This window comes from Pseudomonas sp. FP215 (genome assembly GCF_030687795.1).
GTDB classification, from domain to species: domain Bacteria; phylum Pseudomonadota; class Gammaproteobacteria; order Pseudomonadales; family Pseudomonadaceae; genus Aquipseudomonas; species Aquipseudomonas salmasensis.
The window spans coordinates 4126704-4241262 of the sequence record NZ_CP117447.1 but is presented as its reverse complement, the minus strand read 5'-3'; the positions used below and the strand labels follow the sequence as shown (position 1 = coordinate 4241262).

The window sequence follows — 114559 nt, the reverse complement described above, 5'->3', positions numbered from 1 at the left end:
AGCCCGGCGTTTTTATATGCGCGAAACGGGTACAGGCTCAGGTGCGTTTGCGCTGGGGCAACACGTCCTTGAGCTTGGCGTGCATGCTGCGCAGGGTGGTTTCGGTGGCGGACCAGTCGATACAGGCATCGGTGATCGACACGCCGTACTGCAAGTCGGCCAGGTCTTTTGGAATCGCCTGGCAACCCCAGTTCAGATGGCTCTCTACCATCAAGCCGATGATCGACTGGTTGCCTTCCAGGATCTGGTTGGCAACGTTCTCCATCACCAGCGGCTGCAACGCCGGGTCTTTGTTGGAGTTGGCGTGGCTGCAGTCGACCATGATGTTTGGCTTGATCTTGGCCTTGTTCAGCGCCTGTTCGCACAGGGCGACGCTGACCGAATCATAGTTGGGCTTGCCATTGCCGCCACGCAGTACCACGTGACCGTAGGCGTTGCCCTTGGTGGTCACGATGGACACGCCGCCTTCCTGGTTGATGCCCAGGAAACGGTGAGGGCTGGAGACCGATTGCAGCGCATTGATCGCCACGGTCAGGCCGCCGTCAGTGCCGTTCTTGAAGCCTACTGCCGAGGACAGGCCGGACGCCATTTCGCGGTGGGTCTGGGATTCGGTGGTGCGTGCGCCGATGGCCGACCAGCTGATCAGGTCCTGCAGGTATTGCGGGGAGATCGGGTCGAGGGCTTCGGTGGCAGTGGGCAGGCCCATTTCAGCCAGGTCCAGCAGCAGCTTGCGACCGATGTGCAAGCCGTCCTGGATCTTGAAGGAGTCGTCCAGGTACGGGTCGTTGATCAAGCCTTTCCAGCCGACGGTGGTACGCGGCTTCTCGAAATACACGCGCATGACCAGGTACAAGGTGTCGGACACTTCAGCCGCCAGCACCTTGAGGCGCTCGGCATATTCGTGGGCGGCCTTGAGGTCGTGGATCGAGCAGGGCCCGATCACCACGAAGAGGCGGTGGTCGGTGCCGTCGAGAATGTCACGGATGACTTCGCGGCCCTTGGTGACGGTCTGCAAGGCAGCGTCGCTCAGGGGGATTTCGCGCTTGAGCTGATCGGGGGTGATCAGGGTCTCGTTGGATTCAACGTTAAGGTCATTGATCGGTAAATCAGCCATCGTGTTACTCGCCAGGGTCACGGGTGCCGGCCGCCAGCTATCCCCGTGCGGCGGGCACAGCATGATTTGAATGCAGGGGGGAGGAACCTTAGCGCGTAACACGGGCCCGCGACAATGGGCAAAGCCCGGTTTAATCCAGCGCTGGCTGCACAACCGCCTCATGGGAGAACTCGCCGGCATGGCGCGACACCCAATCACGGGCCATGGCTTCCAGTTGCGCAGGCGTTGGCTCGGCATCTTCTTGCAGGCGGCAGTAACGCTCGATCTGGCACACTTGCTCGCCCATCCGCGCACCGAACAAGGCGTGTTCATCGGTAAAGCAGATACCGATGCGATAGCCCTGTTCGACCTTGCGGCACCAGGCAACATAGCCCGGATAACGGGCGCTGGGCCCCAGGGAAGGTATATGCAGGTCAACCGCCGTGCCGGCGCGCCAGGCACGCGGCCAATTGCAGGCGATGCCGCCACGGCCGATAGTGTGCAGGCGTTGGCGGGGAAGGGCGGGAGCGGGACGTTGAATCAACTCGACAGCGACATCATCAGGGTGAGGTAAAAAACGACCCATGTACACGGACTCCGAGCGCCGTCCAGTTGACGGCAATGGCAGCAGTATAGTGAAGGAACTGGAATTGACCGACCTGGATATTGACCAGCAATTGCTGGGATTGCCAGGTATTTCGCTGGTAGTGTTCACCAGTGTCGGTTGTGCCAGTTGCCGCTGGGCACGCCAGCAATTGCCCGGCTGGCAATTGCCGGTGGACCGCGTGTGCTGGGTGGATGCCGGGCACAACGGCGGTGCGGTGCAACGCTACCAGATCTTTCATTTGCCGGCGTTGTTCCTGGTGTGCGAGGGTCAATTCCTTGGGCAATTACAGACACGTCTTACAGCGTCCGACCTCGCCGAATGCATAAACCAGGCGCTAACCCGAACACCAGAGGATTTGCCATGACAGCAGTTGCAGCCCCGTCGCCACGCATTGGCATTATCGGCACCGGTGCCATTGGTGGTTACTACGGACTGATGCTGGCGCGTGCCGGCTTCGACGTGCATTTCCTGTTGCGCAGCGAGTACGCCGCGGTGAGCAAGCATGGCCTGCACGTCAACAGTACGGTGCATGGGCAACTGCACCTGCATCCGGTGCAGGCCTATGCCAGCGCCGCCGACATGCCGCCGTGCGACTGGCTATTGGTGGGCACCAAGTCCACCGGCAATGTGGACCTGGCGCCGACCATCGCCCAGGTGGCGGCGCCGGACGCCAAAGTGGTGCTCCTGCAAAACGGCCTCGATGTGGAAGACAGCCTGCGGGAACACCTGCCGCCGTCGCTGCATCTGTTGGGCGGCCTGTGCTACATCGGTGTGCACCGCTCGGCCCCCGGTGTGGTCGAGCATCAGGCGTTGGGCCGGGTCAACCTGGGCTATCACAGTGGCACGGCGGCCAACGACGAGGCGCAGCAACAGGCGATTGTCGAAGCCGGCGCCGGGCTGTTTCATCAAGCCGGCATCGAGTCCCAGGCCATGGCCAATGTGCATCTGGCGCGTTGGCACAAGCTGGTCTGGAACGTGCCGTTCAACGGCCTCTCGGTGTTGCTGGGCACGGGCACCACGGCCATGATGGCCGATGAGTCCAGCCGCGAGTTGATCCAGGCGCTGATGGCCGAGGTGGTGCAGGGCGCGCATGCCTGCGGGCATGAAATTGCTGCCAGCTACGCCGGGCAGATGTTCGCCATGACCGAAACCATGGACGATTACCTGCCCAGCATGTACCACGACCACCTGCACAGGCGGCCGTTGGAACTGGCGGCCATCTACGCCCGTCCCTTGGCCGCTGCCAAAGCCGCCGGTTGCGAACTGCCACGCATGCAGGCGCTTTACCAGGCCTTGAGTTTTATTGATCGGCACAACCGCTGATTGAGGGGAGTCCAGACCGAGCGCTAGCTGCTAAGCTCATTCAATCCCCGCCATCCTGGCAGTCCAGGAGGTTCTATGATTCGTTCGATGCTGTTTGCCACGGACCTCGGTCTGTATGCGCCCTACGTGATGCAACATGCACTGGCGCTGGCGCGAACGTTCAAGGCTGACCTATATGTGATCCACGTGGTCGAGCCCATCGGCTTGTTCGCCGAATCGGTGTTGCAGAGCTACCTTGATGAGGCCGCCTTGAGCGAATGGCAGAGCAAGGGGCTGAGCACGGTGATGGCGACGATTGAACAACGCGTGTTGGACAGCTTTCGCGAGGAGTGGGGGGAAGGGGAGCAGGACCTGCAATGGATTCGCTCGGTCAAGGTGATCCAGGGGGACCCTTGCGAGGTGATTCTCGACCAATTGCGCAAACTGTCCGTCGACTTGCTGGTCGTAGGCAGTCATAGCCAGGCAACCGGCGTGGCCGTCCCCCTTGGACGTACCGCCGCACGGGTGTTGCAGTTGTCCCCGGTGCCGGTTTACCTGGTGCCGTCGTTGCAGCGTCGGCGCAGTGACGACAGTTGATCGGTAAAAACGATAAAAAAGTTCTAGATTTATCCGCAAAACCTTTAATATAGTTATATACCGTCGCTGATACCCGTGGCGTCTATCTGCTTTGAGGGATTGATATGAAGCTTCAACAACTGCGCTACATCTGGGAAGTGGCGCACCACGACCTCAACGTTTCCGCTACCGCTCAAAGCCTCTACACCTCGCAGCCTGGTATCAGCAAGCAGATCCGCCTGCTCGAAGACGAGTTGGGCGTCGAAGTCTTCGCACGCAGTGGCAAACACCTGACCCGCGTCACTCCGGCTGGCGAGCGCATCATCACCACCGCCGGCGAGATCCTGCGTAAAGTCGAAAGCATCAAGCAGATCGCCCAGGAATTCTCCAACGAGAAGAAAGGCACCTTGTCGATCGCCACCACTCACACCCAGGCGCGCTATGCATTGCCGCCGGTGATCCGTGATTTCATCAAGCAATACCCGGACGTAGCCCTGCACATGCACCAGGGTTCGCCGATGCAGATTGCCGAGATGGCCGCTGATGGCACCGTCGATTTTGCCATCGCCACCGAAGCCCTGGAACTGTTCGGCGACCTGGTGATGATGCCGTGCTACCGCTGGAACCGTTGCGTGGTTGTGCCTCAGGGGCACCCGTTGGCCAAGCTGCCGAAGCTGACCCTGGAAGCCTTGGCTGAATACCCGATCGTGACCTATGTGTTCGGCTTTACCGGCCGTTCCAAGCTCGACGAAGCCTTCAGCCATCGCGGCCTCACGCCCAAGGTGGTGTTCACCGCTGCCGATGCCGACGTGATCAAAACCTATGTGCGCCTCGGCCTGGGCGTTGGGATCGTTGCCAAGATGGCGGTCGACACCAACCTCGATAAAGACCTGGTGGTGCTGGATGCCAGTGAATTGTTCGAGTCCAGCGTGACCAAGATCGGTTTCCGTCGCGGTACTTTCCTGCGCGGTTTCATGTGCGACTTCATCGAGAAGTTCGCGCCGCACCTGACCCGCGAAGTGATGGCCAAGGCGATCCAGTGCCACAACAAGCAAGAGCTGGAAGAGCTGTTCGACGGCGTCGAATTGCCCGTCCACTGACACGATTACCCTGTAGGAGCGAGCTTGCTCGCGAAGATCGCGGGGTGCCAGGTTGTATGCGGCGCCCTTGCGTTTCTTCGCGAGCGAGCTCGCTCCTACAGGGGTTGTAGGTTAACTGGCCTCGGTCACCGTAAAGTACTGCCGAGCGCCGGCCACCAGAATCTCCACTTCTTCATCGATACGTTTGCCCAACAGGCCTTTGCCCAACGGCGAGCGCGGCGTGATGACCGTCACCGGTTGCCCGACCACATCCACTTTCAAACCCGCCGCATCCGGCGCCAGGAACAGCCACTGCTGGCGACCGTCCTCATCTTCCAGGCCCACCAGCGTGCCGATCTCTATCCCGCGTTGATCATCGTACGCACGTAGCTGCAGTTGCTGGCACAGCACCAGCGATTGCTTGATCTCCTCCACTCGCCGGGCCTGCCCGGTGGCCAGGTAGGAAGCCTCCAGGCCGAGGGTGTCGTATTTGTTCTCGGCGATGTTTTCTTCGTGAGTCGCGGTTTCGTAGGCGGTCTGCGCGGCGCGTTGGACGATGTCGAGGTCGACGGTGAGTTTTTCCAGGATCAACTGGAGCACGGCGTGTTTATTCATGGCGGTATTTGGCATCAATCGCAGAATTTCAGGACATTGGCCCGCGTCTTTTCATTGGGGGCGTTCTGGTCTTGTTGCAGCCAGAACTGGCATTTGGGGTTGGACAGGTTACGCGCGTTGCTTCGGGCCTGGTCCAAGGCCTGTTGTTGTGCCTGTTTTTGCAGGTTCTGTTGGTACTGTTCGAACAGGCGGTTCGGTGGTTGTGACTCATCGACCGTGGCCGGTTTGCCCAATTGCTGAACCGCCTGGGCCACCGGTGCCAAGCTTTGGGGGAACAGGTAGCGAGACGCCAGCCAGGTGGTCAGCGCAATGGCGATAAACCCCAGCCATACGCCTGCGGCAATCGCGATGCAGAGCTTGAACAACGACAACGGACGGTCAGACATAAGGGCCTCCTGGCAGGCATTGACGGCATGGCGGTGATTGTCGCACAGCCTCCTTGCAGAATAATCGCGATCAAGCCTTCTGCATCCACCCATTTATGCGGACAATCAGACCTTTGATCGATGGAGCCCGGAATGAAAGCCCGCTGGGATATTTTTTGCAGTGTCGTCGACAACTACGGCGACATCGGCGTGACCTGGCGCCTGGCCCGGCAGTTGGTGGTGGAGCATGGCTGTGATGTGCGCTTGTGGGTCGACGACCTGCGCGCCTTCGAACGCATGTGCCCGGACATTGATGTGCAGGTGGGCCAGCAATGGCAAGAGGGCGTGCAAGTGCGTCACTGGCCGGCCGAATGGCCGGGCGCACACCCGGCCGATGTGGTGATTGCCGCGTTCGCCTGCCAGCTACCGCCTGAATACATGGACCGCATGGCCGAGCGTGAGCGTGCGCCATTGTGGATGAACCTCGATTACCTCAGCGCCGAAGACTGGGTGGTGGGCTGCCATCGCTTGCCTTCGGTGAAGTACAAGGGCGTGCAGAAATACTTTTTCTTCCCCGGTTTTCGCCCTGGCACCGGCGGCCTGTTGCGCGAAGCCGGCTTGTTGGAGCGCCGCCAGGCATTTCAGCAGGATGACGTCGCGCAGCAACAGTTCCTGCAAAGCCTGGGCGTTGCTCCGACGGTCGGCGCGCGTTTGATGTCGCTGTTTGCCTATGAGAATGACGGCTTGGCCGGCTGGCTCGACGTATTGGCGGCTGATGGGCGTGGGACGCACTTGCTGGTGCCGGAAGGGCGCATTCTGGGGGATGTGCAACGCTGGCTAGGCGTGAACAGCTTGTCCGCGGGTGACATCCAGGTGCGCGGCGCGCTGACCGTGCAGGTCATTGCATTCGTGCGCCAGGAGCAATATGACCAGTTGTTGTGGTGTTGTGAATTCAATGCCGTGCGTGGCGAAGACTCATTCGTGCGTGCCCAGTGGGCGGGGAGGCCACTGCTGTGGCATATCTATCGCCAGGACGAAGACATCCACCTGGACAAGCTCGACGCCTTCCTGGAACTGTACACCGCCGCACTTTCGCCAGCCGCCAAGGCAGCCGTCGTCACGCTCTGGCAAGCCTGGAACGCTGATGGCGATATGGCACAGTCCTGGAAAATGCTGCTGGAACATTGGCCCGAGGTCAGCCAGCACGCGCAGAACTGGTGTCTGGAACAAGGCTTGCAGGCCGATCTTGCGACGGCGCTGGTACAGTTTTATGAAAGTTGGATATGATACGCCACCTTGATTTTTGTCAATCCCATCCAAATTTCGGATATACGCAATGAAAACTGGTAAAGAACTGAAACCCGGTACAGTGATCCGTCTCGAAAACGACCCTTGGCTGGTTCAGAAAGCTGAGTTCACCAAGTCTGGTCGTAACAGCGCAATCATGAAGACCAAGCTGAAGAACCTGCTGACCGGTTACAAGACCGAGATCGTCTACAGCGCCGATGACAAACTGGACGACGTGATCCTCGACCGCAAAGAAGCGACCCTGTCCTTCATCAGCGGCGACACCTACACGTTCATGGACACCACTGACTACACCATGTACGAGCTGAACGCTGAAGATATCGAAGCCGTTCTGCCGTTCATTGAAGAAGGCATGGAAGACGTCTGCGAAGCGATCTTCTTCGAAGATCGTCTGGTTTCGGTAGAACTGCCGACCACCATCGTGCGTCAGGTTGACTACACCGAAGGTTCCGCTCGCGGTGACACTTCCGGCAAGGTAATGAAGCCTGCCAAACTGAAGAACGGCACCGAGCTGAGCGTTGCAGACTTCATCGAAATCGGCGACATGATCGAGATCGACACCCGCGAAGGTGGTTCGTACAAAGGTCGCGCCAAGAAGTAATTCTGGCCCCGGCGATACGAAAAAAAGCCCGACCTTGAGTCGGGCTTTTTCATGGGCGTCTGTTTATCAGACCGTTACATGCAAGCGCACATCCACGTTGCCACGGGTAGCGTTGGAGTACGGGCAGACTTGGTGCGCGGCGTCGACCAGACTTTGTGCATCATCCTGGGCCAGGCCCGGCAGGCTGATATGCAGGTCGATATCCAGGCCGAAGCCGCCAGGGATCTGGCCGATACCCACGTGGGCAGTGATCGACGCGTCATCCGGGATCTTGCGTTTGGTCTGGCTGGCAACAAATTTCAGTGCGCCGATAAAGCAAGCAGAGTAGCCGGCAGCAAACAATTGCTCGGGGTTAGTGGCCTGGCCACCTGCACCGCCCAACTCCTTTGGAGTCGACAGCTTGACGTCGAGGATATTGTCGCTGGAAACAGCGCGACCATCACGGCCGCCAGTGGCGGTGGCTACTGCGGTGTAGAGCGTTTGCATGGGGCGTTCCTCTGTGTTTTAGCGCTAAACATTTGCGCGCTAAGTAGTTGGTGAGGTGAATGTATAGCGCTAATGTTTTGCGCGCAAGATAAATTTTCAGCTTTTTGAATGATTGAAAAATTTGAGGGCGCCGCAGAGCAAAAAAGTGGGAGCTGGCTTGCCTGCGATTGCGGTGTGTCAGCCCTGAAAAAACTGACTGATTCGCCGCCATCGCAGCCTAGGTATCTACACAACTTTGCAGGCTGTAGCAGCCAACGCTAACCACGATGCGAAGCGAGCCGCTCTTGATCTTGATCTGCTTTTGATCTTAGGCGCCCCGTTAAACCACGCTGGCCGGAATTCGACAGGGATTTGGGGGGTAAACCGGCAGGGATGCCGGTTTAGCCGCCCCGCGCCATGGATGGCGCGTGGCGGCGGCCCCCCAAATCACTGGCGGATTGCGGGTACACCGAGCCTAGGCGAGGTGCCGAGTGGTGGGGCAAGAGCCCTTTGGTTACTTTGGGGCTCTTTTCCAAAGTGACCCGCCGTCAGGCGGAACCCTAAGTGGCCGTTACCGCAGCAATGGATATGTACACAATCCAACTGTGTTGACTGCCAGGCCGCCTTCGCGAGCAAGCCCGCTCCCACTTCTGAGTGTGGGTAATGCTGGGGGTGTCAGAGGCTGGTCTGCAAATTAGTGCGCAGCGCGATCAGGTCGCCTTGCAGCTTGCGCAATTGCTCCAGCGCCATCCCGCTGGCACCCAGGATGCATTGCGGAACATCCTTGGCCTTCTCCTGCAAAGCGCGCCCGGCATCGGTCAGCTCCACCACCACCACCCGCTCATCTTCACGGCTGCGGGTGCGGCTGAGCAAACCCTCCGCTTCCAGGCGCTTGAGCAGTGGCGTCATGGAGCCCGGGTCCGTCAGCAGGCGGCTGCTGATTTCGCTGACAGTCAACTCATCCTCTTCCCACAGCACCATCATGGCCAGGTATTGCGGGTAAGTCAGGCCGATGGCTTGGAGCAGCGGCTTGTAGACCTTGGTCATCAGCAGTGAAGTGGAGTGCAGGGCGAAGCACAGCTGGTTGTCCAGCAACAGCGATTCGCAGGGATCAGGGTTTTTGCTCATGGAGGCGCCTCGAAAAAGCATGTATGGGCTTGAATCTAGCGGGCAAATCTTTAATGCGCCAGATAATTATTGTCCTCGGCGTCAGACCAAGCCACTTTGCAATGCCAGATCCCAAGGCGGCACCGGGCTGAAACGGGATTTGAGGTATTCGAGCAGCAACCGGCTGCGGGCATTGGGCTGCTGTTCCAGGCGCAGCGCATAAATGCCGGCGGTTTCCGGGCTGGGCAACCCGTCTTCACAAAACAGCGGCAACAGTTCGCCGCGCACCAGGTATTCACTGGCCAACCAGGTCGGCAGGTGAGCGATGCCCAGCCCGGCCAATGCACCCGAAAGCAGGGCTTCGGCATTGTTGGCGCTCATGCGGATGCGCCGCGGGCGATAGGTGGTGCGGCGCCCGTCCAGTTCGAAGCGCCAGGCGAACATCGGCGCCAGCCCGTCCCAGTCCAGGCCATCATGTTCGCTCAGCTCCCGAGGATGGGCCGGCGTGCCACGGCTTTTCAGATACGCGGGGCTGGCACAGGCGATACGCACGATACTTGCCAACGGCGTAGCGATCAGCCGCGAGTCAACGATATGCCCGGCACGCAGCACCAGATCGACCTTGCCCAAATGCGCGCCCTGCATATCGACAAAGCTGTCGATCAAGTGCAGGTGCACGTCCAGGCCGGGATACAGGCTCAAAAAGTCCGCAATGACCGGCGCCAGGTGCCGGCGGCCAAACGCTGCGGGCGCATCGACCCGGATCAACCCTTCCGGCGCATGGCTCAGCGAGACGGCTTCGGCTCGCGCCAACTGCAACTCGCTGACAATCCGTCGCGCCCGCTCGGCAAAGGCCAAGCCCGCTGAGGTGGGCACCACCGCATGGGTGCTGCGTTGGAACAAGCGGCTGCCCACTGAGCTTTCCAGGCTGTCGATGCGCCGCGCAACGGCGGAAGGCGTCAGCGGATGGCGGCGCGCGGCGGCGGAAAAACTGCCGGTTTCCAATACATCCAGAAATAGGCTCAGTTGGTCGGTCAAGGTGTTGGGGTTCATGGCTCAACGCTTATGCGAGATTGGCACAGCCATTGTGCGTTGCTGTGCGTTTCCGCGCCAGGGCCGACTGCGTAGCATGCCAAGCATGAAATGGCGGAGTAGCGAGCGGTGTGGGATTTAGTGATGTACTTGGCATTGGGCGCAGCGTTGGGCACCGTGGGTGGGCTGTTTGGCATTGGCGGCGGGTTGATTGCTATCCCGGTACTGGGCGTGTTGTTCGGTCTGGATCAACAAATTGCGCAGGGCACCGCTTTGGTGATGGTCGTGCCGAACGTGATGCTCGCCCTGTGGCGCTATCACCAGCGTAACCGCATCGAGTTGCGTCACGCCTTACCCCTGGGTGTGACCGGCTTTTGCTTTGCCTGGCTGGGGTCGATCTGGGCGGTGGGGCTGGATGCGGGCGCCATGCGTATCGGCTTCATTGCTTTTTTGGTCGCGCTATCGGCCTACAACCTGGTGCGTATGTTTACTCGCAACGCGCCGCCCACCGCGCAAATGCGTTATTCCTGGCCTTGGCTTGGCGTCTTGGGCGCGGCATCCGGTTCCATGGGCGGGCTGTTCGGGGTCGGCGGCGCGGTGGTCGCTACGCCGGTACTCACCAGTGTCTTCGGCACTACTCAGGTGGTCGCCCAAGGCTTGTCGTTGGCCTTGGCGTTGCCTAGCACCGGTGTGACCCTGGTCACTTATGCCTGGCACCACGAGGTGGACTGGATGATCGGCCTGCCGCTGGCGATAGGTGGCCTGCTGAGTATCAGTTGGGGTGTGAAAGTGGCCCATGCCTTGCCGGAGCGTCTGTTGCGCGGCCTGTTCTGTGGCTTTTTGGTGGTGTGCGCGGTGATGCTGACCTTCAAAGTTTGAAGCCTTCGACGATGTAGTCTGCCAGGCATTCGGTGATCGGCGACGTCATCTGCGGGTTACGCAGCAAGCGCAGGTTCATCGACGGCAAAGGCGGGAAGCCTTCGTCGCTGCCGAGCACGCGCAGGTCGTCGGTGACCAGGCTTTCCATGCTGACCATCGCCGCCAGGCCCGCACTCACCACCGCCAGGATCGCTGCTCCGTTGGAGCTGTGATAGGCCAGGCGATAATCTCGCCCAGCCGCGTCCAGTGCGGCACGTGCCCAATGGGTGTACAGGCACTCGTCGCCGGACACCGCCAGGGGCAGGGCATCGTGCTCCTCCACACAAAAGCACGGCGATGCTGCCCACACCATGCGTTCAGTGCGCAATAACTCACCCAGATCATTACCGGGCTCGCGGCTGATCACGGTCAACGCCAGGTCCCGTCGCTGCATCAACACGGTGGATGCTTCGCAGTGCATTTCGATCTGAATCAGTGGGTAGGCTTTGGAAAACTGCTTGAGGATCCCAGGCAGAAAGCGCATCACGTAGTCATCCGGTGTGCCGATGCGCACCAACCCCACCATATGCGGCTCGCGCAGGGTATTGAACACCTCGCTGTGCAATTTCAGGATGCGCCGCGCATAACCCAATAGCACCTGGCCTTCGGGCGTGAGCCGTACCTGCCGGCCATCGCGCTCGAACAGTTTGCGCTGCAACACGTCTTCTTCCAGACGCTTCATCTGCATGCTCACCGCCGATTGAGTGCGGTTGACCTGCTCGCCGGCGCGGGTGAAACCGCCCTGGTCGGCAATCGCGACGAAGGTGCGCAGCACGTCTGTGTCGATGCTGGGATAGGCGGACAATTGATCAATCTCCGAGATGTATTGCATAAGAAACATTCGTTGGATTGATCATAATGCCAGGCACACACTGTCGTCATCCCCACTGGAGGGCGAGAAGATGAAAGGTCAAAAAGGTTTCATATCGACAGATAAATGGCCGTTTGCCGGGCTGTTTCACACATTTGCGCGTTGGCAGCTACTGCATCAGGAGCGCCAGATGCTGGCGACCCTGAGCGATGACGCACTCAAGGACATCGGGCTCAATCGCGCCGACGTCGTGCAGGAAAGCCATCGGCATTTCTGGGAAGACCCGCTGCGAAAATAAGCCCGGATGCAGTAGGGTAGGGGGCGAGCTTCTATGGAGACTGCCATGCCCGCCGACCTGTGTTTTTCACTCAAGCAAGCTCGACGCATGGCGCTGGCAGCCCAGGGTTTTTCCGGGCGCCAAGCGCCTGCGCAGATAAAGGCTACGCACCTCAACCGCCTGATCGAACGCCTGGGCGTTTTGCAGATCGACTCGGTCAATGCGCTGGTGCGTTCCCACTACCTGCCCGTGTTTTCCCGCCTCGGCCATTATTCCCCGTCAATTCTTGAGCAAGCCGCCTGGAGCCAGGGGCGGCGGCGCTCGTTGTTCGAATACTGGGGGCACGAAGCGTCGCTGCTGCCCATGGCGCTGTATCCGCTGATGAAGTGGCGCATGGAGCGCGCCCGGCAAGGGCAGGGGATCTATGCGCAGATGGCGCGCTTTGGCCGCGAACAGCAAGCGACGATCCAGCGCGTGTTACGCATCGTCGAACAGCAGGGCGCCTTGGGGGCCGGCAGCTTGTCGACCCACGAGGAGCGTGCCGGGCCCTGGTGGGACTGGAGTGATGAAAAGCATGCGCTGGAATGGCTGTTCGCCGCAGGCTTGGTCACGGTTGCCGGTCGTCGAGGGTTCGAGCGGCTCTATGATTTACCCGAGCGTGTTATCCCCACCGAGGTGCTCAATGTCTCCATGGGGGAGGCTCAAGCGCAGCGCGGCTTGCTGTTGCACAGTGCGACGGCATTGGGTGTCGCCACCGAAAAAGACCTGCGCGATTATTTTCGCCTCGAGCCCGCCGACAGCCGCAACCGCTTGGCCGAGCTGGTCGAGGATGGGCAACTGCTGGCGTGCCAGGTGCGGGGTTGGAAGCAACCCGCGTATTGCCTGGCGCAGCCGAAACTGCCGCGCAACGTGCCGGCCAGTGCATTGTTGTCACCGTTCGATTCGCTGATATGGGAGCGCAGCCGCACCGAGCGCCTGTTCGACTTTCGCTATCGGCTGGAGATCTACACCCCGCAAGAAAAGCGCGTGTATGGCTATTACGTGCTGCCGTTTCTGCACAACGAGCGCATTGCCGCGCGCGTCGACCTGCGGGCCGAGCGTGCCCATGGGCGCCTGGCCGTGCATGCCGTGCATGAGGAAGAGCCGGGGCTGGATGAGGAAGGCATGCTGGCGCTGGCGATGAACCTGCGCAAAATGGCCGACTGGCTAGGGCTGGAACAGGTCCAGCTCAATTGCCAGCGGCCCAGTGCTGCCCGGTTAAGGGCGGCGATGCTGAACCGGGATACCAACCTTTAAACCTCTATCGCGGGCAAGCCCGGCTCCCACAGAGAAACGCGTTCAAATGTGGGAGCCGGGCTTGCCCGCGATGGCGTCATCCCGGTCGAGAAAACGTCAGCGTTTAACCTGTTTCAAGGTCTCGGCAATCAGAAACGCCAACTCCAGCGACTGATCGGCATTCATCCGTGGGTCGCAATGGGTGTGATAACGGTCCGACAGGCCATCTTCGGTGATCGGCCGTGCGCCGCCGATGCATTCGGTGACGTTCTGTCCGGTCATCTCGATATGGATCCCGCCGGCATAGGTGCCTTCTGCCTGGTGCACCTGGAAGAAATCCTTCACTTCGCCAAGGATCTGTGCGAAGTCGCGGGTCTTGTAACCACTGCTGGCCTTGATGGTGTTGCCGTGCATCGGGTCGCTGCTCCACAGCACTTGCTTGCCCTCGCGCTGCACGGCGCGGATCAGGTTGGGCAGGTGGTCGCCGACCTTGCCTGCGCCCATGCGGGCAATGAGGTTGAGGCGGCCAGGGTCGTTATCCGGGTTGAGGATGTCGATCAGGCGGATCAGGTCGTCGGGGTTCATGCTCGGTCCGACTTTCACGCCGATCGGGTTGTTCACCCCACGCAGGAACTCGACATGGGCGCCATCCAACTGACGGGTACGGTCGCCGATCCACAGCATATGTGCCGAGCAGTCGTAGTAGTCGTTGGTCAGGCTGTCGCGGCGTACGAAGGCTTGTTCATAGTTGAGCAGCAACGCTTCGTGGGCGGTGAAGAAGCTGGTTTCGCGCAATTGCGGCGAGCTGTCCATGCCACAGGCGCGCATGAAGGCCAGGGTTTCGTCGATGCGGTCGGCCAGTTGGCTGTACTTTTCAGCCAGGGCTGAGTTGGCGATGAAATCCAGGTTCCACTTGTGCACCTGGTGCAGGTCAGCGAAACCGCCCTGGGCAAACGCGCGCAGCAGGTTGAGGGTGGCTGTGGACTGGTGGTAGGACTGCAGCAGGCGGTCCGGGTCTGGCACGCGGCTTTTTTCGTCGAAGCCGATGCCGTTGACGATATCGCCACGGTAGGCGGGCAGAGTGATGCCGTCGATGGTTTCATCGTTGGCCGAGCGTGGCTTGGCGAATTGGCCGGCCATGCGTCCGACTTTCACCACCGGGCAACCGGCGGCGAAGGTCATGACAATAGCCATCTGCAGCAGCACTTTGAAGGTGTCGCGGATCTTCGCGGCGGAAAACTCGGCAAAGCTCTCGGCGCAATCGCCACCTTGCAGCAGGAAGGCACGGCCCTGGGTCACTTCGGCAAACTGACGGCGCAATTCGCGGGCTTCCCCGGCAAACACCAGGGGCGGGTAGCTCGCCAGGCTTTGTTCCACTTGCAGCAAGTGGGCAGCGTCCGGGTATCGGGGTTGCTGCTGGATCGGCAGGGCTCGCCAGCTATCGGGGCTCCAGGGTTGGCTCATCATGAACTCGTTTGCGGGTGGATGTCGGGGCGTCAATGTTAGCAGCAATTAGTGCGTGACCTGTGGCGGCCGCTTGGCCGACAATCGCGCCTTTGTCGTGCGGTAGACCCTTTAGGAGTAGTGATGAGCGAGGAGCGTGTCGAGCGCCTGCTGGCCGAAGTCCATGATGAATTCGGCATGATCCGTGTGCTTGAAGTGGCGGATTACCGCTTTCTCGAATTCGGCGATGCCATTGAGCAAAGCTGTGTATTCACCGCTGACCCGAGCTGGCTTGAGTACGACTACACCCGCGCGATGCTGATTGGTGCGTTGTGTCATGAGCAGCCGGAGAGTGCGTTGTTTCTCGGCCTGGGCGCGGGCACGTTGACCCAGGCGTGCCTCAAGTTCCTGGCGCTGGACGATGTCGAAGCCATTGAGCTGCGCCCCGATGTACCGCGTCTGGCGATTGAATATCTGGGGCTGGATGACGATCCGCGCTTGTACATCCGCATTGGTGACGCGCTGCAATTGCTCGACAGTGCCGAATCGGCCGATCTGATTTTCGTCGACCTCTACACCGATGTCGGCCCAGGCGTGGGGCATCTGGCCTGGACCTTCCTGGAAAACTGCCAGAAGAAACTCAACCCCGGCGGCTGGCTGGTGATCAACCAGTGGGCCACCGATGACGGCAAACCGCTGGGGGCGGCGTTGCTGCGTGGGTTGTACCACCGGCATTACTGGGAGCTGCCGGTGAAGGAGGGCAATGTGATTCTGTTGGTGCCTTCGGAGTTGGATCAGGAGCTGGACCTGGATGCGCTGTCAGCCCGCGCCGAAGCCTTGGCGCCGCGCTTGGGGTATTCGTTGCAGCCGTTGATCAAGGCGATTCGGCCAGCAACTTAGTTGCCCGTTCGGACGCTTTCGCGGGCAAGCCCGCTCCCACAGTTGAATTGCATTCTCTGTTGAAGTGCATCCCCTGTGGGAGCGGGCTTGCCCGCGAAGAGGCTCTCACTGCCGACCGCTAATTCAGTTCGTTCAAATTCCCTTGAACACCCCCGGCCGCTTCTCGACCATCGCCCGAACACCTTCCTTGGCATCCTCACTGTTAAGCAGTTTATCCACCATGGGCGGCAGCGCGGCGGCGGCGACGGCCTCACCCTCCATCCGCGCCAGCCGTGCCGACATCAACGTGGCCTGCACACCCAGCGGCGCCTGGCGCGCAATGCGGTTGGCCAACTCAATGGCGCGGGGCAGCAGGTCTTCACTGGCCATCACTTCCTGCACCAACCCCAGGCGCAGGGCTTCATGGGCGTCGAATTCGTCGCCGGTGAGCAGCCAGCGCATCGCATTGCCCCAGCCGGCAATCTGATGAAAGCGCAATGTCGCACCGCCAAATGGAAAGATCCCACGTTGAACTTCCATCTGGGCAAAGCGGGTATTGCTGGCGCAGAGGTTGATATCCGCCGCCAGCATCAATTCGATACCGATCGTCAGGCAATAACCCTGGGCGGCGACGATCACCGGCTTGCTCACGCGCGGGCCGGCAAACACCCCCCACGGGTCGCACCCTCCCAGCGGCGGTTGCCAGCCGCCCGCCATCACGCTGCTGACATTGGCCAGGTCCAGCCCGGCCGTGAAGTGATCGCCATGGGCAAACACCACGGCCACCCGTGCGTCATCGTTTCGATCAAATTCGCCATAGGCCAGGCTCAGCGCATTGAGCAAATCCAGGTCGAAGGCGTTGCGTTTGGCCACACGGTCCAGGCCCAGCAATAGAACATGGCCCTCAAGTGCGCGGCTGACACGGCTACTGCTGGCTTGATTCATGGGGTGTGCCCTCGGGGCGCGGGTAAGGTTTCAGACCAAAGGGTCTCAATGGTTGGGTGAACCGTTTAAGCGTGATGACCAACAGGGCCGGGCCTCTGAAAAATAGACCCTGGCGCACGGATCTGCAAAACCCGTGACGCAGTGCGCTTTATCGGTGCCTGGCGATAAAAAAAGCTCCCTTTTTCAGCTATTTCCGGTATAGTGCGCGCCGGCCTTTAACCGGGCCGCGTTTAGGTAGCGCAATTCCCCGAAGTCAGCTTCGGCTGCACGTCCGCACAGCGGACTCTCCCTTGACGAATCTTTTTCATTCATTCGTTTTCGCAAATCCCCGCCGACAAAGCAGCCAGGGCGACTCTTGAGTCTCAACACGGCATGCGCAGCTTTGGAGCATGGGTCTTTGCGGATGCACTTAGAGGCAGACCCATGACCCAGGAAACCGGCGGCTTCGCCGCTTTTAATCTTAACCCGAATATTCTTGCAGCCGTCGCAGCGACTGGCTACGAAGAACCTTCGGCGATTCAGCAGCAATCGATCCCGATCATCATGGCCGGTAAGGACATGATTGGCCAGGCGCAAACCGGTACCGGTAAAACCGCCGCGTTCGCCCTGCCTATTCTGCATTGCATCGATCCTGCCAAGCGCGAGCCGCAAGCCCTGATCCTGGCGCCAACCCGTGAGTTGGCGCTGCAAGTAGCAACCGCCTTTGAAACCTACGCCAAGCAAATGCCGGGTGTAACTGTTGTGGCCGTTTACGGCGGCGCGCCTATGGGCCCACAACTCAAGGCAATCCGTAATGGCGCACAGATCGTTGTCGCCACTCCGGGCCGTCTGTGCGACCACCTGCGTCGTGACGAAAAAGTCCTGTCGACCGTGAACCACCTGGTTCTGGACGAAGCTGACGAAATGTTGAAGCTGGGCTTCATGGATGACCTGGAAGTCATCTTCAAGGCACTGCCAGCGACCCGTCAGACCGTATTGTTCTCGGCTACCCTGCCGCAGTCCATCCGTGCCATTGCCGAACGCCACCTGCGCGATCCGGAGCACGTGAAGATCCAGACCAAGACCCAGACCGTTACCGCGATCGAACAGGCTCACCTGTTGGTTCACGCTGACCAGAAGACCTCGGCTGTATTGAGCCTGCTGGAAGTCGAAGACTTCGACGCCCTGATCATGTTCGTGCGCACCAAGCAAGCGACCCTGGACCTGGCCAGCGCCCTGGAAGCCAAAGGCTACAAGGCCGCTGCGCTGAACGGCGACATTGCCCAGAACCAGCGTGAGCGCGTGATCGACTCCCTCAAGGATGGCCGTCTGGACATCGTTGTGGCGACCGACGTTGCCGCCCGTGGCCTCGACGTTCCACGTATCACCCACGTGTTCAACGTTGACATGCCTTACGATCCAGAGTCCTACGTTCACCGTATCGGCCGTACTGGCCGTGCCGGTCGCGAAGGTCGTGCATTGCTGCTGGTGACTCCACGTGAGCGCCGCATGCTGCAAGTGATCGAGCGTGTTACCGGTCAGAAAGTTGCCGAAGTCCGCCTGCCGGATGCCCAGGCCGTTCTCGATGCGCGCATCAAGAAACTGACCAACAGCCTGGCGCCACTGGTGGCTGACGCTGAATCGACCCACGGCGACCTGCTGGACCGCCTGACCGCCGATATCGGTTGCACCCCGCGTGCCCTGGCTGCAGCTCTGCTGCGCAAAGCCACCAACGGTCAGGCCCTGACCCTGGCAGCCATCGAAAAAGAACGTCCACTGGTTCCGAACAGCGCGCCACGCGGTGATCGTCCAGAGCGTTCCGGTGACCGTCCAGATCGTGGCGACCGTGAGCGTCGTGCTCCAGTGCCATTGGCTGAAGGCCGTGCTCGTTGCCGTACCGCGCTGGGTGCGCGTGACGGTATCGCTGCCAAGAACCTGCTGGGCGCTATCCTTAACGAGGGTGGCCTGGCGCGTGAAGCCATCGGTCGTATTCAGGTGCGTGACAGCTTCTCCCTGGTGGAGCTGCCGGAAGACGGCCTGGAAAAACTGCTGACCAAGCTCAAAGACACTCGCGTTGCCGGTAAGCAGCTCAAGCTGCGTCGCTACCGCGAAGATTGATCCGCCCTTGGGCTGATTGATCGCACATAAAAAATCCCCGACTGGTTCGGGGATTTTTTTTGCCTTCTGTTTTAGTCTTCGACGCTATCAACTGTGGGAGTTGGCTCCCGTGGCGACCTGATGGTAGATGCTGATCTAACTGATGCCCCGCGATCCAAATGTGGGAGCTGGCTTGCCTGCGAAGACGGCCTAACAGTCAACTCAGTTGGACCGTGTACATATCCATTCCTGCGGTAACGGCCACCTAGGGTTCCGCTCTGACAGCGGCTCACTTTTGAAAAGCGCAAAAGTAAGCAAAACGCTCTTGCCCCACCACTCGGCACCTCGCTTAGGCTCGGTGTGCCCGAACACAGGCTTGAATCCGTGGGCCGCCGCCACGCGCCATCCATGGCGCGGGGCGGCTAACCCGGCGTCCTGCCGGGTTACCCACGAATTCAAGCCTGCGTTCGGCCAGCGTGGTTTAACGGGGCGCCTAAGATCAAAAGCCAGATCAAGATCACAAGCAGATCAAGATCAAGAGCGGCTCGCTTCGCATCGTGGTTACCGTCGGCTGCTATTGCAGCAAGCCAGCTTCCACAGGTATGACGGCGTCAGCCAAAGCGATAGATATCCATGCCCAGGGCGCCCAGTGTGAAGCCTTGGTGCGCCACGCTGAAATCTGCGCCCGCACCCCGCGCAAAGTACAGCGGCAGCAAATGCTCATCGCTGGGATGGCTGCGCACGGCATGGGGCGCCTGGCGGCGATAGTCATGCAAGGCGGTGTCGTCATTGGTCGCCAGTTTGTCGACCACCCAGTCGCGAAATTCCCGGGCCCACGGTGTGATCGTCTCCGGCCCGGCGCGCCAATCCAGTTCGCCCAGGTTATGGGTGATGCTACCGGAGCCGATCAACAGCACACCCTGTTCACGCAGGCTGGCGAGTGCATGCCCGACACGGGTCTGCAGGGCAGGGCCCATGCGACTGGGCAAGGAGACTTGCACCACCGGAATATCTGCTGCCGGGTACATCAGCGACAGCGGGACCCAAGTGCCATGGTCGAAAGGCCGACGTTCATCAATGCTGGCAGCCAGACCGTCGGCGTGCAGCAGTTCGACAATCTCATTGGCCAGTTGTGGGTCACCCGGCGCGGGGTATTGCACCGCAAATAGCTCGCGCGGGAAGCCGCCGAAGTCGTGCCAGGTTTCGGGTGCAGCACTGCCGCTGACCAGCAGCTGCGGGCTTTCCCAATGCGCCGACACCACCACAATGGCTGTGGGCCGTGGCAGCTCGGCAGCCAGGCGCTGCAGCGCAGGGCCGCTGGCGCCGGGTTGCAAGGCCAGCATGGGCGAGCCGTGGGAGATAAACAGGCTGGGGAGCATGAGCAGGGTCCTGAGGGTTAAGATGGAGCCATCTTCAATCAGATCATCGATTTAAATCTAATATAAGTTTTAGCGCCTTTTGATCGAATTTTCGGAGTGATTCATGCAGCCTGAATTTTGGCAGGACCGCTGGGCGAGCAATCAGATTGGTTTCCATCAGCGCGAGGTCAATCCCTATTTGCAACGGCACTGGCCTGTACTGGGGTTGCCCGTGGGGGTAAAGGTGCTGGTGCCGTTGTGTGGCAAAAGCCTGGACTTGGTATGGCTTAAGAGCCAGGGGTACCCGGTAATGGGCGTGGAGCTATCGGAGCAGGCGGTTGAGGCGTTCTTCAGCGAGCAGGGGCTTGTGCCGCACGTCACTCAGAAGGGCGGCTTCAAGGTTTACCAGGCGGGCCAGATCGAACTGTGGTGTGGCGATTTCTTCAGTCTGGATGCTGAGGCAGTGGCCGGTTGCAGCGCCGTTTATGACCGCGCGGCATTAATTGCCTTACCGCCGCTGATGCGTGCGCAATACGCCGAGCACCTGAATGCCTTGCTTACGTCAGGCTGCCAGGGGTTGCTGATTACCGTCGATTACGACCAAGCGCAGAAGGCCGGCCCACCTTTTGCTGTTACGGACGAGGAAGTGCAGTTGCTGCTGGGGTCGTATTGGGCGTTGGAGCGGCTGGAGGAGCGGGACATCCTGAGGGAGAGCGGAAAGTTCCTGCAGGACGGTGTTACTCGCCTTGAAGAACGTGCTTATCGGCTGACCAGGCGCTGATAAGGGCTTTTGCTTTTGTAGGAGCGAGCTTGCTCGCGAAAAACTCCCAGGCGCCGCGTTCATTCAGAAAGCCCGCGTATCGTTGAAGTTTTTCGCGAGCAAGCTCGCTCCTACAGGGAGCGGTGAAAATCGGCAGGCATAAAAAAGGGGCGATCAGATCGCCCCTTGTCGAGTCATCCGGCTATCAGCCGCGGCGACGCAGTGCGTCAATCCGCTCTTCCAGCGGCGGGTGGCTCATGAACAAGCGAGCCAGGCCCTGCTTGATGCCGCCGTTGATGCCGAAGGCGGTCAGGCTGTCGGGCATATGCACCGGCAGGCCCTGTTCGGAGCGCAAGCGTTGCAGCGCGCCGATCATGGCGCTGGTGCCCGCCAGGCGTGCGCCGGCTTCATCTGCGCGGAACTCGCGTTTGCGCGAGAACCACATCACGATGGCGCTGGCCAGGAAGCCCAGGACCAACTCGGCGAAAATGGTCGCCACGAAGTAGGCAATGCCACGGCCTTCTTCGTTCTTGAAGATGACCTTGTCGACGAAGTTGCCGATGATCCGCGCAAAGAACATCACGAAGGTGTTCACCACGCCCTGTACCAGCGCCAGGGTGACCATGTCGCCGTTGGCTACGTGGCCGATCTCGTGGGCCAGCACCGCCTTGACTTCATCGGGCGAAAACCGCTCCAGCAGGCCCTGGCTCACGGCCACCAATGCGTCGTTCTTGTTCCAGCCGGTCGCAAAGGCGTTGGCCTCATAGGCTGGAAAAATCCCCACTTCGGGCATTTTGATGCCAGCTTCCTGAGACAACTGCTCCACGGTTTGCATCAGCCATTGTTCATGGCGAGTGCGGGGTTGAGTGATGATCTGGGTGCTGGTGCTCATCTTCGCCATCCACTTGGAGATGAACAGCGAGAACAGCGAACCGGCAAAACCAAAGACCGCACAGAAAATCAGCAGCTGATTGAGGTTCAGATCAACCCCATTGGCCGCCATGAACCCGTTGAAGCCAAAAAGGCTCAGGGTGACGCTGGCAATCAGTACGACCGCCAGGTTAGTGGCCAAGAACAGCAGGATGCGCATCATGGTTGTAGAATTCTCCTCATGCTTAATATGTCGCTCACTGCGGGGTATATAAGGTGCGGCATGGGGTGATTCAACCGGGGGACTATTTCAAACTGTGTCCTACACCTCGGGCGTAGGGCCTTGAAGGGATTTTCCCACCTGTATTGTCAGCCTTGATCGACCCGATGCTGCCCCGTCGCCCCGTGATTATAGGGGGTACGACATCGGCAGAGGCCGAATGAAGTACAACCGCAAGTAAGTGACACAGAAGTGTTGCTAGATAATCGCTGTACGACCCTTTGTGAGTCGTACAGCGTCAATGGCCTTACTGGCGATAGGACTTCAGGAAGTTGCCGATGCGACCAATGGCCATTTCCAGGTCATCCACGCGTGGCAAGGTCACTACGCGAAAGTGATCCGGCCACGGCCAGTTGAAGGCGGTGCCTTGCACCACCAGCAGTTTTTCTGACAGCAGCAGGTCGAGCACGAACTTCTCATCGTTGAGGATCGGGCAGACTTTCGGGTCGATCCGCGGGAACGCATAAAGCGCGCCCATGGGCTTCACACAGCTCACGCCGGGGATTGCGTTGAGCAATTCCCAGGTGCGGTTACGCTGCTCCAGCAAGCGGCCTTGGGGCAGGATCAGGTCATTGATGCTCTGGTAACCGCCGAGGGCGGTCTGGATCGCGTGCTGGCTCGGTACGTTGGCGCACAGGCGCATGTTGGCCAGCATGTCGATGCCTTCGATGTAGCTTTGCGCGTTGTGCTTGGGCCCGGAGATGGCGATCCAGCCGGAGCGGAAACCCGCCACGCGGTAGGACTTGGACAGGCCATTGAAGGTCAGGCACAGCAGGTCTGGCGCCAGGGAGGCGGTGCAGATATGCACGGCGTCATCGTAGAGGATCTTGTCGTAGATCTCGTCGGAGAACACCACCAGGTTATGCTGGCGTGCCAGTTCCAGCATGCCCAGCAGCACCTCCTTGGAATACACCGCGCCTGTAGGGTTGTTCGGGTTGATGATCACCAGGGCCTTGGTGTTGGGGGTGATCTTGGCCTTGATGTCGGCCAGGTCCGGGAACCAGTCGGCGCCTTCATCACACAGGTAATGCACCGGGTGGCCGCCCGCCAGGGTCACGGCGGCGGTCCACAGTGGGTAATCCGGGGCTGGCACCAGCACTTCATCGCCATTGTTGAGCAATGCCTGCATGGACATCACGATCAGCTCGGACACGCCGTTGCCTAGGTAGATGTCCTCGATGCCGACACCTTCGACCTGTTTCTGCTGGTAGTACTGCATCACCGCCTTGCGCGCGCTGAACAGGCCCTTGGAGTCGCTGTAACCCTGGGCGGTCGGCAGGTTGCGGATCACATCCTGGAGGATTTCGTCCGGCGCCTCGAAACCAAACGGCGCCGGGTTGCCAATGTTCAGCTTGAGGATGCGATGGCCTTCCTCTTCCAGGCGTTTGGCGTGCTTGAGCACTGGGCCGCGAATGTCGTAGCAGACGTTGGCGAGCTTGTTCGATTTGCTGACCTGCATGGCGATGTGATCCTGAAAATGAACGATCCCGACGGCGTAGGCACTACCGTAGGGTGAAGCCTGCACGGCCCGCACCCATAAATACGTTTGAATGCCGGTGGCGCGGGTGCCAGACTGGCGTTTTGAAGAGGCGCAATCATACGTGCCGCCTGATCCATGGAAAAGACACAGATCAGGGTTTTTCAGTTGCCGAGGTGTACCGATGGATAAGTTGCAGAAAACTGTAGACGAATGGAAGGCGATGCTCGATCCGGAGCAGTACAACGTGTGCCGTCTCAAAGGTACCGAGCGACCGTTCAGCGGCAAGTACAACGCCACCAAGACCGACGGCGTCTACCACTGCATCTGCTGCAACGAGCCGCTGTTCGATTCCAAGGCCAAGTTTGATTCCGGCTGCGGTTGGCCCAGCTTCTATGAGCCGATTGCCGATAGCGCAATGGTCGAGATCCGCGACGTCAGCCACGGCATGATTCGCACCGAAGTCACCTGCGCCAAGTGTGACGCACACCTGGGGCATGTGTTCCCGGACGGTCCACCGCCGACGGGCCTGCGCTATTGCATCAACTCGGTATGCCTGGATCTGGTGCCGCGCTAGGCTCGCGTAGCCCCCGTAGGAGCGAGCTTGCTCGCGAAAAACGTCAACGATAACGCGGGGCGCCTGAATGAGCGCGGCGTCTGGGAGTTTTTCGCGAGCAAGCTCGCTCCTACACGAATAAGGTTCTTCTTTCGCTGACTTGAGGTATTGCCATGAGCGACTCCCTGCTGAGCATCCCTTGCACCACCATCAAGGGTGAACAAAAGACCTTGGCCGATTTTGCTGGCAAGGCCATTCTGGTGGTCAACACCGCCAGCAAATGCGGCTTCACCCCGCAGTACAAGGGCCTCGAGCAACTTTGGCAGCAATACAAGGACCAGGGCCTGGTAGTGCTCGGCTTTCCCTGCAACCAGTTCGGCAAGCAGGAGCCGGGCAACGAAGGTGCGATATCCGAGTTTTGCGAGCTGAATTTCGGCGTCAGTTTTCCGCTGTTCAAGAAGATCGACGTCAATGGCAGCGACGCTCACCCCTTGTTCGTGCAGTTGAAAAAGCAGGCTCCGGGGCTACTGGGTTCCAAGAATATCAAGTGGAACTTCACCAAGTTCCTCATCGGCCGTGATGGCCAGCAGGTCAAGCGCTTTGCGCCAACCACCAAGCCCCAGGACTTGACCCAGGAGATCGAAGCCCTGCTCAAATGACCTACGCGGTGCGGGTACCCGTCAGAGGCTGGTGGTCTTCGGTACCCACAGTTCCAGCAGCGCGTTGAGTTCTTCCCGGCGAAACGGCTTGGCCAGGTAATCGTTCATTCCCGCGGCCCGGCAACGCTCGCGTTCTTCGGCCATCGCGTTGGCGGTCAAGGCCACGATGGGCAAGTCCGGCCAACGCCCGCTGCGGCGAATCTGTCGGCTGGCCTCATAGCCATCCATCACGGGCATGTTGCAGTCCATCAACACCATATCGAAGCGCTGGTCCTCCAGCAGCTTGAGGGCTTCGCCGCCATGGGCCGCGACGATCACCTCGCACCCCAGCTTGCTGAGCATGCCCTTGGCCACCAGTTGGTTGACCGCGTTGTCCTCCACCAACAGGATGCGCGCGCGGTGCGCAAGCGGGGCGGTTTCTATCTGCACTGGGTCGAGCACCAGTTGCGCGTCGCTGCGCAGGTTGCGTTGCAGGATCTGGTACAGCGCGTTACGGCTCAACGGGCGGGCTTGTTGCTGCAGCGGCGCCAGGGCCGCGACTTCTTCGCTGGGCAAAAAGTTGCCGTAGGCGGTGACCAACAGAATCGGCGCGCTGATGCCCGGGCGCAAGCGGAACAAGCATTCAGGGCAGTCAGTGATCAACAGGTCGGGCGCCAGCCCGCTCAGATCATCGTCCTGGGAATAGCACCGCGGCGTCAGCCCCCAAGAGGGCAATAGCGTGGTGAGCAGCTCGGTCAGCCCACCGCCGGCGTTGGTGATGGCGATCACCTCGCCCGTGAGCGGTGCATAGCGTGTGGCAGGCAAATGCGCCGGCAGTGGAAGGTCGGCGCAGAACTGGCTGCCAAAGCCCACCTCCGAACTGATACTCAAGCGGCCTTGCATGGCTTCGCACAGGTTATGGGTCAGTGCCAGGCCTAAACCCGTGCCGCCAAACTGACGGGTGATGCCAGCGCCGGCCTGGGTGAACGGCTGGAAAATTTTCACCTGGGCTTCCTGAGCGATGCCAATGCCGGTGTCGCACACTTCGATGCTGACCCGGCCTGCCGAGGCGCGCAGGCGCACATCGACGCGACCGAAGCGGGTGAACTTCAAGGCATTGGAGAGCAGGTTGCTGACGATTTGCCGCACACGGGTCGGGTCGCCGATCACCTGGGCGGGAAATTGCGGGTCGATAAGGCAGGTCAGTTCCACACTCGGCGCGGCGTTTTGCGATAGCAGGTTGGCGGTGTCTTCAACCAGGGAGCCCAGGTCGAACGGGATATGCTCCAGTTCCAGTTGGCCTGCGTCGAATTTGGACAGGTCGAGGATATCGTTGAGCAACTCCACGAGCACTTTGCCTGAGTCATGGGCAATGGACAGTTGCTGGCGCTGTTCGGCGGTCAGCGGGCTGTCCAGTGACAGGGCAATCATGCCCAGCAGCCCGTTGAGTGGCGTGCGGATTTCATGGCTCATATTGGCCAGGAATGCCGCCCGCGCCTGGGCCATGCCCAGCGCCGTCATTTTCGCCGCCTCCAGCTCATCGTTGGACTGGCTCAAGCGTTGGTTGCTGGCCTTGAGTTCAAGGGTGCGCGCCGAAACGATATTTTCCAGTTGCCCCAGGTACTCCGTGAGGCGGTCCTCGGCGTGGCGCCGCTGCTGGATCTCGGTTTCCATGTTTTCGAATTGTTGATTGGCGACGTTGACCAGCACGCCGATTTCATCGTGTTCGTGCCCCGGCGGGCAATCCAGGCGCGCCTGTTTGCGTGTGCTCAGCTCGCGGATAATGCGCACCAGCGGTTGGGTGAGCATCACGTAGAACAGGCCGAGTAAAATTCCGGTGAGCAGCAGGCTGCGGGCGAAGCCGTTGAGCAGGGTGATCTCGGCGCGATGCAGGAAACGGCTGCCAAAGGCATAGGTATCGACGTCCAGGCGCAGCACACCGAGTGAGTCGTTGGGCATATGGCTGAGAAACAGCCGGTCTTCGAACTGGCGATTGGCCCCAAACAGAAAATCGCTGACGGGCCGATAGTTGCTTTCTTTGCGCGGGCGGTTGACGTCGGCCAGCACCACGCCATTGTTGTCGATCAACTGCGCGCGGATGATGGCAGGGGAGTGCAGCAGGCCCAGGGTCAGTTCCTGGGCGAGTTCGGCATCGATGTTGTAGGCGATGCGTGACGCCGGGTTGTGGCTGATTTCAATCAGTGAGCGTATTTCACGGTTGATGGATGCGTCTTCACTGGCATAATCAATGCCGATTTGGATCAGGCTGAGCAGGGTTCCCAAGACGAAACCGACCAGCACAGTCAATCTGGCTTGTTTATAAGACAAGCGGTGGGCGAACTTGATATCCATCGAGTGTTGAACCACTTAGCGTTTCCCTTCGCCCGGCAAGCATAGCTGAACATCCACAAGCTTTGGCTCGCCCGGCATGAATCGTTTTTTTGATGCAGCCCATGCAGTGTGCCGCAGGGTTGCCAATACGCCATCTTTTGCAAGAAGTTGCCAGAGGAATAGCTGTGGATTCTCGATTGAATGCCTTTCTTGAGCGCGCCGATGCGGTGCTGGCTCGCCTGGAACCGTTGTTACCCGCCCCGCGCCAAGCGATCGACTGGAGCCAATGCCTGGCCGCCCGTTGGCAGCGCGAAGGTCGCAGTGGCTTCCTGTTGCCGCTGGAGGTCAGCCTGGACATGCGCCTGTCGGACCTGATCGGTGTTGATAAACAACGTGAGCAACTGGCGCGCAACACCCAACAGTTTCTCGACGGTTTGCCCGCCAACCATGCGCTGTTGTGGGGTTCGCGTGGCACTGGCAAGTCTTCCATGGTTCGTGCCTTGCTTGCCCAGCACGCCAAGGCGGGCCTGCGCTTGATCGAGATCGAGCGTGACCACCTGGCGGACCTGCCGCGGGTGGTCGAGCAACTGCTCAAGCTACCCCAACGCTTTATTTTGTTTTGCGATGACCTGTCGTTTGAAGCTGGCGAAGGCGATTATCGCGTGCTCAAGAGCGTGCTCGATGGCTCCCTGGAACAGGCGCCGGAAAACGTGCTGCTGTATGCCACGTCCAACCGTCGCCACCTGGTGCCGGAAAACCAGAGCGACAATGACAACTGGAAGCGCGTGGATGGCGAATTGCACCCGAGCGAGGCGGTTGAAGACAAGATTGCCTTGTCGGATCGTTTTGGCCTGTGGCTGTCGTTCTACCCGTTTAGCCAGGAGCATTTCCTGGATGTGGTGGAGCACTGGATCGGCGAGTTGGCCAGCAAGGCCGGCTTGCAGTGGCAGCGCGATGAGCAGCTTGATGTCCTCGCGGTGCGTTGGGCCACCGGGCGCGGCAACCGCAATGGCCGGTGCGCCTATCAATTCGCCCGTTACTGGGTGGGTCTTAAATTGTTGGAACGTCAACCATGATCGATTTACAACAGGCCGGCAGCGGCCTTGATGGTTATGCCATGCTGTGTGCGCAACTGGAGTCGCTGTTGGCTGATGAGCGCGATTTTATTGCCAACAGTGCGCAGTTTGCCGCGTTCCTGTTCAACCAGTTGGATGACTTGAACTGGGCGGGCTTTTACCTCAATCGCAATGAAGAGTTGGTACTTGGGCCCTTCCAGGGGCAGATCGCCTGTGTGCGCATTCCGTTTGGTCGTGGCGTGTGTGGTGCGGCTGCGGCAACGCGGCAAACCCAGCGCGTAGAGGATGTGCACGCGTTCCCAGGCCATATCGCCTGTGACAGCGCTTCGAACAGTGAATTGGTAGTGCCCTTGGTCAAGGAAGGTCACCTGATTGGCGTTCTTGACCTCGACAGTCCATTGCTGGCCCGGTTCACCCCTCAGGACCAGGTGGGCATTGAGCGGCTGGCGGAGATTTTCCTGCGGTTGACCGACTGCTGAAGCGGCCGATGCTAAGGCCGGTTGGGGTAGGGGCGCGTTTGCTCACTCCTGCCCCTACCGGCCCTGGCGCTTATTGGCTTTGCAGCTCATCCAGTTGAACCTGCAGCATCTTTTCCAGTGCCTGCATGAGTTGTTCCAGGGCCTTGATACCGCTTTCGATCACGGCCCACTCCTCATTACGAGAACAGCTTTGCTCCAAGGCTTCACATTGCCCCGCCAATGAATGAGCTTGCACGATACGGGCTGCGCCCTTGATCTTGTGGGCTTGCTCAATGATTTCCGAGAGTGGAGCGTGTCGATCCAGCAGTTCGCTAAGGATCTGGCGGTCTTGATGGCTGCTGCTCAGTAGTTCCTCCAGCAGGCGTCGACTCAAATGGGGGGCACCGCCGGTCAACGCTTCCAGGCATTGGAGGTCCAGTCGTTGGTGCACGGCTTTAGGGACAATGTGTGCCAGTTGGCGCTCCAGTACGGTGAGGCTGATGGGCTTGAACAGACAGTCATCCATGCCGGCCTGCACGCATCGTTGCCTTTCTTCTGGCTGGGCATTGGCGGTAAAGCCCAGTACCACGCAGGGCACCAATTGTTCGCGCTGCTCATACTCACGGATTGAGCGACTCAGTTCATAGCCATTCATGATGGGCATGTTGCAGTCGGCAATCACCAGGTCGAAATGCTCTTTACGCCAGGCCTGGAACCCCGCCGCACCGTGCTCGGCAGCGGTGAATTTATGCCCCAGGTAGCCCAGTTGCTGGCACATCAGCAGGCGGTTCGCCGGGTGGTCGTCTACCACCAGTACGTTAAGCACCAGTGCGGTGGTCGGCGTTTGCGGCGTGTGTTCACCCTCCGCCTGGATCGCTTGCAGGCGCGGCATGCTCAGGTTGACGTGCACCTGGGTGCCTACCATGGGCACGCTGCTCAGGCTCAATTGGCCGCCCATCATCGCGCACAGGCTGCGGCAGATCACCAGCCCCAGGCCCGCGCCACTGCGGGCCAGTTGCCCGGAGTTGTCCGCTTGGGCAAAGGGTTCGAACAGGCGCAGTTGGTCCTCCCGGCTGATGCCGATGCCGGTGTCTTCCACCACTAATCTCAGTTCGATCTGCTCCGGTGCCTGGGTAGGCTGCAGCTCAACCTTGATCTTGACCTGCCCTTGTTCGGTGAACTTGATCGCGTTACTCACAAGGTTCGATAGCACCTGCTTGAAGCGCAGCGGGTCTATCAGCACCTCGATATCGTTCAGGTCGGGTTTGAACTCCAGCAGCAGGCTGAGGGTTTTCTGCCGTGCCAGCCCGTCGAAGACGCGCACCACTGATTCAATCACCTCCCGCAGGTTGACGCGCTCCGGCGCCAGGCTGAGGCGGCCAGACTCGATACGCGCGATGTCGAGAATGTCACCGATCAGCTCCAGCAGGTCCCTGGCCGAGTTGTACGCCACCTCGATCGCCGGACGGTCAAGGTGCCCTTGGTCGGCGCGCTTGAGCGTCAGTTCGAGCATGCCGATCACGGCGTTCATCGGGGTGCGAATCTCGTGGCTCATGGTGGCCAGGAACGTGCTCTTGGCGCGGTTGGCCTCGTCGGCACGCTCCTTGGCGGCGCGTAGTTCATCGAATAGCTGGCGTCGGTCACTGATATCGATCCAGCCACCGATGATGCCTTGGACTTCACCCGTGGAGTCGCGGTAGGGCAGGATCCAATGGTAGATGGTCAGTTTCCTGTCGTGGATATGCAGGCTGCGATCAAGGATCAGCGGGTTACCCTCGGCGACGACGCGCAGATAGTCAGCATGATACTGGGCTGCCTCCGACGCCAGGGCCATGGTCATCTGGGTCACGCTTTTGCCGATCACCTCTTCGCGCTTGACATCGAACACCTGCAGGTAGCTGTCGTTACAGGTCTGCAACAGCCCATTGCGGTCGCGCACGTAGATCGGATGGGGCGTCTCGTTGACCAGTGCACGCATGAACTCGAACTGATCGTTGAGGGCGCGTTCGGCCATTTTTCGATGTTTGATCTGGCGACGCATGTAGGCATTCCAGGCCAGGGAAATCAATAGCAATAGCCCGGTGCCGATGATGATGCGCGCGATCAATTGATGGTAGTTACGCCAGTAGCTGTCGGATGCGGCGGTGTAGCCACGCCAGCGGCTGTTGATCACACCCATTTCATCCGGGGCGATGCTGAGCAGGGCCTTGTCGAGAATCGAGCTCAACTCCGTGGCTTGACGCGAGGTGGCCAGGGTGAAGGTCGCAGGGGTCGTGCCGATGCTGGCGCTGATTTGCAATTTATCCTGGAAGACCTGGGAAGACAGGAAGTAGTTGGCGATCACCAGGGTGTTCACGGCCCCATCCACTTGTCCCTGTGCGAGCAGCTCCGATGCTCTGAACGTATCACTGGTTTCCACCAGTTGAACCTGCGGGAAGTCTTTGCTCAAGGTCGCGGCCAGTGGGCTGCCTCGGGTGATTGCCAGACGCTTTCCTGCCATCTGCTCCATGTTCGAGGGGGCACCTTGCTCTCTGCGTGTCAACAATACATAGGAGTTTTCCAGGTAGGGGCGGCTGAAATTAAGCTGCGAATCTCGTTCGTTACTGGGCACGATGGCGCCGATCATATCGACTTTCTGGGCCGCGACCTGTTCTATCATCGCGCCGACCTCGCGGCCGCGCTGCACCGAAAAACGCAGGCCGGTGCGCAGGCGAATCAACTCCAGCAAGTCAGCGGTGATGCCGCGAAAGTTGCCGTCCGCATCGAAGAACGTCAGGGGCGCGAAGGTTTCGTTGACGATCACCGTGACCACCGGATGCTCTTTGAGCCAACGCTCTTCGCGCTGGGTCAGTTGCAGTTTCTGGTCGGTCAGCAGAATGTCGCTGCCGGCGCTCCAGCGCTTGGCAATGCTGTCCCTTTCGTTGATGGGCACCGAGGCCAGGGCTGAATCGACAATGCTGAGGAGCATCCGGTTGTCCTGGCGTGTGGCAAAACTGAAACCATACGCTTCATGCTTGCCGAAGTTGGCCATGCGAATGTTTTTGAGATAGCCCTTGTTGATCATGTAATGGGTGGAAATGGTGTCACCGAGAAACACATCCGCCTGGTCGAAGGCCACTGCATTCAAGGCATTTTGATAAGACGGGTAGGCGCGGATGATCGCCTTGGGGTACAACTTTTCCACCTCATTGAGCGGCAGGTAGTGATAGACAAGGCTCAGGCGCAGCCCGTCGAGGCCTTCGCTGAGGCTGCGGGTTTCTCCCTCGCGCGTGACCAGCACCGGCTGGTCCACGGCATAGGGTTCGGAGAGGATAAGGTTCGGCGTTGCAGCTTCAAACCCGTTGGAGGAGCCCAGCAGGTCAATTTTCCCGGCTTCCAGGGCACGAATGGCCGCCGCTCGGGAGGGGTAGCGCATCACAGTGATGGGCAGGGAGAGTGCCTTGGCCAGCAGTCCTGCATAGTCGGCGGTAAGGCCTTCGTAATCATGGCCGCTGGAAGTGAGGTCAAAGGGCGGGTAGTCAGGGGTGGATGTACCCAGCGTTAGTTCACGTTTGTTCTGCAGCCACTGGCGTTGGGCCTTGTCAAAATGAGTGTCCAGTTGAACAGCTCCCGCGCGACTCAAGAGGGTGAAGCGTTCCGGGCTGGTTTGGTGCTCAGCGAGCACAGTCGTGCTGAAGTACAAACCGGCACTTAATATTATTAGATAGTCCTTTATACGCCTGGGCATCCGCTTTCTCACACTAGCGCGTTTCGTTTTGCCATCTCGATGAGGTCAACCAAGGATTTGGCTTGGAGTTTTTGCATGAGTCTCTTTTTATAAGTGCTGACGGTCTTGTTACTTAAGAACATGCCTTTGGCGATTTCCTTGTTAGTGCGGCCCTGTGCAAACAGTTGCAGGACCATCAGTTCCCGGTCGTTGACGGTCTTGAACAGTTCCAGCTCTTGAGCATCCATGCCTTCGGTTCCGGGGCCATTCAAAGCCTGGCTGGGGAAGTAGTTGTAGCCGGACAGCACCGCGCGAATGGCACTCAGCAACTCGCTCAGGTCACCCTCCTTGCACACGTAGCCTTCGGCCCCCGAGCGCATGCAGCGCGTGGCAAACAGCGTGGGGCATTGGGCCGTGAGAACGAGGGTTTTCATCGAGGTGTTCATGGCATTGAACCGGCAGAGCACCTCAAGGCCATCAAGTTTCGGGATGCTGATGTCGAGAATCACCAGGTCTGGAAGGCATTCACGGACCATCTGTATGGCATCGCACCCGTTATCTGTTTCGCCGACGACTTTGTAACCTTCGTGCTCCAGCAACATTCGAATGGCAAGCCGGATAACGGGGTGGTCATCGATAATAAAAACTGTGTTCATAGTCACTTTCCATGCAGGTGCAGATAAAGCGGGCACATTAGCTCAGAAGGTGAGTGCACAGTATGAAGCTCGCACGGAGTAGATGCAGAACAGGAAAGTTCCTACATTTAAAAAGGTATAGGCCTACAAGTTGTTAGGTAATCGTGACAGGGCATGTGAGCGTTTTGAGGATGAGCCAGGCAAGAAGGGAGGCTTGGAGATTTACGGCGGGCCCCGAATCCTTTTTCGTTGTAGGGGATGTTTAAAATCCTACAGGAGTGGGTTAAAAGTTGAGCGGACTAATCGCTCAAGTTCATCTTTGTTCAAAGGTTTTGATAAGTAGCCTAGGAGGGGGAGACTTCGTTGTGCGGCTTGTATCGTCAGGTTAACCAATTCCGAAGTGGGTAAACCGCTTAACAAGATAGCGCTGGTGATGAAGCGTCGGCGGCTGGCGATTTCCACCAGTTCAAGCCCGGGCAGGTCGGGCAGGCATTGGTCGCATAACATCAGGTCGAAAGGGTGTTCGGACTGACTCATCACGCGTATGGCTTGCTCGGCATTTTCCACCGGGGTCAGTTGATCGAAGCCGAAGCTTCTGAGCAGGCACTGGGTGGCCATGAGTTGAAAGGGGTGATCCTCCACCAAAAGAATACGAAGAGAATAGCTGGGCATAAAGAGCACACAGTAAGGCAAGCGTCGATGGGGGCAGTAGGAATTACTCGGCGGGTCCGTTGGGGCGCGCGTGATTATTCTTCGTGCGCCTGTACGAATTCGATCAGGCTGCTCTGTTCCCATCGTAGGGCAATTCGCTTCAGGGAACAGGCAGTTGGATGGAGTCGTTATTGAGGGCTGGAGCGCCCGGTCATTTCCCGTGCCATTTCGGTGGCGTAGCTGTCGGTCATACCGGCGATGAAGTCGATCATGCGCAGGAAAGAGGCGTGCAGCGGCCAGGCGGGGTCCGGCGCGCTATTGCCCAGCAAATCGAGAATGCGCCGGTTCTTAAACGACGGCGTGCGCCCGCCATGTTGTTCCAGGGCCGCGCCACAAAAGGCATTCAGCAGGATTTCGAGGGTGGTATAGGCCCCGATCTCATGCAACGTCTTGCGCTTGTCCTGGAAGATCTTCTTGCGTGCCATGTCCTTGGCATCCAGCACGCAGCGCTTTGCCGGGCCATGCATGTGTTCCACCAAGTCACCGGGCAGCGTGCCGGCCAATAGGGCGTCCTGCTGTTCGACAAACGCCTGCGCCGCCGCATTGGTCAGGTGTTCGATGGCTTTGCCGCGCAGGATCGCCAGCTTGCGGCGACGTGAGTCCATTGGGCCCAGTTGGCGATAGGTTTGCGGCAGGTCATCGCCGACCAGGTTCAGCAGCAGCGACTCGACTTCGGCGTACTGCAGAAGCTCCATTTCCAGGCCGTCTTCCAGGTCGATCAGCGCATAGCAGATATCGTCGGCGGCCTCCATCAGGTAGACGAGCGGGTGACGTGCCCAGCGTTGCTCCTCCAACTGGGGCAGGCCAAGCTTGTGGGCGATCTGCTCAAGAATCGGCAGTTCGCTCTGGTAACAGCCGAACTTGTGTTTCTTGTACCCCAGCGAGTCGGCGTGGCGGGCGGTCCAGGGGTATTTGAGGTAAGTGCCCAAGGTGGCGTAGGTCAGCCGCGTGCCGCCGTCGAACTGATGGTATTCAAGTTGGGTGAGCACCCGAAAGCCCTGGGCATTGCCTTCGAAGTTCAGGAAGTCATTGCGTTCGGCGCTGCTCATGTCATCCAGCCAGCCGCGCCCGGCGGCCTGTTGGAACCAGTGGCGAATGGCGTCTTCGCCCGAGTGCCCGAACGGCGGGTTGCCGATGTCATGGGCCAGGCAGGCCGATTGCACCACCATGCCCAGATCGCTCGGGTCGCACCAGTCGGGCAGGGCGCTGCGCAGGGTTTCGCCTACGCGCATACCGAGTGAGCGCCCCACGCAGCTGACTTCCAGGGAGTGGGTCAAGCGTGTATGGATATGGTCGTTACTCGAAACCGGGTGCACTTGGGTCTTGCGCCCCAGGCGCCGGAACGCGCCGGAGAAAATAATGCGGTCGTGATCTTTGTGGAAGGGGCTGCGGCCCAGTTCTTCGGGGCTGTGCAGGGGTTTTCCAAGACGTTCGCGGGTCAGCAGGGTGGGCCAATCCAAGGCGCAGGCTCTCCGTAAGGTGAATGACAGTTCCAGCTTCCCGGTTCGGCTTTTGTGTGGCAAGCGAATCCAGCGGTAAGCCGAGTCGATATCAATTAACAGCCAGCGCAAAAAACCGCAATGACCAGCACGTGTCTGGTCATTGCGGTCATCGGCTCCCGCGTATCAGCTTTTGCGCGAAGAGCTTTGCATGGCCAACTTGATCAGCGGGATCAACCCGGCACCCAGCCGCACCAGGCGCGTGATGCTGCTGATGCTGCCGCCCTTGGCGCCTTTGCCGGTAAAGAAGCCCATCAGCGTGACCGCCGCCACGCCCCACAACGGCGCGTGCTTGATGCCCAGGCTGTCCTGCCAGTTGTGGCGCATGTTGCGCATCTTGTGCAGGGGCGCCATGAGTTGTTGGGACTCATGCCGGATTTCCTGGCGGTGCATTTCCATGCGCAGGCGGATCAAGGCTTTGCGCATTTCCCGGCGTGACGTGTTTTGCGGGATCTCAGTCATGCTCATGGCAGCAGGCGCTCCCGGTCATTGGCCAGCTCTTCGAGCGTGGCGTGGAAGGGCGTGGACTCATCGAACACCGCCGCTTTCAAACGCACACCGCAGAATGCAGCGGCCAGGCTATAGAACACGCACAGGCAAATGATGCCGGTGAGGCGATAGCCTGTGTCCCACACCAGGATCATCACCAGCGTCGACAACCCCACCAGCAACAGCAGGGCAAACACCAACGCCAGGCCGGCAAACAGCAACAGGCTGACGGTGCGGGCCTTTTGCTCTTGTAACTCGATCCCGAACAACTCGACGTGACTGTGCAGCAAGCCCAGCACAGCTGCGCCCAGGCGTCGGGAAGTCGAACCGCTTGCTGAGGAATGTGCGCTCGAAGATGAGCTGGATTCGCCGATAGACATGGTTAGCGCCTTGTAGCCAGCAGACCGATCAAAAAGCCTACGCCGGCAGCAATGCCGACTGACTGCCATGGGTTGGCTTGCACGTAGTCTTCGGTGGCAGTGATCGCCGCCTGGCCGCGCTCGCGCAGTGAGTCTTCAGTCAGTTGCAAGGTCTCGCGGGCCTTGAGCAGGCTCTCGTGGATCTTGGTGCGCAGCTCGTCAGCCTGGTCACCGGCCAGCACGGCGGTGTCGTCCAGCAACTTTTCGGTATCGCTGACCAGGGTTTGAAAATCCTCCATCAGTATCTCTTGAGCAGTCTTTGCTGTTTTACCGGCCATGGTTGTCTCCGTGGGTAGCTGATCTGTACGTGTGGTTTCGAGTCGCGGCGTTGGCTGAAGGTTCAGTGCAATTGTGTGGTACAGCTTTTGCTTTGCCTTGGTGCGCAGGCTTTAGGGCCTGCGCTGAATCCGGGCGGTCGAGGTAAACACCTTGAAAAACCTTACCCTAAATCACTTAACTTCGCGGAAAAACCCTGTCGGCAACGGCCTGATGTGTTGATTGCTGCGCTAAAGCGGTTCACGCCCTCTGAAGAAGGGCGAAGCCGGCGGTGCCAATTTAGTGCGCGAAACCCCGGCTTGAACCGCTTTGGTGCTTTTTGCCTTGATGCAGGCCTGCCAACCTCCATGGAAAACTTGCAAAGCGCAGTGGACACCCTTGTCCACAGTTCCAACACCCTGTTCATCCTGATTGGCGCGGTCATGGTACTGGCCATGCACGCCGGCTTTGCCTTCCTTGAAGTCGGCACGGTACGCCAGAAGAACCAGGTCAACGCCTTGTCGAAAATCCTCAGTGATTTTGCGATTTCAACGCTGGCCTATTTCTTTATAGGCTATTGGATCTCCTACGGTGTGAGCTTCCTGCAACCAGCCGCCGTGATCAGCGCCGATCATGGTTACGGCCTGGTGAAGTTTTTCTTCCTGCTGACGTTTGCCGCGGCGATTCCGGCGATCATTTCCGGCGGGATTGCCGAGCGTGCGAAGTTTGCGCCGCAGTTGTGTGCCACCGCGCTGATCGTGGCGTTTATTTACCCGTTCTTCGAAGGCCTGGTGTGGAACGGCAACTTTGGCCTGCAAGCCTGGCTGCTCGCAACCTTTGGCGCCAGCTTCCACGACTTTGCCGGCTCCGTGGTGGTGCACGCCATGGGTGGCTGGCTGGCGCTGGCGGCGGTGTTGCTGCTGGGCCCGCGCAATGGACGTTACCGTGAAGGGCGCCTGGTGGCGTTTGCGCCGTCGAGCATTCCCTTCCTGGCGCTGGGCTCGTGGATTCTGATCGTGGGCTGGTTCGGCTTTAACGTGATGAGCGCGCAAACCCTCAATGGCGTTAGTGGCCTGGTGGCCGTCAATTCGCTGATGGCCATGGTCGGTGGCACCGTGGCTGCTTTGGTGATTGGCCGCAACGATCCGGGTTTCCTGCACAACGGTCCCTTGGCCGGGCTGGTGGCGATCTGCGCCGGTTCCGACCTGATGCACCCGGTGGGCGCGCTGGTCACGGGTGTGGTCGCTGGCGGTTTGTTCGTGTGGTGCTTTATCGCCGCCCAGTCGCGCTGGAAGATCGACGACGTGCTGGGCGTGTGGCCGTTGCATGGTTTGTGTGGTGTGTGGGGCGGCATTGCCTGCGGCATCTTCGGGCAGACCGCCCTGGGTGGGCTGGGTGGTGTGAGCCTGATCAGCCAGTTGATCGGCACCGGGCTGGGCATGGCGGTGGCGTTTGGCGGCGGCTTGCTGGTGTACGGCGTGATCAAGCGCGTGCAAGGGCTGCGCTTGACTCAGGAACAGGAGTATTACGGTGCGGACCTGTCGATCCACAAGATCGGCGCGGTCAGTCAGGATTGATCGGCGCTTCTTCCTCTGTATGTGGCGGCGGGTAAAAACCGTGTAGCAGGCGGTAGCGGTTGTGCCGTACCTCATCCACCCGCGCCTGTACCTGTTGGTCCGGCAGGCCCAGCAGGATCAGCGCATGGGCGGCGAGCATCAGGCTTGATTCCAGCAACTCGGGCACCACTTCGCTGGCGCCCGCGGCCTTGAGCTCAGCCAACTGGCTGTCATCGCGGGTGCGCACCAGGATCGGTACGTCGGGGTTGATCTGTCGCGCCTCCTTGAGCACCACCAGGGCGACATCACTGTTGTCCACCGCGATCACCACCAACCGCGCCCGCTCCAGGCCGACGGCGCTGAGCAAGGCGCCACGGCGGCAGTCGCCGTAATGCACGCTGCTGTCCTCGGTGGCGGCTTCCTGCACCCGTTCGGGGTCATCATCCAGGGCGATAAACGCCTGTTGTTCGCGGCGCATAAAGCGCCCAATGGACTGGCCTACGCGGCCATACCCGCAAATCACTACGTGCCCGTGCAGTTGGGCATTGAGCGCGGTGATCTGCTCCAGTTGCACTTGCTGGTTGGGCTTGCGGTGCAGGCGCAGGGCAACGGCCGGTGCCGCACGCAACAGCAGCGGTGTCAGCAGCATCGAGCAGAAGGTGGCGGCCAATAGCAAGCCGTTGAACTCATCGGGAATCAACCGGCTCTGCTGCATCTGCGCCATCAGCGCAAAACAGAACTCGCCGCCCTGGGCCAGTGCCAGGCCGCTGCGCCAGGCCGTTTCGGTGTCGCTGTTACGCCATTTGACCAGCGCCGCGACCACCATGCCTTTGACCAGCATCAACGCGAGCGTCAGGCCGAGGATCAACAGGCTGTGGCTGACGAACAACTGCAGGTCGATAAGCATGCCGATGCTGACAAAAAACAGCCCCAGCAGGATGTCGCGAAACGGGCGGATATCCGCTTCGATCTGGTGTCGGTAATGGCTCTCGCCCAGCAGCATGCCGGCCAGGAACGCACCGAGGGCAGGGGACAGGCCCAGCAGGTGGGTGAGCCAGGCGGTGAGCAAGACAATCACCAACGCCAGCAGCACAAACAGCTCCGCCGAATGGGACGCGGCGACTTCACGGAACAAGCGCGGCAGCAACCAGCGGCTGGCGAGCAACAGGCCCACGAACAGCACCACGGTCTTGCCCAGGGTCAGCGGCAGCGCCCAGTACCAGGCCTGGTCACTGCTGCCGGCAAACACCGGCACCAACGTCAGCAGCAACACCGCCACGACGTCCTGAAACAGCAACACGCCTATCGCGTTCTGGCCATGACTGCTGAAGATCTCACCGAGGCTGGTCAACTCCTTGCTGACAATGGCCGTGGACGATAACGCCAGCCCGGCGCCCAGCAGCAACGCGATGCCAGGCGCGAGGCCAAAGCTCATCAACAAAACGCCCAGCAATGCCCCACACCCCAGCACTTGCAGGCTGCCCAGGCCAAATACCACGCTGCGCAGCGCCAACATTTTCGACAGGGAAAACTCAAGCCCCAGGGAAAACAGCAGGAACACCACGCCCATCTCGGCGAGGTCCGGCAGGTCTTCGTTGTCATTGACCCAGTCCAGCGCGGTGGGGCCCACTGCCAGGCCAACGCACAGGTAGCCCAGCACAGGCGGCAGTTGCAGCCGGCGAAACAACGCAATCACCACCAGGGATGAGGCCAGGATAATCAGCAGGTTGGCGAACACAGGCATCTCCGTTGCAGGGTGAGCGGCAAAAAGCCGCAAGCATTGCTGAATCAGTTATAGGCCATGGTGATCTGGATCAGGCTTTTTACACCGTAGGAGCGCGCTTGCTCGCGAAAAACGTCAACGCTAGCGCGGGGTTCCTGAATGAACGCGGCGCACCGGAGTTTTTCGCGAGCAAGCTCGCTCCTACAAGGGGCTTGTTGGGCTTAGAATGGAGGTTCGTTTTGTGACCTGAGTCCTTTCATCATGCTTCCTGAATGCCAGCTGTTCGGCACCCTGGGTTGCCATCTATGTGAGATCGCCGAAGCCGAAATCATGCCGCTCGTCGAACACGGGCTGTTGGTGGAGTTGGTGGATATCACCGATCCCCAGGACCTGACAGATGTCTACGGCCTGCGTATTCCGGTGCTTCGCCGCATGGACACCGGGGCGGAACTGGACTGGCCGTTCGACACCGATCAGGTGGTTGCCTTCCTGCGCTGAGATTTATGCGATGGCGGCTTTCCAAATATTCAGTTACTGTATATTCGTACAGCGATTGAATAGAGGGAACGCCCGTGGTGAATGTTGAACAACTTAAAAGCAGCGTCAATCGCATGTCCGCCGATGTGGTGCGTGACGCGGTGAACGAGCTGCGCCTCGATGGCCTGGTCACGGAAGGCAAGACGCCGTTTAACAAAGTGCATTTCAACACCTGCTTCGCGGAAATCGAGGCGCTGTTCCAGCGCGCCGGTTATCACAAGCAATTGGATGTGGTGGGTTATCAGGGCTTGCTCTACGCGCTGTATGACCCGGGCCGTTGGGAAGCGGTGGACGTGCTGCGCTGGCTCAAGGAATTCACCGAGGCGGCGAGCGCCTCGCCGGTGCTGCGGGCTCAACTGGCCAAGGCCTGAGATAGGCCCTAGGCAATCGCACGCCATGGGCGATAATGCCCGCCTGTTTTCCAGGCTTTGAGCGTCAGCATGTCCACTTCCGGTTTTTCTCCCTCCCAGCACCAAGCCAGCACCCTGTACTTGCCGCCGGGCTCCTGGGTGACGGTGCTCGACTGCCTGTGCGCACATTTCCCGGCTATTGGCCGTGAACAGTGGCTGGACCGCATTGCCCGAGGCCGGGTGCTGGATGTCAACGGCAGCCCGATCAGTCTGGGCCTGGGCTACAAGGAAGGCCTGTGCATCTATTACTTTCGCGAAGTGCCCAACGAGAAAGTGATTCCGGTGCAGGAAAGCATCCTGTACGCCGATGAGCACCTGGTGGTAGCGGACAAACCGCATTTCCTGCCAGTGACACCCGCTGGCGAGTACGTCGAGCACACCTTGTTGCGGCGCTTGATCCGGCGTCTGGACAACCCCGCCCTGGTACCTCTGCACCGCATCGACCGGCATACGGCGGGGTTGGTGCTGTTCTCCGCTAACCCGCACAGCCGCTCGGCCTATCAGCAACTGTTTCCCACGCGGCGTATCGACAAATTCTACGAAGCCATCGCCCCGGCCTTGCCGCACCTTACTTTCCCGTTGGTGCACAAAAGCCGCCTGGTGGATGGCGAACCTTTCTTTCGCATGCAGGAAGGGCCGGGCGCCAGCAACACCGAGACGGCGGTAGAGGTGCGCGAGAAAAATGGCGATCTATGGCGCTACGGCCTGTTCCCGGTGACCGGCAAGAAGCACCAGTTGCGCGTGCATATGACGGCGCTGGGAGCGAGCATCTGCAATGACCCGTTCTACCCCGAAGTGATCAAGGATGCCGAGGACGATTACGCCAAGCCACTCAAGCTGTTGGCCCAGGGCGTGCGCTTTATCGACCCGGTGAGCGGCCAGGAGCGCAGCTTCCGCAGCCAGATCACCCTGGACTGGTAAACCCCAGGAACAACAAGGCCCGCGCGAGGCGGGCCTTGTGTGCAAGCGCTAAGGCTTACAGGTCTTTAACGGTGCGAACCTGATCTTTGTTGATACGGGTGTGCTTGCCGTCCAGTTGTTCGAATTCGTAGAAGCCCGAATCTTCATCGTACTTCGGGGTGTCGACGGCCTGGATTTCGCGACCGTCATTCAGGGTGATCACTGTTGGCGAAGCGCAACCGGCGAGGGTAGCGAGGCCCAGTGCAAGCATGAGAGCGGCGATGGTCCGTTGAGTCATGAGTTTGTCTCCGAGAGAATACTTTTAAATTGCTGACCTTGTGACGTACGGGACGCCGGCAAAGTTCCTTGTGCAGGCTTCATTCTGACATGCCAGCCCCGGGGTGCAACAGCTCGGGCGTATTAAGATTGGCCAGGCGCGGGTCATTGGCCGGGCATTGCAGGGCCACCGCGCCCAGTTGCAACCAGAGCTTGCGCGGGCTGCGTTCACCCGCTTGCCACGCCTGTTCCACCTGGTTTTTCAGGCCAGTGGGGATGATGCACAGCAAGGGCTCCCAGTCTTCACCCTGGCGCACCATCACCGGTAGCTGCGGGTTGCGTCGTGAGGTCGCACGCAGGTCGGCCAGCAACCGCGCATCGATCTGCGGCACATCGCAAGGCAAGATCAGCAGATGCGCATGGCGTGCGGCGAAGAGTCCCGCACGGATACCGGCCAGCGGGCCGGGGAAGTCCGGGTTGTCATCGCTCACCTGTTGGTCGGCATAGGGCGCGTAGCGTTCATGGTTGCGGTTGCACGAGATGATCAGGTCATCGGTGAACGGCCGGGCCAGCTGGTGCAGGTGGGCGATCAAAGGCTGGCCTTGCCATTTCAGCAGGCCTTTGTCCTGGCCGCCCATGCGCTGGCCGCGACCTCCGGCCAACAACAGGATTGAACACGGCAGGGAGGAAAATTCAAAGCTCATGGTGGTTGCGCTGCGGCAGGTAAACAGGGGCCTGTGATATAACATCGGGCTGTTCCTTCGACAACCGGACCGTGCCATGAAAGCCAAGGCCGATGCGCCCTTCGTACCCCTCAATATTGCTGTATTGACCGTCAGCGACACCCGCACCCTGGAGACTGACACCTCCGGCCAGGTCTTCGTCGACCGCCTCACCGCCGCGGGCCACCGCCTGGCCGAGCGCGTGCTGCTCAAGGACGACCTCTACAAGATCCGCGCCCAGGTGGCCCTCTGGATCGCCGAAGACGTGGTGCAAGTGGTGCTGATTACCGGCGGCACCGGCTTCACCGGCCGCGACAGCACGCCTGAAGCAGTGAGCTGCCTGCTCGACAAGCAGGTCGATGGTTTCGGCGAGCTGTTCCGTCAGATCTCCGTGGCCGATATCGGCACCTCCACCGTGCAATCGCGCGCCCTGGCGGGGTTGGCCAATGGCACCCTGGTGTGCTGCCTGCCAGGCTCCACCAATGCCGTGCGCACCGGTTGGGACGGCATCCTCGCCGAGCAGTTGGATAACCGTCACCGCCCGTGCAATTTCGTCCCGCATCTGAAGCAGGCCGAACCTTGTGAATCCCGTGGATAAGCCCGGCAAGACCGGCGCCCTGATGCCGGTGGAAGCGGCCTTGCAACGTTTGCTCGACATGGCCGCCGCGGCGCCGATCCGCGAACAGCAAGTGCTGCCCCTGGCTGAGTGTGATGGCCGGGTATTGGCCCAGGACCTGATTTCCACACTCGACCTGCCGCCGTGGCCCAACAGTGCCATGGACGGCTATGCCGTGCGCCTGGCGGACTGGGCCGGCGAACCCTTGGTGGTGAGCCAGCGTGTTTTCGCCGGCACTGCCCCTGAACCCTTGGCGGTAGGCACCTGCGCACGCATTTTTACCGGCGCACCGGTGCCCCAGGGTGCGGACTGCGTGCAGATGCAGGAAAACGCCGTGGTGCATGCCGACCAGCGCGTGAGTTTCACCGAGCCGTTGCAGAGGGGCGACAACATCCGTCCCCAGGGCCAGGAAACCACCGTTGGCGAGACCGTACTCAATGCCGGCACCCGCCTGGGCCCCATCGAGCTGGGTTTGGCCGCGTCCCTTGGGCGTGATCGACTCGAGGTGGTGCGGCGCGTGCGCGTGGCCGTGTTGTCGACCGGCGATGAACTGATCGAGCCAGGGCTGCCGCTCGGCCCGGGGCAGATCTACAACAGCAACCGTCGCGTGCTGTGCAGTTGGTTGGCGCGCATGGGCTGTGAAGTGATCGATGCCGGGATTTTGCCGGATGATCTGGAACAGACCCGCGCGCGCCTGGCGGGGCTGGGCAGCGTTGACCTGATCCTCTCGACCGGCGGTGTGTCGGTGGGCGAAGCGGACTTCCTCGGCATTGCCTTGCGCGAAGAGGGAGAGCTGGCGCTGTGGAAGCTGGCGATCAAGCCGGGCAAGCCGCTGACCTTCGGGCATTTTCGTGGCGTGCCGGTGATCGGTTTGCCGGGCAACCCGGCCTCGACCCTGGTGACCTTTGCGCTGTTGGCGCGCCCTTATCTGCTGCGCCGTCAAGGTGTGCTGGAGGTGCAGCCGCTGCGCTTCGAAGTGCCGGCAGGGTTTGTCTGGCCCAAGCCTGGCAACCGTCGCGAGTACCTGCGTGGGCGGATCGAACAGGGCAAGGCGATCATCTACCGCAACCAAAGCTCCGGGGTGCTGCGCAGTGCGGCATGGGCTGAGGGGTTTGTGGAGGTGATGGAGGGGACCACGTTGGCCATTGGCGACCGGGTCAATTTTATTCCCTTGAGTGAAGTGCTGAACTGACCCGTGCGCTAAAAATGTGGGAGCTGGCTGGCCTGCGATGGCGGCCTGCCAGCCGCCCCCTATCTACCTGACGCTTCACGATCAACCTGCGGGAGCTGGCTTGCCTGCGATGACGCCCTCACAGCCGACCAATATCTACCTGACACCCCAACGATCCAACTGTGTGCGGGCTTGCTCGCGAAGGCGGCCTGACAGTCAACACAGTTGAATTGTGTACATATCCATTGCTGCGGTAACGGCCGCTTAGGGTTCCGCCCTGACAGCGGCTCACTTTTGAAAAGCGCAAAAGTAAGCAAAACGCTCTTGCCCCACCACTCGGCACCTCGCTTAGGCTCGGTGTGCCCGAACACAGGCTTGAATCCGTGGGCCGCCGCCACGCGCCATCCATGGCGCGGGGCGGCTAACCCGGCGTCCTGCCGGGTTACCCACGAATTCAAGCCTGCGTTCGGCCAGCGTGGTTTAACGGGGCGCCTGAGATCAAAAGCAGATCAAGATCAAGAGCGGCTCGCTTCGCATCGTAGTTACCGTTGATCGCTATGTCGTTGTATCAGGAACAAATGGGCCAACTGAACCGCCGCTATCGCAGCATAGGTATCTACACAACTGTGCAGTTCGCCGCAGCCACCAGGTAACCACGATGCGAAGCGAGCCGCTCTTGATCTTAGGCGCCCCGTTAAACCACGCTGGCCGGAATTCGACAGGGATTTGGGGGGTAAACCGGCAGGGATGCCGGTTTAGCCGCCCCGCGCCATGGATGGCGCGTGGCGGCGGCCCCCCAAATCACTGGCGGATTACGGGCACACCGAGCCTAGGCGAGGTGCCGAGTGGTGGGGCAAGAGCCCTTTGGTTACTTTGGGGCTCTTTTCCAAAGTGAGCCGCCGTCAGGCGGAACCCTAGGTGGCCGTTACCTAAATAACGGATATGTACCCGGTCCAACTGTGTTGACTGCCAGGCCACCATCGCAGGCAAGCCAGCTCCCACAGTTGGATGTGTATGGAGCTCATGAGCAATCAGTAATCGTCACCCTGTTCAGTGACGTCCCGCTCCACCGGCCCCGCATCCGGGTCGTAGCCCACCGGGAACTTGCCCTTCAATGTCCAGGCAAATGCAATGATTTCGGCAATGGTGCGGTACAGCTCTTCCGGAATGCTGTCTCCCAGTTCCATGCGCGCCAGCAGTTTCACCAGCTCGGGATTTTCATAGATGGGGACTTCGTTCTCCCGTGCCAATTTGAGGATGGCTTCGGCCAGGGCATCATCGCCTTTGGCCGTCAGAGTGGGGGCTTGCTGGCCGTCGTACTTGAGGGCGATGGCCTGGTGGGGTGGGGCGGTGTTCTTCATGCGGTTTCATCCACCCAGCGTTGCTCCAGTCCGGTTTTTGGCCCGCGTGGCGGTGTGCCCAGATGGCAATCCAGGTCGCCGACGTTGAGGCCGGATGACACCAGGCGCTCGCGCAGGCTGCCCAAGTGGCTTTCGATCAGGCTGGCGGTGAACGGGCGGCTGGCCCACAGTTGGCTGGACAGTTTGCCCTGGGACAACTGCGCCTGAACCTGCAAGGGGCCCAGCGGCTCCATGTCGAAGGCCAGTTCGACGCGCCAGAGCATTTGCTTAGGGTCTTTTTTATCTTTGCGCTCGGGCTGGTCCTTGTCTGGCGCGGGCTCCTCGCGTTGGAACTTGACCTGCAACGGCACGATGTCTTGCAGAGTGCGCAGGGGGATTTCCAACTGCCAGGTCGTTTGCAGGCGGCCGTCGGCGGTGGTGCCGGTCTGTTCCAGGCTCGACAGTTGATGGCTCTGCAAGCGCGAGATCGCCCCGGCGGCCAGGCGCAGCAGGTTTTCCAGGTCGCCTTCACCTTCCAGTTTTGCCATCAGCCTTTCGGGCAGCGGGAAGCCGGCGGGGATCTGGCGGGCGCCGACCTGGCCGAGGGTGTTCAACGGGCTGCGCACAAAGTGTGGCAACACCTGGGCCAGGGTATTGGCGGCGAGGATCGCATTCAGGTTGGTGCTGGCGGGCAGGGCGGGCAGCAGGTCTGCGACCAGCCGCAACAGCGCGCCTTTCATGTCCAGCGGTGGGATTTGCGGGTTCTGGCCGGCGAGCAATTTGGCTTCCAGAAAGGCGCCGCTGTTCTGCACCACCTGGGCCAGTACCTTGGGGTTGCTGACCTGCGCCAGATCGGGCAAGGCCGCCAATAATCGCTCGGCGGCGGCCCGCAGCTCAGCCGATGTGCTGTCGCCACGGGGCAGGTTTTGCAAGGCGGTAAACACTGCGTCCAGCGAGCCTTGGCGACTTTGCTGGGTGGCGAGCTGTTGCGCCACGGCCAGTTGGTCTTTCAAGCCGCTCAGCGGTACGAAGTTCAGGGTTTGCGCGTTCTGCACCACGGCACTGAGCAAGCTGCCCACCCTCAGCGGCTGAGGGCTTTCCAACGTCAGGGTGGTACCGGCCAAGGCGTTATTGAGCACACTCACCAGCGAACGATAGATCGCCGGTTGCGCCGTGCCCTGGGGCAGCATCTGGGTGGTCAGCACCTTGGCTTGCAGCAGCGTGCCCACCGGCATTTGCGTGGTGTCGAGGCGGGTGAGGGCGGCCACGTTGGCGCTCATGGCTTGCTGCAAGGTGATGGCCAGGTTGCCCGCAGGCGTCTGGCTCACCGCCACGTTGCTGCCCAGGGGCAAGGGCTGGGCACTGCTGGCCTGCACCAGGGTCTGGCGACCGCCTTCGAGGGTCAACTTGAGCAGCAGTTGAAAGGCCTCGCCGCCTTGTTTAAGCGCGATGACCTCGGCGTTCACGGTTTTCCCCGGGCCGATCAACCCGGCCTGCGGTTCCAGCAGCTTGAGCAGCTCGCCGGCAGCCGGCAGCGGCCCGGGTCCGGGGGCTGAGGTCGGCGGCAGTGGAGGAAGGTTGATCTCACCGGTCATCGTGCGCGTGGTCTCTGGGGAAATTGCCCTCTTTAGAGTAGGGCATCGCATGTATAATGCCGCCCGTCTGCAAAGAGAGCGGTAAAAACCTCACAACTATTTGATCCAGCTCTCTAAAATCGGTCGCCAAAGCCGTTATTGTGCATCTCTCTATAACGGCCGCTGCACCGCCGACTTGAACCGTAAAGGCCCGCGATCTTTTGACCAGCCCTCTTCTTGAAGCCGTAGCGCTTGCCTGTGAACGCGACCTGCGCCTGCTGTTCGAGCAACTCGACCTGCGGCTTTCGGGTGGCGACATGGTGCAAGTCAGTGGCCCCAATGGCAGCGGCAAGACCAGCCTGCTGCGCCTGCTGGCCGGGCTGATGCAGCCCACGGCCGGCGTGGTGCGTCTCAACGGCAAGCCGTTGAACGAACAGCGTAGCGAGCTGGCGCGCAACCTGGTCTGGATCGGCCACGCCGCTGGCATCAAGGACGTACTCACCGCTGAAGAAAACCTCAGTTGGCTCAGCGCCCTGCATCATCCCGCTGCCCGTGACGCCATCTGGCAGGCCCTGGCCGCGGTGGGCCTCAAGGGCTTTGAAGACGTTCCCTGCCACACCCTGTCCGCCGGCCAGCAGCGCCGCGTAGCCCTGGCCCGCTTGTACTTGCCCGGCCCGCCGCTGTGGATTCTCGACGAACCTTTCACGGCCCTCGACAAACAAGGCGTGGCTCAACTCGAAGCGCACCTGGCCCAGCACTGCGAACAAGGCGGCCTGGTGGTGCTCACCACCCACCACACCTTGGCGCGCATGCCTGCCGGCTACCGTGAGCTGGACCTGGGGCGGTGGTCGCTATGAGTGTGTTCGCCCTGTTGGTGGCCCGCGAAGCCCGGCTGTTGTGCCGTCGCCCTGCCGAACTGGCCAACCCGCTGGTGTTCTTTGCCATCGTGATCGCGCTGTTCCCGCTGGCGGTCGGCCCGGAGACTAAACTGTTGCAAACCTTGTCCCCGGGACTGGTGTGGGTCGCCGCGCTTTTATCGGTCCTGCTCTCGCTGGACGGGCTGTTTCGTAGTGATTTCGAAGACGGTTCCCTGGAGCAGTGGGTCCTTTCGTCGCACCCTTTGCCACTTCTGGTACTGGCCAAGGTACTGGCACACTGGGCTTTTTCCGGCTTGGCGCTAGTCTTGCTCTCGCCACTGCTTGCCATGATGCTCGGGTTGCCCGTTGAATGCCTGCCGGTGCTGCTCTTGTCCTTGTTACTCGGCACGCCGGTGCTCAGCCTGTTGGGGGCGGTGGGCGCAGCGTTGACGGTCGGTTTGAAGCGCGGCGGGCTGTTGCTGGCCCTGTTGATTCTGCCTTTGTATATCCCGGTGTTGATCCTGGGCAGTGGCGCGTTGCAAGCCGCGCTCATGGGCATGCCGGCGACCGGTTACCTCTTGTGGCTGGGTAGCCTGACCGCCCTGGCGGTAACCCTGACACCTTTTGCTATAGCCGCCGGCCTGAAAATCAGCGTCGGCGAATAATGAGGTCTGACCCGGCGTTAACGACGCGGAGTCAGTAAAGACCCTGAGCTTTTCGCCACGACGAAAAGCACCGTGATGGAAACAGCAATGAACTGGACCTGGTTTCACAAGCTCGGCTCGCCCAAATGGTTTTATGGCATCAGTGGCAAGCTGCTGCCGTGGTTGAGTCTCTTCGCCATCCTGCTGATCGGCATCGGCCTGGTCTGGGGCCTGGCCTTTGCACCGCCGGACTATCAGCAAGGCAACAGCTTTCGCATCATCTATATCCACGTGCCTGCCGCGATGCTGGCCCAGTCCTGCTATGTGATGCTGGCGGTGTGCGGCATTGTCGGCCTGGTCTGGAAGATGAAGCTGGCCGACGTAGCCCTGCAATGCGCCGCGCCCATCGGTGCGTGGATGACCGCCGTGGCGCTGGTGACCGGTGCAATCTGGGGCAAACCGACCTGGGGTTCGTGGTGGGTGTGGGATGCGCGCCTGACCTCGATGCTGATCCTGCTGTTCCTGTATTTCGGCCTGATCGCCTTGGGCAACGCCATCAGCAACCGCGACAGCGCCGCCAAGGCCTGCGCGGTGCTGGCGATTGTTGGCGTAATCAACATCCCGATCATCAAGTACTCGGTGGAGTGGTGGAACACCCTGCACCAGGGCGCCACCTTCACCCTCACTGAAAAACCGGCGATGCCCGTGGAAATGTGGGCGCCGTTGCTGCTGATGGTGCTGGGCTTCTACTGTTTCTTCGGCGCCGTACTGCTGCTGCGCATGCGCCTTGAAGTGCTCAAGCGTGAAGCCCGTACCAGTTGGGTCAAAGCCGAAGTGCAAAACTGCCTGGGAGCACGCGGATGAGTTTTGCTTCTTTCAGTGATTTTCTCGCCATGGGCCACCACGGCCTGTATGTCTGGACGGCCTATGGCATCTGCCTGGCGGTGCTGGCCCTCAACGTCGCCGCGCCGATCCTGGCCCGCAAGCGTTACTTGCAACAAGAGGCGCGACGTCTGCGCCGGGAGACCGAAAAGTGAATCCGCTGCGTAGAAAGCGTCTGTTGATCATCCTTGCCATCCTGGTCGGCGTCGGCATTGCCGTGACCCTGGCCCTGAGCGCCCTGCAGCAGAACATCAACCTGTTCTACACCCCCACCCAGATCGCCAATGGCGAAGCGCCGGTCGATACGCGTATCCGCGCCGGCGGCATGGTGGAGCAGGGGTCGTTGAAGCGTTCTGGCGATTCGTTGGACGTGACCTTCGTGGTCACCGACTTCAACAAGGCCGTGACCATCACCTATCGCGGCATCCTCCCGGACCTGTTCCGCGAAGGCCAGGGCATTGTCGCCCTGGGCAAGCTCAACGCCGACGGCGTGGTGGTGGCCGACGAAGTGCTGGCCAAGCACGATGAAAAATACATGCCGCCCGAGGTCACCAAAGCCTTGAAAGACAGCGGCCAAACCGCGCCCGCCGCCCCAGCCAAGGAGGGCTAAGCCATGACGTCCGCACTGTTTATTCCCGAGTTGGGCCAGTTGGCGATGATCCTCGCGCTGTGCTTTGCGGTGGTCCAGGCCGTGGTGCCCTTGCTGGGTGCCTGGCGCGGCGATCGCCTGTGGATGAGCCTGGCGCAGCCGGCCGCCTGGGGCCAGTTCGCTTTCTTGCTGTTCGCCTTTGGTTGCTTGACCTACGCCTTCATGACCGACGATTTTTCCGTCGCCTACGTTGCCAACAACTCCAACAGCGCTTTGCCCTGGTACTACAAGTTCAGCGCCGTGTGGGGCGCCCACGAAGGCTCATTGCTGCTGTGGGCCTTGATCCTCGGCGGCTGGACCTTCGCCGTCTCGGTGTTCTCGCGCCAATTGCCGCAAGTGATGCTGGCGCGGGTGCTGGCAGTGATGGGCATGATCAGCATCGGCTTCCTGCTGTTCCTGATCATGACCTCCAACCCGTTCACCCGCATCCTGCCGCAGATCCCGGTGGACGGTCACGACCTCAACCCGTTGCTGCAGGATATCGGCCTGATCGTGCACCCGCCGATGCTCTACATGGGCTATGTGGGCTTTTCCGTGGCCTTCGCGTTCGCCATCGCCGCCTTGCTCGGCGGGCGTCTCGACGCCGCCTGGGCGCGCTGGTCACGGCCATGGACCATCGTCGCTTGGGCCTTCCTCGGTATCGGTATCACCCTGGGTTCGTGGTGGGCCTACTACGAACTCGGCTGGGGCGGCTGGTGGTTCTGGGACCCGGTGGAAAACGCGTCCTTCATGCCGTGGCTGGTGGGCACCGCGCTGATTCACTCCCTGGCCGTCACCGAAAAACGTGGCGTGTTCAAGAGCTGGACGGTATTGCTCGCCATCGCGGCGTTTTCCCTCAGCCTGCTCGGTACCTTCCTGGTGCGCTCGGGCGTGCTGACCTCGGTGCACGCGTTTGCCTCGGACCCCGAGCGCGGCGTGTTCATCCTGATCTTCCTGCTGTTTGTTGTCGGCGGTTCGCTCACCCTGTTTGCCCTGCGCGCGCCGGTGGTCAAGAGCCAGGTCGGTTTCAACCTGTGGTCGCGGGAAACCCTGTTGCTGGGCAATAACTTGGTGCTGGTGGTGGCCGCGTCGATGATCCTGCTCGGCACCCTCTACCCGCTGGTGTTGGATGCCCTCAGCGGCGCCAAGCTGTCCGTGGGGCCGCCGTACTTCAACGCGTTGTTCATCCCGCTGATGGGCCTGTTGATGGTGGTGATGGCGGTTGGCGTGCTGGTGCGCTGGAAAGACACCCCGGTGAAATGGCTGGCGGGCATGCTGATGCCGGTGCTGCTCGGCAGCGTGGCCCTGGCGGTGATCGCCGGGTTTGCCTACGGCGACTTCAATTGGGCGGTACTCGCCACGTTCCTGCTGGCGGCCTGGGTGTTGCTGGCGGGGGCGCGGGACATCGTCGACAAGACGCGCCACAAGGGTTTGCTCAAGGGCCTGCCCACCCTGACCCGCAGCTACTGGGGCATGCAGATCGCCCATATTGGTATCGCGGTGTGCGCCCTTGGCGTGGTGCTGTCCAGCCAGAACAGCGCCGAGCGCGACCTGCGCCTGGCGCCGGGCGAGTCCATGGACCTGGCTGGTTACCATTTCATCTTCGAAGGTGCCAAGCACTTCGAAGGGCCGAACTTCACCTCCGACAAAGGCACGGTCCGCGTGGTGCGCAATGGTAAGGAAATCGCCGTGCTGCACCCGGAAAAACGCCTGTACACCGTTCAGAGTTCGATGATGACCGAGGCTGGCATCGACGCCGGTTTCACCCGTGACCTGTATGTGGCCCTCGGTGAACCCCTGGGCGACGGCGCCTGGGCCGTGCGCGTGCATGTCAAACCCTTCGTGCGCTGGATCTGGTTCGGCGGCTTGCTCACCGGGTTCGGCGGGTTGCTCGCGGCGCTGGACCGGCGCTATCGGGTCAAGGTCAAGAGCCGGGTGCGTGAAGCGCTGGGCCTTTCGGGAGCTGCGGTATGAAGCGTTGGTTGATGGTTGTGCCGCTGGCGTTGTTCCTGCTGGTGGCGGTGTTTCTGTATCGCGGGTTGTACCTGGACCCGGCCGAGCTGCCTTCGGCGATGATCGGCAAGCCGTTCCCCGCCTTCAACCTGCCAACGGTGCAGGGTGACAAGACCCTCACCCAGGCCGATTTGCAGGGCAAACCGGCGCTGGTCAACGTGTGGGCCACCTGGTGCATCTCTTGCCGCGTCGAACACCCGGTGTTGAACAAACTGGCCGAGAAGGGCGTGGTGATCTACGGCATCAACTACAAGGACGACAACGCGGCGGCCTTGAAGTGGCTGGCGGAATTTCATAACCCGTACCAGCTGGATATCCGCGACGAAGACGGCAACCTGGGGTTGAACCTCGGCGTGTACGGCGCGCCGGAAACCTTCTTCATCGACGCCAAAGGTGTGATCCGCGACAAGTACGTCGGCGTGATCGACGAAACGGTGTGGCGCGAGCAACTGGCCGCCAAGTACCAGGCCCTGGTCGATGAGGCCAAGCCATGAAGCGTTGGTTGACCGCTGCCGTATTAGCCCTGGGCCTTGCCGGTGTGGCCCATGCCGCCATCGACACTTATGAATTTGCCAACGACGCCGAGCGCGAGCGTTTCCGCGACCTGACCAAGGAACTGCGCTGCCCCAAATGCCAGAACCAGGACATCGCCGACTCCAACGCCCCGATCGCCACCGACCTGCGCCGAGAGATCTTCCGCATGTTGGGGGAGGGCAAGGACGACCAGCAGATCATCGACTTCATGGTCGACCGCTACGGCGATTTCGTGCGCTACAAACCGGCGCTCACCGGCAAGACTGCGCTGCTCTGGTTCGGCCCGGCCGGGCTATTGCTGGCCGGCGTGGTAGTGATGGCCGTGATCGTGCGGCGCCGCCGCATCGCACCGATTGATGGCGCTGATGCGCTGTCCCCTGAAGAGCGCAAACGCCTCGACCAATTGCTGGACACCAAGACTGATGATTGATTTCTGGCTCGCAGCCGGTTTGCTGCTACTGATTGCCCTGAGTTTCCTGTTGATCCCTGTGTTGCGTGGCCGTCGTGCCCAGCGTGAAGAGGATCGCACCGCGTTGAACGTGGCGCTGTACCAGGAACGCGTCGCCGAGCTGCAAGCGCAGCAGGACGAAGGTGTGTTGAATACCGCGCAACTCGACACCGGCCGCGCCGAAGCGGCCCGTGAGTTGCTGGCCGACACCGAAGGCGTGGAAAAACCCCGTGAATCGCGGTTGGGCAAACCACTGCCGTTTTTGGCGGCGTTTCTGGTGCCTGTGCTGGGCGTTGCGCTGTACCTGCATTATGGCGCGAGCGACAAGGTTGAACTGACCCGAGAGTTTTCCCAGCCACCGGTGTCCATGGCCGACATGACCCGCCGCCTGGAACGTGCTGCCGCCGCCCAACCGGATTCGGCAGAAGGCTTGTACTTCCTTGGGCGCGCCTATATGGCCCAGGACCGTGCCGCCGACGCCGCCAAAGTCTTTGAACGTACGGTTGCATTGGCCGGGCGCCAACCGGAACTGCTCGGCCAATGGGCCCAGGCGCAGTACTTTGCCGACAACAAACAATGGTCGCCAAAGGTTCAGGCGCTGACCGACGAAGCCTTGAAGCTCGACCCAAAGGAAGTCACCAGTCTCGGCCTGCTGGGTATCGCCGCCTTTGAGGGCCAGCGTTATCAGGAAGCCATCGACTACTGGAACCGCCTGCTCGCGCAATTGCCGCCAGAGGACAACTCCCGCGTCGCCTTGCAAGGCGGGATTGATCGCGCGGCAGAGAAGCTCAAGGAGAGCGGTGGCAGCGTCGTACAGGCGCCCAAGGCGCTGCTGAAAGTGCGTGTGGACCTATCCGCCGAGGTCAAAGCCAAGGCCCTGCCAGGCGACAGCGTGTTCATCTTCGCTCGCGCCGTTAACGGCCCGCCGGCGCCCTTGGCGGCCAAGCGTGTGACCGTCGACGCATTGCCGGTCACCGTCGAACTCGGCGATGCCGACGCGATGATGCCGCAGTTGAAACTGTCCAACTTCCCCGAAGTCCAACTGGTTGCGCGCATATCCCGGGCCGGCCAACCGACCACTGGCGAATGGATCGGCCGCAGCCAACCGTTGGCCAGCAGCACCACTGCGCTGCAGCAATTGACCATCGACACTCCGGACCAGTAATTCTGAGGACACACCCATGACCGCATTTGCACGCATCACCCTGCTCAGCCTGGTACTCGGCCTGAGCGCCTGTGCGGTCCACCGCCCACCTGCGGCGCCAACCGGCCCGACTATTCCACCGTCAGGCCCCTCGACCCAGCCGAACACCAAACCTTCGGGCCCTGTGACGCCGCCGCCAAAGCCCCTGCCAAGCAAATCGCCGACCTTCGCCCCACCGCCGGGCGCCGCCAGCCACTGGGACGGCAAGATGCAGGTGTACGTGCTGGACGATCAGCCTGACACCTTCTACCGCCAGCGCACCTACTACCGCTGGAGCAACGGCTGGAGCCGCTCCATCAGCCCCAATGGGCCATGGGAAGAAACCAACGTGCAAGGCGTGCCGCCGGGGTTGAGCAAGCAGTACGCGCAATGAGGAAAGGCGACCTGAGGGTCGCCTTTTTCATGGCTTTCAAATGCACTGTGTCGATCATGGCTGGGGGTAAGCCATTAAAGCCCGGTGTATGCGCCGAATGCGCAGCGCCCTCGCGTAATGTGGCCATCACTGGCCTAGCGTGGGAATGATTGCTAGGTATACTTTCTTACGACTACGACGACGCGGCCTCCCAGGTGTAAACCAGGCGCTGCGCAGTGGGGCCGGGGATGTACCGGTCTGGAGACAAACGAAGAGGGTTTTTAATGGCAGGCAGGTTGATCTATCTCATCGGGCCATCGGGTTCGGGCAAAGACAGTCTGCTGGATGCCGCACGTCCACGCCTGGTCGAGCGTGGGTGCCGTATGGTGCGACGGGTGATCACACGGTCGGCTGAGGCGGTGGGCGAAGCGGCGCAAGGCGTGAGCCCCGAGCAGTTTGCGGCCATGGAGGCCGAGGGCGCATTTGCCTTGAGCTGGCAGGCTAATGGCTTGTCTTACGGCATTCCCAAGGAGATCGACGAGTGGTTGGCCGCCGGGGACGACGTGCTGGTCAATGGCTCCCGTGCCCACCTGGCGCAGACCCGCGAGCGTTATCCGACCTTGCTGGTATTGCTGCTGACGGTGGATCAAGCGGTGCTGCGCCAACGTCTGATTGCTCGTGGGCGGGAGTCATTGGTGGACATCGAGGAACGCCTGGCGCGCAATGCGCGGTTCACTGCCGAGTTGATTGCCGGTCATGGCGCCGGTTTGTTCGTATTGGACAATTCCGGCCCGCTGGCGCATACCGTCGAACGCTTGCTGTGCTGCCTGGACCACGGGCATAGCGTATGCACCTGACCCCAATCTCGGTAGGGTGGGGCAATACGTTCATGTAGTGCGTGGTGATGTCAGAGCTGCGATAAAACCCCGGCACCCAGCTTATTTTTCGCTGATATGTTTGTTTGGTTTACTGGATATTTTAAAGTTGATGAGTGGGCCAATTAAGTTAATTTTTTGGCGGCTTTTTATGTCTGTTGTGTTAGGGCGTGTCGCGGTCAGTCAATAAGGGTGGGTAGGTTGCGCTGAATAAAACTTGTGCGGATTTTTTGCGAGCGTGTTTATAGTGGGTTCTTGCAAAGAATTAGCGATGGTGAAGACATTTTCAATATGGGAGCTTTATCGGGCTGGTAATGGATCAGTCAGCATCGATAACTTCTATACATGGACGGGTCATTTCACTGTTTAGAGTAATAAAGCACCATGCATATCCCGGTTAGGCAGTCTACCCAGTCGCATGTCCCAGAGACGTCGCACTCGCATTTCTCCGCCGATGAGAATCAAGTTATTCTCTGGGCCAATAATAAAAAATCTTTCACCACGGACCAGGCGGCGAAACATATCACGCGCAATGGTTTCAAATTTAAAGACAGTAATAGAGATGGCAAAATTGTCGTGGGTTTCAACTTCAGCGGGGGGTTCAATGCAGCTCAGAAAGAGCGAGCCAGGCAAGCCCTTCAATACTGGGCCGATGTTGCTAATATCCAATTTGTTGAAAAGGGCTCAAACACCGATGGCAACATCACTATCAATGGGATTGGCGGGTCGGCAGGCTATGCGAACTTACCGTCCGGTTATTATGCGAAACCCCAAGCCAACATAGGCACCTACGGCGGGCAGAACCCGACAATGGGCAGTCACTTCCTGGGTTTGTTGATCCATGAACTGGGGCATACCTTGGGGCTGAGCCATCCAGGTCAATACGATGGCCAGGGCTTCAATTACGGGCGCAATGCCGAATACGCCCAGGACACCAAGGCACGCAGTGTCATGAGTTATTGGGACGAGACCCATCAGCCCGGCCACAATTTTGCCCGGCTCAGCCCAGCGGCACCGATGATGGACGATATCGCCGCGGCACAGCGGCTTTACGGCGCCAATACCAAAACCCGCAATACCGACACCACCTACGGCTTCAATTCCAATTCTGGTCGGGAGGTGTACAGCCTTAAACGGGGGAGTGACAAACCGATTTTCACCGTTTGGGATGGCGGGGGTAACGACACACTCGATTTTTCCGGGTTCACCCAGAACCAAACCATTAACCTCAAGGCCGAGGCGTTTTCGGATGTGGGTGGCTTGCGCGGGAATGTGTCGGTTGCCAAGGGCGTCATGGTGGAAAACGCCATTGGCGGTGCTGGCAACGATACCTTGACGGGAAACGAGGGCAATAATCGCCTTACGGGTGGCAGGGGGGCTGACACGTTGTTCGGTGGCGCTGGGGCAGACACCTTTGTCTACCACCGTGCCAGCGATTCAACCGCGCAAAAACCTGACATCATCCAGGACTTCCAAAGCGGGATCGACAAGATCGACCTGGCCGGCGTTCTTCAGGAGGCGGGGCTCAAAGCGTTGAATTTCTCTGAACGATTGAGCGGCAAAGCCGGGGACGCCGTGCTCGGGCAGGACCCGAAAACCGGTCGTTTCACATTGGCGGTAGATACGACGGGCAATGGCTCGGCGGACCTCCTGGTGGTCAGCCAAAGCCAGATCAAACAGACGGACGTGATCTGGAACGGGCAAGCGCCGACCGTGACGCCGACGCCGACCCCCCCTGTCGTGCCTGTTTCGGACCCCCTCCCGGCGCCTACTTCAGAGCCGACTGAACCCGAGCCTGAGCCCGAACCTGAACCGGCCCCTCGGCCCGGAGGAGGGTTTTTCGAGAAAATTTTTTCGTCGTTCAAAGGCTTCCTCAACAGGGTGTGGTCGATATTCAGCTGAGCCCACTCTTCGATCAGTGAACACCTTCCTGCTTTAAAAGCCGTTACCCAGGTTTCCTTCTCTCCAGGTTTGGACGTGCGCGGCATCGCGTTCAAGCCTGCCTGTCACGTGCAGCATCGTTACCCCCCAGACACGCTCATATTCATGTGGTGCGCTTTTCACCGGGCTATCTCGGTGATTCCTTCCTGTTTCGTCGGCCCATGGGGCAATCGCTTCGCGCGTTTTGCACAGCTATTCATTGGCCGTAGCATCCGTATGTTTATCATGATTGCGTTTGGGCGAGATCAGCCTGATCGGCTGTTGCAGTGCCTTGAATTACCGTTGAGGGCCAGACATAAAACCCCTCTATGCACCCTTTGGATTTTTTCCTTCACTTCATATTCTACTATTCGCCCTTTAATCAAACTGCTGTGTAGGGTGCGTTAAAAGTTTTAAGTCAGGTATATGTTTTTGTACGGTCAGGGTCTTGTCTGATTGTGAATAATGCTTTGCAATAAAAATGACCGTGAGCGTGGTTGTGGAATTTTATTTTCATATAAAACAGGTGCTTATCGTTTTTGCCGGTCGGTGGTTCCGCTACTGCGATTTCAGAGTTTTTCGGTTGTTGGGTCAAAGTGTTTTTAAATTTTAGAGTGTGTCGAGTTGAATTAATTCGTCGCTGGCCTGCGGCTAGGGAGTGTGCGAATTTAAAGCGGTGCCGATAACTACTGCTGCTCTTGTTGGGCGGGAATCGGTATCTCGAATGTTTTAAATTTTATCGTTCGAGTCTGATTTTTATGAGGACTTTGGTTTATGAGAATGCCAGGACCATCCACAACTAATGTTGGTGTGCCCCAAGCGCTGGTTCCCGGGAGCAGTTTCAGCCCTGAGGGCCCTGCTGAGGTATCTACGCTAAACAGCAAAAAGCCGGTGTTCACTTCGCAACAGGCTGGGAAACAGCTCACCCGCGGCGGTTACAAGGTTCATGACAATAACGCTGACGGCAAAACCACGTTGTCCTATCGCGTCGCCAAGGGCTTCACTCCACAGCAGGCAGAGCAAGCCAGGCAGGCAATGCAGTCCTGGCAGGATGTTGCTAACGTGACATTTACCGAAAAAGCGCTGCATCGTGACGGCCATGTTGATATCAATGACATGCCCGACTCCTCGGGAGGGGTGGCTTCACTTCCCCATCGGTATATGACCCAGACTTCCGCAAACATTGGAACGCAGAATGTGGGCGCGAACCCGTCACCGGGGCATTTCTTTCGTATGGTTTTAGTTCATGAACTAGGCCACGCCCTTGGGTTGGAGCATCCGGGAAACTATGACGGTAACGGTAACTATGGACGTCACGCAACGTATGCCGGGGATACTCAAGCGCGTTCAGTCATGAGTTACTTTTCGGAGAAAAATCAGCCCGGGCATGACTTCAAATCGCTGTACCCCTCTGCGCCGATGATGGATGACATAGCGGCTGCCCAGAAACTTTATGGGGCGAATACTAAAACACGCAATACCGACACGACCTATGGGTTTAATTCCAATACGAACCGTGAAGCGCTTAGTTTGAAGTCGGCGAATGACAATCCTATTTTCTGTGTGTGGGATGGGGGAGGCAACGACACTCTGGATTTCTCCGGGTATTCGCAGAATCAGAAAATCAACCTCAACGCCGAGTCCTTTTCGGATGTGGGCGCGTTGAAGGGTAATGTCTCCGTTGCTAAGGGCGTCATACTGGAAAACGCAGTGGGCGGTAAAGGGAATGATGCCCTGATAGGTAATGCTGTTGCCAATCGTCTCAAAGGAGGCGGTGGAGCAGACCGGTTGTCAGGGGGGGGCGGTGCAGATACCTTCGTTTATGATCACGCCAGTGACTCCACCCCGGATAACCCTGACGTCATTCTGGATTTTCAGAGTGGCTCCGACAAGATTGATGTTCGCGCCGTCCTGAAACAGGCGAATCTCAGTGCGCTTAAATACGTCGAACGCCTTACCGGTCAACCCGGTCAGGCGGTGATAAGTTACAACCAGGGTAGCAACGAAGGGAGTCTGGCCCTGGATCTGACGGGTAACGGTAAGGCAGACCTATTAATCAAAAGCCTCGGCCAGATAAAAGCAGGTGATGTCTTGGCGTTGGGCGACACCCCAACGGCAAACCCTGAACCGAAAGACCCCAAGCCTGCGCCGCGTCCTCAACCCGAGGAGCCCAAACCCAAGCCGGAACCAAAACCGGAGGAGCCAAAACCGAAACCACGTCCGGATCCGTGTGAACCGAAGCCGCGTCCATATCCGCGTGAGCCGCAGCCACGTCCAGATCCGTGTGAGCCACAGCCACGTCCGGATCCGTATGAACCGAAGCCGCGTCCATATCCGCGTGAGCCGCAGCCACGTCCAGATCCGTGTGAGCCACAACCACGTCCGGATCCGTGTGAACCGAGGCCGCGACCATACCCGCGTGAGCCGCAGCCACGTCCAGATCCGTGTGAGCCACAGCCACGCCCGGTTCCGTGTGAGCCCAGACCCATCCCTTGTACAGATCCGTGTGAGCCGAAAGCTTTCATTCGAAATTCAAGACCGGCCTATGGCTTCAATACCCATTCAGGTCAGTCCCGCGCGATGCACGCGTCGGCTTTTGATCAGTCGGCGTTTTCCGCGCGGGGTTGAAGGTGGAACCATTCAATGTCAGACGCGCGCTGAGTCTATTCAAGTCCATCGCTGTTATGAGTGAAACATCAGGCCAAGCGTAAGTGCTGACTACACGTAATAACTTGGCTGTTTTATGACGCTCGCTGAAAAGTTTGAGTGGTCATGTTTGAGATCGGCTATTTAAGAATTCATGGGTGCCTTACTTGTGAAGTGTCGTGTTGTTGTTTTTAACTAACTGAGAAAACTTAATTATGATTAATGTCAAACCATCCGCTGCAAACCACTATATGCCCACGCCGAGCGTGACTCCTCAGCCGTCATCGCTGGCACATCCTGGAAACCAGGGAGGCAGTGAAGCCGCTAAGTCTTCTCACGGCAATGCGAACTCCGCAGCAGACAACCACGTCTCGACAAGCTCCAAGTTACTTAGTCTTTCCGCTCCGCTGGTAGGTGAGCGCACTGGCCTACAGCGAATGTATGGATCGAGCCTGAACTCCGGGCTGCTTCAACTTGGAGACGTTAATTCCGGCAAAGTGGTAATGGCTCAGTGCTATTCGAAGCCACAGGCAGATACCGAACCCACTGCTGAGCCCAAGTCAAACGGCGAAACCAAACCGGCAGCGGATCAGCCCATCTCGGACGGCGATACCAAGCCAGTAACGACTAAGCCCAAGCCGAGCGGCTACAAAACGCCATTAACTGATCGGCTAAAGCCACGCGGCGGCACCAAGGAGCCAGTGGTTGAGCAGCCCAAGGCAAGCGGCACCAAGGAGCCAGTGGTTGAACAGCCCAAGGCAAGCGGCACCAAGGAGCCGGTGGTTGAACAGCCCAAGGCAAGCGGCACCAAGGAGCCGGTGGTTGAACAGCCCAAGGCAAGCGGCACCAAGGAGCCGGTGGTTGAACAGCCCAAGGCAAGCGGCACCAAGGAGCCGGTGGTTGAACAGCCCAAGGCAAGCGGCACCAAGGAGCCAGTGGCTGAACAGCCCAAGGCAAGCGGCACCAAGGAGCCGGTGGTTGAACAGCCCAAGGCAAGCGGCACCAAGGAGCCAGCGGTTGAACAGCCCAAGGCAGGCGGCGACACCAGGACTGACGACACCACCTACGGGTTCAACTCGAATACCGGCAGGTTGGAAACTACCCTGACGTCAGCGTCCGATAAACCCAAATTCAATATCTGGGATCAGCGCGGGAACGACACCTTTGATTTCTCTGGCTTCAAGCAGGATCAAATCATCGACTTGCGTGGTGGTGCGCTGTCCAGCGTAGGCGGGATGAGGGAAAACGTCAGGATCGGCGAGAAGACCGTGATCGAAAATGCCGTGGGGGGCCACGGTAACGATCGCATCATTGGTAACAGCGCCGATAACGTACTGACCGGTGGTGCAGGGGCCGATACGCTGGTGGGCGGCGAGGGTTGGAACACCTTCAAGTTCAATGCCTTCAGCGATTCAACCCGTGCCAATGCCGACTTGTTACTGGACTTCAAAACGGGGCAAGACAAGATCGATCTGTCGCAAATGGCGCTCGACGGCAAGGTCACGTTGAACTTCGTCGATAACTACACGGGGGCTGCGGGTGACACCATCATCAAGTTCAATCCGCAGACGGGACGTTACTTGCTGGCGACCGACCTGGATGGCGATGGCAAGACCGACTTCCTGATCAAAAGCACCCGAATGATCAGCCCGGAAGATGTCATCGGGCTCAACATCAAAGAGGGCGGTTATCTCTAACGAGTTGATCGCGCACCTTTGACGGTCGCCATTGCTTGAAGCAAGGCGGGGCGGGACTTAATCAATGAATGATCAAGTCCCGCCCCTTTGTGCGTTGTGAAAAATTTTGTTGGGCCCGATGACCCGTCAGGACGCTTGCGCGGTGACCAACGCGGCTTTACGTGCTGCACTCAGGAAGCGCAACAAGGCGACCAGGGCAAATGCACTGCCCACCAGCATTACGGCCAACCAGCCGCCGTGTTCATACACGCTGCTGGCAATCGCCGAGCCGAATGCACCGCCGATGAAGATGCTGGTCATGTACAGCGCGTTCAGACGGCTGCGGCTGTGGGCGTCGAGGGCGTAGATGGCGCGTTGGCCGAGGACCATGTTCATCTGCACGCAGAAATCCAGGACCACCCCGGTGACTGCCAAGCCGATCACGCTGTAGAGCGGGTGCACCAACGCCGGCAGGAAGCTCAGCGCACCAAACAACATCGCCAGCAAAGAAGCGCGGTGGGTATGGCCAGCATCGGCCAGGCGACCGGCCATAGGCGCGGCGATGGCGCCAAGGGCACCGACCAAGGCAAACAGTGCGATTTCGCTTTGGCTCAGACCGTGGTTACGCGCCAGTTCCAGTGGCACGGCGGTCCAGAACAGGCTGAAAGCGGCGAACATGCAACCCTGGTAGAACGCTCGTTGGCGCAACAGCGGTTGCTCACGCAGCAGGGTGCCCAGGGAGCGCAGCAACTGGCCGTAGCTGGCACTGTGATCGGGTTGGCGCTTGGGGATGGTCAGCATCAGCACCACGCTGATAAACGCCATCAGCGCCGCGGCCGCCATGAACATCGCACGCCAGCCGAAGTGGTCGGCCACCACGCTCGACACCGGCCGTGCCAGCAGGATGCCCAGCAGCAGGCCGCCCATGATACTGCCGACCACCCGGCCACGAGACTCGGCGGGCGCCAGGTGTGCGGCCAGCGGAATCAGGATCTGCACCGAGACGGAACTGAAACCGATCAGCAGCGATACCAGCAGGAACAGGTTCGGCTGTTCGATAAACGCTGCGCCCAACAGGCTGCCGATTGCCACGACGGTGGTGGCAATCATCAGCTTGCGATTTTCCAGCAGGTCGCCCAGGGGCACCAGGAAGAACAGGCCCAGGGCATAGCCGATTTGCGTGAGGGACACGATCAGGCTGGCCATTGCTGGCGTCAGGCCAATGTCTGGGGCAATCAGCTCGATGATCGGTTGCGCATAGTAGATGTTGGCGACGATGGCGCCGCAGCAAAACGCGAACAGCATGACCATGCCCCGGGTCATGGTGCCAGCAGCGTGAGAGGTTGCGTTCATGGTGTACTCATAAAGGCGAAGGACGATGGGGTGGGAGAGTAAAGACAAGGCCTGCAAGTGAGTAGGTTGCTTGTGGTGATATCACTTATGTCGGCTGATGATACATTCAGATACATCTGCTTCGCGCAAAAAAGTGGGCGCTGGCTTGCCTGCGAAGACGGCCTGGCAGCCGACGCTGATCTGACTGACGCACCGCGATCCAAATGTGGGAGCTGGCTTGCCTGCGATGACGGCCTGCCAGTCGACGCCTATCTACCTGACGCTCCGCAATCCAACTGTGGGAGCGGGCTTGCTCGCGAAAGCGGCCTGGCAGTCAACACCGTTGGATTTTGTGCATATCCATTGCTGCGGTAACGGCTACTTAGGGTTCCGCCCTGACGGCGGCTCACTTTTGAACAGCGCAAAAGTAAGCAAAACGCTCTTGCCCCACCACTCGGCACCTCGCCTGGGCTCGGTGTGCCCGTAATCCGCCAGTGATTTGGGGGGCCGCCGCCACGCGCCATCCATGGCGCGGGGCGGCTAAACCGGCATCCCTGCCGGTTTACCCCCCCAAATCCCTGTCGAATTCCGGCCAGCGTGGTTTGACGGGGCGCTTGAGATCAAGATCAAGAGCAGATCAAGAGCGGCTCGCTTCGCATCGTGGTTAGCGTTGGCTGCTACAACCTACAAAACTGTGTAGATGCTGCGATGGCGGGGTATCAACCGCTCATGTGCAAGCTGACTCGCCGTCATCGCAGGCAAGCCAGCTCCCACAGGTTTGACCGAGTTGATTCAGTCAGATGGGTTATTGGCCAGAGTAGATCTGGTCAAACACGCCGCCATCATTGAAGTGGGTCTTTTGCACCGTGCGCCAGTCACCAAAGGTTTTCTCCACCGACAGGAAATCCACCTTGGGGAACCGGTCGGTGTACTTGGCCAACACCTTCGGGTCCCGTGGGCGCAGGTAGTTGTTGGCCGCAATTTCCTGGCCTTCGGGCGACCACAGGTACTTGAGGTAGTCCTCGGCCGCAGCACGGGTGCCTTTTTTCTCGACCACTTTATCCACCACCGACACCGGCGGTTCGGCTTCGGCGGAGACGCTTGGGTAGACCACTTCGAACTGATCACGGCCAAATTCACGGGCGATCATTTCGGCTTCGTTTTCAAAGGTCACCAGCACGTCGCCAATCTGGTTGGTCATGAAGGTGGTGGTGGCGGCGCGGCCACCGGTGTCCAGTACTGGCGCTTGCTTGAACAACTTGCCAACGAAGGTCTTGGCCTTTTCCTCATCGCCGCCGTTCTTCAACACGTAGCCCCAGGCCGACAGGTAGGTGTAGCGGCCGTTACCGGAGGTTTTCGGGTTGGGCACGATCACCTGCACGCCGTCCTTGAGTAGGTCGGGCCAGTCTTTCAAGGCTTTGGGGTTGCCTTTGCGCACGATAAACACCGTGGCGGAGGTGAACGGCGCGCTGTTGTTCGGCAAGCGCGTTACCCAGTTGTCCGGCACCAGTTTGCCGTTGTCGACCAGGGCATTGATGTCGGTGGCCATGTTCATGGTGATCACGTCGGCGGGCAGGCCGTCGATCACCGAGCGCGCCTGTTTGCTGGAGCCGCCGAAGGACATCTGCAACGTCAGCTTGTCGTCCGGGTGCTCAGCTGCCCAGTGCTTCAGGAACGCGGCGTTGTAGTCCTTGTAGAAATCGCGCATCACGTCGTAGGAGACGTTGAGCAGGGTGGTCGCGGCCTGGGCGGAGCCCGCCAGGGCCAGGCCGGCGGCCAGTAGGGAGGCGCTGAGGATTTTTTTCACTGCTCATTCCTTGTTGTTCGAGAAGAGGGGAGGCAATTTGCCAGCGACTATAGCCGGGCCTGCATAGACCCTTAAAGATTAAAACGAACTTTGCTTATTCCAGTTTGCGAAACAGATTGCTGCCACAGCGCGCGCAAAATGCGGCGTTGGGTTCATGGCTGTCCTTTTTGCACACTGGGCAGTCGGTGTGCAGCTGTTCGCCGCGCATGGCACTGGCCAGTTCGGCGGTAAAAATACCCGTCGGCACCGCGATGATCGAGTAACCGGTGATCATCACCAGCGACGAAATCACCTGGCCCAGGGGCGTCTTGGGCACGATATCGCCGAAGCCCACGGTGGTCAGGGTGACGATGGCCCAGTAGATGCCCTTGGGAATACTGGTGAAGCCATGTTCCGGGCCTTCGATCACGTACATCAGGGTGCCGAACACCGTCACCAGGGTGCACACGCTGACCAGGAACACCACGATCTTCTGTTTGCTGCCGCGCAGCGCGGCCATCAGGTAGTTGGCCTGCTTGAGGTACGGGCTGAGCTTGAGTACGCGGAAGATGCGCAGCATGCGGATGATGCGGATGATCAGCAGATACTGGGCATCGCTGTAGTACAGCGCGAGGATGCCGGGGACGATGGCGAGCAGGTCCACCAAGCCATAAAAGCTGAAGGCATAGCGCAGCGGCTTGGGCGAGCAATACAGGCGCAGGCCGTACTCGATGGCGAAGATCAGCGTGAAGCCCCACTCGATATAGGCCAGCACGTCGGCGTAGTTCTGGTGAATTGTGTCGATGCTGTCGAGCATCACGATCACCAGGCTGGCGAGGATGATCAGCAGCAGGATGCCGTCAAAGCGCCGCCCGGCGACGGTATCGCTTTGGAACACCATGATGTAGAGGCGCTGGCGCCAGTCGTTGTTGCTGTCCATAAACCCTGCCCGAAACGAATATCGAGCAAGCCTAGGGCGATTCGAACGGGCTGTCCATGTGAGGCTTGTGCAGCATTCGCTGACCGGCGCGCACCAGCCAGCACGCGAGGATAAACGGCGCGGTCAGCGCGGGCAGGTGCAGGCCGGCAAAGCCCGGGGTGAGCAGGATGGCCAGGCCGATGCCCAGCAGCGGTAACCAGGGCTGGCGACGTGATGAGCACAGGGCCAGGGCCGCCAGCGCCGGGTTATAGCTGTGCAGGCCGAGCAGGGCGCCAGTGGGGTCGTTCAGCCACAAGCCGGCGAGCATGCCCAGAGCGGCGCCGACCAAGGCCCACGCGGCGGCGCGACGGTTGGCCAGCAGCAAGCCCAGGGCAATCAGTACACCCGCGAGCGGCTGGTCCAGCAGCATGATTTGCCCAAGGCCGGTGAAGGGCGCAGCCACTACAGCGACAGTGTCGGGCTCGATCAGCGCGAGGGTGTTCTGTGGGGCCTGGCCGAGCAACAACCAGCCCAGGCCAACAAAGGGCACGGTGTAGGCGGGCAAATCCTGGGGCCCGGTTGCGTGTTTCAACCAGTGCCGAGTGAGGATCGCACTCAAGCCGCCGCACGCCAGGATCAGCGGCGGCACCAGCGCGGACCAGGCAAAGTGCTGGCTGATCAACAGGCCCAGCAATACGCCGTTGTAGCTATACAGCCCGGCCTGGCGCTCGGCCTTGGGATACCCCCGGCGCTGGGCCGTGAGCAACCCCGCGACGCCACCCAGCAAGGCCCCGCCGAGCAAGGCCGGGGCGCCAATCAGGATCGCCAGCAGGCACAGCAGGCCGCACAGCGGATGGCGCTGCAGGAAGATTTGGCTGAAGCCGTTGAGCAGGGCTTCGGCCCAGTCGGGGCAGGTTGGGTTGTGCATGTCAGCTCCCTGTAGGAGCGAGCTTGCTCGCGAAAAACCTGAGGGCGCCGCGTGCATTCAGGATACCCGCGTCATCGTTGACGTTCTTCGCGAGCAAGCTCGCTCCTACAGTAGGGTTTCGATACGCAGCGAATTGGTCGACCCCGGCTGCCCGAACGGCACCCCCGCGGTAATCACCAAGGTATCGCCACGCTGCGCCATGCCCTGGGCCTGGGCAATTTCCAGCGCGGTGGAACACACCTCATCTACCTGGCGCAGCCGATCATTGACCACCGAGTGCACGCCCCACGCCACGCTCAGGCGTCGCGCCGTGGACAGGTTGGGCGTGAGGTTGAGGATCGGCGCCACCGGCCGTTCCCGCGCCGCGCGCAAGCTGGAACTGCCGGACTCGCTGTAATTCACCAGCACCGCCACCGGCAGAATGCTGCTGATACGGCGGATCGCACAGCTGATGGCGTCCGACACCGTGGCATCCGCCTTGGGCCGGCTGACGTCCAACTGGGCCTGGTAGTCCGGGCCGTTTTCCACCTGGCGGATGATCTTGCTCATCATCTGCACCGCTTCCAGTGGGTACTCGCCCGAAGCGGTTTCGGCTGACAGCATCACCGCGTCGGCACCTTCAGCCACCGCGTTGGCGACATCGGTGACTTCGGCGCGGGTAGGTGCCGGCGAGAAGCGCATGGATTCAAGCATCTGCGTGGCCACCACCACCGGCTTACCCAGTTGGCGGCAGGTGCTGATGATGTCTTTCTGGATCTGCGGCACGCTCTCGGCCGGCACTTCCACGCCCAAATCACCTCGGGCCACCATGATCGCGTCGCTCAATTCGGCGATTTCGCGCAGCCGTTGCACCGCCGAAGGCTTTTCGATCTTGGCCATCAAAAACGCCTTATCGCCAATCAGCTCGCGGGCTTCACGGATGTCTTCCGGGCGTTGCACAAACGACAGCGCCACCCAGTCCACACCCAGCTCCAGGCCGAAGCTCAGGTCGCGGCGGTCCTTGGCGGTGAGGGGGCTCAGTTCCAACAGCGCTTGCGGGACGTTCACACCTTTGCGGTCAGACAGTTCGCCGCCATTGAGCACGGTGGTGTCAATGGCATCGGCATGCTTGGTGATCACGCGCAGGCGCAGCTTGCCGTCGTCGAGCAGCAGGTCCATGCCCGGCTCCAGGGCCGCGATGATTTCCGGGTGGGGCAGGTTGACCCGACGTTGGTCGCCCGGAGTTTCATCCAAGTCCAGGCGCAGGGCCTGGCCGCGTACGAGCTGCACCTTGCCTTCGGCAAAGCGTCCCACCCGCAGCTTCGGCCCTTGCAGGTCCATGAGGATGCCGAGCGGGTAGTTGAGCTGGCGCTCGACCTGGCGAATCCACTGGTAGCGCTGGGCATGGTCGGCGTGGTCGCCGTGGCTGAAGTTGAGGCGGAAGATATTTACCCCGGCCTCCACCAGCTCGCGGATGTCGTCGATACCATCGGTGGCCGGGCCCAGGGTGGCGAGGATTTTGACCTTCTTGTCAGGCGTCATGGTTGGCAGTCTCAAGGATCAGGATGGCGCGAAAGTCGTTGACGTTGGTGCGCGTCGGCTCGGTGATGATCAAGTCGCCCAGGGCGGCGAAATAGCCGTAGCCGTTGTTGTTGTCCAGCTCATCACTGGCCGACAAGCCCAGGGCTTCGGCACGGCGGTAGCTGCAAGGAGTCATGATCGCGCCGGCGTTGTCTTCTGAGCCGTCGATGCCATCGGTATCGCCGGCCAGGGCGTACACGCCGGGCAGGCCCTTGAGGCTGTCGGTAAGGCTCAAGAGGAATTCCGCATTACGCCCGCCACGGCCGTCGCCGCGTACGGTGACGGTGGTTTCGCCCCCCGAAAGAATCACACACGGCGCCGCCAGTGGCTGGCCGTGCTGCACGATCTGCCGGGCGATGCCGGCGTGTACCTTGGCCACATCGCGGGCTTCGCCTTCCAGATCACCGAGGATCAGCGGGCTGAAACCGGCCTGGCGCACTTTTACTGCCACCGCTTCAAGCGATTGCTGCGGGCGGGCGATCAATTGGAAGTGGCTGCGGGCAAGCACCGGGTCACCGGGCTTGACGGTTTCCGAGGCCGGGTTCTGCAACCAACTGCGCACCGAAGCAGGGGCGTCGATCTGGTAACGCTTGAGGATCGCCAGTGCCTGTTGCGAGGTACTCGGGTCACCGACTGTCGGGCCCGAGGCAATCACCGTGGCCTGGTCACCCGGCACGTCGGAGATCGCGTAGGTGTACACCGTGGCCGGCCACGCGGCCTTGGCCAAGCGCCCGCCCTTGATGGCCGAGAGGTGCTTGCGCACGCAATTCATCTCGCCAATGGTGGCGCCGGATTTGAGCAGGGCTTTGTTGATGGTTTGCTTGTCGGCCAGAGTGATGCCCTCGGCGGGCAGGGCGAGTAATGCCGAGCCACCGCCGGAGAGCAGGAAGATCACGCGGTCGTCTTCACCCAGATGGCTGATCAGTTCCAGCACGCGCTGGGCCACGGCCAGGCCGGCTGCATCGGGAACCGGGTGGGCGGCTTCGACCACTTCGATTTTTTTGCACGGCGCGCCGTGGCCGTAACGGGTAACTACCAGGCCCGAAACTTCGCCCTGCCAGCAGTCTTCGACAACCAGCGCCATGGCGGCCGCGGCCTTGCCGGCGCCGATCACGATCACACGGCCACTGCGGTCGGCAGGCAGGTAGGGTTCGAGGACTTGCCGGGGGTGGGCGGCGTCGATGGCTGTGGCAAACAGCTCGCGAAGCAGGTGTTGCGGATCGACCGACATAAGCGGGCTCCCGGGGATTCTTATTATTTGTAGGAGCGAGCTTGCTCGCGAAAATCGTCAACGATAACGCGGGTAACCAGGGAGCCAGTGGTGCTCTCAGGTTTTTCGCGAGCAAGCTCGCTCCTACAGGGGGGTATTGCGTATTTTCGTTACTTATCGCGAATCGAGAAGTTCGCCATATGCTCCAGGCCCTTGATCAGTGCCGAGTGGTCCCAGTTGCCGCCGCCAATTGCGGTGCAGGTGCTGAACACTTGCTGGGTGCCGGCGGTGTTCGGCAGGTTGATCCCCAGTTCCTTGGCGCCGGCCAATGCCAGGTTCAGGTCCTTCTGGTGCAGGTTGATGCGGAAACCCGGGTCGAAGGTGCCCTTGATCATGCGCTCGCCGTGCACTTCCAGGATCTTGGACGATGCAAAGCCACCCATCAGCGCTTCACGCACTTTGGCCGGGTCGGCGCCGTTTTTGGCGGCGAACAACAACGCTTCGGCCACCGCCTGGATGTTCAGCGCAACGATGATCTGGTTGGCCACCTTGGCGGTCTGGCCATCGCCATTGCCGCCCACCAGGGTGATGTTCTTGCCCATGCTCTGGAACAGCGGCAGCGCGCGTTCAAACGTCTGCGGTTCGCCGCCGACCATGATGCTCAAGGTGCCGGCCTTGGCGCCGACTTCACCACCGGACACCGGAGCATCCAGGTACTGCGCGCCGGCCTGGTTGACCTTGGCGGCGAACGCCTTGGTGGCAGTCGGGGAGATCGAACTCATGTCGATCACCACCTTGTTCGGTGACAGGCCCGCAGCCACGCCGTCGGCGCGGAACAGCACGTCATCGACTTGTGGGGTGTCGGGCACCATGACGATGATGAACTCGGCTTCCTGGGCCACTTGTTGCGGGTTGGCCAGGGCCACGGCGCCGGCGCTGATCAGTTCAGCCGGTGCCTTGCCGTGATGTTCAGAGAGAAACAGTTGATGACCTGCTTTCTGCAGGTTGGCGGCCATGGGTTGGCCCATGATGCCGGTGCCGATAAATCCGATTTTAGCCATGATCAAAATCCTCTTTTAATGTGGGAGCAGGCAAGCCAGCTCCCACATTGTTTTGTGTGGTGTCAGTGGTCAGATGGCGTTATGGGTCTTGAGCCAACCCAAACCCGCCTCGGTAGTGGTCAACGGCTTGTACTCACAGCCGACCCAACCCGCGTAACCAATGCGGTCCAGATGCTCGAACAGGAAGCGGTAGTTGATCTCACCGGTGCCTGGCTCGTTGCGTCCTGGGTTGTCCGCCAGCTGGATGTGGTTGATCTCGCCCAGGTGCGCGGCCATGGTCCGCGCCAGGTCACCTTCCATGATTTGCATGTGGTAGATGTCGTATTGCAGGAACAGGTTGGCGCTGCCCACTTGCTCGCGAATCGACAGGGCCTGCGCCGTGTTGTTGAGGTAGAAGCCCGGAATGTCGCGGGTGTTGATCATCTCCATCACCAGCTTGATACCCGCCGCCTGCAGCTTCTCGGCGGCGTACTTGAGGTTGGCGACGAAGGTCTTTTCTACGGTCTCGTCATCAACGCCTTGTGGCCGGATACCCGCCAGGCAGTTGACCTGGGTGTTGCCCAATACCTGGGCATAGGCGATGGCCAGCTTGACCCCGGCACGGAACTCCTCGACCCGGTCCGGGTGGCACGCCAGGCCGCGCTCGCCCTTGGCCCAGTCACCGGCTGGCAGGTTGAATAACACCTGGGTCAGGCCGTTGGCGTCCAGCTGCGCCTTGATGTCGGCAGAGCTGAATTCATACGGGAACAGGTACTCCACGCCTTGGAAACCGGCATCGGCAGCCGCTTTGAAGCGGGCAAGGAAATCCTGTTCGGTAAACAGCATGGACAGGTTGGCAGCAAAGCGCGGCATAGGGTTCTCCTTAATCGAGCAGGGAAATGGCAGTCGGCGCATCGTTGCCGACCAGGGCCAGGTCTTCGAATTCATTGACGGCGTTGATCTCGGTGCCCATGGAAATATTGGTCACCCGTTCCAGAATAATCTCAACGATCACTGGCACCTTGAATTCTTCGATCATCTCTTGGGCGCGGCGCAAGGCCGGTTGGATCTGGCCCGGCTCGAACACACGCAGGGCCTTGCAACCCAGGCCCTCGGCAACCGCCACATGGTCGACGCCGTAGCCGTTGAGTTCCGGGGCGTTGAGGTTGTCGAAGGACAGCTGCACGCAGTAGTCCATTTCGAATCCGCGCTGGGCCTGGCGGATCAGGCCCAGGTAAGAGTTGTTCACCACCACGTGGATGTAGGGCAGCTTGAACTGCGCGCCCACCGCCAGTTCTTCGATCATGAACTGGAAGTCATAGTCGCCCGACAAGGCCACTACTTTGCGGCTCGGGTCGGCCTTGACCACGCCCAGCGCGGCGGGAATGGTCCAGCCCAATGGGCCGGCCTGGCCGCAGTTGATCCAGTGACGGGGCTTGTACACGTGCAAGAATTGCGCGCCGGCAATCTGCGACAGGCCGATGGTGCTGACGTAGCAAGTGTCTTTGCCGAACACCTGGTTCATCTCTTCGTACACGCGTTGCGGCTTGACCGGCACGTTGTCGAAGTGAGTCTTGCGGTGCAGGGTGGCCTTGCGCTGTTGGCACTCATGCAACCAGGCACTGCGGTCCTTGAGCTTGCCGGCGGCTTTCCACTCGCGGGCCACTTCAATGAACATTGTCAGCGCGGAGCCGGCGTCGGAAACGATGCCCAGGTCTGGCGTGAATACGCGGCCGATCTGGGTCGGCTCGATGTCGACATGAATGAATTTACGGCCTTCGGTGTACACCTCGACCGAACCGGTGTGACGGTTGGCCCAGCGGTTACCGATGCCCAGCACCACGTCCGACTTGAGCATCGTCGCGTTGCCGTATCGGTGCGAGGTTTGCAGACCGACCATGCCCACCATCAGCGGGTGGTCGTCCGGGATCGTGCCCCAGCCCATCAGGGTCGGGATCACCGGAATGCCGGTCAATTCAGCGAACTCCACCAGCAGCTCGCTGGCATCGGCGTTGATCACGCCGCCACCGCTTACCAGCAAGGGGCGTTCGGCTGCATCGAGCAGGGCCAGGGCTTTTTCTACCTGCACGCGGGTCGCCAGCGGCTTGGCCAGGGGCAGCGGCTGGTAGGCGTCGATGTCGAATTCGATCTCGGCCATCTGGACGTCGAACGGCAGGTCGATCAGCACCGGGCCAGGGCGGCCGGAGCGCATTTCATAGAAGGCTTTCTGGAACGCGTAAGGCACTTGGCCGGGCTCCAGCACCGTGGTTGCCCACTTGGTGACTGGCTTGACGATGCTGGTGATGTCCACGGCCTGGAAGTCTTCCTTGTGCATCCGGGCGCGAGGGGCTTGGCCGGTGATGCACAGGATCGGGATCGAGTCGGCCGAGGCGCTGTACAAGCCGGTGACCATGTCGGTGCCCGCCGGGCCGGAAGTGCCGATGCACACGCCGATATTGCCGGCCTTGGTGCGGGTGTAGCCCTCGGCCATGTGCGAGGCGCCTTCAACGTGGCGAGCAAGGACGTGATCGATGCCACCCACCTTCTGCAAGGCCGAATACAGCGGGTTGATCGCGGCGCCTGGGATACCGAAGGCGGTATCCACACCTTCACGGCGCATCACCAGAACGGCGGCTTCGATTGCTCTCATTTTGCTCATGGTTTTGGTGCCTCTTGCGTTTTGTAATTGTATACAAGTGGTGTCTGTCCAAAGTGTATTCACGCCGAGCTGCGTTGGTCAATGCCTTTCGTAAACTGACCTTTGCGTTCGTCGGAAGCGCTTTTTTCGACGTATGGAGCCTTTGTTTGAAAATATTGTATACAAAAACAAATATCATTGTGTTCTATTTGTGTGATCGAGCATCTGATCACACAGACCTCACCGCTTTACCCATAACAAGATAAGGACGGCACCTATGAGCGCTTTAACCTTGAAACTCGCCACCCAACTGGCCACCCAGGCCCTCACGGCAGGCCGCACCATTTCGGCTGCGCCCCTGACCATCGCCGTGCTCGACAGCGGTGGCCACCTGGTCACCCTGCAACGCGAAGACGGCGCCAGCCTGCTACGCCCGCAAATCGCCATCGGCAAGGCCTGGGGCGCCATCGCCCTGGGCAAGGGTTCACGTTTGCTGGCCCTGGACGCCCAACAGCGCCCGGCGTTTATCGCCGCGTTGAACAGCCTGGGGCAGGGCAGCGTCGTTCCGGCGCCGGGTGGGGTGTTGATTCGGGATCAGAGCGGCGTGGTGCTGGGCGCAATTGGGATCAGCGGGGACACGTCCGATATTGACGAGCAGTGTGCGATCACCGCGATAGAGGGGGTGGGGTTGATGGCGGATGCGGGAGTGTCGGCTTGAATCGGGGCTGATGGATCGGGCCTCTTCGCGGGCAAGCCCCACAGGGGAATGCGTTCCAAATGTGGGAGCGGGCTTGCTCGCGAAAGGGGCGCCTCGGTCTTGGCGCTATCCCCAAACGGCATCCCACAGCGGATAGTCACCAAACTTCTTTACCAACCCGGCCCTGAGTGGATTGGCTACGATGTAACGCGCAATCCCCTCAAGGCTTTCCTCTCGACGCACGGCATGGTCATGAAAACCCGGCTGCCAGAGGCGACCTTGGCGGCCAGCCACCGCATTCACCACGCGGGTGCTCTTGGATTTAACTTGGCGCATCAAGTCGGCAAGCGAGCCTTTCTCCAAAGAGACAAGCCAATGGAAATGATCAGGCATTACTACCCAGGCCAATGATGTTGCGAGCCCTTTATATTGAGCGATCCTGAATTGTTGTACGACCAGGCGGCCGAGTCTGAAGTCGCTGAAGATGGGCTCACGTTCAAGGGTGTTGGTGGTGAGCAGGTAAATGCGGTTGGATTCGTTATAGCGACCGATGCGCAGGCGTTTTGAAGCAGGTAAATCAGGCATTCCTTGGCCTCTCTTCAGATGGGGTTCTGAGAGGCTAGATCTTGGTGGCTGAGGCTGATCTGTGGACTTTTGGCAGGATGTGTCTGGGAGGGCGTTTTCGCGAGCAAGCCCGCTCCCACAGGGAGATTTGTGCGGTTTATACAATGTGTGTCTGGCTTTGCACCTACCTGTGGGAGCGGGCTTGCTCGCGAATTTTACAGGCGCCGCGGTCTATCAGTCCGGCTCACACCCCTTGAGTACCAACCGAATAATCGTCTGCGCCGCCGCCTCATAATCGGCTTCATCCAGCTTGGCCTTGCCGGTCACTGCCGAGATCTGCCAGTCGAAATCGGCATAGGTCTGGGTGGCTGCCCATATGCTGAACATCAGGTGGTTGGGGTCAATCGCTGCGATCAGGCCACGGTCAACCCAGCTCTGGATGCAGTCGATATTGTGCTTGGCCTGGGCATTGAGCTGTTCAACCTGGTCGGTGCTCAGGTGTGGGGCGCCGTGCATGATTTCGCTGGCGAACACCTTGGAGGCGAACGGCAGGTCGCGGGAGATGCGGATTTTGGAGCGGATGTAATTGCTCAATACTTCCTTGGGCTCGCCTTCGGGGTTGAACGGCGTGGAGGCGGCCAGGATCGGCTCGATGATGCTTTCGAGCACCTCGCGGTAGAGGTTGTCCTTGGATTTGAAGTAGTAATAGACATTGGGCTTGGGCAGCCCGGCCTTGGCGGCGATGTCGCTGGTTTTGGTCGCGGCGAAGCCCTTGTCGGCAAACTCCTCGCTCGCCGCCCGCAGGATTTTTTCTTTGTTGCGCTCGCGAATGCTGCTCATAAACCAGACGTTTCCTTGCCATGACAGGCGGTTGCGCATGGTAGCACCGGCCATCCGCAGGCCTCAACAATCTGCCCGCAAGGCCTTGCGCCGCGCTATGCTCGCGCCATCTCTCTCTAACGGAAGTCCGGTTCATGGCAGGAAGCAGCTTATTGGTGTTGATCGACGATATCGCCGCGGTACTCGATGACGTTGCGCTGATGACAAAAATGGCCGCCAAGAAGACATCGGGCGTGCTGGGCGATGACCTTGCGTTGAATGCCCAGCAGGTCTCCGGCGTGCGCGCCGAGCGGGAAATCCCCGTGGTGTGGGCGGTGGCCAAGGGCTCGTTTATCAACAAGCTGATCCTGGTGCCGACTGCCCTGTTGATCAGCGCCTTTGCCTCGTGGGCGGTGATACCACTGTTGATGCTCGGCGGCGCCTACCTGTGTTTCGAGGGCTTTGAAAAACTCGCTCACAAGTTCCTGCACAGCAAGGCTGAAGACCAGGCCGAACACGCACAATTGACTGAGGCGGTAGCCGATCCAGCAACCGATCTGGTGGCTTTCGAAAAAGACAAGATCAAGGGCGCGATCCGCACCGACTTCATTCTCTCCGCCGAGATCATCGCTATCACCCTCGGCATCGTCGCCGACGCGCAGCTCACGCAGCAGGTGATCGTGCTGTCGGGTATCGCCATTGTTATGACCATCGGCGTATATGGATTGGTGGCCGGTATCGTCAAGCTCGATGACCTGGGGCTGTGGCTGACGCAGAAGCCGGGCCAGGTGGCGCGCAGTATTGGCGGCGCTATCTTGAGTGCGGCACCCTACATGATGAAGAGCCTGTCAGTGATCGGCACGGCGGCGATGTTCATGGTCGGTGGCGGCATCCTTACCCATGGCGTGCCCGTGGTGCATCACTGGATCGAAACCGTGAGCCAAAGCACTGGCGCGTTCGCGTGGCTGATGCCGACGCTGCTCAATGCGGTGGCGGGGATCATTGCCGGCGCTGTCGTCCTGGCAGTGGTCAGCGTGGCAGGTAAAGGTTGGAAAGCACTGCGAGGGTGAAACCGCAGGCATAAAAAAGGCCATTCAATCGAATGGCCTTTTTTTGTCGCTGCGGTTTACTCGGCAATCTGCAACTTGCGCGATTCGGTGTAGATATACCGCACCTTCTCATACTCGAACGGCGAGTTCATCTGGCCGTAGCGGAAGCTGGTCTGGTAGCGCTTGTCGACGGCGCGCAGGGCCCAGACTTCCGGATGGTTGGAACTGACTTCTGACACGTTGAGGAAGTTGATCTGCGATTCGGCGCTGTAGTCCACCAGCAGGCCGCCGGTATCACGCAGGTTCGACGGGCCGAAGATCGGCAGCATCAGGTAAGCACCCCCCGGTACACCGTAGAAGCCCAGGGTCTGGCCGAAGTCTTCGCTCTGGCGCGGCAGGCCCATGGCGGTGGCCGGGTCCCACAGGCCCGCGATGCCAATGGTGGTGTTGACCAGCAGGCGCCCGGTGGTTTCCAGCGAGCGGTGGCCCTTGAGCTGCAACAAGCTGTTCATCAGGTTAGGCACATCGCCCAGGTTGTTGAAGAAGTTGCTCACGCCGGTGCGCAGGAAGCTCGGCGTGACGTAGCGGTAACCGTTCACCACCGGCAGGAACACCCACTGGTCGAAGCGATAGTTGAAGTGGTACACGCGGCGGTTCCATGACTCCAGTGGGTCGTAGACGTTGAGCGCGGTGAGCGTGGAGCGTTCGAACTCACGCTGGTCCAAGCCTGGGTTGAACTTGAGCTTGGTCAGCGGCTCCTTGAAGCCGTCGGCATCGACCTTGACGGGTTCTTGGGCCTTGCTGTTGTCGGCATTGGCCACGCCTGCGCACATCAGTGCGGCGAGCAGCAGAAGATATTTAGCCACGGAAGAACTCCAGCATGGCGTCGGCGTTGACGCGGTAATTGAGGTTGCCGCAGTGGCCGCCCAGCGGGTAGACGGTCAAGCGATCGCCGAAGGTTTTACGCAGGAAGCCCAGGTCGCCAGGGCCGAGGATTACATCGTCGGCGTTATGCATCACGGCGATTTTCGGGCTGTCGCGCAGGTAGTCCTTGAGGGCGTACAAGCTGACCTGATCGATCAGTTGCAGCAGGCTGCCGCCATCGGAACGCGCGCGCCACATCGGGATCACTTGTTCGGTAAGGTAGCAGTCGAAGTCACACTGCAGGGCACGCTTGAGGAACGGCGTGAGGCTGGTGCCTTCGGTGATCGGGTACTTGGGCGGAATAATCAGGCCACGGCGGTTGATCAAGTCCGAGGTAAAGGCAATGTCGGCGGCCGAGAAGCGGAACGAGGTACCGATCAGCATGGCCATCTGTTCGTTGGTCAGGTGCTGCTTGGACTGCTGGAAGTCATAAAGCAGGGCATCGTTGAGGTCGATGTAGCCTTTTTGCTGGAAGTAACGCGTCAGTTTGCTCAGCACCAACTCATAGAAGGTGGTGCTGTTGTTGATGCCCTTGACCTCGGTCTGTACCAGCTTGTCGAGGTTGGTGATCGAGGTGTAGAGGTTGACCGGCGGGTTGAGCAGCAGCACTTTCTTGAAATTGAAGCTGCGGCGGGTCTCATCCAGCTTGCTGACAAACGCCGCATCCAGGGCGCCCAGGCTGTAGCCGGTGAGGTAGAAGTCGGTCACGGGCAACGAGGCGTTCTGCGCGCGTACGGCTTGCATCACTCGGTACATGTCTTCGGCGTCTTCCTGGGTGATGCCCGGGGTGGCGAAGCGCGAAGCGGCGCTGATGAAGTCGAAGCTGGTTGGCGAGGACAGCTGCACCACATGGTAGCCGGCCTGGTAATACAGCTTTTTCAGGTATTCGTTGATGCTGCTGTCAAAGCGTGCACCGGTGCCGGCGATGAGGAAGATCAACGGCGCAGCACGGTCCTGCTTGGCAATGCGGTAGGTGAGTTTCTTCACCGCCCAGAAATTGTCCGGCAGGCTGAACTCGCGCTCGGGGCGCATCGTCAGGGTGTAGTCGGACTGGGTGATCTCGTCATCCGTTGGCAGGGTTGGCCGCAGATCGGGAGGTGTGGTGGCGATGGTCGCTTCGAACGGGTTGGTCAAAGGGTAGCCATAGCTGGCTTGGTCGATATCGACGGCCAGTGCTGACGCACTCAAAAATAGGCTGCCCAGCAAGGCAGCACAGCGCAAGGAACGGAGCATGACTTAATCCCTAAGAGGAACGGGCTGAATGAAGTTCGCAGGCTATGACCACCGCCTTGTCACCGAAGTGCCAGCACTCGGCACGAAAAGTCGGAAAAAACGTCGGAATCGGGGTAATAGTAGCGAGACGATACACTTTGCCATGCTTTGTTGAACAGATATCTGTGCGAACACCTTGCTAACGGCCGCCGTGGGATTAAGCTGGGCGCCGTTTTTGCCTATCGGAGTGCCCTATGTCCCGTCGTTTGCCGTTGATCCTGCTGCTTATTGCCCTGCCGTTATGGCTGGCCGCCAGTTATGCCGCACGCTATGGCTTCATGGAGGATGGGCAATGGGTTGGCATCTGCGCGGATGAGGCCAGCCGCTGGGAATGCCAGGTGCGTTCGAATTTGGGTTTGATGATTCATTTCAAGCTGCTGGGGTGGGCGGCGTTGATCACCTCGGTGCTGGGCTTTTTTGTACCGGGGCGTGCGGGGTGGGCGTTGGCGGTAGTGGGGTTGGTGTTCGGGTTGCCGGCGCTGGCGTTGTACAATACGACGTTTGCGGTGTTTGCAGTGGTGATTGCGGGGTTGCGGTTGGTCAGGAAGTCGCGCGGCGCCTTGTAGGAGCGAGCTTGCTCGCGAGGGTCGTTAACGATAACGCGGGGTACCTGATGCCCCGCGTTATCTTGGTGTTTTTCGCGAGCAAGCTCGCTCCTACAGGCGATTGGGTTAAACCTTGCGCACCCGCAAGCAACGCCACAAAGCGGCAACCATCAGCACGCTGACCACGGCCCAACCCCAGGCCTGCTGGTTCAACAGCCCTTCACGGTACAACTGCGGCGCAATGCCGGCACCGATGAGAAAGGCCAGCAACGCAATCTCCCGACGCGGCCCGGTTACCGGGCGTACCAGGTACACCAGGGCCGGCAGCACCAGCGCTGCGCTTGGGAAGCTGCGATAGCGCGGGTCAAACACCAGCGCCAGCATCATCACGGCACCGGCAAACCCGGCGATTGCCACCAGCCAGCCGGCGCGCTGCTCCAGCCAGTGGAACCCTCGCTCACGCCAGCCCTCGCGGGCGCTGAGGGCCAGGGCGGCATGGGCCAGCACCAGCAGGTTCAACACCACCAGCAAGCCTGCCCATACCCATTCATCGCTGAAGCGTGCGGTAACGCGGGTCAGTTCGGCCCAACTGCCGATGGAGCACGCTGCCACGGCACCGAGCAACGGCAGTATTAATGCAGAGCGCGTGCTGCGAACGCGGCCGCCGAGCACCAGGGTGCCAAGCAGGATGAGCCCGCCGACGCCCAGCCACAGCGGCCAGTACGGCACATTGGTCACAGGACCTGCGAGAACGCCTTTGTCTTGGCGGTCTGCATCGAACAGCCCCCAGTAACCGCCCACAGCCCCTTCACTGGCGCGCTTCCATGGCTGGTCAAAGGCTTCGATCAGGTTGTATCGCCAGCCATTGGCTTCGGCCATGGCCACGAAGCCGCGCATGAACCTGGCTTCATTGACCCGGCTGGGCACGGCGGTTTCGCGCTGGCGGCCCTCGCTAGGCCAGCCGGTTTCACCGATCACGATGTCCTTGGGTGCAAATTTATGGCCGAAGGTCTGGCGCACATCGCCCACGTGCTTGAGCGCCTGGTCGATGCCGGACGGGTCATCTTCCCAATACGGCAGCAGGTGAATGGTGAGGAAGTCCACCGCCGGCTCGATTTCTGGGTGTTGCAGCCAGAATTCCCAGACATCGGCATAGGTGACGGGCTGCTTGATCTGGCTTTTAACCTGATGGATCAGCGCCACCAGTTGCTTGGCAGTGACTTCCTTGCGCAGCAGGGCTTCGTTGCCGACGATCACCGAGGTCACCACGTCCGGGCTGGCGTTGGCCGCCGCGATCAACTCGTTGATCTCTTTTTGAGTCGCCACGGGGTCACTGCTGACCCAGGCCCCGGCCATCACCTTCAACCCATGCTTGCGCGCCATGTCCGGCAGGGCTTCCAGGCCGGTCATGGAATAGGTGCGAATGCATTCAAAACGCGTGGCGAGCAGCGCCAGGTCGGCGTCCATGCGCTCGGGGCGCAGCGCGAACGGTTGGTCGAATGGGGATTGGTCTTTGTCGAACGGCGTGTAGGACGCGCATTGCAACTTATGGCTGGCGCTGGCGACGTCCGGCAACACCACGGGCCGGCCGAGGCCGTACCAGTAGCCGGCAAGGGCAAGCACGCCGAGGATCAAGGCGAAGAAATAGGGCAGGGCAGGGAAGCGGGCAGTCGCGGGCATGGTCGGCTTATCTGGGGGAGCAAAGGCGCGCATCTTACCCGGATTTGCCGCAGCCCAGTGCGGCTGCATAATTTTGACATGCAAACTTCGGGCGGGATTCTGGCGATAACGCCTACAAAGCGTCCTACTGGCGATGTGATGTCGTTTCTTGCTCAACCAAGGTCGCTGACAGAGCAGGGCAAATGCCTACGCAGGTTGAAGATAAAACTGTCAGTACTCCACTGATGCCTCAGCAACCGGATCGATGCGCGTGAAGGGGGCGCGGTGCACCCTATAACAACAGTTTGACGTCGCTCGGCATCCGTCGGGCGCAGCACTTTCGGGGAAGTACTATGAAGATGCGACGACTCTTGGGCGCAGCTGCCACTCTGGTAGTTGCGATGGGCTCCACACTGGCCAGTGCCGACAGCAAGACCCTGAGCATCGGCTATGTGGACGGCTGGTCCGACAGCGTGGCCACCACTCATGTGGCGGCAGAGGTGATCAAGCAAAAACTCGGCTACGACGTAAAACTGCAAGCGGTTGCCACCGGGATCATGTGGCAGGGCGTTGCCACTGGCAAACTCGATGCCATGCTCTCCGCCTGGCTACCGGTGACCCACGGTGAATACTGGACCAAGAACAAGGACAAGGTGGTCGACTACGGCCCCAACTTCAAGGACGCCAAGATCGGCCTGATCGTGCCGGAGTACGTCAAGGCCAAGTCCATTGAAGACCTCAAGACCGATACCACCTTCAAGAACAAGATCGTCGGCATCGACGCCGGTTCAGGCGTAATGCTCAAGACCGACGAAGCCATCAAGCAATATGGCCTGGACTACAAACTGCAAGCCAGCTCGGGTGCGGCGATGATTGCCGAACTGACCCGCGCCGAAGACAAGCAGGAGTCGATTGCGGTCACCGGTTGGGTGCCGCACTGGATGTTCGCCAAGTGGAAACTGCGTTTCCTGGACGACCCAAAAGGGATTTATGGTGCTGCTGAAACCGTCAACAGCATCGGCAGCAAGGGCCTGGAGAAGAAAGCGCCGGAAGTCGCGGCCTTCCTGAAGAAATTCCAGTGGGCCTCCAAGGATGAAATCGGTGAAGTCATGCTGGCGATTCAAGAAGGCGCCAAGCCGGACGCCGCGGCCAAGGACTGGGTAGCCAAGCACCCCGAGCGCGTCGCCGAATGGACCGCTAAATAACCCCGCCCCAACTGTAGGAGCGAGCTTGCTCGCGAAGAACGCACCGGCACCGCGATCATCCAGGATGAACGCGTTATCGTTGACGTTTTTCGCGAGCAAGCTCGCTCCTACATTTTTTTCAAATCCTCGCTAAGCTCGATCTACTACTAAGGTCGTCTGGAACCCATTGCGCAGCCGCATACAGTGGATACGTTCCAAAATAATAAAAAGCTGTGCTGCGAGGATAAAAACAATGAACGACAGCATTTACCTCTCGATTCAAAACAGCCCGCGTTTCAAGGAGCTGGTCAGGAAAAGGGAAAGGTTCGCCTGGATTCTCTCGGCGATCATGCTAGGGCTTTACTCCGCTTTCATCCTGTTGATTGCCTACGGGCCACAAGTACTGGGGGCCAAGATCAGCCCCGGTTCCTCGATTACCTGGGGCATTCCCCTGGGCGTCGGGCTGATTGTGTCGGCCTTCATTCTCACCGGCATCTACGTGCGTCGGGCCAACGGCGAATTTGACGACCTGAACAATGCGATTCTCAAGGAGGCTGCGCAATGATCCGGCGTCTATTGGCTCTATTCGGCGCTTCGCTGTTGGCTCCGGCCGTTTGGGCGGCGGACGCATTGACCGGTGAAGTGCACAAGCAACCGCTGAACGTCTCGGCCATTGTGATGTTCGTCGTGTTTGTCGGCGCCACCCTGTGCATCACCTACTGGGCGTCCAAGCGCAACAAATCGGCGGCGGACTACTATGCCGCGGGCGGCAAGATCACCGGTTTCCAGAACGGTCTGGCCATTGCCGGTGACTACATGTCGGCGGCGTCCTTCCTGGGGATTTCCGCGCTGGTGTTCACCTCCGGCTACGACGGCTTGATCTACTCGATCGGCTTCCTGGTGGGCTGGCCGATCATTCTGTTCCTGATCGCCGAGCGCCTGCGTAACCTGGGCAAATACACCTTTGCCGACGTGGCGTCCTATCGCCTGGGGCAAACCCAGATCCGCAGCCTGTCGGCCTGTGGCTCGCTGGTGGTGGTGGCGTTCTACCTGATCGCGCAGATGGTCGGCGCCGGCAAGCTGATCCAGCTGCTGTTTGGCCTTGATTACCATGTGGCAGTAATCCTGGTGGGTATCCTGATGTGCCTGTACGTGCTGTTCGGCGGCATGCTGGCGACCACCTGGGTGCAGATCATCAAGGCGGTACTGTTGCTGTCCGGTGCCTCGTTCATGGCGCTGATGGTAATGAAGCACGTCAACTTCGACTTCAACATGCTGTTCTCCGAGGCGATCAAGGTTCACCCCAAAGGTGAAGCGATCATGAGCCCTGGCGGCCTGGTGAAAGACCCGATCTCGGCATTCTCCCTGGGCCTGGCACTGATGTTCGGTACTGCTGGCCTGCCGCACATCCTGATGCGCTTCTTCACGGTGAGCGACGCCAAGGAAGCGCGTAAGAGCGTGCTGTACGCAACCGGCTTCATCGGCTACTTCTATATCCTGACCTTCATCATCGGCTTCGGCGCGATCCTGTTGGTCAGCACCAACCCGGCGTTCAAGGACGCAGCAGGCGCCTTGCTTGGTGGTAACAACATGGCGGCGGTGCACCTGGCCAACGCGGTGGGTGGCAGTATCTTCCTGGGCTTCATCTCGGCCGTGGCGTTTGCCACCATCCTGGCGGTGGTTGCTGGCTTGACCCTGGCGGGTGCTTCGGCGGTGTCCCATGACCTGTATGCCAGCGTGATCAAAAAAGGCAAGGCCAACGAGAAAGATGAGATTCGCGTGTCGAAGATCACCACTGTAGCCTTGGGTGTATTGGCCATCGGCCTGGGTATCCTGTTCGAAAGCCAGAACATTGCGTTCATGGTCGGCCTGGCGTTCTCCATCGCTGCCAGCTGTAACTTCCCGGTGCTGCTGCTTTCCATGTACTGGAAAAACCTCACCACCCGTGGCGCCATGATTGGCGGCTGGCTGGGCTTGATCAGCGCCGTGGGCCTGATGATCCTCGGCCCGACCATCTGGGTCTCGATCCTGCACCATGAAAAAGCGATCTTCCCGTACGAGTACCCGGCGCTGTTCTCGATGATCATTGCGTTCGTCGGCATCTGGTTCTTCTCCATCACCGACAAATCGGCGGCGGCAGAGAAAGAGCGTGCGCTGTACTTCCCGCAGTTTGTGCGTTCGCAGACTGGCCTGGGGGCGAGCGGGGCGGTTAATCACTAAGTTGTCAGTTGTATAAGAGATACCCCGGTCGTAAGGCTGGGGTATTTTTTTGCCTGGGTTTTTGTGTTGTCTGGGCTGGCCTAATCGCGGCATAGGTATCTACACAAATTTGTAGGTTGTAGCAGCCAACGCTAACCACGATGCGAGGCGAGCCGCTCTTGATCTTGATCTGCTTTTGATCTTAGGCGCCCCGTCAAACCACGCTGGCCGGAATTCGACAGGGATTTGGGGGGTAAACCGGCAGGGATGCCGGTTTAGCCGCCCCGCGCCATGGATGGCGCGTGGCGGCGGCCCCCCAAATCACTGGCGGATTACGGGCACGCCGAGCCTAAGCGAGGTGCCGAGTGGTGGGGCAAGAGCCCTTTGGTTACTTTGGGGCTTTTCCAAAGTGACCCGTCGTCAGGGCGGAACCCTAAGTGGCCGTTACCGCAGCAATGGATATGCACACAATCCAACCGTGTTGACCGCCAGGCCGCCTTCGCGAGCAAGCCCGCTCCCACAGTTGGGTCGTGGGGCGTCAGGTAAATAGGTGTCGGCTGGCAGGTCGCTATCGCAGGCAAGCCAGCTCCCACATTTGGATGGTGGTGTGTCAGGTAGATAAGCGCCAGCTATAAGGCCGTCACGGGAGCAAGCTCCCTCGCCACAGGGTCAGCGTCGCACCAAAGTTGTGTAGATTCGCGGGCAAGCCCGACTGTGTGAACCCGGTCAACTGTGGGAGCTGGCTTGCCTGCGATGGCGGTAGATCAGGCCACACAAACAAAAACGGCCTCCACTAAGGGAGGCCGTTCTCAGTACAAACAAGCAATCAGGTGCTTACTTGCGATCTTCCAGCTTGGTGATGTCACGCGACTCGTAGCCAGTGTACAGCTGGCGCGGGCGGCCAATCTTGTACGGGCTGGAGAGCATTTCTTTCCAGTGGGAGATCCAGCCCACGGTCCGCGCCAGGGCGAAGATCACGGTGAACATGCTGGTTGGAATGCCGATCGCCTTGAGGATGATCCCCGAGTAGAAGTCGACGTTCGGGTACAGCGAGCGTTCGATGAAGTACGGGTCGGTCAGGGCGATCTCTTCCAGGCGCATGGCCAGTTCGAGTTGCGGATCGTTCTTGATGCCCAGTTCCTTCAGCACTTCGTCGCAGGTCTGCTTCATGACGGTAGCGCGCGGGTCGCGGTTCTTGTAGACCCGGTGACCGAAGCCCATCAACTTGAACGGATCGTTCTTGTCCTTGGCCTTGGCGATGAATTTGTCGATGTTGGACACATCGCCGATTTCATCGAGCATGGTCAATACGGCTTCGTTCGCACCGCCGTGGGCAGGGCCCCACAGTGCGGCGATGCCGGCGGCAATACAGGCGAACGGGTTGGCACCCGAAGAGCCCGCCAGGCGCACGGTAGAGGTGGAAGCGTTCTGCTCGTGGTCGGCGTGGAGGATGAAGATCCGGTCCATGGCCTTGGCGAGCACCGGGCTGATCGGTTTGATCTCGCACGGGGTGTTGAACATCATGTGCAGGAAGTTTTCCGCGTACGTCAGGTCGTTGCGCGGGTACATCATGGGTTGGCCCATGGAGTACTTGTAAACCATTGCGGCCAGGGTCGGCATCTTGGCAACCAGGCGGATCGCGGAAATTTCGCGATGCTGCGGGTTATTGATGTCCAGGGAGTCGTGATAGAAGGCCGACAGGGCGCCTACTACACCGCACATGACGGCCATTGGGTGGGCGTCGCGACGGAAGCCGTTGAAGAAGGTCTTCAACTGCTCGTGCACCATGGTGTGGTTCTTCACGGTGCTGACGAACTGGGCTTTCTGCTCGGCTGTTGGCAATTCGCCATTTAGCAGCAGGTAGCAGGTTTCCAGGTAGTCCGACTTTTCAGCCAGTTGCTCGATCGGGTAGCCGCGATGAAGCAGAATGCCATTATCACCATCGATATAGGTGATCTTCGACTCGCAGGAAGCGGTCGACATGAAGCCTGGGTCGAAAGTAAAACGGCCCGTGGCCGTCAGGCCCCGTACGTCGATAACATCGGGACCAACGGTGCCGGTTAAAATGGGCAGCTCGACGGGGGCTGCGCCCTCGATGATCAACTGCGCTTTTTTGTCAGCCATGTGGCCTCCTATTTATGCTTCAAATCATCAGACAGACCCCCCACGCAGGGCCCGCACCACTATATTGATATAAATCCAGATGTCAATTTGCCTAAAGTCTTGCGCCAGAAGGCTTTAACCGTACTTTTTCGTCGAAATTGCCTGCCATTTACGCCTTTTATCCCGCCAGCGCAATCAGCTATTAGGGTGAGGTGTGCGCGTTGTCATTAGTAACCTAACTGTCTATACTCGGCCACCGACCGCCAAGGGCTTTTGGGCTTGCTTTCATTGGGGGTCGCACTCCCTGGGTGGTGCTTACCTGACCAGTCGCACTCCCCAACAACTTTGCCCTGATTGTTAGGGGCTCTTCAGTGTGAAAAAAAGCCGTGAATAGCCAACGACCTGTAAACCTAGACCTAAGGACCATCAAACTCCCCATCACCGGCGTTACGTCGTTCCTGCACCGTGTTTCCGGCATCATCCTGTTCCTGGGCTTGGGCATCATGCTTTATGCATTGAGCAAATCCCTGGGTTCCGAGGAAGGATACGCCGAGGTGAAGGCATGCTTGACCAGCCCGCTGGCCAAGTTCGTAGCATGGGGCCTCCTGTCCTCTCTTCTGTATCACCTGGTAGCCGGTGTGCGCCACTTGATCATGGACATGGGCATCGGTGAGACGCTGGAAGGCGGCCGCCTGGGCTCGAAAATCATCGTCGCCATTTCCGTGGTGCTGATCGTTCTGGCAGGAGTTTGGATATGGTAACCAGCGTAACGAATCTGTCGCGTTCGGGCCTCTATGACTGGATGGCACAGCGTGTGTCTGCGGTCGTTCTCGCGGCTTATTTCATTTTCCTGATCGGATACCTCGTCGCAAACCCGGGCATCGGCTATGAGCAATGGCATGGCCTGTTTTCCCACAATGCGATGCGAATCTTCAGTCTGCTGGCCCTTGTAGCCCTGGGCGCTCACGCCTGGGTCGGCATGTGGACCATCGCGACTGACTACCTGACGCCGATGGCGCTGGGCAAGTCCGCGACTGCAGTACGTTTCCTCTTCCAGGCAGTATGCGGCGTCGCGATGTTCGCTTACTTCGTCTGGGGTGTGCAGATTCTTTGGGGTATCTGATTCATGGCTAACATTCCAACTATTTCATTCGACGCCATCATTATTGGTGGCGGCGGTGCTGGCATGCGCGCTGCGCTGCAGCTGGCCCAGGGCGGTCACAAGACTGCCGTGATCACCAAGGTGTTCCCGACGCGTTCCCACACCGTATCGGCCCAGGGTGGCATTACCTGCGCCATCGCCTCCGCCGACCCGAACGATGACTGGCGCTGGCACATGTACGATACCGTCAAGGGTTCCGACTATATCGGTGACCAGGACGCTATCGAATACATGTGTCAGGAAGGCCCGGCCGCGGTGTTCGAGCTGGACCACATGGGCCTGCCGTTCTCCCGTACCGAGCAAGGCCGTATCTACCAGCGTCCATTCGGCGGCCAGTCCAAGGATTACGGTAAAGGCGGGCAGGCTGCCCGTACCTGCGCTGCGTCCGACCGTACCGGTCACGCGCTGCTGCACACCCTTTACCAAGGCAACCTGAAAGCCGGTACCACGTTCCTGAACGAGTACTACGCGGTTGACTTGGTCAAGAACGCACAAGGCGAGTTCGTCGGTGTGATCGCCATCTGCATCGAAACCGGTGAAACCACCTACATCCGCGCCAAAGCAACTGTTCTGGCGACCGGTGGCGCAGGTCGTATCTACGCCTCGACCACCAACGCCCTGATCAACACCGGTGACGGCGTCGGCATGGCCTTGCGTGCTGGCGTACCGGTACAAGACATCGAAATGTGGCAGTTCCACCCGACCGGCATCGCCGGCGCCGGTGTACTGGTGACCGAAGGTTGCCGTGGTGAAGGTGGTTACCTGATCAACAAGCACGGCGAGCGTTTCATGGAGCGTTATGCTCCGAACGCCAAAGACCTGGCTGGCCGTGACGTTGTAGCTCGTTCGATGGTTAAAGAGATCATCGCCGGTAACGGCTGTGGCCCGAATGGCGACCACGTACTGCTCAAGCTCGATCACCTGGGTGAAGAAGTGCTGCACAGCCGCCTGCCTGGTATCTGCGAGCTGTCCAAGACCTTTGCCCACGTTGACCCGGTAGTTGCTCCGGTTCCGGTGGTTCCAACTTGCCACTATATGATGGGCGGCGTGCCGACCAACATTCATGGCCAGGCAATCACCCAGAACGCCGAAGGCGAAGACGAGATCATTCATGGTCTGTTCGCGGTAGGTGAAGTGGCTTGCGTATCGGTTCACGGTGCCAACCGCCTGGGCGGCAACTCGCTGCTCGACCTGGTGGTATTCGGTCGCGCGGCCGGCCTGCACCTGGAAAAGGCGCTGACCGACGGCATCGAATACGATGACGCCACCGACGCCAACATCGAAGCTGCCCTGGCGCGCCTGAACGCTCTGAACGAGCGCACGGATGGCGAAGACGTAGCAACCCTGCGTCGCGAGCTGCAAAGCTGCATGCAGAACTACTTCGGTGTGTTCCGTACCGGCGAATACATGCAGAAGGGTATTGCCCAGCTGGCAGACCTGCGCAAGCGTATCGCCAACGTCAAGATCAACGATAAGAGCCAGGCGTTCAACACTGCTCGTATCGAAGCCCTTGAACTGCAAAACCTGCTGGAAGTGGCTGAAGCGACTGCGATCGCCGCCGAGGTTCGTAAAGAATCCCGTGGTGCTCACGCTCGTGAAGACTTTGAAGATCGCGACGACGAAAACTGGTTGTGCCACACCCTGTACTTCCCGGGTGACAAGCGCGTAACCAAGCGTGCCGTGAACTTCTCGCCGAAGACGGTGCCGACGTTTGAACCGAAGATTCGGACTTACTAAGGGTGGCTGCCATGTTGAAAGTCAGTGTTTATCGCTACAACCCTGATCAGGACGCTGCGCCGTTCATGCAGGAATTCCAGGTCGATACCGGCGGTAAAGACCTGATGGTGCTGGATGTATTGGCACTGATCAAAGAGCAGGACGAAGGTTTCTCCTATCGTCGCTCTTGCCGTGAAGGTGTGTGCGGTTCCGACGGCATGAACATCAACGGCAAAAACGGCCTGGCGTGTATCACGCCGCTGTCCGCCGTGGTCAAAGGCAACAAGCTGATCGTTCGTCCACTGCCAGGTTTGCCGGTTATCCGTGACCTGGTCGTCGATATGAGCATCTTCTACAAGCAATACGAGAAAGTTAAGCCGTTTCTGCAGAACGACACGCCGGCTCCGGCCATCGAGCGTCTGCAGTCCCCGGAAGAACGTGAAAAGCTCGATGGCCTGTACGAGTGCATCCTGTGCGCTTGCTGCTCGACATCCTGCCCGTCCTTCTGGTGGAACCCGGACAAGTTCCTGGGTCCAGCTGCGCTGCTGCAAGCGTACCGCTTCCTGGCAGACAGCCGTGATACCAAGACGTCCGAGCGTCTGGCTTCGCTGGATGACCCGTTCAGCGTATTCCGCTGCCGCGGGATCATGAACTGCGTCAACGTATGTCCTAAAGGCCTGAACCCGACTAAGGCCATTGGTCACATCCGTAACATGCTGCTGCAAAGCGGCGTGTAACTGACGTTGTAGTAAAGCAGGACCGTTGTGCCCGTAAATGCTGCGGCGCAGGCTTCAACCGGCGCCGTAGTTTTAACTTGAGCAGCGACTTACAAAGCCGCGGCTCTTATTTTGAAGAAATGAGACAAGCAGGGGCATTCGGGTTGGTACCCGAACTATCAGCGTGATCCTAAGTGGCTTGTTTTGGTCGCTGCACTTGGCCTTTTGCAAGCAAACTCGGTGTTTTCGCCGGTGGTGTCCCCAAATCGAGGGTGACCAAGCATGCAAGAAAGCGTGATGCAGCGCATGTGGAACAGCGGCTATCTTTCAGGTGGTAACGCTGCCTATGTGGAAGAGCTTTATGAGCTCTACCTGCACGACCCTAACGCTGTGCCAGAAGAATGGCGCACCAAATTTCAGACGTTGTCTTCAGACGGCAACGCTGCCACCGATGTATCGCACGCAACAATTCGCGATCAGTTCGTGCTGCTGGCAAAGAACCAGCGCCGCGCCCAACCGGTTTCCGCCGGCAGCGTGAGCAGTGAGCATGAGAAGAAGCAAGTTGAAGTACTGCGACTGATCCAGGCCTACCGTATGCGTGGCCACCAGGCAGCCCAGCTTGACCCGCTGGGGCTGTGGCAGCGTCCTGCACCTGCAGACCTGTCGATCAATCATTACGGCTTGACCAATGCCGATCTTGATACGACCTTCCGTGCCGGCGACCTGTTCATCGGCAAAGAGGAAGCGAGCCTACGCGAAATTCACGAAGCGTTGCAGCAGACATATTGCCGCACCATCGGCGCTGAATTCACGCACATCACCGATTCCGAGCAGCGCCACTGGTTCCAGCACCGCCTGGAAGGCGTGCGTGGCCGTCCGGTATTGTCCGCCGATGTGCGCGGCCACCTGCTGGAGCGCGTGACCGCGGCCGAAGGCCTCGAGAAATACCTGGGAACCAAATACCCAGGCACCAAGCGTTTCGGCCTGGAAGGCGGCGAAAGCCTGATTCCGATGCTCGACGAACTGATCCAGCGTTCCGGTTCCTATGGCACCAAGGAAATCGTGATCGGCATGGCTCACCGTGGTCGCCTGAACGTGTTGGTCAACACCTTCGGCAAGAACCCGCGCGAGCTGTTCGACGAGTTCGAAGGCAAGAAGAAGGTCGAGCTGGGTTCCGGTGACGTTAAATACCACCAGGGCTTCTCGTCCAACGTGATGACCACCGGCGGTGAAGTTCACTTGGCCATGGCATTCAACCCCTCCCACCTGGAAATCGTTTCGCCAGTGGTCGAGGGTTCGGTACGTGCTCGCCAGGATCGTCGTAACGACGCCACCGGTGAGAAAGTGCTGCCGATTTCCATCCACGGTGACGCGGCATTCGCCGGCCAAGGCGTGGTCCTGGAAACGTTCCAGATGTCGCAGACCCGCGGCTTCAAGACCGGCGGTACCGTTCACATCGTCATCAACAACCAGGTGGGTTTCACCATCAGCAACCCGTTGGATGCGCGCTCCACCGAGTACGCCACCGACGTTGCCAAGATGATCCAGGCGCCGATCCTCCATGTGAATGGCGATGATCCGGAAGCCGTGCTGTTCGTGACCCAACTGGCTGTCGACTACCGCATGCAGTTCAAGCGTGACGTGGTCATCGACCTGGTTTGCTACCGCCGTCGCGGTCACAACGAAGCGGACGAGCCAAGCGGCACCCAGCCGTTGATGTACCAGCAGATCACCAAGCAGCGCACCACCCGTGAGCTGTACGCCGAAAGCCTGACCAAGGCCGGCGTGGTTGACGATGCGCGTGTTCAGGCGAAAGTCGACGAATACCGCAACGCGCTGGACAACGGCCTGCATGTAGTGAAAAGCCTGGTCAAGGAACCGAACAAAGAGCTGTTCGTTGACTGGCGCCCCTACCTGGGTCACACCTGGACTGCACGTCACGATACCTCGTTCGATTTGAAGACGTTGCAGGAACTGTCCGCCAAGCTGCTGGAAATTCCGGAAGGCTTCGTCGTACAGCGCCAGGTTGCGAAGATCTACGAAGACCGTCAGAAGATGCAAGCCGGCGGCCTGCCGATCAACTGGGGTTACGCCGAAACCATGGCGTACGCGACCCTGGCGTTCGAAGGTCACCCGATCCGCATGACCGGCCAGGACATCGGCCGCGGTACGTTCTCGCACCGTCATGCTGTATTGCACAACCAGAAAGACGCGGGCACCTACATCCCGTTGCAGAACCTGTACGAAGGCCAGCCACGTTTCGACCTGTACGATTCGTTCCTGTCCGAAGAAGCCGTACTGGCGTTCGAATACGGTTACTCGACCACCACGCCAAACGCGTTGGTGATCTGGGAAGCCCAGTTCGGCGACTTCGCCAACGGTGCCCAAGTGGTGATCGACCAGTTCATCACCAGCGGCGAGCACAAGTGGGGCCGTCTGTGCGGTCTGACCATGCTGCTGCCACACGGTTATGAAGGTCAGGGGCCAGAGCACTCCTCGGCCCGTCTGGAGCGTTACCTGCAACTGTGCGCCGAGCACAACATCCAGGTGTGCGTGCCGACGACCCCGGCCCAGATCTACCACTTGCTGCGTCGCCAGGTGATCCGTCCGCTGCGCAAGCCGCTGGTGGTACTCACGCCGAAGTCGCTGTTGCGTCACAAACTGGCCGTTTCGACCCTGGAAGATCTGGCCCAAGGTTCGTTCCAGACCGTGATTCCAGAGATCGACACGCTGGACGCCGCCAAGGTCACTCGCCTGATCCTGTGCAGCGGCAAGGTCTACTACGATCTGCTGGAAAAACGCCGTGCCGAAGGCCGCGAAGACATCGCCATCGTGCGTATCGAGCAGCTTTATCCGTTCCCGGAAGATGACCTCATGGAGATCATCGCGCCTTACACCAACCTCACGAACGTTGTGTGGTGTCAGGAAGAACCGATGAACCAGGGCGCCTGGTACAGCAGCCAGCATCATCTGCGTCGCAGCATCGGCAACCACAACAAGGCCCTGGTCCTTGAGTACGCCGGTCGTGATGCTTCTGCTGCACCTGCCTGTGGTTATGCGTCGATGCACGCCGAGCAGCAGGAAAAACTGCTGCAAGATGCTTTCACTGTTTAACGCCTTCGCGCTGACTGAAACCGAATTTTAAGGACCTACAGATAATGGCTATCGAAATCAAAGCCCCGTCATTCCCGGAATCGGTTGCCGATGGCACCGTTGCCACCTGGCACAAGAAACCAGGCGAGGCCGTCAAGCGTGACGACCTGATCGTCGACATCGAGACCGACAAAGTCGTTCTGGAAGTGTTGGCCGAAGCTGACGGCGTGCTGGGCGCGATCGTTGCTGAAGAGGGCGCTACCGTTCTGTCGAACCAGGTACTGGGTTCGATCGAAGAGGGCAGCGCTGCTGCCGCTCCTGCTCCTGCCGCCGCTGCACCGGCTGCTTCTGCCCCTGCTGCACCGGCTGCGGGTGGCGAAGACCCAATCGCTGCACCGGCTGCACGTCAACTGGCGGAAGAAAACGGCATCAACCTGGCTTCCATCAAGGGCACTGGCAAAGATGGCCGCGTGACCAAGGAAGACGTGGTTGCCGCCGTTGAAGCCAAGAAGAACGCTCCGGCTGCCGCACCTGCCAAGGCTGCAGCGCCTGCTGCCGCTGCGCCTGTGTTTGCCGCTGGCGACCGCACCGAGAAGCGCGTACCGATGACTCGCGTACGTGCCACCGTGGCCAAGCGCCTGGTTGAAGCACAGTCGAACATGGCGATGCTGACCACCTTCAACGAAGTCGACATGACCGAAGTCATGGCCCTGCGTTCGAAGTACAAGGACCTGTTCGAGAAGTCCCACAACGGCGTGCGCCTGGGCTTCATGTCGTTCTTCGTGAAAGCGGCCACCGAAGCGCTGAAGCGCTTCCCGGCAGTCAACGCTTCCATCGACGGCGGCGACATCGTTTACCACGGCTACTCGGATATCGGCGTTGCCGTCTCCAGCGACCGTGGCCTGGTGGTTCCAGTACTGCGTAACGCCGAGCTGATGAGCCTGGCCGAAATCGAAGGCGGCATCGCCGGCTTCGGCAAGAAAGCCCGTGACGGCAAGCTGACCATCGACGAGATGACCGGCGGTACCTTCACCATCACCAACGGTGGTACCTTCGGTTCGATGATGTCGACGCCGATCGTCAACCCACCGCAAGCCGCGATCCTGGGCATGCACAACATCATCCAGCGTCCGATGGCCATCAACGGCCAGGTTGTGATCCGCCCAATGATGTACCTGGCACTGTCTTACGATCACCGCCTGATCGACGGTAAAGAAGCCGTGACGTTCCTGGTGACCATCAAGAACCTGCTGGAAGACCCGGCTCGCCTGCTCCTGGACATCTGATAGAAGCAGTTGCACGTTGCGAGCTACAAGCTGTAGGAAAAAGCAGCTTGGCTTGCAACGTGTGGCTAGAAGCTTGTCGCAAATAGAGGATCTATTTTCATGACACAGAAATTTGACGTTGTAGTGATTGGTGCAGGCCCTGGCGGCTATGTTGCCGCCATCAAGGCCGCGCAACTGGGCCTCTCCACTGCTTGCATCGAAAAATACACCGACAAGGAAGGCAAACTGGCGCTGGGCGGTACTTGCCTGAACGTAGGTTGCATTCCGTCCAAGGCGCTGCTGGACAGCTCCTGGAAATTCCACGAAGCCCAAGACGGCTTCGCGATCCACGGCATCAACCATGCTGGCGTGACCATGGACGTGCCAGCAATGGTCGGCCGTAAAGCCAACATCGTCAAAGGCCTGACTTCCGGCGTTGCCACCTTGTTCAAGGCCAACGGCGTGACGTCGATTCAAGGCCACGGCAAGCTGCTGGCTGGCAAGAAAGTTGAAGTCACCAAGCCAGACGGTTCGGTTGAAGTCATCGAAGCCGAAAACGTGATCCTGGCCCCAGGTTCGCGTCCAATCGACATTCCGCCTGCACCTGTCGATAACAACGTGATCGTTGATTCGACCGGCGCCCTGGAATTCCAAGCCGTACCTAAGCGCCTGGGCGTGATCGGCGCTGGCGTGATCGGTCTGGAGCTGGGTTCGGTATGGTCGCGTCTGGGCGCTGAAGTCACCGTGCTGGAAGCCCTGGATACATTCCTGCTGGCTGCCGACACCGCGGTGTCCAAGGAAGCGCTGAAAACCCTGACCAAACAAGGTCTGGACATCAAGCTCGGCGCCCGTGTTACCGGTTCCAAGGTCAACGGCGAAGAAGTCGTAGTGACCTACACCGATAAAGACGGCGAGCAGACCATCACCTTCGACAAGCTGATCGTCGCCGTGGGCCGCCGCCCAGTGACCAACGACCTGCTGGCTTCCGACAGCGGCGTGAACATCGACGAGCGTGGTTTCATCCACGTTGACGATCATTGCGCCACCACCGTGCCTGGCGTCTATGCCATTGGCGACGTGGTTCGTGGCATGATGCTGGCCCACAAGGCTTCCGAAGAGGGCATCATGGTTGTTGAGCGCATCAAGGGTCACAAGACCCAGATGAACTACGACCTGATCCCATCGGTTATCTACACCCACCCGGAAATTGCATGGGTCGGCAAGAACGAACAGCAGTTGAAAGCTGAAGGCGTTGAAGTTAACGTCGGCACCTTCCCGTTTGCCGCTTCTGGCCGTGCCATGGCAGCTAACGACACCGGTGGTTTTGTCAAAGTCATCGCTGATGCCAAGACTGACCGCGTATTGGGCGTCCACGTGATTGGCCCAAGCGCTGCAGAACTGGTTCAGCAAGGCGCAATCGGCATGGAATTCGGCACCAGTGCCGAGGACCTGGGCATGATGGTCTTCTCCCATCCGACCCTGTCCGAAGCGTTGCACGAAGCCGCGTTGGCAGTGAATGGCGGCGCCATCCACATCGCCAACCGCAAGAAGCGCTAAGCGAGATAATAAGAAACCACGGCGGAGTTGCCCGTCGTGAGCCTTGCGCGCAAGACTCACCGCGGAATATCCGCTGGACGCAGCCTTGCGCAGCTTTACGGGCCATAAGCCCCGCAAGTTGCGCAAGCAGCAGTCACAGGTGGCGCGGCACTCATAATGAGCGCAGCGCCGAATGCGCAGTACCTAACGAAGACGGTAAAAAGCATGAATCTTCACGAGTATCAGGGTAAGCAGCTGTTCGCTGAATACGGCCTGCCAGTTTCCAAGGGCTACGCAGTAGACACCCCGGAAGCAGCAGCAGAAGCTTGCGACAAAATCGGCGGCAGCGAGTGGGTTGTCAAAGCCCAGGTCCACGCCGGTGGTCGCGGTAAAGCGGGCGGCGTCAAGCTGGTTCGCAGCAAAGAAGACGCCAAGGCCTTCGCACAGCAGTGGCTGGGCAAGCGTCTGGTGACTTACCAGACTGATGCCAATGGCCAACCAGTCACCAAGATCCTGGTTGAATCGTGCACTGATATCGCTAAAGAGCTGTACCTGGGCGCTGTCGTTGACCGTTCGAGCCGTCGCATCGTGTTCATGGCTTCCACCGAAGGTGGCGTGGACATCGAGAAAATCGCTCACGAAACCCCAGAAAAAATTCTGAAGGCCACTATCGATCCACTGGTTGGCGCGCAGCCATTCCAGGGTCGCGAACTGGCTTTCCAGCTGGGTCTGGAAGGCAAGCAAGTTGCCCAGTTCGCCAAGATCTTCGTTGGTCTGGCCAAACTGTTCCAGGATCACGATCTGGCCCTGCTGGAAGTGAACCCGCTGGTGATCAAGGCTGACGGCGATCTGCACTGCCTCGACGCCAAGATCAACATCGACGCCAACGCCATGTACCGTCAGCCTAAGCTGAAGACTTTCCACGATCCGTCGCAAGACGATCCGCGCGAAGCGCACGCTGCCAAGTTCGAACTGAACTACGTAGCCCTGGAAGGTAACATCGGCTGCATGGTCAACGGTGCTGGCCTGGCCATGGGTACCATGGACATCGTCAACCTGCATGGCGGCAAGCCAGCCAACTTCCTCGACGTAGGTGGTGGCGCTACCAAGGAACGCGTTACCGAAGCGTTCAAGATCATCCTGTCCGACTCCAACGTCGCTGCAGTACTGGTCAACATCTTCGGCGGCATCGTTCGTTGCGACATGATTGCCGAAGGCATCATCGGTGCAGTGAAAGAAGTCGGCGTTAAAATCCCGGTTGTTGTTCGCCTTGAAGGTAACAACGCTGAACTGGGCGCTAAAGTACTGGCAGAAAGCGGTTTGAACATCATCGCGGCTACCAGCCTGACCGACGCTGCTCAACAAGTTGTCAAAGCTGCGGAGGGCAAGTAATGAGCGTCCTGATCAATAAAGACACCAAAGTTATCTGCCAGGGTATTACCGGTTCGCAAGGTAGTTTCCACACCCAGCAAGCCATCGAGTACGGCACCCAGATGGTGGGTGGCGTAACGCCAGGCAAAGGCGGCACCGAGCACCTGGGCCTGCCCGTGTTCAACACCGTGAAAGAAGCCGTAGAAGCCACTGGCGCCACCGCCAGCGTGATCTACGTTCCAGCTCCTTTCTGCAAGGACTCGATCCTGGAAGCGGCATTCGGCGGCATCAAGCTGATCGTCTGCATCACCGAAGGCATTCCTACCCTGGACATGCTGGACGCTAAAGTTAAGTGCGACGAGCTGGGCGTAGTCCTGATCGGCCCTAACTGCCCAGGCGTGATCACCCCAGGCGAATGCAAGATCGGCATCATGCCAGGTCACATTCACTTGCCAGGTAAAGTCGGTATCGTTTCCCGTTCCGGCACCCTGACCTACGAAGCTGTGAAGCAGACCACTGACGCCGGTTTCGGTCAGTCGACTTGCGTCGGCATCGGCGGTGACCCGATCCCAGGCTCCAACTTCATCGACATCCTGAAGCTGTTCCAGGAAGACCCGAAGACCGAAGCGATCGTAATGATCGGTGAGATCGGCGGTTCGGCTGAAGAAGAAGCGGCTGCCTACATCAAGGCCCACGTGACCAAGCCGGTTGTTTCCTACATCGCTGGTGTGACTGCCCCTGCGGGCAAGCGCATGGGCCATGCTGGCGCAATCATCTCTGGCGGCAAAGGCACTGCAGACGAGAAATTCGCTGCACTGCAAGACGCAGGCGTTAAAACCGTGCGTTCGCTGGCAGACATCGGCAAGGCCCTGGCCGAGCTGACCGGTTGGGCTGTCAAGTAAGCCTCGCGCTTAGCTGACGCTTCACCACACAAAGGCCACCTTCGGGTGGCCTTTGTGCATTCTGGGCTTGCGAACATTGCCCTCTGTAGGAGCGAGCTTGCTCGCGAAAAACCTCAACGATAACGCGTGCTTCCTGAATGAGCGCGGCGCCTGTGAGTTTTTCGCGAGCAAGCTCGCTCCTACAAAACCTGAATGGGCAAATTAAGTATGAAAACGCGACATTCAAATGTCGCTTATCGGACAGTCCGCCCCGCAACAGTGCGTTTGTCAGCCTAATTCTGTACTCTAGCCGCCTCTTTATGCGTCCGCGTCCCAAAAGGAAGCTGCGCGCTAGACCGGTCGGTCCCCACAAGGGCCGGCAGCATTTCCCTCATCCATAGGGAAGCCCTCTCTAAATTCCGATTCAGTAGTGTGGTATTTCCTCAAATGAAAGTGTTGAAAAGCCAGGATATCCTGGCGCTGGGCTTTATGACCTTTGCCCTGTTCGTGGGCGCCGGCAACATCATCTTCCCGCCTATCGTTGGTTTGCAGTCCGGGCCGCATGTGTGGATGGCGGCGCTGGGCTTTCTGATCACCGCAGTCGGTTTGCCGGTGGTCACGGTGATCGCCCTGGCCAAGGTCGGTGGTGGCATGGATGCGCTGAGCAGCCCGATTGGCAAGATCGCCGGTGGCCTGCTGGCGGCAGCGGCCTACCTGGCCGTGGGCCCGCTGTTTGCGACCCCGCGCACCGCAACCGTGTCGTTTGAAGTAGGCCTGGCGCCCTTGACCGGTGAAAGCCCGTTGGCGCTGTTCCTCTACAGCTCGGTGTATTTTTTGGTGGTGTTCTTTGTCTCACTGTACCCGGGTCGACTGCTGGACACCGTGGGCCGTTTCCTGGCGCCGCTGAAGATCATCGCCCTGGCCATTCTCGGTATCGCTGCGTTTGCCTTGCCTGCGGGTGAGGTGGGGGTTGCCACGCCGGAATACGTGGCCGCGCCGTTCTCCCAAGGCTTTATCAATGGTTACCTGACCATGGATACCCTGGGCGCCCTGGTGTTCGGCATCGTGATCGTCAACGCGATCCGCTCCCGTGGCGTCGAGTCGCCCAAGCTGATCACCCGCTACGCGATCATTGCCGGGCTGATTGCCGGCGTGGGCCTGGCGCTGGTGTACGTCAGCCTGTTCCGCCTGGGTTCGGGCAGCCATGCCGTGGCCGCGGGTGCCAGTAATGGCGCAGCAGTACTGCACGCCTACGTGCAATACACGTTCGGCTCCCTGGGCAGTGGTTTCCTCGCCGTGCTGATTTCCCTGGCATGCCTGGTGACTGCCGTGGGCCTGACCTGTGCCTGCGCCGAGTACTTCAGCAAGATCCTGCCACTGTCCTACAAGACCCTGGTGGTGATCCTGGCGCTGTTCTCGCTGTTTGTGTCCAACCTGGGCCTGACCAAACTGATTGCCTTCTCGATTCCGGTGCTGACCGCGATCTACCCGCCGTGCATCGTGTTGGTGGCCCTGAGCTTCTGCAAAGGGTTTTGGCAGGAACAGGGCCGTATTGTCGGCCCGGTGATGCTGGTGTCGTTCATCTTTGGCTGCATCGACGCACTCAAGGGCGCGGGCCTGGCGGGTTGGATGCCAACGCAGTTGGTAAACCTGCCGTTGAGCGAACAAGGCTTGGCGTGGCTGGTGCCGTCGGTGATGACGCTGGTGGCGGCGGTGGTGATTGACCGTATGCTGGGCAAGCGCAGCGAAGCCATCGCGTAACACGCGGTTTGTGCTGTACTGAAATGCCCCGTATCAAACGATACGGGGCATTTTTTTGAGTCGCAGGCAGTGTCTTTTTTTTGGGAATGGCGTCAAAAATCTCAAGTTGAAAACACTGGTCGGTGTGGGAGCTGGCTTGCCTGCGATGGCGGCACATCGGTTGGCGCGGTGGTGACTGCAAAGACGCTATCGCAGGCAAGCCAGCTCCCACATTTGGACTGTGTCGGCCCTATCATCCTGTGTACAAGGACCCGCATGTCGTTTGTCGAAACTAATCAAGTCCATCTGCTTGCCGCTCTTTGGTTCATCCTCTGCTGGGGCGGCTACACCCGTTACGCCACTTGGAAAGCCCGGGACACGGCGTGCCTGGCCAGTGTGTTGCACCTGTACCGTGAAGACTGGATGCGCCGCATGCTGCTGCGCGACAACCGTATCGCCGACGCTAGTGTGATCGGTAACTTGGAGCGCAATGCCTCGTTCTTTGCCTCCAGCACCTTGATCATCCTCGCCGGTATTCTCACGGTGCTGGGGGCTTCGGAACGCGCAGTGTCACTGCTGGCAGATATTCCCATGGTGCAGCAGGCATCCCAGGGCATGTCGGAGATCAAATTGCTGTGCCTGGCACTGGTGTTCGTCTACGCCTTTTTCACCTTCAGTTGGTGCATGCGCCAGTACAATTTCGCGGCAGTGCTGGTGGGCTCGGCGCCCATGATCGGTGAGCGGCATGTGTCGGAGCAGGAGCGCAAGGCATTTGCTTTGCGGGCGGCGCGAGTGATTTCGATGGCGGCCAACCAGTTCAACTTTGGCCTGCGTGCTTATTACTTCGGCATGACCATGCTGGCCTGGTTTGTCAGCCCCTGGTTGTTCATGTTGATGAGCAGCGGGGTGGTGTTGGTGCTGTACCGCCGTGAGTTCCATTCGGATGTATTGCAGGTGATGGTGTATACGCCAACCGATATGCCGGCAGTCGAGGCTGTAAAAGACGGCGCATCGTAGCGCTGGCAGCAAATAGCAGACAAAGAAAAGCCCGCTTAGTCAGCGGGCTTTCTTTTTGCTGCAATACAGCTTTAAACCGTGCGATTACTGCTTGGCAGGTTCTGCTGGTGCGGCAGGTGCAGCTTCTTTTGCAGCCGCTTCGTTCGATTCGGCCTGAGCTTTGGCAGCTTCGGCGTTTTCTTTCGCAGCGTCGTTCACTTTATCCTGTGCTTTAGCCATATCTTGCTGAGCTTGCTCAGAATGTGCAGCAGCGTCTTGGGCTTTGTCTTCGGATTTCTTGTCGCAGGCAGCCAGACCGAGAGCAGCGGCCAGCATCATGGAAATAGCTAATGTCTTACGCATGGGGTGTTTCTCCTTATTGAAGATATCTACTGGCCTTTCGAACCCAAGGGGCCAGCATTAGTTCCTTATGTCCCACAGATATATAGCATGTTTCGTACAGGAACTTTATCCAGTCATTCCCGTCCGCTGAATTCACACTAATAAGAGTCTAAAAACAATGACCGAAAACCCTTTGTTAGAGCGTGCCGTGCGCTTCGTTTCGGCCCTGCGCCATTGCCAGGTGCTGGGTGTGAGTGTTCATCAAGCCAGCGAGGAGGGCATGACCCTCGTACTGCCGTATGGGCCGCATATCGTCGGTGACCCCCTGAGCGGGGTGATCCATGGCGGCGCGCTCACCTCGTTGATGGACACCGCCTGCGGCATGGCGACCCTGTGCGTATTGCCCGAATTCGAAGTGTGCCCGACCCTGGACCTGCGTATCGACTACATGCATCCCGCCGAACCCCACAAGCCGGTCTATGGCTTCGCGCAATGCTACCGGGTGACCACCGACGTGATCTTCACCCGTGGCGTTGCCTATCAGGATGACCCGCAACAACCTATTGCCCATGTGGTGGGTACGTTCATGCGCATGGGCAAGCGCCTCAAAGGCACCCAAGGCTTGGGCACGGTCATCAAGGGAGAGCAGGCATGACGCATCGGTTCAAGACCCGCCTGGAGCAAGCCCTTGATCGTGGCGACTATGACGCGCTGCTCGAGTTGGTGCCCTATGCCAGGTTGATCGGCATCGAATGCACCCGTCTGGGGGATGAGTTGCTGTTTCGCCTGCCGGCCAACAAGGACAATATTGGTAACCCGATATTGCCAGCGTTGCATGGCGGGGTGATCGCCGGCTTCATGGAGCTGGCCGCCGCCCTGCACTTGCTGGTGTTCACGGGCGCTCCAGGCCTGCCGAAAATCATCGACTTCTCCCTGGATTACCTGCGCGCCGGCCAGTTTCGTGACACCTATGCCAAGTGCCAGGTATGGCGCCAGGGCCGGCGCGTGGCTAACGTGGCGATTACCGCCTGGCAGAGCACCCCGGCCGAGCCGATTGCCACCGCCCGGGCACATTTCAAAATTGAGGAATTGGCCCGCCCTTGAAATCCTGGCCTGAGCCCCCAACTTTGATGACAACCCGCCGCCAACCCTTTCGGGCGCGGCCACTGCCATCCAATTGGAGTTTGATGACCATGAGTGTGGAAACTCAAAAGGAAACCCTGGGCTTCCAGACCGAGGTGAAGCAACTGCTGCACCTCATGATCCATTCGCTGTATTCCAACAAGGAAATTTTCCTTCGCGAATTGATCTCGAACGCCTCTGACGCTGTCGACAAATTACGTTTCGAAGCCCTGTCCAAGCCTGAGTTGCTGGAAGGCGGCGCGGAACTGAAGATCCGTGTGAGCTACGACAAAGACGCCAAGACCGTCACTCTCGAAGACAACGGTATCGGCATGAGCCGTGACGATGCGATCACCCACCTGGGGACCATCGCCAAATCCGGCACCGCAGATTTCATGAAGAACCTGTCGGGCGACCAGAAAAAAGACTCTCACCTGATCGGCCAGTTCGGCGTGGGCTTCTATTCGGCCTTCATCGTCGCCGACAAGGTTGAAGTTTTCAGCCGCCGCGCCGGCCTCGACGCCAGCGAAGGTGTGCACTGGGCTTCCAAGGGCGAGGGCGAATTTGAAATCGCCACTATCGACAAGGCTGACCGCGGCACCCGCATCGTGCTGCACTTGAAAGCCGGTGAAGACGAATTCGCCGATGGCTGGCGCCTGCGCAACATCATCAAGAAGTACTCCGACCACATCGCGTTGCCGATCGAGTTGCCCAAGGAACAGACGGTTGCCGAAGGCGAAGAAGCCCCGGCGGTGGAGTGGGAAACCGTCAACCGCGCCAGCGCCCTGTGGACCCGTCCGCGTACCGAGATCAAGGACGAGGAATACCAGGAGTTCTACAAGCACATCGGCCACGACTACGAGAACCCGCTGAGCTGGAGCCACAACAAGGTTGAAGGCAAGCTCGAATACAGCTCGCTGCTCTACGTACCGGCCCGTGCTCCGTTCGACCTGTACCAGCGTGAAGCGCCAAAAGGCCTGAAGCTCTACGTGCAGCGTGTGTTCGTGATGGACCAGGCGGAATCCTTCCTGCCGCTGTACCTGCGCTTTATCAAAGGTGTGGTCGACTCCAACGACCTGTCGCTGAACGTGTCGCGGGAAATCCTGCAGAAAGACCCGATCATCGACTCCATGAAGTCGGCGCTGACCAAGCGCGTACTCGACATGCTGGAAAAACTGGCGAAGAACGAGCCTGAGCAATACAAGAGCTTCTGGAAAAACTTCGGCCAGGTGATGAAAGAAGGCCCGGCGGAAGATTTTGCCAACAAGGAAAAAATTGCCGGCTTGCTGCGTTTTGCTTCGACTCAGGGCGAAGACGGCGAGCAGGTTGTGTCCTTGGCTGACTACCTGGCACGCGCCAAGGAAGGTCAGGACAAGATCTACTACCTGACCGGCGAAACCTATGCCCAGGTCAAGAACAGCCCGCACCTGGAAGTCTTCCGCAAGAAAGGCATCGAAGTGCTGCTGCTGACCGACCGTATCGATGAGTGGCTGATGAGCTACCTCACCGAGTTCGACGGCAAGACCTTTGTCGACGTGGCCCGTGGTGACCTGGACCTGGGTAACCTGGACTCCGAAGAAGACAAGAAAGAAGCCGAAGAAGTCGCCAAGTCCAAAGAGGGCCTGGTGGAACGCATCAAGGCTTCCCTGGGCGAAGCAGTCAGTGAAGTGCGGGTTTCCCACCGCCTGACTGAATCCCCGGCGATCCTGGCCATCGGCGAGCAGGACCTGGGCATGCAGATGCGCCAGATCCTCGAAGCCAGCGGGCAGAAAGTGCCGGACTCCAAGCCGATCTTCGAATTCAACCCGTCTCACCCGCTGATCGAGAAACTCGATGGCGAGCAGAGCGAAGAGCGGTTTGGCGACCTGTCGCACATCCTCTTCGACCAGGCCGCCCTGGCAGCCGGCGACAGCTTGAAGGACCCGGCCGCGTATGTGCGCCGACTGAACAAGCTGTTGGTTGAATTGTCGGTTTAACACCGATGTAGAAAAACCCGCTTCGGCGGGTTTTTTCATTTGTAGGAGCGAGCTTGCTCGCGAAAAACGTCAACGATAACGCGTACATCCTGAATCAACGCGGTGCCCTGAAGTTTTTCGCGAGCAAGCTCGCTCCTACAGTCGCATTACCGTTTCTGCGTGTACCTCAACTGGAGTGAATGATGAGCCAAGTCACTGTACGTTCCGTGGTCTATCAGATTGATGGCCAGTCTTATGAAAGCCGACTGGCGTTCGATGCCAGCCACAAAGGCCCGCTTCCGGGTTTGCTGATGGCGCCGAACTGGATGGGCGTGAGTGCGGGGGCCGAAGAGATCGCCAAGGCCGTTGCTGGCAAAGGCTACGTGGTGTTGATTGCCGACCTCTACGGGCAAACCGTGCGGCCTTCAAATGGCGATGAGGCCGGTGCGGCGATGATGCCGTTGAAGAATGATCGCCCGCTGCTGAACAAACGCATGCAAGCGGCCTTCGAGCAACTGCAAGGCCAGACTGAAGCCGCAGTGGGCACGTCGAAACTGGCCACCTTCGGCTTCTGCTTTGGCGGTTGCTGCTCCCTGGAGCTGGCCCGTACCGGTGCGCCGTTGAAGGCCGCTGTGTCGTTCCACGGCACGCTGGATACGCCGAACCCGGCGGACGCGAAGAACATCAAGGGTTCAGTGCTGGTGCTGCATGGCGCCTCGGACCCGTTGGTGCCCAAAGAGCAACTGCCGGCGTTCGAAGATGAAATGAACGCGGCGGGTGTGGATTGGCAGTTGCTCAGCTACGGCGGCGCAGTGCATTCCTTCACCGACCCCCATGCCAATGTGCCAGGCAAGATGATGTACGACGCGAAGACCGCTGCTCGGGCGTTCCAGGCGATGCATAACTTGTTGGATGAAGTGTTCACGGGTTGATGCTTCGGCGCCTGTTGCGGCCTTTTCGCGAGCAAGCCCGCTCCCACATTTGACTGCGTTCACAGGTCGAAATGTGGGAGCGGGCTTGCTCGCGAATGCTATTTAACAGGCAACTCGATTCTTTCTGATTCCCCCGGCACAGTGGGCCAATCCCCAGCCGCCCAGCGCTGCCTCGCCTGCTCGATCACCGCCGGATCACTCGCCACAAAATTCCAGTTGATCCGCCGTGGCCCATCCAACGGAGCCCCGCCAAATACCATCAGGTGGCAATCACTCTCGGCATACAGGGTCATCTCCTGCCCGGTCGGCAATACCACCAGACTGTTCACCTCCAGCGCTTCACCATCCAACTGCACCTCACCCTCAAGCACATACACCGCAAGTTCCTCATGCTCATCGGCAATCAGCAGGGTCGTGGCGGTTTGCATCTGCACTTCGGCATACAGCGTCGGCGACAGCACCGGCACGGGTGATTTGAGGCAAAAACCATTACCGGCGATCAAGCGGATGTGCACACCGAGGTTATCGCTCACCGGCAAGCTCGCCGCGGGGTGATGGCTGTAGTGTCCCGGCCCGGTCTCGTGGTCCTTGGGCGAGGCCAGCCACACCTGCAGGCCATGCAGGTTGAAACCGCTGGCCTTGATCGCTTGCGGTGTGCGTTCGACGTGGGCAATCGCGCTGCCGGCGGTCATCCAGCTGACATCGCCGGCTTGCACCACCTGGTCTGAGCCAAGGCTGTCCTTATGCTGCAAGGCGCCTTCAAACAGGTAGGTGAGAGTGGACAGGCCAATGTGGGGATGCTGGCGGATATTCATGCCGGTACCGGGCGCGTAGCGGGTCGGCAGCATATGGTCGAAAAACACAAAGGGCCCGACGCTGCGGCATTCACGCGAGGGCAGGGGGCGCAGGATGGGCTGGCCTTCTACATCTTCGGGGCGAGGGCGAATTACGGTGAGGGTAGTCATGGGCATCCCAGTCTGAGCGGGTTGGATGCTTTGAGCATAACCCGCTCGGTGGGAAGTTGGGGCTATTGGCTGAAGGCGCCTTCCGACAATTTCGTCTCGATAGTGACTTCGGCGGTGGTCATCAGCTTATGTACCGGGCACTTATCGGCCACCCGATGCAGTTCATCGCGCTGGGCGTCGGTGAGTACGCCCTTGAGGGTCAGCTTGACGTTGAGCTTGTATTTACCCTTCTGCTCCTCGGCGCTGTCGTGGGTGACCTCCACGGTCACGCCGGTCAGCGGGATATCTTTTTTCTGCGCGTAGAGCCTTACGGTCAAGGCTTTGCACGACGCCAGCGCAGCATCGAAATAATCGTGAGGGGAGGGGGCCGAATCGTCACCGCCCAGGCTCTTGGGCAGGTCGGTAAACAGTTCGTGATTATTGATATTCACGCTGTGACGGAAGTTTTCAGCGTTGAGCGTATTGACGGTAACAGGCATGGCAAACCTCGTAAGGGCGCAGGATGAAGGTCATGCAGTTATAGAGCATGCTGGCACTCCAGTGTTCCGGTTTTTTCCATGCTGAACCCGCAAGGCTGGCGCAAGGTCTACCCGTATCCGCCCTTATTGAGGTTTTACCGTGTTTGGAGCCCGCCTGAGTCTCGCCTTGTTGCTCGCCGCCAGCAGCCTTGTCGCGCAGGCCCGTGACTATGCCTACAGCGACGCGCACCTGCATTACGTGGATTTTTTCCAGGAAACCGCCGGCATGGACAAGCTGCTCAAGGCCATGGCGGACAACCGCATTGAGCACGTCATGATTTCCGGGATTCCCGTGGCCAAGAAATGGCACGAAGACGAGCCCAAGCGCCCGCGCTACTACGCCGGTGATGACGCCGATGCCTATTGGTACAGCGCCACGGATGTGATCGTCGCGGCGGCGGTCAATAAACTTTCCCCCGCGCAACGCCAGCACTTTCATCCGTTCCTGGCCGGTTTCAATCCCAACGACAAGAACTCTGCGGCCCATATCCAGCGCATGCTCGACCTCAACCCAGGGCTGTGGCAAGGCATTGGGGAAGTGTTCACCCGCCACGATGACCTTACCGCCCTTACCTCGGGTGATACGCCGCGCGCCAATAACGAAGCCATGACGCGCATCTACCACCTGGCAGCCGAAAACGATCTGCCGGTGATGCTGCATTCCAACATCACCTCCAAACGTGAGCGCAACCCGCTGTACCTGGCGGAAGTCGAGCAGCCGCTACGCAACCACCCGCACACGCGTTTTATCTGGGCCCATGCCGGTACCAGCAAGGAAATTCACCGTCATCAGGTGCAAATGGATTTTTTGCTGCCCACCTTGAATCGTCTGCTTGAGGCGTATCCCAACCTGTATATCGACTTGTCCTGGAGCATGCTCACGCCGTATCTGCTGGATGAGGCGGGTAACCCTCGGCCTGAGTGGGTAAAGCTGGTGGAGCGCTTCCCGGATCGCTTCATGCTCGGCTCCGACGTGGTGGGGCGCTTCAATAAGTTGGGCAAGGAAATGCGCCGCTTCGACCCTTTCCTCGATGCGTTGCCCGAAGACGTTGCCCACAAGGTCGCGCGCGACAATTTTCTGGCCATCCTGCCCAAGCCGCATCGCGATGGCGATGCGCGTTGATATCGCGTTTTGGTCTTACGCCAATGACCTGAGGTGCCGATAACGTCCAAGAGACCCGCTGCAGGTGGATGCAGTACTTTTGGAAGGAACCCTGGCATGAATATCCGCAGTTTGAATATCGCCCCTCGCGCCGGCCTGGGCTTTGGTGTGCTGGCGTTGATGGTGTTCGTCTTGGGCGGCTTTGCCCTGTTGCAGATGGCCAATATGCGCCAGCAGTCGGACCAGGTGGAAACCAACTGGCTGCCCAGCGTGATGGCGGTGGGGGAGATGAACCAGGACGTGTTGCGCATTCGGGCCCTGACGTTGCGCTTGCTGGTCAACCGCGACCCCCAGGCGGTGGCGCAGAACGAGCAGAAAATCGCCGAGATCAAAACCGATTTGCATCACGCTGAAGGCGTGTACGAGGCGTTGATTGTCTTGCCTGAGGAGCGCGTGCTGTTTGATCGCTTCAAGGTCGAGCAGCAGCAGTACCTGCAACGCCAGGAGCAGGTGGTGGGCCTATCCAAGGCCAATCGGCTGGAGGAGGCCATTGCGGTGGTCAATGGCGAAATGAATCAGATGGCCGACCAAATGGCTGTCACCCTGCGTGAGCTGGTTAATCTGAACAAGTCCAGCGCCAACGAGGCCGCCCGGCTGGCACAGCAGGTGTTCAGCCAGTCGCGGGTCTGGGTGATGGTCATGATTGGCGTCACAGCGTTGATCACGATCGGCCTGGCGGTGTGGCTCACGCGCAGCATCGTGCTGCCGCTGGCGCAGTCATTGAAAGTGGCCCAGGGTGTTGCCAGTGGCGACTTGACCGGCGAGATCAGGCTCAGTGGCAGCGACGAGCCGGCGCGCTTGCAGCAGGCGCTCAAGCGCATGCAGGAGAGTTTGCGCGACACTATCCGGCGCATATCTGAATCGTCGAACCAATTGGCGTCCGCGTCTGAAGAGCTCAGTTGCGTCACTGAGGATGCGACCCGTGGTTTGCACCAGCAGAACCAGGAAATCGAACAGGCGGCCACGGCAGTCAATCAGATGACGGTGGCGGTGGAGGAGGTGGCGAGCAATGCCGTGGCCACTTCCCAGGCATCTCGCGAATCCGACCGGATTGCCCAGCAAGGGCGTGAACAGGTGCAGCAGACGGTGGTGTCGATTGAAGCCCTGGCGACCGATGTGACCGCCAATGTGACCCAGGTCGAGGAGTTGGCGCAAAAGGTCTATGGCATCAGCACAGTGCTGGACGTGATTCGCTCGATTGCCGAGCAAACCAACTTGCTGGCCCTGAACGCGGCAATTGAAGCGGCGCGAGCCGGGGATGCCGGGCGCGGGTTTGCGGTGGTGGCCGATGAGGTGCGGGCCTTGGCCCATCGCACGCAACAGTCGACCCAGGAAATCGAACAGATGATCAGCGGCATTCAGCAGGGCACCGACCTGGCCGTTAGCTCGATGCAGCAGAGCAACACGCGGGCGCGGTCCACGTTGGACATCGCCAAATCGGCGGGCATGGCCCTGGAAGAAATTGCCTCGGCGTTTACCTTGATCAACGAGCGCAACCTGGTGATTGCCAGTGCCTCGGAGGAGCAGGCGGCGGTGGCCCGAGAGGTGGATCGCAACCTGATGAATATCCGCGACCTGGCGCACCAGACATCGACCGGGGCTAACCAGACCAGTGCGGCGAGCCAGGAGCTGTCGCGGTTGGCGGTGGATCTGAATTCGATGGTGGCGCGGTTTTCGGTGTAGGGCTGGGGGGCGGGTTGGCCCATTCGCAGCATAGGTATCCACACAACTTGGTGGGCAGTAGCCGCCAACGGTAACCACGATGCGAAGCGAGCCGCTCTTGATCTTGATCTGCTTGTGATCTTGATCTCAGGCGCCCCGTTAAACCACGCTGGCCGGAATTCGACAGTGATTTGGGGGGTAAACCGGCAGGGATGCCGGTTTAGCCGCCCCGCGCCATGGATGGCGCGTGGCGGCGGCCCCCCAAATCACTGGCGGATTACGGGCACACCGAGCCTAAGCGAGGTGCCGAGTGGTGGGGCAAGAGCGTTTTGCTTACTTTTGCGCTTTTCAAAAGTGAGCCGCCGTCAGGGCGGAACCCTAAGTGGCCGTTACCTAAATAACGGATATGTACCCGGTCCAACTGTGTTGACTATCAGGCCGTCTTCGCAGGCAAGCCAGCTCCCACAGTTTGATCGCGGGGCGGCAGGTAGATAAGTGTCGGCTGTCAGGCCGTCACGGAAGCAAGCTTCCTCGCCACAGGTCCAGCGTCGCACCAAAGTTGTGTAGATGCCTATGCCCTTCGCAGGCAAGCCGCCTCTTATCAAACAAAAAATAACTCATTGTTTTTGCTCTTAAAAATCACGCCGCTTTAACTAGCTGCATCCCCAGCTTGCGTGCCTTGCGCTCCAAGGCACGCATCTGCCGATCACGGCTCCTTTCTTCAAATTCCTCGATCCCTTTCTCTACATAAGGCTGGCCTTTGGTCAGCATCGCGTAGATCAAGCGCGCCAGTTGATGGGCTGTCGCTTTGATCGCGCAACAGGTATCCATTCGGGTCAGGCGAGCGCGATGGCTGGCACCGATAAAGCTTTTGTCATTGCGGGCGATTGAGGCTGCCTGCTTCAGGGCTTGTGCGGCTCGATTGATAACCTTCACGGTTTTACCGGGAAGGGGCTTGCCCCCTGAGATCCTCGTCGGTGGAGCAAGTCCGAGCCAAGAGCAGAAGTGCTGTGAGGTGGGGAATCGTGACAAGTCCGCTCCCAACTCACTAGCTAAGACCAGTGCGGTGTCGATTCCTATAGTGGGGATCGCGGTTAAATCCACCCCCATTACCTTGTTCAAGGCTCGATGCAGGATCAACTGTTGCTCATTCGAACGGTGCGGATTACGTAGTGTTTTACTGGGCGCGATAACATCCGCTTGAAGAGTCGGCAGCCGTTCAAGTGCATAAGCAATGGCTTGGTCGCACTCACCAATCTGTTTTTCCAAGAAATCATAAGCCGCCAATTCCTGACTCAGCGCATGCAAGTGCTCTGCTCGCCAGTTACCCCGTAGGCTGCGGGCGACCGTGGCTTGGTCGGCTTTAACACGCTTGTCTCTAAGCATTGCGAGTACATCGGGATCGCGCTCGCCTTCAACGATTGCCCGCAAAATACTCATGCCTGTGACCCCGGCTATATTGCTGATGACTTGAGCCAACTGGATGTTCATCTGGACCAAAGCCTTTTGCATCCGGTTGAGGGCTTTGGCTTGGTCGCGAACTTTATTGCCACGCTGACGAACCAGTGAACGCAGTGAGCACACGCCGTCCGAAGGCCGAAAAGCGCCTCGTAACAGACCGTGTGTCATAAGCTGAAGTATCCACTGGCAATCAAGGACGTCGGACTTGCGCCCGGTTATTTGCCGAGTTGCACGGGAGTTAACGAGGTAGACCTCAAAACCGCGTCTATCCAGAATCTCGAAGAGCGGGATCCAATAAACCCCGGTCGCCTCCATCGCCACCACCTTGACGCCCATGGACTCAAACCAATCGGCCATGGCATACAAATCATCAGTGAAAGTAGAAAAGCGCCTAACGGGCTCATCGCATTTCGTCGGATCAACAGCGGCCAAATGCTCACGCCCGCCCACATCAACAGCACCGCAGTCAGGATGGATAACGGCGTTTTTCAAGGTAGTTGTCGCGTCCACCGTCGCGCTACGCGATTTTTATTACCACGGTCAGCTCCTTTTCGGGGTTCAGATACACCGTCCCGATAGGGTTCCAGTTGCGTGTCTCTCCTGACCATCGTTCCGGTCTTTTCTCTCTGGCCTGCCGGTATATCGCATCTCGACGAGCCAAGATTTCTCGGTCTTTTCCTTCATGACGTTGAGCCGGTGTTACGAAGCGGATCCGGCTATGACGGTGCACGGTGTTGTACCAGGTCATAAAATTCCTCACCCAGATACGCGCATCATCCAGGCTGGTAAACCCTGCCTGTGGCCACTGCGGGCAGTATTTCAGTGTCCTGAACAGTGATTCCGAGTACGGGTTGTCGTTGCTAACCCGTGGTCGACCGCGAGACGGCGTGATGCCCAGGTCATACATCTTGGTCAGTAACGTCACCGATTTCATTGGTGCACCATTGTCCGAGTGAAGCACCAGCGGCTGGCGCCAACACTTCTCCTGAGTCACGCTTCGTTGCAGCAACGCTGCCGCCTTTTCCCCGCTCTCGGCTTCATAAACTTCCCAGCCCACGGCTTTTCGGCTGTAGATGTCTTCGATCAGATAGAGGTAGTAAAATTTCCCGCGAACCGGGGACGGCAAGTAGGTGATGTCCCATGACCACACCTGATTAGCTGAAGTCGCTGCGTAAGTGGTCGGTGCCTCATGGCGATGCGGTCGCTTGGCTCTGGATCGGTGATGCTGCTGACCTGCCGCATGCAGCACACGATAAAAAGTCGCCTCCGAGGCTACATATCTTCCTTCATCGGCCAATTGCGGCACGATCTGGCTTGGCGGGAGGTGCGCATAAGCTTTGCTGTTGCACAGCGTCACGATGCCTTGTCGCTCAAGCTCACTGAGCGCGTTGTTCGGTATCGGCCTGAGCGTCGTCGTGCGTCCATCTGCCAAGAGTTCTTGCGGCAAGCTCCAGCGTTGCAGCGTCCTCAGTGAAATGCCTACCTCCTGACAAGCAGGCGCCCTGCGGGCGCCCGCCAGAATGGCTTCATTAAGCCAATCAACGAGTAAATACCGTTCTGGCAACAAGGTCAGGTGGCCTCGTCGTCGCTCCCCCAGTAGGCATTGAGCTTTTTTCGTAGTACCAGTAAGGCCGCTGTTTCAGCCAGGGCTGCATCTTTGCGGCGCAACTCACGTTCAAGTTCACGGATACGATTTTTATCATCCCGTGACTGTCCGGAGCTTGCAGTTTTCGCGGTTGACTGTTTCGTGCTGCCGGCGATAAAAGCGTTGCGCCAATCGGTTATTTGCTCGGGAAAAATACCTTTTCGTCGGCAGTACTCACCGATTTCCAGTTCCGATAGCGAACCTGTTTCTATGATGATCGCCAGCTTGGATTCGGCTGACCAATTTTCGGCCGGTTGCTTGGCATCGGACAATTGCGTTCCTCTGGCGGCAGCTTGTTTGCGCCAATAATGGAGAGACATATCGCTACAACCTTCGCGCCGAGCGACCTCCGCCGCCGAGAGGCTCAGGGGCGGAAGCATCATTTTCAGCAGCGCAGCTTTACGTTCTTCTGAATAGAAAGGCATGACCATACTCTTGCCGCCCCCGGAATGCTTTTCAAAAAGCGGGGGACACGACAACTACCCTGACACCGGGGGATAACCTCAAAACGCTTTTGGTTCTTGCGCGCCATGACAATTCCTCGCAGGATTGAATGACGCGTGCGGGGTACACGGTGGCGAGCGGATTCACTCTCTTATACGTGGTCACAGCTTGCTGTGCCGACAATGACTCCACGCCGATACCGTGCAGGCCACTCTCCCACTCGGGTGCTGTCACACCAGTGTTGGCTACGGCCTTTGCCCCGCACGCGTTCTTAAACCTTACGATGAACCAGTTTGATGCGCGACAGCGCTATGTCGAAGACTTAGTGGGGCCTCCCACATTCGACTGTATTCACAATTCAAAGGTGGGAGCTGGCTTGCCTGCGATGAGGGCGACGCGGTTTCAAATCAACGCGCAAAAAAAAGCCCCGAACCAGTCGGGGCTTTTTCATGTGATCAACCTGCGGGGCTTACTTGCCCTGCCAGCGCTTCAGTACCAGGGTGGCATTGGTGCCACCAAAGCCAAAGCTGTTGCTCATCACGGTATCGATCTTGGCGTTTTCAACGGTCTTGGTCAGGATCGGCATATCAGCCACAACCGGATCAATCTCGTCGATGTTGGCCGAGCCGGCCATGAAGTTGCCTTCCATCATCAGCAGGCAGTAGATCGCTTCGTGAACGCCAGCGGCGCCCAGGGAGTGACCCGACAGGCTCTTGGTGGAGCTGATCTTCGGAGCCTTGTCGCCGAATACCGCACGCACGCCTTCCATTTCCTTGGCATCGCCGACCGGGGTCGAGGTGCCGTGGGTGTTCAGGTAGTCGATTGGGGTGTCAACGGTGGACATTGCCATCTGCATGCAGCGGATGGCGCCTTCACCGCTTGGCGCAACCATGTCGTAGCCGTCGGACGTCGCGCCGTAGCCGACGATTTCCGCGTAGATCTTGGCGCCACGGGCCAGGGCGTGTTCCAGCTCTTCAACCACGACCATGCCGCCACCGCCGGCGATGACGAAACCGTCACGCTTGGCGTCGTAGGCACGGGAGGCTTTTTCCGGGGTTTCGTTGTACTGAGTAGACAGTGCGCCCATGGCGTCGAACAGGAACGACTGGCTCCAATGCTCTTCTTCACCGCCGCCGGCGAAGACGATGTCCTGCTTGCCCAGCTGGATCTGCTCAACGGCAGTCCCGATGCAGTGGGCGCTGGTGGCGCACGCGGAGGAGATCGAGTAGTTCACGCCCTTGATCTGGAATGGCGTGGCCAGGCAGGCGGAAACGGTGCTGCCCATGGTCCGCGTGACACGGTACGGGCCGACGCGCTTCACGCCTTTTTCGCGCAGGATGTCCAGCGCTTCCATCTGGTTGAGGGTCGATGCGCCGCCGGAGCCGGCGATCAGGCCGGTGCGTACGTTCGAAACCTGGTCTTCGCTCAGGCCGGAGTCGGCGATTGCGTCTTTCATGGCCAGGTAGGCGTAGGCGGCAGCGTGGCCGACGAAGCGATAGATCTTGCGATCGATCAGTTCTTCGAGGGGCAGGTCAATGGAGCCGGAAACCTGGCTACGCAGACCCATTTCGGCATATTCCGGGTTGAAGCGGATGCCAGGGCGACTTGCACGCAGGTTAGCGGTGACGGTCTCTTTGTCATTGCCCAGGCA

The 114559-nt window shown here is 59.7% G+C and carries 106 protein-coding genes (1 of these 106 running past the window's edge); 59 read left to right on the top strand and 47 right to left on the bottom strand.

The window, feature by feature from the left end:
• Positions 1-37: 37 nt before the first annotated feature.
• Together PSH76_RS19115 and PSH76_RS19110 are read right to left on the bottom strand one after the other, a co-directional pair.
• Positions 38-1114 (bottom strand): 3-deoxy-7-phosphoheptulonate synthase, encoded by a 1077-nt coding sequence (locus tag PSH76_RS19115; RefSeq protein ID WP_003189871.1) that lies wholly within the window; start codon positions 1112-1114, stop codon positions 38-40.
• Positions 1115-1244: 130 nt separating this feature from the next.
• Positions 1245-1679 (bottom strand): PilZ domain-containing protein, encoded by a 435-nt coding sequence (locus PSH76_RS19110; protein ID WP_305492729.1) that lies wholly within the window; start codon positions 1677-1679, stop codon positions 1245-1247.
• Here PSH76_RS19110 and PSH76_RS19105 point away from each other — a divergent pair.
• From PSH76_RS19105 to cysB, 4 genes are all read left to right on the top strand, one after another.
• Positions 1678-2064 (top strand): co-chaperone YbbN, encoded by a 387-nt coding sequence (locus tag PSH76_RS19105; protein WP_305492728.1) that lies wholly within the window; start codon positions 1678-1680, stop codon positions 2062-2064. The two genes, PSH76_RS19110 and PSH76_RS19105, sit on opposite strands and share 2 nt — an antisense overlap.
• Positions 2061-3023, top strand: coding sequence for a putative 2-dehydropantoate 2-reductase (locus PSH76_RS19100; protein WP_305492727.1), 963 nt, complete (start codon positions 2061-2063; stop codon positions 3021-3023). The genes PSH76_RS19105 and PSH76_RS19100 overlap by 4 nt, the downstream gene beginning before the upstream one ends.
• A 75-nt stretch (positions 3024-3098) precedes the next feature.
• Entirely contained in the window at positions 3099-3599 is a 501-nt protein-coding gene (locus tag PSH76_RS19095; protein WP_003189875.1) for a universal stress protein, read from the top strand.
• Positions 3600-3703: 104 nt separating this feature from the next.
• Positions 3704-4678 carry an HTH-type transcriptional regulator CysB gene (gene cysB, locus PSH76_RS19090; protein ID WP_003189876.1) on the top strand — a complete coding sequence of 325 codons (975 nt, stop codon included), beginning with the start codon at positions 3704-3706 and terminating at the stop codon, positions 4676-4678.
• Between the two features lie 111 nt (positions 4679-4789).
• Here the strand turns inward: cysB and PSH76_RS19085 are convergent, their stop codons facing one another.
• Complete coding sequence (locus PSH76_RS19085; protein ID WP_098952712.1) at positions 4790-5272, bottom strand: GreA/GreB family elongation factor; 483 nt, start codon at positions 5270-5272, stop codon at positions 4790-4792.
• Between the two features lie 14 nt (positions 5273-5286).
• Positions 5287-5658 (bottom strand): hypothetical protein, encoded by a 372-nt coding sequence (locus PSH76_RS19080; protein WP_305492726.1) that lies wholly within the window; start codon positions 5656-5658, stop codon positions 5287-5289.
• Between the two features lie 132 nt (positions 5659-5790).
• On the opposite strand from PSH76_RS19080, the gene earP reads away from it, so the two are divergent.
• Together earP and PSH76_RS19070 are read left to right on the top strand one after the other, a co-directional pair.
• Positions 5791-6924: an elongation factor P maturation arginine rhamnosyltransferase EarP gene (gene earP / locus PSH76_RS19075; RefSeq protein WP_138762110.1), complete on the top strand. Its 1134-nt coding sequence runs from the start codon at positions 5791-5793 to the stop codon at positions 6922-6924.
• A gap of 49 nt (positions 6925-6973) precedes the next feature.
• Positions 6974-7546, top strand: a complete 573-nt coding sequence (locus PSH76_RS19070; protein WP_032892737.1) for an elongation factor P — start codon at positions 6974-6976, stop codon at positions 7544-7546.
• 66 nt (positions 7547-7612) lie between these two features.
• Here PSH76_RS19070 and PSH76_RS19065 read toward each other — a convergent pair whose 3' ends face one another.
• The 3 genes from PSH76_RS19065 to PSH76_RS19055 form a co-directional block, all read right to left on the bottom strand.
• Entirely contained in the window at positions 7613-8032 is a 420-nt protein-coding gene (locus tag PSH76_RS19065) for an organic hydroperoxide resistance protein (RefSeq protein ID WP_010176159.1), read from the bottom strand.
• Positions 8033-8686: 654 nt separating this feature from the next.
• Entirely contained in the window at positions 8687-9139 is a 453-nt protein-coding gene (locus PSH76_RS19060; RefSeq protein WP_186606172.1) for a MarR family winged helix-turn-helix transcriptional regulator, read from the bottom strand.
• 81 nt (positions 9140-9220) lie between these two features.
• Positions 9221-10171 carry a LysR family transcriptional regulator gene (locus PSH76_RS19055; RefSeq protein ID WP_032892734.1) on the bottom strand — a complete coding sequence of 317 codons (951 nt, stop codon included), beginning with the start codon at positions 10169-10171 and terminating at the stop codon, positions 9221-9223.
• 108 nt (positions 10172-10279) lie between these two features.
• On the opposite strand from PSH76_RS19055, the gene PSH76_RS19050 reads away from it, so the two are divergent.
• Positions 10280-11029 (top strand): sulfite exporter TauE/SafE family protein, encoded by a 750-nt coding sequence (locus PSH76_RS19050; RefSeq protein WP_044274558.1) that lies wholly within the window; start codon positions 10280-10282, stop codon positions 11027-11029.
• Here the strand turns inward: PSH76_RS19050 and PSH76_RS19045 are convergent.
• Positions 11019-11900, bottom strand: coding sequence for a LysR family transcriptional regulator (locus PSH76_RS19045; protein ID WP_032892730.1), 882 nt, complete (start codon positions 11898-11900; stop codon positions 11019-11021). The two genes, PSH76_RS19050 and PSH76_RS19045, sit on opposite strands and share 11 nt — an antisense overlap.
• Positions 11901-11970: 70 nt before the next feature.
• Here PSH76_RS19045 and PSH76_RS19040 point away from each other — a divergent pair, with 70 nt between their 5' ends.
• Positions 11971-12177: a DUF1127 domain-containing protein gene (locus PSH76_RS19040; protein ID WP_305492725.1), complete on the top strand. Its 207-nt coding sequence runs from the start codon at positions 11971-11973 to the stop codon at positions 12175-12177.
• Positions 12178-12222: 45 nt separating this feature from the next.
• A complete protein-coding gene (locus PSH76_RS19035) occupies positions 12223-13452 on the top strand; it encodes a winged helix-turn-helix domain-containing protein (protein WP_305492724.1) in 1230 nt (409 codons plus the stop codon).
• A 96-nt stretch (positions 13453-13548) separates the two neighbouring features.
• Here PSH76_RS19035 and PSH76_RS19030 read toward each other — a convergent pair whose 3' ends face one another.
• On the bottom strand, positions 13549-14895 hold the full coding sequence (locus PSH76_RS19030) for a class II 3-deoxy-7-phosphoheptulonate synthase (RefSeq protein WP_032892728.1): 1347 nt from the start codon (positions 14893-14895) through the stop codon (positions 13549-13551).
• Positions 14896-15018: 123 nt separating this feature from the next.
• On the opposite strand from PSH76_RS19030, the gene PSH76_RS19025 reads away from it, so the two are divergent.
• A complete protein-coding gene (locus PSH76_RS19025; protein ID WP_138762106.1) occupies positions 15019-15774 on the top strand; it encodes a spermidine synthase in 756 nt (251 codons plus the stop codon).
• Positions 15775-15906: 132 nt separating this feature from the next.
• Here PSH76_RS19025 and PSH76_RS19020 read toward each other — a convergent pair whose 3' ends face one another.
• A complete protein-coding gene (locus PSH76_RS19020) occupies positions 15907-16698 on the bottom strand; it encodes a crotonase/enoyl-CoA hydratase family protein (RefSeq protein WP_014717676.1) in 792 nt (263 codons plus the stop codon).
• A 423-nt stretch (positions 16699-17121) separates the two neighbouring features.
• On the opposite strand from PSH76_RS19020, the gene PSH76_RS19015 reads away from it, so the two are divergent.
• A complete protein-coding gene (locus tag PSH76_RS19015; protein ID WP_003189900.1) occupies positions 17122-18795 on the top strand; it encodes a DEAD/DEAH box helicase in 1674 nt (557 codons plus the stop codon).
• A 590-nt stretch (positions 18796-19385) separates the two neighbouring features.
• On the opposite strand, the gene PSH76_RS19010 is transcribed toward PSH76_RS19015, so the two are convergent.
• A complete protein-coding gene (locus PSH76_RS19010) occupies positions 19386-20153 on the bottom strand; it encodes a class III extradiol ring-cleavage dioxygenase (RefSeq protein ID WP_305492723.1) in 768 nt (255 codons plus the stop codon).
• 103 nt (positions 20154-20256) lie between these two features.
• On the opposite strand from PSH76_RS19010, the gene PSH76_RS19005 reads away from it, so the two are divergent.
• Complete coding sequence (locus PSH76_RS19005; RefSeq protein ID WP_305492722.1) at positions 20257-20913, top strand: thiopurine S-methyltransferase; 657 nt, start codon at positions 20257-20259, stop codon at positions 20911-20913.
• Positions 20914-21097: 184 nt separating this feature from the next.
• Here PSH76_RS19005 and htpX read toward each other — a convergent pair whose 3' ends face one another.
• Together htpX and PSH76_RS18995 are read right to left on the bottom strand one after the other, a co-directional pair.
• The gene (gene htpX / locus PSH76_RS19000; protein ID WP_003189904.1) at positions 21098-21985 is read right to left on the bottom strand and encodes a protease HtpX; all 888 of its coding nucleotides are present in this window, start codon (positions 21983-21985) and stop codon (positions 21098-21100) included.
• A 304-nt stretch (positions 21986-22289) separates the two neighbouring features.
• A complete protein-coding gene (locus PSH76_RS18995; protein ID WP_003189906.1) occupies positions 22290-23501 on the bottom strand; it encodes a pyridoxal phosphate-dependent aminotransferase in 1212 nt (403 codons plus the stop codon).
• A gap of 202 nt (positions 23502-23703) precedes the next feature.
• On the opposite strand from PSH76_RS18995, the gene msrB reads away from it, so the two are divergent.
• Positions 23704-24096 (top strand): peptide-methionine (R)-S-oxide reductase MsrB, encoded by a 393-nt coding sequence (gene msrB / locus PSH76_RS18990; RefSeq protein WP_003189907.1) that lies wholly within the window; start codon positions 23704-23706, stop codon positions 24094-24096.
• Between the two features lie 152 nt (positions 24097-24248).
• The gene (locus PSH76_RS18985) at positions 24249-24734 is read left to right on the top strand and encodes a glutathione peroxidase (protein WP_014717681.1); all 486 of its coding nucleotides are present in this window, start codon (positions 24249-24251) and stop codon (positions 24732-24734) included.
• A 21-nt stretch (positions 24735-24755) separates the two neighbouring features.
• Here PSH76_RS18985 and PSH76_RS18980 read toward each other — a convergent pair whose 3' ends face one another.
• Positions 24756-27065 carry a response regulator gene (locus PSH76_RS18980; RefSeq protein ID WP_032892708.1) on the bottom strand — a complete coding sequence of 770 codons (2310 nt, stop codon included), beginning with the start codon at positions 27063-27065 and terminating at the stop codon, positions 24756-24758.
• 164 nt (positions 27066-27229) lie between these two features.
• Between PSH76_RS18980 and PSH76_RS18975 the strand changes: the two genes are divergently transcribed.
• A complete protein-coding gene (locus PSH76_RS18975; protein ID WP_003189912.1) occupies positions 27230-28120 on the top strand; it encodes an ATP-binding protein in 891 nt (296 codons plus the stop codon).
• Positions 28117-28599: a GAF domain-containing protein gene (locus PSH76_RS18970; RefSeq protein ID WP_305492721.1), complete on the top strand. Its 483-nt coding sequence runs from the start codon at positions 28117-28119 to the stop codon at positions 28597-28599. The genes PSH76_RS18975 and PSH76_RS18970 overlap by 4 nt, the downstream gene beginning before the upstream one ends.
• A gap of 70 nt (positions 28600-28669) precedes the next feature.
• Here the strand turns inward: PSH76_RS18970 and PSH76_RS18965 are convergent, their stop codons facing one another.
• From PSH76_RS18965 to PSH76_RS18935, 7 genes are all read right to left on the bottom strand, one after another.
• Positions 28670-32305 (bottom strand): transporter substrate-binding domain-containing protein, encoded by a 3636-nt coding sequence (locus PSH76_RS18965; protein WP_305492720.1) that lies wholly within the window; start codon positions 32303-32305, stop codon positions 28670-28672.
• Positions 32306-32313: 8 nt separating this feature from the next.
• The gene (locus PSH76_RS18960) at positions 32314-32940 is read right to left on the bottom strand and encodes a response regulator transcription factor (protein WP_003189917.1); all 627 of its coding nucleotides are present in this window, start codon (positions 32938-32940) and stop codon (positions 32314-32316) included.
• Positions 32941-33189: 249 nt separating this feature from the next.
• Complete coding sequence (locus PSH76_RS18955) at positions 33190-33591, bottom strand: response regulator (RefSeq protein ID WP_098952272.1); 402 nt, start codon at positions 33589-33591, stop codon at positions 33190-33192.
• A gap of 167 nt (positions 33592-33758) precedes the next feature.
• Positions 33759-35090: a deoxyguanosinetriphosphate triphosphohydrolase gene (locus PSH76_RS18950; protein WP_032892699.1), complete on the bottom strand. Its 1332-nt coding sequence runs from the start codon at positions 35088-35090 to the stop codon at positions 33759-33761.
• A gap of 165 nt (positions 35091-35255) precedes the next feature.
• Positions 35256-35597, bottom strand: coding sequence for a hypothetical protein (locus PSH76_RS18945; RefSeq protein ID WP_032892697.1), 342 nt, complete (start codon positions 35595-35597; stop codon positions 35256-35258).
• The gene (locus PSH76_RS18940) at positions 35594-35998 is read right to left on the bottom strand and encodes a phage holin family protein (protein WP_032892696.1); all 405 of its coding nucleotides are present in this window, start codon (positions 35996-35998) and stop codon (positions 35594-35596) included. The genes PSH76_RS18945 and PSH76_RS18940 overlap by 4 nt, the downstream gene beginning before the upstream one ends.
• Before the next feature lie 2 nt (positions 35999-36000).
• Positions 36001-36315, bottom strand: a complete 315-nt coding sequence (locus PSH76_RS18935) for a YqjD family protein (protein ID WP_003189926.1) — start codon at positions 36313-36315, stop codon at positions 36001-36003.
• A gap of 345 nt (positions 36316-36660) precedes the next feature.
• On the opposite strand from PSH76_RS18935, the gene PSH76_RS18930 reads away from it, so the two are divergent.
• Entirely contained in the window at positions 36661-37869 is a 1209-nt protein-coding gene (locus PSH76_RS18930; protein WP_098952270.1) for an ammonium transporter, read from the top strand.
• Here the strand turns inward: PSH76_RS18930 and PSH76_RS18925 are convergent.
• The gene (locus tag PSH76_RS18925; protein WP_138762102.1) at positions 37856-39586 is read right to left on the bottom strand and encodes a monovalent cation:proton antiporter-2 (CPA2) family protein; all 1731 of its coding nucleotides are present in this window, start codon (positions 39584-39586) and stop codon (positions 37856-37858) included. The genes PSH76_RS18930 and PSH76_RS18925 overlap by 14 nt on opposite strands.
• Positions 39587-39832: 246 nt before the next feature.
• On the opposite strand from PSH76_RS18925, the gene PSH76_RS18920 reads away from it, so the two are divergent.
• The 3 genes from PSH76_RS18920 (at position 39833) to PSH76_RS18910 (ending at position 41439) form a co-directional block, all read left to right on the top strand.
• Positions 39833-40069, top strand: a complete 237-nt coding sequence (locus tag PSH76_RS18920) for a glutaredoxin family protein (protein WP_003189931.1) — start codon at positions 39833-39835, stop codon at positions 40067-40069.
• Between the two features lie 74 nt (positions 40070-40143).
• The gene (locus tag PSH76_RS18915) at positions 40144-40479 is read left to right on the top strand and encodes a hypothetical protein (protein ID WP_003189932.1); all 336 of its coding nucleotides are present in this window, start codon (positions 40144-40146) and stop codon (positions 40477-40479) included.
• A 69-nt stretch (positions 40480-40548) separates the two neighbouring features.
• Complete coding sequence (locus PSH76_RS18910; protein WP_032892686.1) at positions 40549-41439, top strand: pseudouridine synthase; 891 nt, start codon at positions 40549-40551, stop codon at positions 41437-41439.
• A gap of 55 nt (positions 41440-41494) precedes the next feature.
• Here the strand turns inward: PSH76_RS18910 and PSH76_RS18905 are convergent, their stop codons facing one another.
• Positions 41495-41716, bottom strand: a complete 222-nt coding sequence (locus PSH76_RS18905; RefSeq protein ID WP_003189935.1) for a YgdI/YgdR family lipoprotein — start codon at positions 41714-41716, stop codon at positions 41495-41497.
• 79 nt (positions 41717-41795) lie between these two features.
• Positions 41796-42398 (bottom strand): molybdenum cofactor guanylyltransferase MobA, encoded by a 603-nt coding sequence (gene mobA, locus PSH76_RS18900; RefSeq protein ID WP_305492719.1) that lies wholly within the window; start codon positions 42396-42398, stop codon positions 41796-41798.
• Positions 42399-42474: 76 nt separating this feature from the next.
• On the opposite strand from mobA, the gene moaB reads away from it, so the two are divergent.
• Positions 42475-43014 (top strand): molybdenum cofactor biosynthesis protein B, encoded by a 540-nt coding sequence (gene moaB / locus PSH76_RS18895; protein ID WP_305492718.1) that lies wholly within the window; start codon positions 42475-42477, stop codon positions 43012-43014.
• The gene (glp, locus tag PSH76_RS18890; RefSeq protein ID WP_278918215.1) at positions 42998-44224 is read left to right on the top strand and encodes a gephyrin-like molybdotransferase Glp; all 1227 of its coding nucleotides are present in this window, start codon (positions 42998-43000) and stop codon (positions 44222-44224) included. Before moaB ends, glp begins: the two co-directional genes overlap by 17 nt.
• Before the next feature lie 1010 nt (positions 44225-45234).
• On the opposite strand, the gene PSH76_RS18885 is transcribed toward glp, so the two are convergent.
• Together PSH76_RS18885 and PSH76_RS18880 are read right to left on the bottom strand one after the other, a co-directional pair.
• Positions 45235-45564, bottom strand: a complete 330-nt coding sequence (locus tag PSH76_RS18885; RefSeq protein WP_305492717.1) for an EscU/YscU/HrcU family type III secretion system export apparatus switch protein — start codon at positions 45562-45564, stop codon at positions 45235-45237.
• The gene (locus tag PSH76_RS18880) at positions 45561-47138 is read right to left on the bottom strand and encodes a flagellar hook-length control protein FliK (protein ID WP_305492716.1); all 1578 of its coding nucleotides are present in this window, start codon (positions 47136-47138) and stop codon (positions 45561-45563) included. The genes PSH76_RS18885 and PSH76_RS18880 overlap by 4 nt, the downstream gene beginning before the upstream one ends.
• 200 nt (positions 47139-47338) lie before the next feature.
• Here PSH76_RS18880 and ccmA point away from each other — a divergent pair, with 200 nt between their 5' ends.
• From ccmA to PSH76_RS18810, 14 genes are all read left to right on the top strand, one after another.
• Positions 47339-47974 carry a cytochrome c biogenesis heme-transporting ATPase CcmA gene (ccmA, locus tag PSH76_RS18875; RefSeq protein ID WP_305492715.1) on the top strand — a complete coding sequence of 212 codons (636 nt, stop codon included), beginning with the start codon at positions 47339-47341 and terminating at the stop codon, positions 47972-47974.
• Positions 47971-48639, top strand: coding sequence for a heme exporter protein CcmB (gene ccmB / locus PSH76_RS18870; RefSeq protein ID WP_003189951.1), 669 nt, complete (start codon positions 47971-47973; stop codon positions 48637-48639). The genes ccmA and ccmB overlap by 4 nt, the downstream gene beginning before the upstream one ends.
• A gap of 87 nt (positions 48640-48726) precedes the next feature.
• Complete coding sequence (locus tag PSH76_RS18865; RefSeq protein ID WP_032892679.1) at positions 48727-49482, top strand: heme ABC transporter permease; 756 nt, start codon at positions 48727-48729, stop codon at positions 49480-49482.
• On the top strand, positions 49479-49655 hold the full coding sequence (gene ccmD, locus PSH76_RS18860; RefSeq protein WP_003172771.1) for a heme exporter protein CcmD: 177 nt from the start codon (positions 49479-49481) through the stop codon (positions 49653-49655). Before PSH76_RS18865 ends, ccmD begins: the two co-directional genes overlap by 4 nt.
• The gene (gene ccmE, locus PSH76_RS18855; RefSeq protein WP_034135169.1) at positions 49652-50110 is read left to right on the top strand and encodes a cytochrome c maturation protein CcmE; all 459 of its coding nucleotides are present in this window, start codon (positions 49652-49654) and stop codon (positions 50108-50110) included. Before ccmD ends, ccmE begins: the two co-directional genes overlap by 4 nt.
• Positions 50111-50113: 3 nt before the next feature.
• Positions 50114-52102 (top strand): heme lyase CcmF/NrfE family subunit, encoded by a 1989-nt coding sequence (locus tag PSH76_RS18850; protein ID WP_032892675.1) that lies wholly within the window; start codon positions 50114-50116, stop codon positions 52100-52102.
• Entirely contained in the window at positions 52099-52635 is a 537-nt protein-coding gene (locus tag PSH76_RS18845) for a DsbE family thiol:disulfide interchange protein (protein ID WP_032892673.1), read from the top strand. The genes PSH76_RS18850 and PSH76_RS18845 overlap by 4 nt, the downstream gene beginning before the upstream one ends.
• The gene (locus PSH76_RS18840; protein WP_069558935.1) at positions 52632-53105 is read left to right on the top strand and encodes a cytochrome c-type biogenesis protein; all 474 of its coding nucleotides are present in this window, start codon (positions 52632-52634) and stop codon (positions 53103-53105) included. Before PSH76_RS18845 ends, PSH76_RS18840 begins: the two co-directional genes overlap by 4 nt.
• Complete coding sequence (gene ccmI, locus PSH76_RS18835) at positions 53098-54288, top strand: c-type cytochrome biogenesis protein CcmI (RefSeq protein ID WP_032892671.1); 1191 nt, start codon at positions 53098-53100, stop codon at positions 54286-54288. Before PSH76_RS18840 ends, ccmI begins: the two co-directional genes overlap by 8 nt.
• A gap of 16 nt (positions 54289-54304) precedes the next feature.
• A complete protein-coding gene (locus tag PSH76_RS18830; RefSeq protein ID WP_032892669.1) occupies positions 54305-54700 on the top strand; it encodes a hypothetical protein in 396 nt (131 codons plus the stop codon).
• Positions 54701-54963: 263 nt separating this feature from the next.
• Complete coding sequence (gene phnN, locus PSH76_RS18825) at positions 54964-55536, top strand: phosphonate metabolism protein/1,5-bisphosphokinase (PRPP-forming) PhnN (RefSeq protein ID WP_056788595.1); 573 nt, start codon at positions 54964-54966, stop codon at positions 55534-55536.
• A gap of 402 nt (positions 55537-55938) precedes the next feature.
• Positions 55939-57456 carry a M10 family metallopeptidase C-terminal domain-containing protein gene (locus tag PSH76_RS18820; RefSeq protein ID WP_305492714.1) on the top strand — a complete coding sequence of 506 codons (1518 nt, stop codon included), beginning with the start codon at positions 55939-55941 and terminating at the stop codon, positions 57454-57456.
• Between the two features lie 909 nt (positions 57457-58365).
• Entirely contained in the window at positions 58366-60102 is a 1737-nt protein-coding gene (locus PSH76_RS18815) for a M10 family metallopeptidase C-terminal domain-containing protein (protein ID WP_305492713.1), read from the top strand.
• Between the two features lie 233 nt (positions 60103-60335).
• On the top strand, positions 60336-61817 hold the full coding sequence (locus PSH76_RS18810) for a M10 family metallopeptidase C-terminal domain-containing protein (RefSeq protein ID WP_305492712.1): 1482 nt from the start codon (positions 60336-60338) through the stop codon (positions 61815-61817).
• Positions 61818-61943: 126 nt separating this feature from the next.
• Here the strand turns inward: PSH76_RS18810 and PSH76_RS18805 are convergent, their stop codons facing one another.
• The 9 genes from PSH76_RS18805 to gcl all read right to left on the bottom strand — a co-directional run bounded on the left by PSH76_RS18805 (position 61944) and on the right by gcl (position 73230).
• Positions 61944-63149 carry an MFS transporter gene (locus PSH76_RS18805; protein ID WP_305492711.1) on the bottom strand — a complete coding sequence of 402 codons (1206 nt, stop codon included), beginning with the start codon at positions 63147-63149 and terminating at the stop codon, positions 61944-61946.
• A 784-nt stretch (positions 63150-63933) separates the two neighbouring features.
• Positions 63934-64935: a sulfate ABC transporter substrate-binding protein gene (locus tag PSH76_RS18800; protein ID WP_032892659.1), complete on the bottom strand. Its 1002-nt coding sequence runs from the start codon at positions 64933-64935 to the stop codon at positions 63934-63936.
• A gap of 94 nt (positions 64936-65029) precedes the next feature.
• Entirely contained in the window at positions 65030-65854 is an 825-nt protein-coding gene (locus PSH76_RS18795; protein ID WP_014717713.1) for an ion transporter, read from the bottom strand.
• Positions 65855-65885: 31 nt separating this feature from the next.
• A complete protein-coding gene (locus PSH76_RS18790; RefSeq protein ID WP_305492710.1) occupies positions 65886-66761 on the bottom strand; it encodes an urea transporter in 876 nt (291 codons plus the stop codon).
• A 105-nt stretch (positions 66762-66866) separates the two neighbouring features.
• Positions 66867-68282 carry a pyruvate kinase gene (gene pyk, locus PSH76_RS18780; protein WP_278916653.1) on the bottom strand — a complete coding sequence of 472 codons (1416 nt, stop codon included), beginning with the start codon at positions 68280-68282 and terminating at the stop codon, positions 66867-66869.
• Positions 68272-69552 carry a glycerate kinase gene (locus PSH76_RS18775; RefSeq protein ID WP_032892653.1) on the bottom strand — a complete coding sequence of 427 codons (1281 nt, stop codon included), beginning with the start codon at positions 69550-69552 and terminating at the stop codon, positions 68272-68274. Before PSH76_RS18775 ends, pyk begins: the two co-directional genes overlap by 11 nt.
• A 149-nt stretch (positions 69553-69701) precedes the next feature.
• The gene (locus tag PSH76_RS18770; RefSeq protein ID WP_032892651.1) at positions 69702-70592 is read right to left on the bottom strand and encodes a 2-hydroxy-3-oxopropionate reductase; all 891 of its coding nucleotides are present in this window, start codon (positions 70590-70592) and stop codon (positions 69702-69704) included.
• A gap of 69 nt (positions 70593-70661) precedes the next feature.
• Positions 70662-71444: a hydroxypyruvate isomerase gene (gene hyi / locus PSH76_RS18765; protein WP_014717718.1), complete on the bottom strand. Its 783-nt coding sequence runs from the start codon at positions 71442-71444 to the stop codon at positions 70662-70664.
• Between the two features lie 10 nt (positions 71445-71454).
• On the bottom strand, positions 71455-73230 hold the full coding sequence (gcl, locus tag PSH76_RS18760) for a glyoxylate carboligase (protein WP_305492709.1): 1776 nt from the start codon (positions 73228-73230) through the stop codon (positions 71455-71457).
• Positions 73231-73486: 256 nt separating this feature from the next.
• On the opposite strand from gcl, the gene PSH76_RS18755 reads away from it, so the two are divergent.
• Positions 73487-73927 carry a heme-binding protein gene (locus tag PSH76_RS18755; protein ID WP_073521695.1) on the top strand — a complete coding sequence of 147 codons (441 nt, stop codon included), beginning with the start codon at positions 73487-73489 and terminating at the stop codon, positions 73925-73927.
• Positions 73928-74032: 105 nt separating this feature from the next.
• Here PSH76_RS18755 and PSH76_RS18750 read toward each other — a convergent pair whose 3' ends face one another.
• Together PSH76_RS18750 and PSH76_RS18745 are read right to left on the bottom strand one after the other, a co-directional pair.
• A complete protein-coding gene (locus tag PSH76_RS18750) occupies positions 74033-74491 on the bottom strand; it encodes a transposase (RefSeq protein WP_305492708.1) in 459 nt (152 codons plus the stop codon).
• 213 nt (positions 74492-74704) lie between these two features.
• On the bottom strand, positions 74705-75310 hold the full coding sequence (locus PSH76_RS18745) for a TetR/AcrR family transcriptional regulator (RefSeq protein WP_014717721.1): 606 nt from the start codon (positions 75308-75310) through the stop codon (positions 74705-74707).
• Positions 75311-75444: 134 nt separating this feature from the next.
• On the opposite strand from PSH76_RS18745, the gene PSH76_RS18740 reads away from it, so the two are divergent.
• On the top strand, positions 75445-76359 hold the full coding sequence (locus PSH76_RS18740; RefSeq protein WP_305492707.1) for a DUF808 domain-containing protein: 915 nt from the start codon (positions 75445-75447) through the stop codon (positions 76357-76359).
• Between the two features lie 56 nt (positions 76360-76415).
• Here the strand turns inward: PSH76_RS18740 and PSH76_RS18735 are convergent, their stop codons facing one another.
• Positions 76416-77204 (bottom strand): VacJ family lipoprotein, encoded by a 789-nt coding sequence (locus PSH76_RS18735; RefSeq protein WP_003189993.1) that lies wholly within the window; start codon positions 77202-77204, stop codon positions 76416-76418.
• Positions 77197-78495, bottom strand: a complete 1299-nt coding sequence (locus tag PSH76_RS18730; RefSeq protein WP_032892643.1) for a serine/threonine protein kinase — start codon at positions 78493-78495, stop codon at positions 77197-77199. The genes PSH76_RS18735 and PSH76_RS18730 overlap by 8 nt, the downstream gene beginning before the upstream one ends.
• Before the next feature lie 233 nt (positions 78496-78728).
• Here PSH76_RS18730 and PSH76_RS18725 point away from each other — a divergent pair, with 233 nt between their 5' ends.
• On the top strand, positions 78729-79100 hold the full coding sequence (locus PSH76_RS18725) for a hypothetical protein (protein ID WP_098952248.1): 372 nt from the start codon (positions 78729-78731) through the stop codon (positions 79098-79100).
• Between the two features lie 105 nt (positions 79101-79205).
• On the opposite strand, the gene PSH76_RS18715 is transcribed toward PSH76_RS18725, so the two are convergent.
• Complete coding sequence (locus tag PSH76_RS18715) at positions 79206-80759, bottom strand: glycosyl hydrolase family 17 protein (RefSeq protein WP_305492706.1); 1554 nt, start codon at positions 80757-80759, stop codon at positions 79206-79208.
• 332 nt (positions 80760-81091) lie between these two features.
• On the opposite strand from PSH76_RS18715, the gene PSH76_RS18710 reads away from it, so the two are divergent.
• From PSH76_RS18710 to PSH76_RS18700, 3 genes are all read left to right on the top strand, one after another.
• The gene (locus PSH76_RS18710) at positions 81092-81943 is read left to right on the top strand and encodes a glycine betaine ABC transporter substrate-binding protein (RefSeq protein WP_003233255.1); all 852 of its coding nucleotides are present in this window, start codon (positions 81092-81094) and stop codon (positions 81941-81943) included.
• 232 nt (positions 81944-82175) lie between these two features.
• Positions 82176-82487 (top strand): DUF485 domain-containing protein, encoded by a 312-nt coding sequence (locus PSH76_RS18705; RefSeq protein ID WP_003190001.1) that lies wholly within the window; start codon positions 82176-82178, stop codon positions 82485-82487.
• Positions 82484-84142, top strand: coding sequence for a cation acetate symporter (locus PSH76_RS18700; protein ID WP_305492705.1), 1659 nt, complete (start codon positions 82484-82486; stop codon positions 84140-84142). The genes PSH76_RS18705 and PSH76_RS18700 overlap by 4 nt, the downstream gene beginning before the upstream one ends.
• 813 nt (positions 84143-84955) lie before the next feature.
• On the opposite strand, the gene gltA is transcribed toward PSH76_RS18700, so the two are convergent.
• A complete protein-coding gene (gene gltA, locus PSH76_RS18695) occupies positions 84956-86245 on the bottom strand; it encodes a citrate synthase (RefSeq protein WP_003172803.1) in 1290 nt (429 codons plus the stop codon).
• A 365-nt stretch (positions 86246-86610) separates the two neighbouring features.
• Here gltA and sdhC point away from each other — a divergent pair, with 365 nt between their 5' ends.
• The 11 genes from sdhC (at position 86611) to PSH76_RS18640 (ending at position 100721) form a co-directional block, all read left to right on the top strand.
• Entirely contained in the window at positions 86611-86985 is a 375-nt protein-coding gene (gene sdhC, locus PSH76_RS18690; protein ID WP_014717729.1) for a succinate dehydrogenase, cytochrome b556 subunit, read from the top strand.
• Positions 86979-87347: a succinate dehydrogenase, hydrophobic membrane anchor protein gene (sdhD, locus tag PSH76_RS18685; RefSeq protein WP_003172805.1), complete on the top strand. Its 369-nt coding sequence runs from the start codon at positions 86979-86981 to the stop codon at positions 87345-87347. The genes sdhC and sdhD overlap by 7 nt, the downstream gene beginning before the upstream one ends.
• 3 nt (positions 87348-87350) lie before the next feature.
• Positions 87351-89123 carry a succinate dehydrogenase flavoprotein subunit gene (sdhA, locus tag PSH76_RS18680; RefSeq protein ID WP_010211741.1) on the top strand — a complete coding sequence of 591 codons (1773 nt, stop codon included), beginning with the start codon at positions 87351-87353 and terminating at the stop codon, positions 89121-89123.
• An 11-nt stretch (positions 89124-89134) separates the two neighbouring features.
• A complete protein-coding gene (locus PSH76_RS18675) occupies positions 89135-89839 on the top strand; it encodes a succinate dehydrogenase iron-sulfur subunit (RefSeq protein ID WP_003172807.1) in 705 nt (234 codons plus the stop codon).
• A gap of 261 nt (positions 89840-90100) precedes the next feature.
• Positions 90101-92932 (top strand): 2-oxoglutarate dehydrogenase E1 component, encoded by a 2832-nt coding sequence (locus PSH76_RS18670; protein WP_032892637.1) that lies wholly within the window; start codon positions 90101-90103, stop codon positions 92930-92932.
• 44 nt (positions 92933-92976) lie between these two features.
• Complete coding sequence (odhB, locus tag PSH76_RS18665) at positions 92977-94197, top strand: 2-oxoglutarate dehydrogenase complex dihydrolipoyllysine-residue succinyltransferase (protein ID WP_003190009.1); 1221 nt, start codon at positions 92977-92979, stop codon at positions 94195-94197.
• 99 nt (positions 94198-94296) lie between these two features.
• Positions 94297-95733, top strand: coding sequence for a dihydrolipoyl dehydrogenase (lpdA, locus tag PSH76_RS18660; protein WP_003190010.1), 1437 nt, complete (start codon positions 94297-94299; stop codon positions 95731-95733).
• 204 nt (positions 95734-95937) lie between these two features.
• Positions 95938-97104 (top strand): ADP-forming succinate--CoA ligase subunit beta, encoded by a 1167-nt coding sequence (gene sucC / locus PSH76_RS18655; RefSeq protein WP_003190011.1) that lies wholly within the window; start codon positions 95938-95940, stop codon positions 97102-97104.
• Positions 97104-97985, top strand: a complete 882-nt coding sequence (gene sucD, locus PSH76_RS18650; protein ID WP_003190013.1) for a succinate--CoA ligase subunit alpha — start codon at positions 97104-97106, stop codon at positions 97983-97985. Before sucC ends, sucD begins: the two co-directional genes overlap by 1 nt.
• A 426-nt stretch (positions 97986-98411) precedes the next feature.
• Entirely contained in the window at positions 98412-99725 is a 1314-nt protein-coding gene (gene brnQ, locus PSH76_RS18645) for a branched-chain amino acid transport system II carrier protein (RefSeq protein ID WP_047710425.1), read from the top strand.
• 255 nt (positions 99726-99980) lie between these two features.
• On the top strand, positions 99981-100721 hold the full coding sequence (locus PSH76_RS18640; protein WP_305492704.1) for a DUF599 domain-containing protein: 741 nt from the start codon (positions 99981-99983) through the stop codon (positions 100719-100721).
• Positions 100722-100805: 84 nt separating this feature from the next.
• Here PSH76_RS18640 and PSH76_RS18635 read toward each other — a convergent pair whose 3' ends face one another.
• Positions 100806-101063 (bottom strand): hypothetical protein, encoded by a 258-nt coding sequence (locus PSH76_RS18635; RefSeq protein ID WP_003190018.1) that lies wholly within the window; start codon positions 101061-101063, stop codon positions 100806-100808.
• A gap of 157 nt (positions 101064-101220) precedes the next feature.
• Between PSH76_RS18635 and PSH76_RS18630 the strand changes: the two genes are divergently transcribed.
• The 4 genes from PSH76_RS18630 to PSH76_RS18615 all read left to right on the top strand — a co-directional run bounded on the left by PSH76_RS18630 (position 101221) and on the right by PSH76_RS18615 (position 105051).
• Positions 101221-101697, top strand: coding sequence for a PaaI family thioesterase (locus PSH76_RS18630; RefSeq protein ID WP_032892630.1), 477 nt, complete (start codon positions 101221-101223; stop codon positions 101695-101697).
• Positions 101694-102146, top strand: a complete 453-nt coding sequence (locus PSH76_RS18625; protein WP_138763469.1) for a PaaI family thioesterase — start codon at positions 101694-101696, stop codon at positions 102144-102146. Before PSH76_RS18630 ends, PSH76_RS18625 begins: the two co-directional genes overlap by 4 nt.
• 89 nt (positions 102147-102235) lie before the next feature.
• Complete coding sequence (gene htpG / locus PSH76_RS18620) at positions 102236-104140, top strand: molecular chaperone HtpG (RefSeq protein WP_032897536.1); 1905 nt, start codon at positions 102236-102238, stop codon at positions 104138-104140.
• A 182-nt stretch (positions 104141-104322) separates the two neighbouring features.
• Entirely contained in the window at positions 104323-105051 is a 729-nt protein-coding gene (locus PSH76_RS18615) for a dienelactone hydrolase family protein (RefSeq protein WP_305492703.1), read from the top strand.
• A 98-nt stretch (positions 105052-105149) separates the two neighbouring features.
• Here PSH76_RS18615 and PSH76_RS18610 read toward each other — a convergent pair whose 3' ends face one another.
• Together PSH76_RS18610 and PSH76_RS18605 are read right to left on the bottom strand one after the other, a co-directional pair.
• Positions 105150-106016 carry a pirin family protein gene (locus PSH76_RS18610; RefSeq protein ID WP_305492702.1) on the bottom strand — a complete coding sequence of 289 codons (867 nt, stop codon included), beginning with the start codon at positions 106014-106016 and terminating at the stop codon, positions 105150-105152.
• A 62-nt stretch (positions 106017-106078) separates the two neighbouring features.
• Positions 106079-106495, bottom strand: coding sequence for an OsmC family protein (locus PSH76_RS18605; protein WP_057703709.1), 417 nt, complete (start codon positions 106493-106495; stop codon positions 106079-106081).
• A 139-nt stretch (positions 106496-106634) separates the two neighbouring features.
• Here PSH76_RS18605 and PSH76_RS18600 point away from each other — a divergent pair, with 139 nt between their 5' ends.
• The gene (locus PSH76_RS18600) at positions 106635-107657 is read left to right on the top strand and encodes an amidohydrolase family protein (protein WP_305492701.1); all 1023 of its coding nucleotides are present in this window, start codon (positions 106635-106637) and stop codon (positions 107655-107657) included.
• A 96-nt stretch (positions 107658-107753) separates the two neighbouring features.
• Complete coding sequence (locus PSH76_RS18595; protein WP_032892625.1) at positions 107754-109379, top strand: methyl-accepting chemotaxis protein; 1626 nt, start codon at positions 107754-107756, stop codon at positions 109377-109379.
• Positions 109380-109997: 618 nt separating this feature from the next.
• Here PSH76_RS18595 and PSH76_RS18590 read toward each other — a convergent pair.
• From PSH76_RS18590 to fabB, 3 genes are all read right to left on the bottom strand, one after another.
• On the bottom strand, positions 109998-111311 hold the full coding sequence (locus PSH76_RS18590; protein ID WP_305492700.1) for an IS110 family transposase: 1314 nt from the start codon (positions 111309-111311) through the stop codon (positions 109998-110000).
• 25 nt (positions 111312-111336) lie between these two features.
• Positions 111337-112889, bottom strand: a protein-coding gene (locus PSH76_RS18585) for an IS3 family transposase (protein ID WP_305492516.1) whose coding sequence is annotated in 2 segments (ribosomal slippage) — positions 111337-112427 and positions 112427-112889 — 1554 coding nt in all. Because the reading frame shifts where the segments join, the coding sequence is not laid out codon by codon here.
• Positions 112890-113377: 488 nt separating this feature from the next.
• Positions 113378-114559 carry the 3' portion of a beta-ketoacyl-ACP synthase I gene (fabB, locus tag PSH76_RS18580; protein WP_003190033.1) on the bottom strand. The gene runs 39 nt beyond the window's last position, so only the last 1182 of its 1221 coding nucleotides appear in the window; its start codon lies off the right edge, out of view; the stop codon is at positions 113378-113380.

Coding starts and splice junctions, on each gene's coding strand:
- PSH76_RS18995 (WP_003189906.1), bottom strand. CDS start 23,501: ATGCAGGTCAGCAAATCGAACAAGCTCGCCAACGTCTGCTACGACATT.
- PSH76_RS18920 (WP_003189931.1), top strand. CDS start 39,833: ATGCTTCCTGAATGCCAGCTGTTCGGCACCCTGGGTTGCCATCTATGT.
- PSH76_RS18840 (WP_069558935.1), top strand. CDS start 52,632: ATGAAGCGTTGGTTGACCGCTGCCGTATTAGCCCTGGGCCTTGCCGGT.
- htpX (WP_003189904.1), bottom strand. CDS start 21,985: ATGATGCGCATCCTGCTGTTCTTGGCCACTAACCTGGCGGTCGTACTG.
- PSH76_RS18725 (WP_098952248.1), top strand. CDS start 78,729: ATGTCCCGTCGTTTGCCGTTGATCCTGCTGCTTATTGCCCTGCCGTTA.
- moaB (WP_305492718.1), top strand. CDS start 42,475: ATGAAAGCCAAGGCCGATGCGCCCTTCGTACCCCTCAATATTGCTGTA.
- PSH76_RS18610 (WP_305492702.1), bottom strand. CDS start 106,016: ATGACTACCCTCACCGTAATTCGCCCTCGCCCCGAAGATGTAGAAGGC.
- PSH76_RS18770 (WP_032892651.1), bottom strand. CDS start 70,592: ATGGCTAAAATCGGATTTATCGGCACCGGCATCATGGGCCAACCCATG.
- PSH76_RS18750 (WP_305492708.1), bottom strand. CDS start 74,491: ATGCCTGATTTACCTGCTTCAAAACGCCTGCGCATCGGTCGCTATAAC.
- PSH76_RS18605 (WP_057703709.1), bottom strand. CDS start 106,495: ATGCCTGTTACCGTCAATACGCTCAACGCTGAAAACTTCCGTCACAGC.
- PSH76_RS18885 (WP_305492717.1), bottom strand. CDS start 45,564: ATGAAGAACACCGCCCCACCCCACCAGGCCATCGCCCTCAAGTACGAC.
- PSH76_RS19015 (WP_003189900.1), top strand. CDS start 17,122: ATGACCCAGGAAACCGGCGGCTTCGCCGCTTTTAATCTTAACCCGAAT.
- PSH76_RS18880 (WP_305492716.1), bottom strand. CDS start 47,138: ATGACCGGTGAGATCAACCTTCCTCCACTGCCGCCGACCTCAGCCCCC.
- PSH76_RS18710 (WP_003233255.1), top strand. CDS start 81,092: ATGAAGATGCGACGACTCTTGGGCGCAGCTGCCACTCTGGTAGTTGCG.
- PSH76_RS19055 (WP_032892734.1), bottom strand. CDS start 10,171: ATGAACCCCAACACCTTGACCGACCAACTGAGCCTATTTCTGGATGTA.
- PSH76_RS18865 (WP_032892679.1), top strand. CDS start 48,727: ATGAACTGGACCTGGTTTCACAAGCTCGGCTCGCCCAAATGGTTTTAT.
- PSH76_RS18715 (WP_305492706.1), bottom strand. CDS start 80,759: ATGCCCGCGACTGCCCGCTTCCCTGCCCTGCCCTATTTCTTCGCCTTG.
- PSH76_RS18615 (WP_305492703.1), top strand. CDS start 104,323: ATGAGCCAAGTCACTGTACGTTCCGTGGTCTATCAGATTGATGGCCAG.
- PSH76_RS18945 (WP_032892697.1), bottom strand. CDS start 35,597: ATGAGCATGACTGAGATCCCGCAAAACACGTCACGCCGGGAAATGCGC.
- PSH76_RS19005 (WP_305492722.1), top strand. CDS start 20,257: ATGCAGCCTGAATTTTGGCAGGACCGCTGGGCGAGCAATCAGATTGGT.
- lpdA (WP_003190010.1), top strand. CDS start 94,297: ATGACACAGAAATTTGACGTTGTAGTGATTGGTGCAGGCCCTGGCGGC.
- sdhD (WP_003172805.1), top strand. CDS start 86,979: ATGGTAACCAGCGTAACGAATCTGTCGCGTTCGGGCCTCTATGACTGG.
- PSH76_RS19065 (WP_010176159.1), bottom strand. CDS start 8,032: ATGCAAACGCTCTACACCGCAGTAGCCACCGCCACTGGCGGCCGTGAT.
- PSH76_RS19030 (WP_032892728.1), bottom strand. CDS start 14,895: ATGAGCCAACCCTGGAGCCCCGATAGCTGGCGAGCCCTGCCGATCCAG.
- PSH76_RS18705 (WP_003190001.1), top strand. CDS start 82,176: ATGAACGACAGCATTTACCTCTCGATTCAAAACAGCCCGCGTTTCAAG.
- odhB (WP_003190009.1), top strand. CDS start 92,977: ATGGCTATCGAAATCAAAGCCCCGTCATTCCCGGAATCGGTTGCCGAT.
- PSH76_RS19035 (WP_305492724.1), top strand. CDS start 12,223: ATGCCCGCCGACCTGTGTTTTTCACTCAAGCAAGCTCGACGCATGGCG.
- ccmI (WP_032892671.1), top strand. CDS start 53,098: ATGATTGATTTCTGGCTCGCAGCCGGTTTGCTGCTACTGATTGCCCTG.
- earP (WP_138762110.1), top strand. CDS start 5,791: ATGAAAGCCCGCTGGGATATTTTTTGCAGTGTCGTCGACAACTACGGC.
- PSH76_RS18985 (WP_014717681.1), top strand. CDS start 24,249: ATGAGCGACTCCCTGCTGAGCATCCCTTGCACCACCATCAAGGGTGAA.
- phnN (WP_056788595.1), top strand. CDS start 54,964: ATGGCAGGCAGGTTGATCTATCTCATCGGGCCATCGGGTTCGGGCAAA.
- PSH76_RS18955 (WP_098952272.1), bottom strand. CDS start 33,591: ATGCCCAGCTATTCTCTTCGTATTCTTTTGGTGGAGGATCACCCCTTT.
- htpG (WP_032897536.1), top strand. CDS start 102,236: ATGAGTGTGGAAACTCAAAAGGAAACCCTGGGCTTCCAGACCGAGGTG.
- PSH76_RS18960 (WP_003189917.1), bottom strand. CDS start 32,940: ATGAACACAGTTTTTATTATCGATGACCACCCCGTTATCCGGCTTGCC.
- PSH76_RS18805 (WP_305492711.1), bottom strand. CDS start 63,149: ATGAACGCAACCTCTCACGCTGCTGGCACCATGACCCGGGGCATGGTC.
- PSH76_RS18980 (WP_032892708.1), bottom strand. CDS start 27,065: ATGGATATCAAGTTCGCCCACCGCTTGTCTTATAAACAAGCCAGATTG.
- PSH76_RS19045 (WP_032892730.1), bottom strand. CDS start 11,900: ATGCAATACATCTCGGAGATTGATCAATTGTCCGCCTATCCCAGCATC.
- PSH76_RS18905 (WP_003189935.1), bottom strand. CDS start 41,716: ATGACTCAACGGACCATCGCCGCTCTCATGCTTGCACTGGGCCTCGCT.
- ccmB (WP_003189951.1), top strand. CDS start 47,971: ATGAGTGTGTTCGCCCTGTTGGTGGCCCGCGAAGCCCGGCTGTTGTGC.
- PSH76_RS18970 (WP_305492721.1), top strand. CDS start 28,117: ATGATCGATTTACAACAGGCCGGCAGCGGCCTTGATGGTTATGCCATG.
- PSH76_RS18625 (WP_138763469.1), top strand. CDS start 101,694: ATGACGCATCGGTTCAAGACCCGCCTGGAGCAAGCCCTTGATCGTGGC.
- PSH76_RS18640 (WP_305492704.1), top strand. CDS start 99,981: ATGTCGTTTGTCGAAACTAATCAAGTCCATCTGCTTGCCGCTCTTTGG.
- PSH76_RS18930 (WP_098952270.1), top strand. CDS start 36,661: ATGGAAAACTTGCAAAGCGCAGTGGACACCCTTGTCCACAGTTCCAAC.
- PSH76_RS19080 (WP_305492726.1), bottom strand. CDS start 5,658: ATGTCTGACCGTCCGTTGTCGTTGTTCAAGCTCTGCATCGCGATTGCC.
- PSH76_RS19060 (WP_186606172.1), bottom strand. CDS start 9,139: ATGAGCAAAAACCCTGATCCCTGCGAATCGCTGTTGCTGGACAACCAG.
- PSH76_RS19110 (WP_305492729.1), bottom strand. CDS start 1,679: ATGGGTCGTTTTTTACCTCACCCTGATGATGTCGCTGTCGAGTTGATT.
- PSH76_RS18965 (WP_305492720.1), bottom strand. CDS start 32,305: ATGCCCAGGCGTATAAAGGACTATCTAATAATATTAAGTGCCGGTTTG.
- pyk (WP_278916653.1), bottom strand. CDS start 68,282: ATGACGCCTGACAAGAAGGTCAAAATCCTCGCCACCCTGGGCCCGGCC.
- hyi (WP_014717718.1), bottom strand. CDS start 71,444: ATGCCGCGCTTTGCTGCCAACCTGTCCATGCTGTTTACCGAACAGGAT.
- PSH76_RS18755 (WP_073521695.1), top strand. CDS start 73,487: ATGAGCGCTTTAACCTTGAAACTCGCCACCCAACTGGCCACCCAGGCC.
- PSH76_RS19025 (WP_138762106.1), top strand. CDS start 15,019: ATGAGCGAGGAGCGTGTCGAGCGCCTGCTGGCCGAAGTCCATGATGAA.
- PSH76_RS19115 (WP_003189871.1), bottom strand. CDS start 1,114: ATGGCTGATTTACCGATCAATGACCTTAACGTTGAATCCAACGAGACC.
- PSH76_RS18740 (WP_305492707.1), top strand. CDS start 75,445: ATGGCAGGAAGCAGCTTATTGGTGTTGATCGACGATATCGCCGCGGTA.
- PSH76_RS18670 (WP_032892637.1), top strand. CDS start 90,101: ATGCAAGAAAGCGTGATGCAGCGCATGTGGAACAGCGGCTATCTTTCA.
- PSH76_RS18775 (WP_032892653.1), bottom strand. CDS start 69,552: ATGTCGGTCGATCCGCAACACCTGCTTCGCGAGCTGTTTGCCACAGCC.
- PSH76_RS19020 (WP_014717676.1), bottom strand. CDS start 16,698: ATGAATCAAGCCAGCAGTAGCCGTGTCAGCCGCGCACTTGAGGGCCAT.
- PSH76_RS18850 (WP_032892675.1), top strand. CDS start 50,114: ATGACGTCCGCACTGTTTATTCCCGAGTTGGGCCAGTTGGCGATGATC.
- gltA (WP_003172803.1), bottom strand. CDS start 86,245: ATGGCTGACAAAAAAGCGCAGTTGATCATCGAGGGCGCAGCCCCCGTC.
- PSH76_RS18730 (WP_032892643.1), bottom strand. CDS start 78,495: ATGCTCCGTTCCTTGCGCTGTGCTGCCTTGCTGGGCAGCCTATTTTTG.
- PSH76_RS18935 (WP_003189926.1), bottom strand. CDS start 36,315: ATGGCCGGTAAAACAGCAAAGACTGCTCAAGAGATACTGATGGAGGAT.
- msrB (WP_003189907.1), top strand. CDS start 23,704: ATGGATAAGTTGCAGAAAACTGTAGACGAATGGAAGGCGATGCTCGAT.
- PSH76_RS19040 (WP_305492725.1), top strand. CDS start 11,971: ATGAAAGGTCAAAAAGGTTTCATATCGACAGATAAATGGCCGTTTGCC.
- brnQ (WP_047710425.1), top strand. CDS start 98,412: ATGAAAGTGTTGAAAAGCCAGGATATCCTGGCGCTGGGCTTTATGACC.
- PSH76_RS18910 (WP_032892686.1), top strand. CDS start 40,549: ATGTCCACTTCCGGTTTTTCTCCCTCCCAGCACCAAGCCAGCACCCTG.
- PSH76_RS18845 (WP_032892673.1), top strand. CDS start 52,099: ATGAAGCGTTGGTTGATGGTTGTGCCGCTGGCGTTGTTCCTGCTGGTG.
- PSH76_RS18635 (WP_003190018.1), bottom strand. CDS start 101,063: ATGCGTAAGACATTAGCTATTTCCATGATGCTGGCCGCTGCTCTCGGT.
- sucC (WP_003190011.1), top strand. CDS start 95,938: ATGAATCTTCACGAGTATCAGGGTAAGCAGCTGTTCGCTGAATACGGC.
- PSH76_RS18675 (WP_003172807.1), top strand. CDS start 89,135: ATGTTGAAAGTCAGTGTTTATCGCTACAACCCTGATCAGGACGCTGCG.
- PSH76_RS19100 (WP_305492727.1), top strand. CDS start 2,061: ATGACAGCAGTTGCAGCCCCGTCGCCACGCATTGGCATTATCGGCACC.
- PSH76_RS18830 (WP_032892669.1), top strand. CDS start 54,305: ATGACCGCATTTGCACGCATCACCCTGCTCAGCCTGGTACTCGGCCTG.
- cysB (WP_003189876.1), top strand. CDS start 3,704: ATGAAGCTTCAACAACTGCGCTACATCTGGGAAGTGGCGCACCACGAC.
- PSH76_RS18940 (WP_032892696.1), bottom strand. CDS start 35,998: ATGTCTATCGGCGAATCCAGCTCATCTTCGAGCGCACATTCCTCAGCA.
- sdhA (WP_010211741.1), top strand. CDS start 87,351: ATGGCTAACATTCCAACTATTTCATTCGACGCCATCATTATTGGTGGC.
- PSH76_RS18630 (WP_032892630.1), top strand. CDS start 101,221: ATGACCGAAAACCCTTTGTTAGAGCGTGCCGTGCGCTTCGTTTCGGCC.
- gcl (WP_305492709.1), bottom strand. CDS start 73,230: ATGAGCAAAATGAGAGCAATCGAAGCCGCCGTTCTGGTGATGCGCCGT.
- PSH76_RS18595 (WP_032892625.1), top strand. CDS start 107,754: ATGAATATCCGCAGTTTGAATATCGCCCCTCGCGCCGGCCTGGGCTTT.
- sucD (WP_003190013.1), top strand. CDS start 97,104: ATGAGCGTCCTGATCAATAAAGACACCAAAGTTATCTGCCAGGGTATT.
- PSH76_RS18790 (WP_305492710.1), bottom strand. CDS start 66,761: ATGCACAACCCAACCTGCCCCGACTGGGCCGAAGCCCTGCTCAACGGC.
- PSH76_RS19095 (WP_003189875.1), top strand. CDS start 3,099: ATGATTCGTTCGATGCTGTTTGCCACGGACCTCGGTCTGTATGCGCCC.
- PSH76_RS18745 (WP_014717721.1), bottom strand. CDS start 75,310: ATGAGCAGCATTCGCGAGCGCAACAAAGAAAAAATCCTGCGGGCGGCG.
- PSH76_RS18700 (WP_305492705.1), top strand. CDS start 82,484: ATGATCCGGCGTCTATTGGCTCTATTCGGCGCTTCGCTGTTGGCTCCG.
- mobA (WP_305492719.1), bottom strand. CDS start 42,398: ATGAGCTTTGAATTTTCCTCCCTGCCGTGTTCAATCCTGTTGTTGGCC.
- PSH76_RS19105 (WP_305492728.1), top strand. CDS start 1,678: ATGTACACGGACTCCGAGCGCCGTCCAGTTGACGGCAATGGCAGCAGT.
- ccmD (WP_003172771.1), top strand. CDS start 49,479: ATGAGTTTTGCTTCTTTCAGTGATTTTCTCGCCATGGGCCACCACGGC.
- PSH76_RS19010 (WP_305492723.1), bottom strand. CDS start 20,153: ATGCTCCCCAGCCTGTTTATCTCCCACGGCTCGCCCATGCTGGCCTTG.
- PSH76_RS18820 (WP_305492714.1), top strand. CDS start 55,939: ATGCATATCCCGGTTAGGCAGTCTACCCAGTCGCATGTCCCAGAGACG.
- PSH76_RS19070 (WP_032892737.1), top strand. CDS start 6,974: ATGAAAACTGGTAAAGAACTGAAACCCGGTACAGTGATCCGTCTCGAA.
- PSH76_RS18795 (WP_014717713.1), bottom strand. CDS start 65,854: ATGGACAGCAACAACGACTGGCGCCAGCGCCTCTACATCATGGTGTTC.
- PSH76_RS18810 (WP_305492712.1), top strand. CDS start 60,336: ATGATTAATGTCAAACCATCCGCTGCAAACCACTATATGCCCACGCCG.
- PSH76_RS19085 (WP_098952712.1), bottom strand. CDS start 5,272: ATGAATAAACACGCCGTGCTCCAGTTGATCCTGGAAAAACTCACCGTC.